A 115,343-nucleotide genomic window follows, 5' to 3' on the forward strand; every position below is an offset into this window, starting at 1 on the left:
CGGAGATCAGTTTGAAGATCAGGCTCAGGCCCACACCCACGATGGTCGCGAGCGCCATGCCTTTCAGTTCAGCCGCACCGATGTGCACCTTCGCGCCGCTCACGCCGATGATCAGGATCACGGAGGTGAGGATCAGGTTTTGCGCTTTGCTGTAGTCCACTTTGGATTCAATCAGCACGCGAATACCGGACGCGCCGATCACACCGTACAGCAGCAGAGAGACGCCTCCCATTACCGGTACCGGAATGATCTGGATAGCCGCCGCCAGTTTGCCCACGCAGGAGAGCAGGATGGCGATGATTGCCGCGCCGCCAATGACCCAGGTACTGTAGACACGGGTAATCGCCATCACGCCGATGTTCTCACCGTAGGTGGTGTTAGGCGTAGAACCAAAGAAACCGGAGATAATGGTAGAGAGGCCGTTGGCAAACATCGAGCGGTGCAGACCCGGGTCGCGGATCAGGTCACGTTTAACGATGTTTGCCGTCACCACCAGGTGACCTACGTGCTCAGCAATAACCACCAGCGCCGCGGGCAGGATCGTGAAAATGGCAAACCATTCAAAGCGCGGGGTATAGAAGGTTGGCAGTGCGAACCAGTGCGCTTCAGCAATAGGCGTGGTATCAACAACGCCCATCACGAAGGAGAGCGCGTACCCCGCCAGCACACCGATCAGGATCGGGATAATCGCCATAAAACCGCGGAACAGCACGGAACCAAACACCGTTACGCCCAGTGTCACCATCGAGATAATGATGGTTTTGGAATCCGGTGACTGCCCGTCAGCAGGCAGCAGGCCAGCCATATTGGCCGCCACGCCCGCCAGCTCCAGACCGATGACGGCGACAATGGCCCCCATTGCGGCTGGCGGGAACATAACGTCCAGCCAGCCGGTACCGGCCTTCTTCACAATGAAAGAGACCAGGCAGAAGAGGACGCCACACATAATGAAGCCGCCCAGCGCCACTTCATACCCCAGCGGCAGCAACAGCAGAACCGGTGAAATAAAGGCGAAGCTTGAGCCGAGATAGGCAGGGATTTTGCCTTTACAGATAAAGAGGTAAAGCAGCGTACCCACACCGTTGAACAACAGCACGGTAGCCGGGTTAATGTGAAACAGGATTGGCACCAGCACGGTTGCGCCAAACATGGCGAACAGATGCTGCAGACTAAGCGGGATTGTCTGTAAAAGCGGCGGTCTTTCACTCACCCCGATAGCACGGCGCGTCATAGTGTTTTCCTCTGAGTAGTATTGTTGTTGGCGTTTTATTCAAAAAAAAGCCGACTATCAAAGTCGGCTTCATTATCGTTATTCGATTATTTAGTACCAAAAATCTTATCGCCGGCATCGCCAAGCCCCGGGATGATGTACCCGTGCTCATTCAGCCCCTGGTCGATAGACGCGGTATAGAGTTCGATGTCCGGGTGCGCTTTTTCCAGCGCCGCGATACCTTCTGGTGCAGCAACCAGCACCAGCACTTTGATGCTGCTGCAACCGGCTTTTTTCAGCAGGTCGATGGTGGCAATCATTGAACCGCCGGTCGCCAGCATCGGGTCAACCACCAGGGCCATACGCTCGTCGATGTTAGACACCAGCTTCTGGAAGTACGGTACCGGCTCCAGGGTCTCTTCGTCGCGGTAGACCCCAACCACGCTGATGCGCGCGCTTGGCACGTGCTCCAGCACGCCTTCCATCATGCCGAGGCCGGCACGCAGGATGGGCACAACGGTAATTTTCTTACCTTTGATCTGCTCAACCTGAACCGGGCCGTTCCAGCCCTCGATGGTCACTTTTTCCGTTTCCAGGTCAGAGGTCGCTTCATAGGTCAGCAGGCTGCCGACTTCAGAAGCCAGTTCGCGAAAACGCTTCGTGCTGATGTCATGCTCACGCATCAGGCCCAGCTTGTGTTTAACGAGTGGGTGCTTCACTTCCACAATCTTCATTCTCTTTCTCCTCTGAGGGGGCAACCGCAAAAAAATCGCGGGATTATACCGCTTTTTTCGGATTGCACCATACCCAACTTGCTTGACGTACATCAAGCAAAGTGTTTTAGAGGCAAAAAAGCCGGAGGGCAAGCTCCGGCTTTTTGCGTTTTTACTCTGCTGGAATTAAAGAGTGTCGCCGTTGCTGGCTATCACCTGCTTATACCAGTCAAACGACTTCTTCTTACTGCGGTTCAGGGTGCCGTTACCTTCATTGTCTTTGTCGACAAAGATAAAGCCGTAGCGTTTTTTCATTTCACCCGTTCCGGCAGACACCAGGTCGATACAGCCCCACGGGGTATACCCCATCAGATCAACGCCATCTTCGACCACCGCTTTTTTCATTTCGCGGATGTGCGCGGCAAGGTAATCAATACGGTACTGGTCATTCACCGAACCGTCGCTCTCCTGCACGTCGATGGCGCCAAAGCCGTTCTCCACGATGAACAGGGGCAACTGATAATGATCCCAGAACCAGTTCAGGGAGTAACGCAGGCCCACCGGATCAATCTGCCAGCCCCAGTCAGATTTCTGCACGTACGGGTTGGAGACCAGGCTCTTACTTTCGTCGTAATCCAGCTCCGGGTTATCCGCCGTCGCTTTGGTGGCGAAAGACATGTAATAGCTAAAGCCAATGTAATCGACACACCCCTGCGTCAGCGCCGCGTTATCTTCTTCTGTGATATCCAGCGTGAAACCGCGACGAGCAAAGTAGTTAAGGAGATGCTGTGGATACTTGCCGCGCACGTGGACATCGGTGAACCAGTAGCGACGGTGCATGGCGTTCATCGCCATCATCATATCGTCCGGGGCACAGGTCAGCGGATAGATTGGACACATGGCAATCATGCAGCCGATCCGCAGCGACGGGTTAATGTCGCGCCCGGCCTTCACCGCCAGGGCACTGGCCACCAGCTCATAGTGTGCCGCCTGGAACATCACCGGCTCGCGGTCTTCGCCCGGCTCGTACTTCAGACCGGAGTTGGTAAACGGTGCAAAGTCTTCGTGGAAGTTGGCCTGGTTATTGATCTCGTTAAAGGTCATCCAGTACTTCACTTTATGCTGGTAACGTCTGAACACAACCTCCGCAAAGCGAACAAAGAAGTCGATCAGCTTACGGTTACGCCAGCCACCGTATTCGGTGACAAGGTGGAACGGCATCTCGAAATGGGAAAGGGTAATAACCGGCTCGATGCCATACTTCAGGCACTCGTCAAACAGGTCGTCATAGAATTTCAGGCCAGCTTCATTAGGCTCCAGCTCGTCCCCTTTCGGGAAGATACGCGTCCAGGCGATGGAGGTACGGAAGCATTTGAAGCCCATCTCGGCAAAGAGTTTGATGTCCTCTTTATAGCGATGGTAGAAATCGATGGCTTCATGGTTAGGGTAATTTTTCCCTGGCAGCACGCCGTTGGTGATTTCACGCGGCACGCCGTGCGCGCCGGCAGTCATCACATCGGCAACGCTGATCCCCTTACCGCCCTCGTTCCAGCCCCCTTCCAGCTGATGCGCTGCGACCGCACCGCCCCACAGAAAATCTGCTTTGAATCCAGACATACACTTTCCCTCATTCTGCGTTATTTTCTGCAAAAACAATTACAGAAACCGGTTTCATTCTGATGATGTGCAAAGGGGCTTTCTGTTGCAAGGAGAAAACCGAAACCGGTTTCATTTTCGTGAACAGACTCAACTTTAGGCGCATTCGCAGGGCCTGCTGAAAAAAAAATCCTCTCGCCGAGAATAGGCTCGCAAACGTTTGCCTGGACTGTTAGAATTGCGCCGATTTTTCTTACTAGCTATGCAATCGCGTGGGGACTTGAGCCGTGACCAACAAAACTTCTCTCAGCTACAAAGATGCCGGTGTTGATATTGACGCAGGTAATGCGCTGGTTGACCGAATCAAAGGTGTGGTGAAAAAAACCCGCCGCCCGGAAGTGATGGGTGGTCTGGGTGGATTCGGCGCACTGTGCGCGCTGCCGCAAAAATATCGTGAACCTGTTCTGGTCTCGGGTACTGATGGTGTAGGGACGAAACTGCGCCTGGCGATGGATTTAAAACGTCACGACACGATCGGTATCGATCTGGTCGCGATGTGTGTTAACGACCTGGTGGTTCAGGGCGCAGAGCCGCTGTTCTTCCTGGATTACTACGCGACCGGAAAACTGGACGTGGATACCGCAGCAAGCGTCATTAACGGCATTGCCGAAGGGTGTCTGCAGTCTGGCTGTGCGCTGGTCGGTGGTGAAACCGCCGAAATGCCCGGTATGTATCACGGCGAAGATTATGACGTCGCAGGCTTCTGCGTTGGCGTAGTAGAAAAATCAGAAATTATCGACGGCAGTAAAGTGGCTGATGGTGATGTGCTGATCGCGTTGGCCTCCAGCGGCCCGCACTCGAACGGCTACTCTCTGGTGCGTAAAATCCTCGACGTGAGCGGCAGCGATCCACTGACCACCGCGCTTGATGGCAAGCCACTGGCTGACCATCTGCTGGCGCCGACCCGCATCTACGTGAAAAACGTGCTGGAGCTGATTGAGAAGGTTGACGTTCACGCCATTGCCCACCTGACCGGTGGCGGCTTCTGGGAAAACATTCCGCGCGTACTGCCGGACAACACCCAGGCGGTGATTGACGAATCGTCCTGGCAGTGGCCGTCCGTCTTTAACTGGCTGCAGACTGCAGGCAACGTGAGTTCACACGAGATGTACCGCACCTTTAACTGTGGCGTGGGCATGGTTATCGCGCTGCCAGCAAGCGAAGCGGATAAGGCGATTACGCTGCTGACCGACAAAGGTGAAAACGCGTGGAAAATCGGTATTATCAAAGCATCCGATTCCGAACAGCGTGTGGTCATTGAATGAAAAACATTGTGGTGCTCATTTCCGGTAACGGAAGCAATTTGCAGGCGATAATTGACGCCTGCAAACAGAAGAAAATCAACGGCACCATTCGGGCAGTATTCAGCAATAAGGCCGACGCGTTCGGCCTTGAACGTGCCCGGGAAGAGAACATTCCCGCGCACGCGCTGGAAGCCAGCCAGTTTTCCGGACGTGAAGCGTTTGACCGGGAACTGGTTCAGGAGATTGATGCCTACGCGCCTGACGTTGTCGTGCTGGCGGGGTATATGCGTATCCTGAGCCCGGCATTTGTCGGGCACTACGCTGGTCGTCTGCTGAATATCCACCCTTCCCTCCTGCCGAAGTATCCCGGCCTGCACACCCATCGTCAGGTTCTGGAAAACGGCGATGAGGAGCACGGTACCTCCGTGCATTTCGTTACCGACGAGCTGGACGGCGGGCCGGTGATCCTGCAGGCAAAGGTGCCGGTCTTTGAAGGTGACAGCGAAGACGACGTTACCGAACGCGTGCAGACGCAGGAACACGCCATTTATCCTCTGGTGGTAAGCTGGTTTGTTGACGGGCGTCTTCAGATGCGCGACGGTGCCGCCTGGCTGGACGGCGTCAGGCTCCCTGCACAGGGTTATGCCGCTGACGAGTAGTTTGTTTGATGTGCCCGGCGGCGCGACGCCTGCACGGGCCTGTGGTCTTCACTGTCGGGTGAGCACCGCGCTTCCCGACATGCCCTTCCCCCAACCCTCTAAAATCCCCCAGAAAAAAAATAACTGTCATACTTTTCTGGCACTGTTGGACATATCGTGGAAATGCTCGCCATAATAAGGACGAGACGGATTTACCACGTCCTGTGATTGAACTGGAGTGTGAGCTGTAATGGGTCAGGAAAAGTTATATATCGAGAAAGAGCTAAGCTGGTTAGCATTCAACGAACGTGTACTCCAGGAAGCGGCAGACAAAAGTAACCCGCTTATCGAGCGTATGCGTTTTCTGGGGATTTACTCCAACAACCTGGATGAGTTCTACAAGGTTCGCTTTGCCGAACTGAAACGGCGAATCATCATCAGCGAAGAACAGGGCTTAAACTCTCACTCGCGCCATCTGCTGGGCAAAATTCAGTCGCGCGTATTGAAAGCCGATCAGGAGTTTGACGGCCTGTATAACGAACTGCTGCTGGAAATGGCACGCAATCAAATCTTCCTGATTAACGAACGTCAGCTTTCTGTTAACCAACAAACCTGGCTGCGTCACTATTTCAAACATTACCTGCGCCAGCACATTACCCCTATTCTGATCAACCGCGAAACCGATCTGGTGCAGTTCCTGAAAGATGACTACACCTACCTCGCGGTGGAAATTATTCGTGGCGACACGATTCGTTACGCATTGCTTGAGATCCCGTCCGATAAGGTGCCGCGGTTTGTGAACCTCCCGCCGGAAACCCCGCGCAGACGCAAACCAATGATCCTGCTCGATAACATCCTGCGTTACTGCCTGGACGACATCTTCAAGGGCTTCTTCGATTACGACGCGTTAAACGCCTACTCCATGAAGATGACCCGTGACGCCGAATACGATCTGGTGCACGAGATGGAAGCCAGCCTGATGGAGCTGATGTCATCCAGCCTGAAACAGCGCCTGACCGCGGAGCCGGTGCGCTTTGTTTATCAGCGCGATATGCCAGATGCCATGGTGGAAATGCTGCGCGACAAGCTGACCATTTCTCGCTATGACTCCATCGTGCCGGGCGGTCGTTACCATAACTTTAAAGACTTTATTGGCTTCCCGAACGTCGGCAAGGCCAATCTGGTGAACAAACCGCTGCCGCGACTGCGCCATCTCTGGTTCGATAAATTCCGCAACGGTTTCGACGCCATTCGCGAGCGCGATGTCCTGCTCTACTATCCTTACCATACGTTTGAACACGTGCTGGAACTGCTGCGTCAGGCTTCGTTCGACCCGAACGTACTGGCGATCAAAATCAACATCTACCGTGTGGCAAAAGATTCCCGCATCATCGATGCGATGATCCATGCGGCGCACAACGGCAAAAAAGTGACCGTGGTGGTTGAGCTGCAGGCACGCTTCGACGAAGAGGCAAACATTCACTGGGCGCGCCGTCTGACGGAAGCCGGTGTCCACGTTATCTTCTCAGCGCCCGGGCTGAAAATTCACGCCAAGCTGTTCCTCATCTCCCGTAAAGAGGGGGAGGACGTGGTGCGTTATGCCCACATCGGGACCGGGAACTTTAACGAAAAAACCGCGCGAATTTATACCGACTACTCGCTGCTGACTGCCGATGCACGCATCACTAACGAGGTTCGCCGGGTGTTCAACTTTATTGAGAACCCGTACCGCCCGGTCAGCTTCGATTATCTGCTGGTCTCGCCGCAGAACTCACGCCGCCTGCTGTACGACATGATCGATAAAGAGATCGCCAATGCCCAGAAAGGGCTGTCGTCGGGCATTACGCTGAAACTCAACAACCTGGTCGACAAAGGGCTGGTGGATCGTCTGTATGCGGCGTCCAGCTCCGGCGTTCCGGTCAATCTGCTGATACGCGGTATGTGCTCACTGATCCCTGAACTCGAAGGCATTAGCGACAATATTCGCGTGATCAGCATTGTTGACCGCTACCTGGAACACGATCGGGTCTATATTTTCGATAATGCGGGTGATAAACAGGTCTATCTCTCTTCTGCAGACTGGATGACGCGCAATATTGACTACCGAATTGAAGTCGCGACACCGCTCCTGGATCCGCGGCTGAAGCAGCAGATCCTCGATATCATCGAGATTCTGTTCAGCGATACGGTGAAAGCACGCTATATCGACAAAGAACTCAGTAACCGCTATGTACCGCGCGGCAATCGCCGTAAAGTGCGGTCGCAACTGGCGATTTACGACTATATCAAATCACTCGAGCAACCCGATTAACCTATGCCGATAAATGATAAGACCCCACGCCCGCAGGAATTCGCCGCGGTCGATCTTGGTTCTAACAGTTTCCACATGGTCATCGCCCGTGAGGTGGATGGCGCGTTGCAGATCATCGGTCGTCTGAAACAGCGTGTACACCTGGCGGATGGTCTTGATGAGCGCAGCATGCTCAGCGAAGAGGCAATGGAGCGAGGCTTAAACTGCCTGTCGCTGTTTGCTGAACGCCTGCAGGGCTTCTCGCCCTCCAGCGTATGCATTGTGGGCACCCACACGTTGCGCCAGGCGCTGAATGCGCCAGAATTCCTCAAGCGGGCCGAAAAAGTGATCCCCTACCCCATTGAGATCATCTCCGGTAACGAGGAAGCCCGTCTGATTTTCATGGGTGTTGAACACACTCAGCCGGAAAAAGGGCGCAAGCTGGTCATCGACATCGGCGGCGGCTCTACGGAACTGGTGATCGGCGAAGATTTTGAGCCGCGTCTGGTCGAAAGCCGTCGTATGGGCTGCGTCAGCTTTGCGCAGATGTATTTCCCGGGTGGCGCAATCAGCCGCGAAAACTTCCAGCGCGCGCGCATGGCCGCTATCCAGAAACTGGAGAATCTGGCCTGGCAGTACCGTATTCAGGGCTGGAACGTAGCGCTGGGCGCATCGGGCACCATCAAAGCGGCACATGAAGTGCTGCTGGCAATGGGTGAAAAAGATGGGTTTATCACCCCAGAGCGCCTGACCTTGCTGACCGAAGAGGTGCTGAAACATAAAAGCTTTGACGCCTTAAGCCTGCCGGGTCTTTCCGACGAGCGCAAAGCGGTATTCGTACCGGGGCTGGCTATCCTGTGCGGCGTATTTGATGCGCTGGCAATTAAAGAGCTGCGTCTTTCCGACGGCGCGCTGCGTGAAGGTGTGCTGTATGAAATGGAAGGCCGTTTCCGCCATCAGGATATTCGTAGCCGCACCGCACAAAGCCTGGCAAACCAGTACAATATCGACCGTGAACAGGCGAAGCGCGTGCTGGAAACAACCGTTCAGATATACGACCAGTGGCAGGAGCAGAACCCTAAGCTGGCGCATCCGCAGCTTGCCGCCCTGCTGAAATGGGCAGCGATGCTGCACGAAGTGGGACTGAATATTAACCACAGCGGAATGCACCGCCACTCAGCCTATATCCTGCAAAACAGCGATCTGCCTGGCTTCAACCAGGAGCAGCAAACCATGATGGCGACCCTGGTGCGCTACCATCGTAAAGCCATCAAGCTTGACGATCTGCCGCGCTTCACGCTGTTTAAGAAGAAGCAATTCCTGCCGCTTATCCAACTGCTGCGTCTCGGCGTCCTGCTCAATAACCAGCGTCAGGCCACCACCACCCCGCCCACGCTGAAGCTCAAAACGGATGACAACCACTGGACCCTGAGCTTCCCGCCAGACTGGTTTAGCCAGAATGCGCTGGTGCTGCTGGATCTGGAAAAAGAGCAGCAGTACTGGGAAGCGGTCACCGGCTGGCTACTCAAAATCGAAGAAGAGAGCTCAGACGTCGCGGCGTAACGGCTCAGGTCTCGACCGGCGACGCCTCTGCTTCCAGCAGTGACTCAAGCGCCACCGGTCTGCCAATCAGATAACCCTGCACATAATCGATACCTAGCGCGTGAACCGCGCTACGTATCTCTTCTGTTTCGACATACTCCGCGACCACCAGCATTTTCTTCATTCGCGCCAGATGGCAAATCGAGGCCACTATCTGATAGTCCAGACTGTTGTTGACGATATTGCGGATAAAGCTTCCGTCTATCTTAAGGATATCGGCGTCCACGCTTTTTAGCCGCGCGTAGCTCGCATAGCCGGTACCGAAATCATCAATCGCAATGCGTACCCCCATTTTTTGCAACTGCCTGAGGGTATGTAACGCCTGCTCACCACTGCCGAAGGTGCTGCACTCGGTCACTTCAAATATCAGCTGCCAGGGTTCCACGGCGTATTTCGCCAGCAGACGACTCACCTCAGCCGGGAACTGCGCACGGCACACGGTGGAAGGGCCCAGATTAATGGCAAAACGCTGGCCGGGCAGATGTACCCGATGCTCTGCCAGGAAGCGTAGCGTGTTCTCCAGTACCCACAAATCAACCCGCGACGACAGACCAAATTCCTGGGCGACGGGCAGGAATTGCAAGGGAGAGAGCAACGCCCCGTTTGCATCTGACATCCGCAGCAACACTTCGTGGTAGCAATCGCCCCGCACGCCGCAAACCGGCTGGACCAGCAGAGTAAACGCGTTACTGTCGAGCGCACTTTGCAGACGGCTCATCATCGCAACCTTGTCCTTCAGGCTACGCTGGAGATGGACAGCACCGCGCTGCTGCAGATTTTCCGGATGGTTGGTCGAAATCGACAGATCGGCAATTACCCCCAGTTCACCGAGGACCAGATAGAGATGGGTCACCGGTGAGCGCACATAGCAGTAGCTCACGCCCACCTGAGGCTGCAGTGGCATCCCATCCCAGACAAAGCGGAACTGTTTAATATGCTCGTCCAGCGCCTCAATGCGTTGCTGGTGCGATTCCGCGTTAAGGCGAACCGCCAGGTCACAGCCGGTGAGGTGATAGACCCGCTCACTGGGCTGCAAGGTGCCATTGACCCACTGCGCCAGCTGCTGTTTATACAGGATCCGCAACAACACCCCGTAATTTCGGCCCAGCACCTCCAGCTCCGGAATGCGCAGCAAACAGAGCGCCGACCACGGGTTTTTGGCAAGATCGCGCGACAAGGCCCGCAGGTTCGGCATATGGACAACCGGGTCGAGTAGCGCCAGCCTGCGGGAACGTTTATTCGCGGCGCGCTGGCAGGTGGCCAGCATCGACATGTAAATCACCACAAACGAAAAGACCAGATAGCTGGAAGAGGTAATTGCCAGCTGAATGTCATACCCGGACTGTTGAGGGATATAGCGGTAAAAATAGTGGATGGACACCAGCAGCACCGGGGTCCAGATAAGCGACATCAGCTTATAGCCAAACCGCATCGCTCCCCACAACATCACCGGCATCAGCAACGACAGGGTGTAGTTGGTGGTGAAAATCGAGCTGTTTTCATTCATCGGGAGCAGCAGCAGGGTAAGCAGTCCGCCAAGCGCAATGGCCCACAGCAGAAATTCAATGACCGTCACCTTTTTGTCTATCTGCATTCGCACCTGCGAGACAAGACTTCTGATATACCGCGGATGGCGAATCAGACGGATCAGTAAATAGCTTAACGGCACGCCCGTCAGCCCGCTGACCAGCAGCGTCTGATAGTTAATCAGCGTGCGAATATTAAGCGGGGTCAACCCCTCGAGGCTCTGACGGCTCTCATACACCCCCAGATAGAGGGCAAACTGGAACAGCACCAGAAACAGCGTCGCAGGGCAAAAGGCCTGCCAGAAGATACGCTGCGCCATCAGTCTGACATCCCCGTAAGCCGTCATGCTGCGTCTGGGCGCAAACACCCGATAACCCCCCCAGCTGAGCACAACGGGGACAATAAAATGAAAAATGCCGGCGATGGTTTCGAACAACCCAACCGACGGGTAGTAGCGGATGAACAGTGACAATACGATGCCGGGCAGCGCTTCCAGACCAAAAAACATCATCACTGAAAGCAGAAAGGAGAGAGGTAAATAATAGAGTGCCACCAGACCATCGCCCAATCGGGTAAAGGTATTGGCAACGCTTAATACAGGCAGTAAACCCACCGGTAAAATAAGCGGTAAAGCCCACCAGCGGTCTTTATTGTTTTTCAGGAAAGAAATAATGTTCATAGATGCCCGTTTAAACCCCTTTCGCTCCAGAGGGAAATGAAGACAGGCATCCAACCTGACGTACCTGCCGCCCGACAACGTGCGGGGCGAACAGCATGGAGGTGGGATTTTAAATACCAGGCCAGGGAAACCGTTGACTTAAATCAAACTAATTTACTCAAACGATCCTTTCTTACATTTTTTTTGAAATAGTTTTCTTCATATTATCAATATGGTAAATGCAATTATTAATTTCAATAACATTAATTAATGTAACTATTGACGGTTATTTACACATTTGCGAATTGACCCTCTCTTCCCGCTGTGCCTTAATATCCCTGTCGCCCAAAAGGGCATGCCCAGGAAAAACACAGTGAGTCAGGCCACGCGTATGCGAAAACGACATCAGTTCAACACCCGGATGACCCGCATCATACTGCTTATCAGCTTCCTGTTTTTCTTCGGCCGCTTCGTTTACTCCTCTATTGGCGCCTGGTATCACCATCAGGACAAGGCCCAGTCACAGCAATCCAGCCTGACCGTTGATTCAGCCGATCGCTAACGCGTCGAAGGATTTTGTAATATCCGAATTATCCCTGCTATTCCTTTGCTCAGGATTTTATCCTGGCGCATCACCACAGCCAGCTGTCGCTGCAGCACGGGCGTGAGCGACATCATGCATAGCCCTTCGCGGTCAGCCGCCAGGTCTACGGCCATACGCGGCACGATACTGTAGCCAAGCCCCGCACGTACCATCCGCTTGATCGCCTCGATGCTGCCCAGTTGCATCACCGGCGTGAGGATTCGCCCCTCGGCCGCAAACCAGCCGTCGATCAGCGCCCGGGTGCCGCTGCCTGATTCAAAAGCAATGAATGGCTGCGCGTGCAACGCAGCCGGCGTCAACGACTGAAAACCGTCCTGCTGGTCCAGCGACGCGATAAAAACAAACTCTTCGTCCATCACCGGCGTAACGTCGAGCGCTCTTCCGCTCACCGGTAGCGTCACCAGCCCCATATCAAGTCGGTTTTCTTCAATTGCCCGGACGATGTCGAGCGTATTGCCGGTCGTCACGCCCACTCTGAGAAGCGGATAGTCACGCCCGAGCTGCTGCAACAGCGGCGGCAGAAGATGAATGCAGGCCGTTGCGCCCGTGCCAAGCGTAATGGTGCCACTCACGTCGTGGCTGAACTCACTCACGGACCGAATGGCTTCATCCACCGCCTGCTGAATACGCTCCCCGTGCACCAGCAACGCCTGCCCGGCAGCCGTGGGTTTGATGCCCCGCCCGGTACGCTCTACCAGCCGGGTTTGCAGAAACTGCTCCAGCTGGCGGATTTGCAGGCTGACGGCCGGCTGGGAAATGCCCAGCAGGTCCGCCGCCGCGGAAAAACTGCCGCGCTGGATAACCAGACGGAACGTCGCGAGATAGCCCAGGTTGAGCGTTGTCATTCAAAGTTTCTCTTATACAGCGCATAAGGTGACTGACCTGCCAGCACAATAGCGCGCTCGCTATGCTCAGGACAACTGCATAACGGAATGAAAAACAATGAAAACACATGTCCTTCCCCGTCACCTCGCCCTCCGGGCAGGTTGTCATCAGCTTATCAACTGGGGGATCTCGTTTTATATGCCCGGGACCTTTGCCCAGGCCATTGTGGCCGACCGGGGGTGGTCATCACCGCAGCTCTACCTCGGCCTGACGCTGGCGATGCTGGTAATGGCGATGGTCTCCCCTTTTGTCGCCCGACTGCTGGCGTACGCTGGCGGGCAGAACGTGGTGATGAGCGGAACGTTACTGATTGCTGCAAGCTGCGCGGGCATGGCATATACGCAGACGCTGTTCGGCTGGTACGGTGCCTGGCTGGTTGCCGGTATCGGAATGCGGCTGTCGCTGTATGATGCGCTGTTCGCCGCGCTGGTGAACCTGTACGGCCAGCAGGCACGCAGAACGATCTCGCGCATCACGCTTGCAGGCGGGCTGGCCTCAGCGGTTTTTTGGCCGCTGGGTGATGGACTGCTGAAAGTGATGAGCTGGCAACACGCATTGCAGATCTACGCCCTCTTTGGCCTGCTGAGTGCGGTGCTGATTCGCACGCTTCCCCACCAGCAGCTGGCGGCCCCCCCGCACGTTACCGCGCCGCCCGTGCGCGAGGAACGGCGTAACGGCTGGCGGTATGCCACGTTTATTGCCCTCATGACCTTTGTCTCTAACGGCACGTCCACCCATCTGCCGGAGTTTATTGCCAGTTTTGGCCTGCCGGTCGCCATCGGCATGCTGTGGGGAGTAGGCCAGACGGGCGCACGCGCCACGGAGGTGCTGGCGGGTGCACGCTTAACCCCGCTCAACCTGACGCTCCTGACCGCCCTCGCCATGCCGCTCTGCTTTGTTATCGGGTTAAGCAGCTCGCTGTTTGTCGGGTGTGCCGCCGGTTTTGTGCTGGGCTACGGCGCCATCAACGGGCTGATGACGATAGTAAAAGCCACCCTGCCGCTGACGCTTTTCAGCGCCGAAAGCTATGCCCGCCGCACCGGCATGCTGCTCATTCCCGCACAGCTTTTGGCCGCGGCATCGCCGTTTGCCTATGCGTGGCTAAACAAAACGCTGGGGATCGCCGGCGCAATGTGGGTTTCCACCGCGCTGACGCTGGTGATTGCCGGGCTGGCGATAGCGATTGTGCGCAGTACCAACCCCGCGCGAAATGATGAAATGTATCCCACTGTATCCGGAGCGCCACGCTGACAAGCCGGTACAAAACGCCGTTCCCCGCAAACATCCCGGATACATAAAAATGGTTTTCTGTGTCTGTCATTGTTTGAAACCGAATTTGAAACCGATTGAGGAGAGACTCAGATGATCCGTCGTTATTTACTGCTCCCTGCACTTGTTCTGGCGTCAGCAACCTGCTCCTGGGCCGCACCGCTGGATAACCTCAGCGCTGCCGACGTCAACGGCCCTGCCGCTGTTGCCCCGCTGGAACGTCCACAGCCGGCCGCTAAGCTGATTGTCGATCCACCGCTTGCCGGCCCGCTGAGCAAGGGGGCGGTCTTTATTCAATACCGGGCTGAAAACCTGCGCATCGAGCCGGTATTCGGGCCCGATGCGCTGAAGGTCACACCACGTATCGGCCATATCCATGTCGTGGTGGATGACGCCCCCTGGCACTGGGCCGATACCAGCGGAGAGCCAATCATTCTGGTTGGGTTACCCGCCGGGAAGCATAAAGTGACCATAATTCTGGCCGACCCCACGCATAAACCCATCGACCATAAAACCATTGAATTCACCGTACCGCCTCACGCAACGGTCCATCATTTTTAAGGAGCCAGACAATGAAAGCACGTTCTGTACTGACGGCGGGTCTGCTGGCGCTTTCAGCCAGCGCCTTTGCTGAGAGCAAAACCAGCGTGGTGCTGGTCCATGGCGCGTTTGCCGATGGCAGCAGCTGGAACAAGGTCATTACCCGGCTGCAAAAACAGCATACCGAGGTGATTGCCGTCCAGCTGCCGCTCACGTCGCTTAAAGATGACGTTGCCGCCACCCGGCGCGCCATTGCACGGGCGCATGGCGATGTGGTGCTGGTAGGTCATTCCTGGGGCGGAACGGTGATCAGCGAAGCGGGCAACGATGCACGGGTAAAATCCCTGGTGTACGTAGCGGCCTTTGCGCCTGATTCCGGCCAGTCGACGGCGGACCTGGCGGGAAGTTACCCACCGCCAGCGGGGAGTGCGGATATCGCAAAAACGGCAGACGGGTATTTGTTTCTCCCGCCAGAAGCCGTGATGAAAGACTTCGCACCGGATGCAGGCGCCGTTGAACAGCAGACCATTGCAGCCACTCAGGGGCCGATCAAGGCCGACGCGTTTGCGGAAAAAGTGAGCCATGCGGCCTGGCATGAAAAGCCAAGCTGGTTTGTGGTCAGCAAAAATGACCGGATGATTAACCCGGAGCTTGAACGTGCGATGGCGAAAACGATCCACGCGAAAACCACGGAAGTGGCAGCAAGCCACGTGTCGATGGTGAGTCAGCCGGATGATATTGCCCGCACGATTGAGCAGGCAATCACAAACCATTAAGAATGACACAACAGCCCGCGTATCGCGGGCTTGCAGAGCGTCGGGTTACTTCACTTTCTGCACGTCAGTATCTTGCGCCTTCAGCGCCGTTCCATCCTGCGCTGCTGGCGCCATCAGGGGAACCGGCTTGCCGGTACGCCTGTCGATCAACAGCGAGTGGCGCTCCCCGCGTTCAAACAGATGCTGCTCTCCCCACTGGCGAAGCGCAACGACGATGGGAAACAGGCTTTCGCCTTTGTCCGTCAGGACATATTCCTGATACGACGTACCGTCCGACGCCCCCTGCATCGCGAGAATGCCCGCGTCGACCAGCTTGCGCAGCCGGTCAGCCAGAATGTTGCGCGCAACCCCGAGATCCCGCTGAAAATCCCCGAAACGGCGCATGCCGTCAAAAGCATTACGCACAATCAGAAGCGACCAGCGATCGCCAATCAGATCGACGCTGCGGGCAACGGGACAAAATTCCTGTTCAATCGGTTTACGAGACGGCACAGCGTTACCCCGGCAGGTCAGTCAACAATAACTGGTTGCATTTTAAAACTGCATAGCCTAGCCTTCAACTGGTTTCTTTTTAAAACCACCTTACCCAGGGCGAGGATTTGAACATGTCACACGCGTCACCACTACCGTCAGATCGAAAAACCGGGCACGTCCGCTCAGGCGACATGCCGCGTAGCCTGGTGTGGCTGTTCGCCCTCGCCAGCGGCTTAAGCGTGGCCAACGTCTATTACGCACAGCCGTTGCTTGACGCGTTGTCCAGAGACTTTAGCATCAGCCATGGTGCCATTGGCGGCGTGGTCACCGCCACGCAGATTGGCTGTGCTCTGGCTCTGCTGTTCGTGGTTCCTCTGGGGGATAAAGTGGATCGCCGGCGTCTGATGGCGCTACAGCTTGTCGTACTGGTCGCCGCACTGGTCACGGTCGGCATGGCGCAGACGTCAACGATGCTGCTGGCGGGTATGCTCGCCACCGGCATGGCAGGAACGGCCATGACGCAAGGGCTTATCGCCTATGCCGCCAACGCCGCGTCGCCGCATGAGCAAGGCCGCGTTATTGGTGCGGCACAAGGCGGGGTATTTATGGGCCTGTTAGTGGCCCGCGTCGTCTCCGGAGGCATCAGTGATATCGCGGGCTGGCGTGGCGTGTATCTCTCTGCCGCCGGGCTGATGGTCATTATTGCGTTTCCGCTGTGGTGGAGGCTGCCCCGCTTGCCTGCGGTGCCTGAAACGATGAGTTACCCGCGCCTGATTCACTCAATGCTGACCCTGCTGCGGGAAGAAAAAGTCCTGCAGGTGCGCGGCGTACTGGCTTTACTGATGTTCGCTGCGTTCAATATTTTCTGGAGCGCTCTGGTGCTGCCGTTAAGTGCCCCACCCTATAACTTATCGCATACCGCCATTGGTGCTTTTGGCCTGGCCGGAATGGCAGGCGCGTTAGCGGCAACCCGGGCCGGCGAGTGGGCCGATCGAGGATATGCCCGGCGCACCAGCGCGGCTGCACTGGTCATATTACTCCTGGCGTGGTGGCCGATTTCACTGATGGATCGTTCGCTCGGCATTTTGCTCATTGGCATCATGCTGCTCGATTTGGGCGGGCAGGCGCTGCATGTCACCAACCAGAGCCTGATCTTTCGCGCCCGCCCCGAGGCGCATAGCCGGCTGGTCGGGCTTTACATGCTGTTTTATGCCGTCGGCAGCGGTCTGGGCGCGCTGAGCACCACGATGACGTATGCCATCGCGGGCTGGCAGGGCGTCTGCCTGACTGGCGCAGCGGTGAGCCTGGTGGCGCTGGTGTTCTGGTGGGTAACGCGCAAGACAGGATAATGTTGATAAAAAAAGCCCGCGGGGTGCGGGCTTCTGCAACGTCAACGTGGATAGTCGCGGTTGATCCACGCGTGATCGTCTTCCCAGGTGAACATCCATTTTCGCACCGGACCGGCCATCACGTTGAGATAGTAGCTGTCATAGCCAGCCAGCGTCGCCACCGGATGGTACCCCTTCGGCACCATCACCACGTCGCGGTTATAAACGGCCATACACTCATCCAGCGACCTGTCGTCGGTATAGACCCGCTGCATGCAGAACCCCTGCCCGGGATTGAGGCGATGATAGTAGGTCTCCTCCAGGTAGGTTTCCTGCGGTGGATTATCCGTATCGTGCTTATGGCTCGGGTATGAACTGGTGCAGCCTTCGTTGGTCCAGACCTCAACCACCAGCAGGCTGTCGGCGGGTTGATCTTCCGGCAGAATGTTGTGCACGTAGCGCTGGTTATGGCCTTTGCCGCGCGCCTGCGCGTCGATATCCTGCGGAGCGATAAGCCGTGTCGGGAAGGATCCTTTGCCGGGTGCGGCACAGACCGCCAGCTCCAGCGTCGTCAGCGCCTTAATCTGCACCGTCTCCTGCGGCGTGACGTAGACCGCCCAGGGCTTTATGCGCTCAAACGGGCTCATCCGCTCGCCGATGTCAGTAAACTGCGCGGTAGGTGTGCTGACAGAGGCCCGTCCGGCCACCAGCACCAGACAGCGCTCTTCGCTGACGGCGGGCAGCGTCAGCGTCTGCCCTTCCTGCAGTTCATACGCTTCAAAGCCAACGTATCCCCAGCCCGCGCGTTCCGGCGTGACGGACTGGGTACGGCCCTCCGCACTCGGCGGTTGCCAGCGTGATAACAGACGTGACATGTCACCTCCTCAGATAAGCCCGGCGTTACGCGCCAGACGGCTCAGGTTGTTATACCCCAGACGGGCGTAGGTCAGCGGGTGAGCGATAGCAGGATCCTGCTCCGCCTCCACCACCAGCCAGCCGTGATAATCCTGCGCCTTCAGCAGCCGCATGATGGGCGGATAGTCCACGCAGCCGTCACCCGGTACAGTGAAGACCCCACTCAGCACCGCATCAAGGAAACTGGTTTTGCGGTTTTTGACGTCCGCCAGCACGTCGGCGCGCACGTCTTTGCAGTGAACATGGTTAATGCGCGATGCCCAGCGCTGGGCCACCGCCAGCGGATCAGCCCCGGCAAAGGTCAGATGGCCCGTGTCCAGCAGCAGGCCCACCTCTTCACCGGTATGGGTCATCAGGTTATCGACATCTTCAGCGGACTCAATGACCGTTCCCATATGGTGATGGTAGGCAATCTGCACCCCCTGCTGCTGCGTGTAGCGGGCAAAAGCGGTCAGCTTCTCGCCGTACTCTTTCCAGCGCGCGTGCGGGAAGCGCGGGCGAAGATGAACCGGCGTCTGTTGCTCGCCGTGAATACAGCCGCTCACTTCGGCGAATACCAGCACCTTTGCCCCCAGTTCGCGCAGCAGCGTCAGGTGGGACTGCACGGCGGCAATCTCCTCCTCCACGCTACGCTCCAGCAGACGCCCTGAATACCAGCCGGAGACCAGCTGCAGATCGTGGCGCTGCAAAATGGGGCCAAGCAGGCGCGCCTCACGCGGGAATTTATTGCCCAGTTCGAAACCGGCAAAACCGGCCTCTTTCCCTTCGCTCAGACAGGTATCCAGCGGCGTCTCCGCGCCGAGTGAAGGCAGATCGTCGTTCGTCCATGTCAGCGGGTTAATGCCTAATTGCACACTCATTGTCGTCTCCTGAATTATGCGTGTCCGCGCTCGCGCCACCAGGCGATAAGCTGCAGGTAGTTGTCCCGGATGCGTGCCACCAGCTGCGCATCGTCAATATCGTGTTTCAGCCATGCACGGGACGCATCGCCAAACAGCGTGCGTCCTACGGCAAAGCCCTTCACCAGCGCGTGTCCCGAGGCGGCTTTAAAATCAGCACGAAGCTGCTCAGCCGGGGCGTCCAGCCCGAGGATCACCACGCCACGGCAGTGTGGATCCCGACGTTCAATAATCTCGCTCAGCGCCGTCCAGCCATCGGCAGAGAGCGGCGGCAGTTTCCACCAGTCGGGAGAGATCCCCAGGTTGTAAAAACGCGAGATGGCGCGCAGGTAAAGATCATCGCTGCGCGGCATGCTGGCTGGCAGGATCACCTCCAGCAGCAGTTCATGACCGGACTGGCAGCAGGCGTGGTAGACCTCTGCGATTTTCTGCTCCTGCTCCAGACGCAGGCCGTGCGCATCTTCCGGATGGAAAAAGACCAGGCATTTCACCACATGCTCCTGCGGCCAGCTGATGAGCTGCGTGCCGATGTTACCGTGCTCCATCTCCAGCGGCCGGGAGCCCGGCAGCTCAATAGGGCGGCCTATCCACCACCCTTCACCGGTAATCGCGTTCAGGGCATCCTGACCAAAAGTACCGTCACACAGCAGACCGGCTTTGCCCTCAAGCCCTGCGCTGCTGGCCGCCTCACGGCTGGCCTGCAGAATAAGCTGCTTCAGCGCCGGGATGCGCTTCAGGGATGCCCCGCACTGCAACGCCATATCTTCCAGCTGGCTGCGATGATCGAAGGCCATCACGCACAGCTCCGGCCACTCACGGCGGCGGGTGGTGACGCGGTGCAGATGGTTCAGGCGCGCGTCAAGATCGGGACGCGGCACCGACGCCGCACGCGACAGGTAGTCGTCCAGCTCAGCCTTACTCGGCATCGCCGGGGCACAGCCGTGGCGGGACACCACCAGCGCACCACACGCGTTGGCATAGCGGCAGGCCTGCTCCCAGCCTTCGTCGTTAAGGTAGCCGCGCAGCAGGCCGGACATAAACGCGTCGCCCGCACCGAGCACGTTCAGCACCTCAACGCGCACGCCGGTCACCGTCAGCCCCTCATCCAGCCGGGGCGGTATAGCGTCGGTATACACCGAACAGCCAAGCGCTCCACGCTTGCAAACCAGCGTGGCGTTACTCACGGCGCGCACGCGACCCAACGCCTGCAGGGTATCGGTACTGCCACCTGCAATGTGGAACTCTTCTTCGGTGCCGACAATGACGTCGAAAAGGTGCAGCACCTCCTGCAGTTCACGGGTCACGTTTTCCGCGGCAATAAAGCGCGTCTCCCCGTCCCCTAATGAGGTCAGCCCCCACAGTACCGGCCGGTAGTCGATATCCAGCACCGTGCGAACACCGTGACGGCGGGCATAGTTAAGCGCCGTCAGCACCGCGTCACGGGTCTGAGGGTGCGAGAGATGGGTCCCGGTGATGGCAAGGCACCGTGCGGAGGCAATGTAGCGTTCATCCACATCGCTGGCCGTGATGGCCATATCCGCGCAGTTATCGCGATAAAAAATCAGTGGAAAGGTGTCCCGGTCTTTAATGCCGAGGAGCACCAGCGCCGTCAGGCGTTCTTTGTCGGTGATCAGATGGCTGGTATCGCAGCCCACCTGGTGTAATTCTTCTCGCAGGAAGCGTCCCATATGTTCATCACCGACGCGTGCCAGCATCGATGAGCGCAGCCCCTGACGCGCCGTCCCGTAGGCCACGTTGCCGGACGAGCCGCCGAGATATTTCGCGAAGCTCGACACATCCTCAAGACGGGCACCAATTTGCTGACTGTAGAGGTCTACCGCCACGCGGCCCATGCATATCACATCAAACTGCTTTTCCACGTTGATACCTCATCAGACAATGTCGTTCACGTTCAGCCAGCGGCCTTCCTGGTGTGAGAGTGCGATGGCGTCCAGCACCCGCGAAACCTTCCAGCCCTCTTCAAAGTCCGGCCACATCGGCACATCAGCGGCAATACCGTCGACCAGGTCGCGTACTTCCACCGTTTTTTGATCGTTAAAGCCGATACCATGGCCCGCTCCCATGCAAAACGCGCCATAGTCCGGATGTGATGGACCCACAAGCAGCGTGCGGAATCCCTGGCGGTTTACCGGGTCGTCATGCAGATAGAGCTTCAGTTCCGCCATCCGCTCCTGGGTAAAACTGATGGCCCCTTTGGTGCCGGTTATCACATACGACAGTCCCATCTTGCGCCCGCAGGCGACGCGGGACGTTTCAATCACCCCTTGTGCTCCGCCGGCGAAACGGACCATCGCGTGCGCCTGATCTTCGTTTTCAACCGCAACGTTTTGCGACGAACCGGCCTGCGCCGGGCGCTCAGGCACAACAATTTTTAAATCACCGCAGACCTGCTGAATGTCCCCGACCAGATACTGCGCCATGTTGACGATATGCGCCGCCAGGTCCCCCAGTGCACCCAGCCCGGCGGTCTCTTTAAAACAGTGCCAGTGAATGGGAGAAAGCGGGTCGGCCATATAATCTTCGTTGTGGGTACCGTAGAAGTGGATCACCTCGCCAATCTCGCCGCGGGCGATGATCTCTTTCGCCAGCTGTGCCGTCGGGTTTTTCATGTAGTTAAAACCCACCAGCGTTTTCACCCCTGCCCGCTTCGCGGCGTCCACCATTTCACGTGCGTCATGGGCATTCAGCGCCAGCGGCTTTTCCGAGTAGACATGCTTACCGTGGCGAATGGCCTCCAGCGCCATCTCTTTATGCAGATGGTTGGGGGAGCATATATCCACGACATCAATCGCCGGGTCAGCCACCAGTGCCCGCCAGTCGCCGGTTGAGCGGTTGAAGCCAAAGGCCTGCGCCCGCTCTGCCGCCAGCGCGGGCGTCACTTCCGCCACCATCTCGCGCACCAGTTTGCCGCGCAGGGTAAATACCGTCGGCGCCTGGGCATAGGCGATGGCATGTGTCTTGCCGATATACCCGGTGCCAATCAATCCAATACGAACCTCTTTCATCCTGATCCTCACAATGCGCCGCGACGGCTCTTGGCATAGGTGTCGAATGCCACCGCCAGAACGATAATTAATCCGGTGATTATTTGCTGGTAATAGGCCGAGACGTTCATCAGCACCAGACCGTTAATCAGGATCCCCATAATGATGGAACCAATGATGGTGCCGCCGATGCGTCCATAGCCGCCCATCAGCGAAGTGCCGCCGATGACCACCGAGGCGATAACGCGCAGTTCAAAGGAGATCCCGGCGACCGCTTCCGCACTGCCAAGACGAGCGCTGAGAATGAAGCCCGCCAGTCCCGCCAGACAGCCAATCAGCACATAGACACTCACCAGCACGCGCTTCACGTTGACCCCCGCCAGGCGTGCTGCCTCCGGGTTACCGCCGATGGCATAGACGAAGCGTCCCCAGCGGGTTTTATGCAGCGCCAGATACCCGCCAAGCGCCACGATGGCGAAAATCCAGATTGGAATGGAGATGCCAAGCAGCTCCCCGCGTCCCCACCAGCGGTAACCCGGGTCGAAACCTGCAATGGGCGCGCCGTCGTTAATCACCAGCGTCAGACCACGCCAGATGGTCATCCCGCCGAGGGTGACGATAAACGGCGGCAGGCGCAGGCGGGTTACGCCCAGGCCGTGCAGAAAGCCAATCGCCGTGCCCATCGCCAGACAAATCCCCAGCCCAATCAGCCAGCTCATGCCGCCCCAGGCGTTCGGATCAACGGTGGTGAAGTTGTCGCCCTTAATCACGTATGCGGCGGTCATGGCGCAGACCGCCAGGATGGAGCCGACAGAAAGATCGATACCGGCAGTCAGAATGACGAAGGTCATCCCCACGGCCATGATCCCGTAGATGGACACCTCGGTCAGGATGTTGAAAATATTGCGTTCAGAGAAAAAATTGCTATTCTGCGACTGAAAGAAAATCAGCAGCAGGATCATGAAAATCAGTACCCCGAAGCGCTCGAAGAAGGCGATGGGATCGAGGCGTCCGCTGCGTTTCACCGGAACCTGCGTTTTAGAAATCATCTGCGTCATGGAAAACTCCGTTATGCCGCGTTGAGGGCGTTGTGGTTGATGGCCATCATCGTCATCAGCCGCTCTTCGTTAGCGTCGTCGCCGTGGATCTCACCGGTCACCCGGCCTTCACTGAGCGTGATGATCCGATCGGATACCGCCATCACTTCAGGCAGATCGGAGGAGATCACGATCACCGCCACGCCCTGTTTGGCCATATCAAACAGCACCTGGTGCACTTCCGACTTGGTGCCCACGTCGATACCGCGCGTCGGCTCATCGACAATCAGCACCCGAGGGTTCAGCGCCATGCAGCGCGCCAGGATAACTTTCTGCTGGTTACCGCCGGAGAGCTTGCGCACCTCCTGCGCGCTGTTGACCATTTTGATCTGCAGCGCCTTGCGGTAGGACTCAATCAGATCGTCCTCTTTGCGGGTATTCACAAACCAGCGCCACTGCATCAGAGAAGAGAGACTGGAGAGCGACAGGTTGTCGCGAATCGATAACCCCAGCACCGCCCCCTCTTTCTTGCGATCTTCCGGGACCAGCGCGATGCCCTGATCGAGGGCGTACATCGGGTCGCGCGGTTGATACGGGACGCCGTCCAGTTCAAAGCTGCCCGAGGTAAAGGCATCCGCCCCGAACAGGCAGCGCGCCACTTCGGTACGCCCTGCCCCCACCAGGCCGGCAATGCCCAGTACTTCTCCGGCGTGGACATGGAAGCTGATGTCATGCAGGGCAATGCCGTGCGGATCCAGCGGCGGTTTTTCGCGGCTCAGCCCTTTTACTGCCAGACGGACCGGCTTGTTTTCATGATGGGTTTCGCTGGCGGGACGACGATTAAAGGCCACGTCACGCCCCACCATCAGACGGATCAGCTGCTCGACATTGGTTTGCGCCACGGCACCACTGCCGGTGAAACGGCCGTCCTGGAAAACCGTAAAGCGATCGCAAAGCTGGAAAACTTCGTGCAGTCGGTGGGTAACGTAAATAATGCTCACCCCCCGGTTTTTCAGCTCGCGCACCACGCGGTGCAGGCTTTCCACCTCGCTGTCGCTCAGCGCCGCGGAGGGTTCATCCATGATGATCAGCCTGGCGTTAAGCGTCAGCGCCCGGGCAATCTCGACCATCTGCTGCTGGGCTACGCTCAGACGGGCGACAGGGGTGGTTGGCGCAACGTTCAGTTGCAGATAATCGAGGATCACCTGCGCCTCCTGGTTCACCGCTTTTTCGTCGACAATCAGGTTACGTTTACGCGGCTCACGCCCGAGAAACATGTTTTCCGCGACGGTCATATTGGGCAGCAGGTTAAATTCCTGATAGATAGTGATAATGCCCTTGTTCTGCCGCTCAACCGGTGAATCGTCCACCGGCAGCGTGTCGCCGTTGAACCAGATATCCCCGCGCGTTTGCGGCTGTGCGCCCGCCAGGGCTTTCAGCAGCGTGGATTTCCCCGCTCCGTTCTCACCCAGCAGCGCGTGGATCTCCCCGGCACCGACGGTGAGCTGTGCGCTGCTCAGCGCCCAGACGCCAGAAAAGCTTTTTGCCAGGTCGGTCACTTTCAGTAAGGGTTGCGACATCGGTCTGCTCCTCCTTAATAGTGAGCCGCCACCTGCGCGGCGGCTCCGGATAAATCAGTTACCGGCCTCACTGATGCGCTCAGCCTGCTGCAGATTTTCTTTGGTGATAAGCGTTGGCGGGTAGTCCGCGCCGGTGATGGCTTTCTTCTCACGCACGTTGGCCACCAGCTGGCTCATCGCCGTTTGTACCGCGAAGCCCGGGCGCTGATCCGCCGTGACCGCCAGCCAGCCGTCGCGCACGCGCGCCAGCGCCTCAGGTACCGCGTCAAAGCCGGTCACCAGAATTTCGCCAGGCTTCACGCCCTGGCCCTGCAGCGCTTCAATTGCGCCCAGTGCCATGTCGTCATTGGCGGAGAGGATCACCTGTGGGCGTTTCGGCAGTGACGGCAGAACGCTTTCCACAATGCGCATCCCTTCAGAACGCATCCAGTTGCCGGTCTGATCGGCAACGATCTTGTACTTGTCCCCGCCCGCCTTCAGGCTGTCGCGGATCCCTTTGGTACGTTCAATGTTGGAGGAGGAACCTGGCTGGCCGGTGAGCAGAATAATGTCTGCCCCGTTGGGGAATTTGCTTTTAACGAAGTCGCCAATCGCCTGACCGCCTTTGTAGTTGTTGGCACCAAAATGCGGCACCTTCTTCTGGCTGTCGACGGAGCGGTCAAGCGTCACAACGGGCAGATTCGCATCCTGAATTTCATCCACCGCGCTGGAGACGGCATTGACGTCATTCGGGGAGACGATGAACCCCTGCGCACCACGGGTGATGGCGTTTTCCAGGTCAGCGACCTGTTTCGGCGAGCTGCCCTGCCCGTCCAGTACCTGAAGCTTTACGCCCATCTCTTTTGCGGCTTTTACCGCGGTACGCTGCATGTGAACTTCAAACGGCATCGCCAGGTTTGGTGTACTGAAAACTATTTGCTCGTTTTCGGCCATTGCTGCCCCGGCGGTCATGGCGATGAGGGCGGCTAAGATCAGTTTTTTCATTATTATGTCTCTCTGTGTAGGGTGGTTGTGTTTAGAGGACGATCTCACGCTGGCTACGCAGGGATTCCAGCGCTTTATCCGCCAGGTACAGCGCACGTTCACCATCATCGCCGCTACAGTCAGGCGTCGCTTCGCCGCGCAGCACCGCAACAAAGTGTTCCAATTCCGCGGCGTAAGCGGATTTGTAGCGCTGCAGGAAGAAGTGTTCCGGCAGCGCGCCGGTGCAGCCCTGTTTGCCGTAGTGCTGCACCTGATTTTCAAGAATATTGCCCGCGCACAGCAGGCCCTCTGAGCCGTGCAGCTCCAGACGCTGGTCGTAGCCGTAAGAAGAGCGGCGGCTGTTGACGATGGTCGCCATCGCGCCGGAGGCATACTTCAGTACGATAAACGCGGTATCGATATCCCCCGCCTCGCCAATCGCCGGATCCACCAGATTGCTGCCCTGGGCATATACCGACACCGGCTCTTCGCCCATGATGAAGCGCGCCATATCAAAATCGTGAATGGTCATGTCGCGGAACATACCGCCGGAAACGCGCACATATTGCGCCGGTGGCGGGGACGGGTCGCGGGAGATAATCAGCAGCGATTCGGGCTTACCGATCCGCCCGGCCTGTACCTCGGTTTTGACCCGGCGAAACTGCGGGTCAAAGCGGCGGTTAAAACCGATAAACAGCGGTACGTTGTACTCGTTAACCACTTTCAGGCAGTCGCGCACGCGGGCAAGATCCAGGTGTACCGGCTTTTCACAGAAGATCGCTTTGCCGTGGCGGGCGGCCATCTCAATCAGATCCGCGTGGGTATCCGTCGCAGACGCGATCAGCACGGCATGAACGTTTGGGTCGCTCATCGCGTCCTCCAGACTCTGCAGACGAGCCTGATATTGCGTGGCGAGGCGGGTGGCAAATTCCTGATTCGGGTCGACCACAGACCAGAGCGTGGTCTCACTGTGGCTGGCGATGTTAGCTGCATGTACCTGGCCAATTCGGCCAGCGCCCAGTAAAGCAATGTTAAACATAACGGCTCCCGGTGTTGGTGAATGCTGTGAACTAACGGCCCCTTAAATAAAACATTTATTTCATTTTTATAAATAGTGAAATTATATTTTTGAGTGCGGGTTAACACTTTTGAGATGATTGAGATAAATTTTGTTATCAATATCACAACATTGCAGCCGCGCCGCGATGCACTTGCCACAGGAACACAGGGGACAAAATGGCGACAGGTGTGCCCTCTCCCGTGGCGGGAGAGGGTGAGAATGAAGGCAGTGAAAAATGAAATGAAAATTTCGTTATGGCGGGAAATACTTAATACTGGCGTGCTTTTTTCACCTGCGCCTGGGTTTGCTCGGCGGCTTTGCGCACCGCAGACGATCCCGCGACCTGCGCATCACCGGTTCGCCACCATGACGCGTAATCATGGGTCATGGTTTTTGGCAGCACTTTGATATCCAGCAGCGTTGGGCCAGGATGCGCCCGCGACGCCTCCAGCGCCGCCAGCAGACTCTGCTCGTCGTGGACCCGCCACGCGCGACAGCCGTAGCTTTCCGCGTTCTGGGCGAAATCGACTTTTACCAGCGGCCCGTCAAGCCGGCCTGAATCTGGGTTTCGATGACGGTTTTCCGTACCGAAGCTCCCCATCCCGTGCCCCATCTGCAGGTTATTAATGCAGCCGAAGCTGGCATTATCAAACAGCAAAACGGTGACGTTAATCCCCTCCTGCACCGCGGTTTGTAGCTCGGAGTGCAGCATCATGTAGGAGCCATCCCCCACCATGGCGTAAACCGGCTGATGCGGGCTGGCAAGCTTCGCGCCTATCGCCGCCGCAATCTCATACCCCATGCAGGAGTAGCCGTACTCCAGGTGATAACTGTCCGGCGTCTTCACCTGCCAGAGGCGCTGTAAATCCCCGGGCAGCGATCCGGCCGCGCCCACGACGATGGCATTATCTTCGATATGTTGATTGATAAGCCCCAGCACCCGCGTCTGGGTCAGACGGGTGTTGAGCGCCTCACCGTATTCCGCCAGCTGCGCATCAAGGTGCCCTGCCACTTCAGGCGCATCGTCGGGATGCCACTGACGGCCCCATAAGCGCTGGCACTCCGCATGCCAGGCAGATTTCACCTGAGCAATCTCCTCTCCCCAGTGGCTTCGGTACGCCGGGAGCGCCTGCGATAAAGCGTGCAGCCCGGTTTGCGCATCGGCAATCAGCGCCGTGGCATCCAGTTTCAGGGCATCAAACTCGGCGACGTTCAAAAGCAGGAACTCGACGTCCGGATGGGAAAAGAGCGCTTTGGAGCCGGTGGTAAAGTCCGTCAGGCGCGTGCCGATGCCAATCACCAAATCCGCCCTGGGTGCAAGCTGGTTAGCGGCCATTCCGCCCGTCACACCGATCCCCCCCAGATTAAGGGGGTGATCGCTTACCAGCGCCCCCTTTCCGGCCTGGGTTTCGGCAAACGGCAGTTGCAGCGCCTCGACAAATTCCCGAAATGCCTCATGCGCGCCGGAATAACACACGCCCCCGCCACACACCACCAGCGGACGGTGTTTACGGGCAATCAACGCCTGTGCCTGGGCCAGACGCTGGGGGTCAGGCGGACGGCGTTCAATGTGATGCACGCGACGCGCAAAGAAGCTCATGGGATAATCCCAGGCTTCGCCCTGTACGTCCTGCGGCAGGCAAATGGTCACTGTTCCCGTTGCTGCAGGGTCAGTAAGCGTTCGCATCGCATTTAACATCGCGCTCATTAACTGTTCCGGACGGTTAATGCGGTCCCAGTAGCGTGAAACGGGACGGAAGCAGTCGTTGGTGCTGATACTGAGATCGTGGTACTGCTCGATTTGCTGCAAAACCGGATCGGGCTGGCGGCTGGCATAGATATCCCCCGGTAACAGCAGGAGCGGAATGCGGTTCGCGGTGGCGGTCGCCGCGGCCGTCACCATATTAGCCGCGCCGGGCCCGACGGATGAGGTGACGGCAAAAATGCGCCGACGGCGATGCTGTTTAGCGAATCCGGTCGCCATATGGGCGATGCCCTGTTCGTTACACCCCTGCATCACCTGCAGGTGGCCAGGATCCTGCTCCAGCGCCTGGCCGATACCCAGCACGTTGCCGTGACCAAAAATGGTCGCCACGCCCTCCACGAAGGGCGTTTCGTGTCCATCAATGGAGACATACTGTTGATTAAGGAATCTGACCAGGGCCTGAGCCATGGTCATACGTTCGGTTTGCATAAAACCTCCTGTCAGCCCAGCGTCGGCATGGAGAACGCAGCGCCAGTCTCCTGCTGCATTTCCGGCCAGCGTGCGGTGATGGTTTTCATTCGGGTGTAGAAACGCACGCCGTCGTTGCCGTGGACATTCAGCGCACCAAAGATCGAACGCTTCCAGCCACCAAAACTGTGGAACGCCATCGGCACCGGGATCGGCACGTTCACCCCAACCATCCCCGCCTGCACCTCTTCGCAGAAGCGGCGCGCGCAGCCACCGTCACGGGTAAATATTGCCGAGCCATTACCATATTCATGCCGGTTAATCAGGTCCACCGCGCTGCTGTAATCTGCAACACGCACCACAGAAAGTACCGGCCCGAAAATCTCTTCTTTATAGATGGTCATCTCCGGCGTGACGTTATCGAACAGCGTTGGTCCGACAAAATAGCCCTGCTCGTGGCCTTTCACGCTGAACCCACGGCCATCCACGCGCAGGCGCGCTCCCTGAGTTTCCCCGCTGTCGATATAGCCCAGCACTTTGTTACGGTGTGCCGAGGAGATAAGCGGCCCCATTTCGTTCTCTGGCGTCTGGTCCAGACCCGGTCCGACGCGCAGCGCGGCAATCTGTTTTTCGAGCCGGGAACAGAGTTCATCAGCGGTGTTATCCCCCACCGCCAGCACCACCGACAGCGCCATGCAACGTTCTCCCGCCGCGCCGAAGGCAGCGCCCATAATCGCGTTCGTCGCCATATCCATATCGGCATCCGGCATTAAGATGCAGTGGTTTTTTGCCCCGCCCAGCGCCTGACAGCGTTTACCGTGGGCGGAGGCGGTCTCGTAAATGTATTGGGCGATCGGCGTTGAACCGACAAAGCTCACAGCCTGCACGCGCGGGTCAGTCAGCAGCACGTCAACCGACTCTTTATCGCCCTGCACCACGTTAAACACGCCGTCTGGCAGGCCGGCGTCTTTCAGCAGTTTTGCCAGCGCGAGCGCCAGAGAGGGATCTTTTTCCGACGGTTTCAGCACGAACGTGTTGCCGGTGGCCAGCGCAATCGGGAACATCCACATCGGCACCATTGCCGGGAAATTAAACGGCGTGATCCCGGCACATACGCCGAGCGGCTGCATCAACGAGTGGCTGTCGACACCGGTGCCAACGTTAGCGGAGTGCTCACCTTTTTGCAGATGCGGGATGCCGCAGGCAAACTCCACCACTTCCAGGCCGCGAGTCAACTCGCCCACCGCGTCGGAGAAGACTTTGCCATGCTCTTCGCTGATGATGCGGGCCAGGCGCTCCATGTTCTCTTCCAGCAGCGCTTTGAAGCGGAACATCACGCGTGCGCGTTTAAGTGGAGAATGACGCGCCCAGCCAGGAAAAGCCTGCTGTGCTGCGGCAATCGCCTGTTCGGTTTCCTGTGCCGTACTCATCACCACCTGGCGGATCTGCTCTCCGGTGGCCGGATTGAAGATTGCCTGAACGCGCTGGCCTGAACCGGTGACACACTCGCCGTGAATAAAATTCGCTACCGTCTCCATCCTTAACCTCTCGCTGTTGATACGTGACTGTTACCTGAACACTATATATGAAACAAATATTCCATTTTAAGTTGAAATAAAATAAATGATGATTATTGTGATCAAGGATGGATTTTTATGTTAACAGCCACCATCACCGGTGCAGCCTGCGCTATTAAGGCATTTCAGGCGTTGAAATGCGTGAAGCTTCTGTTTCATTTTTGAGGCCAGATGGACGGCCGGCATTTAAAAGACGCGGTTTTGCGTTTAGAATCATAAAACTATGCATAGGGGGTAAAATGACCACAGCAACCAGCCTGAATGAGCTGCAGCAGCAAATCCGCGATCGCTACGATAGCCTGAGCAAGAGGCTGCAGCAGGTCTCCCGCTATGTGCTGGATAATACCAACAGCGTGGCCTTTGATACGGTCGCCGTCATTGCCGAGCGTGCCGATGTGCCGCCGTCAACGCTGATCCGTTTTGCCAATGCTTTTGACTTCACCGGTTTCAACGAGATGAAACAGCTGTTTCGCATGAACCTGGTGGAAGAGACCGCCAGCTACAGTGACCGCGCCCGGCTGTTTCGCGAAATGGAAAGCCAGGCCGTCCCGGAAACCCCGCTCGATATTCTGCAGGAGTTCGCCCGTTCAAATGCGCAGGCCCTCCAGCAGCTGGCCGCCCGCGCCGAGCCGGAGATGCTGGAGCGCGCCGTACAACTGCTGGCCGACGCCGACACAATCTATATCGCCGGGTTACGCCGCTCGTTTAGCGTCGCCGCCTATCTGACCTACGCCCTGAGCCACCTGGAGTGCCGCCCTATTCTGCTCGACGGAATGGGGGGGATGCTGCGTGAGCAGATCAACCGCATCAAGGCGCAGGACATCGTGGTATCGATCAGCTTCTCGCCGTATGCGGAAGAGACGGTGATGGTCAGCGAAACCGCCGCCAGCGTCGGCGCGCGGCAGATTGTGATCACCGACAGCCAGATAAGCCCGCTGGCCACCTTCAGCGATCTCTGTTTTGTGGTGAAAGAGGCGCAGGTTGACGCGTTTCGCTCGCAGTCGGCGACGCTGTGCCTCGTGCAGTCGCTGGTGGTAGCACTGGCATATCGGCTGGGAAGTGGGAAGTAACGGAGAATAAAAAACCCCCTGCGCAAGCAGAGGGTTTGGGGTGATATCAGGGGAAAATCATTCCCACTCAATCGTAGCCGGTGGCTTACCGCTGATGTCATACACCACGCGGGAGATACCGTTCACTTCGTTGATAATGCGGTTAGAGACGCGGCCCAGGAAGTCGTACGGCAGGTGCGCCCAGTGCGCGGTCATGAAGTCGATGGTTTCTACCGCACGCAGGGAAACAACCCAGTCGTACTTACGGCCATCGCCCATCACACCGACAGAGCGCACCGGCAGGAACACGGTGAACGCCTGGCTCACTTTGTTGTACAGGTCAGCTTTGTGCAGCTCTTCAATGAAGATTGCGTCCGCGCGACGCAGCAGGTCGCAGTACTCTTTCTTCACTTCGCCCAGCACACGCACGCCCAGACCTGGACCCGGGAACGGGTGACGGTAGAGCATGTCGTATGGCAGACCCAGTTCCAGGCCGATCTTACGTACTTCATCTTTGAACAGCTCACGCAGCGGTTCAACCAGGCCCATCTTCATCTCTTTCGGCAGGCCGCCCACGTTGTGGTGAGATTTGATGACGTGTGCTTTACCGGTTGCGGAAGCCGCGGATTCAATCACGTCAGGGTAGATGGTGCCCTGCGCCAGCCATTTAACGTCTTCCAGCTTCAGCGCTTCTTCATCGAACACTTCAACGAAGACGCGACCGATGATTTTACGTTTCGCTTCCGGATCGTTCTCGCCGGCCAGCGCGTCGAGGAAGCGCTTCTCGCCTTCCACGTGAATGATGTTCAGACCGAAGTGGTCGCCGAACATATCCATAACCTGCTGCGCTTCGTTCAGACGCAGCAGACCGTTGTCCACGAATACACAGGTCAGGTTTTTGCCGATTGCGCGGTGCAGCAGCATCGCGGTGACAGAGGAGTCAACACCGCCGGACAGGCCGAGGATCACTTTGTCATTGCCAACCTGCTGGCGGATACGCTCAACGGCGTCGTCGATGATTTTTGCTGGCGTCCACAGTGCTTCACACTGGCAGATATCACGCACGAAGCGTTCCAGCATGCGCATACCCTGACGGGTGTGGGTCACTTCCGGGTGGAACTGCACACCGTAGAAGCGTTTTTCTTCGTTCGCCATAATCGCAAACGGGCAGTTATCGGTGCTGGCAACGGTCACAAAGTCAGACGGGATGGCGGTGACTTTGTCGCCGTGGCTCATCCACACGTCCAGCAGCGGTTTGCCGTCTGCGGTCAGGGAGTCTTCAATACCGCGAACCAGCGCGCTGTCGGTGACGACTTCAACCTGCGCGTAACCAAACTCACGCTCGTTAGACCCTTCTACGTGGCCGCCCAACTGCATGGCCATGGTCTGCATACCGTAGCAAACGCCGAATACCGGCACGCCCGCTTCAAACACGTACTGCGGTGCGCGTGGGCTGTTCTCTTCGGTGGTGCTTTCCGGGCCGCCGGACAGGATGATGCCGCTTGGATTGAATTCGCGAATCTGTGCTTCCGTGACATCCCATGCCCACAGTTCACAGTAAACGCCCAGTTCACGCACGCGACGCGCCACCAGTTGAGTGTACTGAGAACCAAAGTCCAGGATGAGAATGCGATGTTTATGAATGTTTTCCGTCATTGACGCTAATTCCGAGGCAAGTGAAACAAATACAGAGCGCCCGGCATGAGCCGGGCGCGGAAATTTATCAGGAGCCCAGACGGTAGTTCGGGGACTCTTTGGTGATCGTCACGTCGTGAACGTGGCTCTCCTGGATACCCGCACCGCTGATGCGTACGAATTCCGCTTTAGTACGCAGCAGGTCGATGGTACCACAGCCGGTCAGACCCATACAGGAGCGCAGGCCACCCATCTGCTGGTGAATGATCTCTTTCAGGCGGCCTTTATAGGCAACGCGGCCTTCGATACCTTCCGGTACCAGTTTGTCAGCGGCGTTATCGCTCTGGAAGTAACGGTCGGAAGAGCCTTTGGACATCGCGCCCAGGGAGCCCATACCACGGTATGATTTGTAAGAACGGCCCTGGTAGAGTTCGATTTCGCCCGGGGATTCTTCAGTACCGGCCAGCATAGAGCCAACCATGACGGCTGCAGCACCTGCAGCTATCGCTTTCGCGATGTCGCCAGAGAAGCGGATACCGCCGTCAGCGATAACCGGAATACCGGTGCCTTCCAGCGCTTCAACCGCGTCGGATACCGCGGTGATCTGCGGAACGCCTACGCCAGTCACGATACGGGTGGTACAAATAGAGCCAGGACCGATACCGACTTTCACCGCGCTGCAGCCTGCTTCAGCCAGTGCGCGAGCGCCTGCACCCGTTGCAACGTTACCGCCGATGATCTGCAGGTCTGGGTATTTCGCACGGGTTTCACGAATACGTTGCAGAACGCCTTCGGAGTGGCCGTGAGAGGAGTCAATCAGCAGTACGTCAACACCCGCAGCTACCAGCGTGTCAACACGCTCTTCGTTACCTGCACCCGCGCCAACGGCAGCACCTACGCGCAGACGGCCATGCTCGTCTTTACAGGCGTTAGGTTTACGTTCTGCTTTCTGGAAATCTTTAACGGTGATCATGCCCAGCAGGTGGAAGTTCGCGTCCACAACCAGTGCTTTCTCAACGCGCTTCTCGTGCATTTTAGCCAGCACGACGTCACGGGTTTCGCCTTCACGGACGGTTACCAGACGCTCTTTCGGGGTCATGTATACGCTGACAGGCTGGTTCAGGTCAGTCACGAAACGCACGTCACGGCCGGTGATGATGCCCACCAGTTCGTTATCTTCGGTGACAACCGGGTAACCGGCGAAACCGTTACGTTCGGTCAGGGCTTTCACTTCGTGCAGGGTGGTGGTTGGCAGAACGGTCTGTGGGTCAGACACGATGCCGGATTCATGTTTCTTCACGCGGCGAACTTCTTCAGCCTGACGCTCGATAGACATGTTTTTATGAATAAAGCCGATGCCACCTTCCTGTGCCAGGGCGATAGCCAGGCGCGCTTCAGTCACGGTGTCCATTGCCGCAGAGAGCATAGGAATGTTCAGGCGAATCGTTTTCGTCAACTGCGTGCTGAGATCGGCAGTATTCGGCAGAACGGTGGAATGAGCGGGAACGAGGAGGACGTCGTCAAACGTCAGTGCTTCTTTAGCGATACGTAGCATGGGCAATATCTCTGACCTGGTGGGTGGTTAAATATTGCCGTGGCATTATACAGAGCGTAACCGATTGCATCCACACTTTTTTATAAAAAAACCTTGCACTCCCCTCTCAGCAGGTTACTATCGACTGAATAACTTGCTGATTTAGAATTTGATCCCGCTCACATGTTATCCACTCAACCCCCCTCAATTTTTACTGTCAGCCGCCTTAATCAGACGGTTCGTTTGCTGCTTGAGCAGGAAATGGGGCAGGTCTGGATCAGCGGTGAAATTTCTAACTTCACGCAGCCTTCATCTGGTCATTGGTACTTCACGTTAAAAGACGACACCGCTCAGGTGCGCTGTGCAATGTTCCGCAACAGCAACCGCCGCGTGACGTTTCGCCCTCAGCATGGTCAGCAGGTTCTGGTTCGCGCCAATATCACCCTGTATGAGCCGCGCGGCGATTATCAAATCATCGTCGAAAGTATGCAGCCTGCGGGCGAAGGTGTGTTGCAGCAGAAGTACGAGCAGCTTAAAGACAAACTCTCGCAAGAGGGTCTGTTCGATCAGCAGTTCAAAAAACCGCTCCCTTCACCTGCCCACTGCGTTGGGGTGATTACGTCAAAAACCGGGGCGGCACTGCACGACATACTTCATGTCCTCAAACGCCGCGACCCGTCCCTGCCCGTTATCATCTACCCGACCGCCGTTCAGGGTGATGACGCACCGGGTCAGATTGTCCGCGCCATTGAACTTGCAAACGCACGTCAGGAGTGCGACGTGCTGATTGTCGGGCGTGGCGGCGGTTCGCTGGAAGACCTGTGGAGCTTTAACGACGAACGTGTGGCACGGGCCATTTTCGCAAGCCAGATCCCGGTCGTCAGCGCCGTCGGCCACGAAACGGACGTAACGATAGCTGATTTTGTGGCGGATTTACGCGCGCCAACGCCCTCCGCAGCCGCGGAAGTGGTGAGCCGCAATCAGCTGGAGCTGCTGCGCCAGCTGCAGAATGGTCAGCAGCGTCTGGAAATGGCGATGGACTATTTCCTGGCCAACCGGACGCGCCGGTTTACCCAGCTTCATCATCGCCTGCAACAGCAGCATCCGCAATTGCGGCTGGCCCGTCAGCAAACCGTGCTGGAGCGTCTGCGTCAGCGAATGAACATCGCGCTGGATATTCAGCTCAAGCGCGCGGTCTCGCGCCAGCAGCGTATTACTCAGCGCCTGAACCAGCAGAACCCACAGCCGAAGATTTATCGCGCGCAAACGCGTATTCAACAGCTTGAGTATCGACTGGCAGACACTATCCGCGCACGTCTTAGCATCACACGTGAACGCTTTGGCAACGCCGTGACCCACCTCGAGGCGGTCAGCCCGCTCTCGACGCTGGCACGAGGCTATAGCGTAACGACCGCCACCGACGGTAAAGTGCTGAAGCAAACGAAGCAGGTGAAAGCCGGAGATGTTCTCACCACCCGTCTGTCAGACGGCTGGGTGGAGAGCGAAGTGAAAGAGATTAAACCGGTGAAAAAAACGCGCCAGCGAAAAACCGGATAATTCTTCGTCGGTTACAAACTATACTGCTGCTATTCCCTTTTATCTGGCCTTGCCCGAACTAAGGAGAGCAGCATGTCATATCTTCACAGCGTCATTCCCCCCTATATTCTTCGTCGCATTATCGAAAGTGGTTCTGAGCCGCAGCAGCGCTGCGCCCGTCAGACGTTAACGCATGTGCAAACGCTCATGGCGCATATGCCGGGCAAACCCGCCGCGCCGCACGTCAATAAAGCCGGTCAACTGGAGCGTGATATTTACGATGCCAGACAGACGCAGGAGCTGCCGGGTACTCAGGTGCGTTATGAGGGCCAGCCGTCAAATGGCGATGTGGCCGTTGATGAAGCCTACAATTATTTGGGGGTCACTCATGATTTTTTCTGGAAAATGTATCAGCGCGATTCGCTTGACAATAAAGGCCTGATCCTGACCGGTACCGTGCACTATGGCCGGGAATATCAGAACGCCTTCTGGAATGGTCAGCAGATGGTCTTTGGCGATGGCGACGGCGAAATATTTAACCGCTTTACCATTGCCATTGACGTCGTGGCCCATGAGCTAAGCCACGGTGTCACCGAGACCGAAGCCGGGCTTATCTATTTTGAGCAGTCTGGCGCGCTGAATGAATCATTGTCAGATGTGTTTGGCTCGCTGGTCAAACAGTACCACCTCAAACAGACCGCCGATGAAGCCGACTGGCTGATTGGTGAGGGGCTACTGGCAGACGGTATTAACGGCAAAGGACTGCGCTCCATGTCAGCGCCCGGCACCGCCTATGACGATCCTCTGCTCGGTAAAGACCCGCAGCCTGGGCACATGAAAGACTTTATCAAAACGCGCGAAGACAACGGCGGCGTACACCTGAATTCAGGTATTCCCAACCGGGCGTTTTATCTGGCCGCGAAGGCGATTGGGGGCCATGCCTGGGAAAAAGCGGGATATGCCTGGTACGACACAGTTTGCGACCGTCACCTGGCGCAAGATGCCGATTTTGAGGCCTTCGCAAAACTGACGGTTGCCCACGGCGAGAAACGGTCCGGTGGCGACGTGGCGGCTGCGATAAAACAAGCCTGGGAACAGGTGGGAGTGCTGTAAATGCAGGTTCCGGAACTCACAGATGACGCCGTCGTTGAGCTGGCCCGGGAAGGCGGCGTCGCTTTTATCCCTAAGCTAAGCGGCCAACGCACCATTACGCTTTCGTCACTCAATGAGGCCCAGCGTCAGCGCGTGGTAAACATCCTGGAGCAGGCATTTCCACGCGGCCAGCCGCCGGGTGAACCCACCTCGCCGGGGAGTGGCGATCAGCGTTATTTTCGCATCCAGATAATCTGGACTCAGCACAATCAGGCCCAGTACACCGATATGATTGTGCTGGTGCCCGAGCAGGAAGCCCCTGAGTCGCTGGTCGAGCTATGGCAGAAAGGCGAAGGCTGCGTGTGTGATTAAGCTTCAGCCGGGACAAACTCCACGCGCTTTTTAGAAATCAGGCCGTGGCCGTTCTGGCAGAAGTAATCCACCGCACCGCAGGCTTTTAAGACCTGGAGTGGCTGATGACACTCCGGGCAGCGGGCTTCGAGCGCGATATCCTTATCGCAGTGCTCACAGTGGGCCACGCCATTTTGCGCTTCAAGCTCTGCGTGGCAATCCGGGCAGGTAATCGACATGATGACTCCTTTGCTGGGCATTCTGTAATACGTTGATATTAACACGCAGCACTCAGTGCGGGCCACGCAGCTGTTGCTGTAAGGTCAGCAGCAGTTCTACTTCCGCCATTCGACGGCGTGTCGTCCGGCTCACTTCTTCCGGGTCACATTCGAACAGACTTTTCTGCCCCAGAATGCGCTCTGCCAGGCAGTGCGTATAAATCGTTCCTGGAATATGCCAGCGCTGAACCCGATCGCCGTCCGTCAGCACGAGCACATCTTCTGCTCCGTGACGATCGTGGCTTATGACGCGCCCGTCATGCAGATACAGCCGTAACCCTTTTTGCCCGCCTGACGGTCCCGAATATTTGTTGAGCCAAATCTCCACCGGAATGCCACTAAGCTGCCCGCGAAGATGAGCGCTGCCCTCTGCCGTGGTGAGATCGCCCTGTTTGATCTCACGCCCAAGCCGGTCAGTAGCGGCCACCACCTGCAGCGTCATATCATCCCCGCCCCCCAGATAACGCACCGTTTCACGCAGCATCGCCAGCACATGCGTGCCGATGTCCAGGATAACGCCGTCAGGATGGCGAAGCGTGCGGGTGTCCACTTCACCCATGGCGAAGTTAAGCGCGACAGGTTCTCCTTTTGCGTTAAACCCGCTCGGTTCCTGCAAAAAACCGTCAATTCTGGCGATATCTGCAAAAGTCCCGATCAGCCCAAGCTGAACCGTTGCGAGGCGCGCCATCCAGTGGTCAAGTGCGAGCACACGGGACGCCGCACCGGGCAACGCCAGCAGCCTGTTCAGTTTTTCGAGCTGCGCGAGCGTGGCGACGATGGGTTTTTCAACCACGATCCGCGCCGCAGGAGACGCCAGGGCGTGCTCCAGCACCTCAAGATGCTGCAGAGAAGCCGTGGTAATAAACAGGGTATCAAGAGGATGCGAGAGAAGTTCGGTGAGAGAGGCGCAGCGCGTCACGCCTTCAGGGTGTCTGCCAGGCTGAACATCAAACCCCAGGCAGTGCAGTGAATCGCCATACAGATTGTGTAGTGCGGGTAAGTACGCGGTTTCCACCACCGCGCCAAGACCAACAAACCCTAACAGCATATTCTACCTCGTCGAGTAAATTACCGGGGCAAACGCCTGCCCCGGTATTGACGAGCGAGGCGTTATCAGGCGTTAGCGGCCGGTTTAGTCTGCGCATTTTCCAGCATGCGACGTACCGGAACAATGAGGACGATCAGCACCGCGGCACAAATCAGCAGCGCGATGGAGCAACGTGCGAAGAGATCCGGCAGCATATCCAGCTGGTCGGCCTTCACGTGACCGCCAATCAGACCTGCCGCCAGGTTGCCCAGCGCACTTGCGCAGAACCACAGGCCCATCATCTGCCCACGCATTCTTTCCGGTGCCAGCAGCGTCATGGTCGCCAGACCAATCGGGCTCAGGCACAGTTCCCCCAGCGTCAGCATCAAAATGCTGCCCACCAGCCAGAATGGCGACACGCCCGCGCCACCGTTATTCAGTACGTTCTGCGCAGCCAGCATCATCAGACCAAAGCCTGCGGCGGCACACAAAATACCAATAACAAACTTGGTGATACTGCTCGGACGAATGTTCATGCTGGCAAGTTTCGGCCAGGCCCAGCTGAATACCGGTGCCAGCAGGATGATGAACAGGGCGTTAATCGACTGGAACCATACTGCCGGGATTTCGAAAACACCGATCATGCGGTTAGTGTAGTCGTTGGCAAAGAGGTTGAATGACGTTGGCTTCTGCTCGAAGGCGGACCAGAAGAACGCGGCGGAGACCAGCAGAATAAAACAGACCAGAAGTCTGGCACGCTCTTTACGATTCAGGCCCGCAAAAAGGAACAGGTAGATAAAGTAGAGGGCAACGGACGCCGCAATCACGTAAACCAGCACGCTGGCTACCGCAACCGGGTTAATCACAATCACACCCTGCGCGATCAGCGTAACGATAACCGCCACACCCACAGCCAGCGCCAGCAACCATGCGCCCACGCCGTTTCTTTTCACCACCGGGCTGTTCCAGGTCGAGTCCAGCCCCACTTCGATGTCATAGCGTTTCATTGCCGGAACGGCAAACACGCGGAAGATGATCAGGGCAACCAGCATCCCGATGCCACCAATGCCGAAGCCCCAGTGCCAGCCGTGAGATTTAATCAGCCAGCCGGAAATCAGCGGCGCGATAAACGAGCCCATGTTGATGCCCATGTAGAACAGCGAGAAACCGCCGTCACGACGCGCATCGCCTTTTTTGTACAGCGTCCCCACCATGACCGAGATACAGGTCTTAAACAGACCAGAACCGAGCACGATGAACATCAGGCCGATAAAGAACAGGTTATCGCCCATGATGGCCGAAAGCGCAATCGACAGGTGGCCGAGCGCAATCAGGATGGATCCGTACCAGACGGCTTTCTGCTGGCCGAGCCAGTTATCCGCCAGCCAGCCACCCGGCAGTGCGGCCAGGTACATGGTGCCGGCAAAGATGCCCACAATTGCCGACGCGTTTTCACGTGCCAGCCCCATCCCGCCGTCATACACGGTGGCGGCCATAAACAGGATCAGTAATGGGCGAATGCCGTAAAACGAGAAACGTTCCCACATCTCGGTAAAGAACAGCGAACCGAGCGGATAAGGGTGGCCGAAGAACGTTCGGCTTTCTTTTTGATTAACAGAGGATTGCATAATTCTCCCAGGAAGGTATGTGTCGTGCTTGTAAACACCAGCATGTACGCCGGCCAGTTACGTATCTGACCGATTTTTTACATGCGGCGAAAAGTTAGTTAACCATTTGATAACCAGTCGCTAGTTTTGTCTAGTACCGGACCCTGGACTTTAAGATGAAAATTCGATGATTGTCTACTTTCTTAGATTTAAACTTGGTTAAAAGTGAATAGTGATTGACATCACACAGAGTGGACTGGCGGTATGAGCGGGCGAAAAAAAGCCCGCGATTAACGCGGGCTTCAGAAAGAACGGCAAAGCTTATTTGCTTTTCTTAATGTGCTTAATCAAACGCTTACGCTTACGCATCTGGTTTGGCGTCAGGGTATTGCGCTTGTTGGCGAACGGGTTCTCCCCTTCCTTAAACTGGATGCGGATTGGCGTGCCCATTACGTCCAGTGATTTACGGAAGTAGTTCATCAGATAGCGCTTGTAGGAATCCGGCAGGTCTTTAACCTGGTTGCCGTGAATCACCACGATTGGTGGGTTATAACCACCGGCGTGAGCATATTTCAGCTTCACGCGACGACCACGCACCAGCGGCGGCTGATGGTCTTCTGCTGCCATGTTCATGATACGGGTCAGCATGGCGGTGCTCTGACGACGGGTGGAGCTGTCGTACGCTTCACGCACGGACTCAAACAGATTACCTACACCGCTGCCGTGTAACGCAGAGATAAAGTGCACGCGGGCAAAGTCGATAAAGCCCAGACGGAAGTCGAGCGTCTCTTTCACCTGCTCTCTCACCTCATTACTCAGGCCATCCCATTTGTTGACCACGATAACGAGTGAGCGCCCACTATTCAGAATGAAGCCGAGCAGAGAAAGGTCCTGATCGGAGATACCTTCACGCGCATCGATGACCAGCATGACCACGTTGGCATCTTCAATCGCCTGCAGGGTTTTGATAACGGAGAATTTTTCCACCACATCGGTGATTTTCCCGCGCTTACGTACGCCTGCGGTATCAATGAGTACATACTCACGCTCATCGCGCTGCATCGGGATATAAATACTGTCGCGGGTGGTGCCCGGCATGTCGTAAACGACCACACGCTCTTCGCCGAGGATACGGTTAGTAAGTGTAGACTTACCTACGTTTGGACGGCCCACGATAGCCAGTTTGATCGGCAGATCCTGCGGGTTGAAGTCGTCTTCAGGCTCTTCCTCGCCCGCTTCGCCGTCTTCGAACTGCGCCCAATATTCGGCGTCTTCATCGATCTCTTCCGGCGGGTTAACTTCATCAACCCACGGCAGCAGAACGGTTTCCAGCAGGCTGGTCACGCCACGGCCATGAGATGCCGCGATCGGGTAGATTTCGCCCAGACCTAAGGACCAGAAATCCGCAACCGCCTGGTCTGCATCAATACCGTCAGTTTTGTTCGCCACCAGGAAAGTGGGTTTTTCACGCGAGCGCAGATGTTTCGCAATAGCGGAGTCCGCCGGCATCAGGCCTGCGCGAGCGTCCACCATAAACAGAACCACGTCAGCTTCTTCAATCGCCAGCAGCGACTGTTCCGCCATGCGGGTTTCAACACCATCTTCTGTCCCGTCAATACCACCGGTATCAATACAGATGAACTCGCGTCCTTCTACTTCTGCACGACCGTACTTACGGTCACGCGTCAGCCCCGGGAAATCCGCAACCAGCGCATCACGGGTGCGTGTTAAACGGTTAAAAAGAGTGGATTTTCCAACGTTAGGGCGCCCGACAAGCGCGACCACAGGTACCATGTTTGAAGCCTCATAAAATTCAAATAAACGTCGCATTTGCGGCGTTTTTAAAAATGTCAAAACGGCTCCTGAGTGAACAGGAGCCGTTTAGTATACTACAACCGCTGGGTAATTAACGCGTGATCGCGTACAGCGTGCCGTCTTTTGCCTGAATCAGCAGTTTGCCGTCAGCCACGACCGGTTCCGTCAGGAAACCTGAGCTGTCGACTTTTTGCTGAGCAACAAAACGACCGTTGTCCGGGTCAATCCAGTGCATATACCCTTCGCTATCACCCACCACCAGGCTACCGTTATACAGTGCTGGTGCGGTCAGCAGACGGTGCAGCAGATCGCTTTGCGTCCACAGCGTAACACCACCTTCGGTGCTGAGCGCCAGCAGACGGTCGTTCTGATCGACCATATAGATACGGTTGCCATCAACCACGAAATCATTTACCGAGCCCAGTTCACGTTTCCACATGACCTGGCCGCTGCGCAGATCCAGCGCGGTCAGGTTACCGTTATAGGCCAGTGCGTAAACCACACCGTCTACGATAACCGGGGTCGTGTCGACATCGCTCAGACGATCGATTTCCGTTGAGCCTGTCGCCTGAGAAATACGCTGCTGCCAGATCATCTGGCCTTGCTGCATCAGTACCGCGCTTACACGACCGTTGTCACCGCCAACAATGGCAGCACCAAAGGCGGTAGCCGGCGCAGATTCACCGCGCAGGGACAAGGAAGGCATATCCAGGTTCACGGTCCATTTCACCAGACCATCGGCTTCGTTCAGCGCCTGCAGCTGGCCGTTGCTGGTGTGGATCAGTACCATGCCGTCGCTCACGACCGGACGAGACAGAGACTCACCGGCCACGGAGGTTTGCCATGCAACAGAACCATCGCTGGTGTTGAGAGCATAGACCTGGGCTTTCTCGCTACCCACGTACACATGCCCACCGGCAACGGTCAGACCGCCAGAAAGCAGTGCCGGTTTACGAGAGAACCAGCCGTCTTTTTCCGCCAGGTTAACCGACCACACTTCTTTCCCGTCATCGGCGTTAACCGCCTTCACGGTACCTTTGCGGTCAGCCGCATAGATAACGCTGTCGGCAAAAGCCGGGTGCAGGTTGGAATAAAAATCACCAATACCATCGCCCACGGAGGTGCTCCACGCGGTGGACGGGGTAAACTGGTTTTCAACAGTCGGCAGTGGGGACATTTTCACAACGTCTTCTTCGCCACTGAACAGTGAACAGCCACTCAATAACGTAACAGAAAGCAGTCCTGGCAGAAGTAATTTACGCAATTGCATCGGGTCCCTCTCAGACGGACAAATTATTTATTTTCATCTGCATCATTTCGCTCAGCGCAGGTGAAGCTTTGCTCTCTACGCCAGCTTGCCACGCTTTACGCGCGCCCGCTTTGTCACCTTTGCTCAGCAGTGCTTCACCGCGCAGATCGGCAACAATGGCAGCAAAACCTTCGCCTTTGATGGTATCGAGCGTTTTCAGCGCATCGTCAGCTTTTTTCTGCTGAACCTGAATACGAGCCAGGCGCAGATTGATTACCGCTTTCAGATTTTCATCACTGGCGGCGGTTAGCCCTTGTGACAGCAGGCTAGCGGCTTTATCCAGTTCGTTCTTATCAACGTACTGCTGCGCCACTTCCAGTGCGGCCAGCGCACCGTAGGTGTTTTTGTTGTCAGCGGCAAATTTCTCTGCCGCCGTCAGCGTTTGCGGCTGATCGGCACGGATTGCGCTAACGGTATTTTCATACGACAGCGACGCGTCACGCGCGGAGTCCGCCTGATGACTGTTCCAGTAACGCCAGCCTACCAGCGCACCGACACCTAAAATAACCCCAACAACCAGCGCCTTGCCGTTTTCGACAAAGAAGCGTTTAATCGCGTCGACCTGATCGTGTTCGTTCTCGTAAATTTCCACGCAGTCCTTCTCCTTAGCCCAATAGAGTGCGCAAGTGCGCCGCAACGCCGTCCTGCGTTACCGTTGTCTGCTCACCAGAGCGCAGGTCTTTCACAACCACTTCGCCGTTAGCCACTTCGGACTCGCCCAGCACCAGTGCAATACTTGCGCCCCATTTATCGGCACGAGCAAACTGTTTTTTGAAGTTGCCGCCGCCATGGTTGGTCATCAGCTTCACGTCCGGCAATGCATCACGCACGCGTTCCGCAAGCTGCATTGCCGCAGGCTGCGTTTCCGCGCCTGAGGCTACCAGGTATATATCGACAACGGAATCTGCTTTAAATTCCGGATTAACTGCCTGAACCAGCAAAACAAGTCGCTCAAGACCCATGGCGAAGCCTACGCCAGGGGCTGGACGGCCACCAAGCTGCTCAACCAGACCGTCATAACGACCGCCGGCACACACGGTGCCCTGGGAACCGAGGCTGGATGTCACCCACTCGAACACGGTGCGGTTGTAGTAGTCCAGACCGCGCACCAGACGCTGGTTCACGGTATAAGCAATGCCCGCAGCTTCCAGCAATTTGCACAGACCCGCAAAGTGCTCACGTGACGCTTCGTCCAGGTAGTCGCCCAATGCAGGTGCATCGTTCAACAGCGCCTGTACGTCAGGATTTTTGGAATCCAGCACGCGCAGTGGGTTGCTGTACATACGACGTTTGCAGTCTTCGTCCAGCTTCTCTTTGTGCTGCTCCAGGAACGCAACCAGTGCGTCACGGTAGTTCGCGCGTGCTTCCAGAGAACCGATGGAGTTCAGTTCCAGTGAGACATGCTCAGCAATGCCGAGCGCACGCCACCAGCGGGCAGTCAACATAATCAGTTCGGCGTCAATGTCCGGGCCCTGCAGGCCAAAGACTTCCACACCCAACTGGTTGAACTGGCGATAACGACCTTTCTGTGGACGTTCGTGGCGGAACATCGGGCCGATATACCACAGGCGCTGCTCCTGATTGTACAGGAGACCATGTTCGATGCCGGCGCGTACGCAGCCCGCCGTACCTTCCGGACGCAGTGTCAGGCTGTCGCCGTTGCGGTCCTCGAAGGTGTACATCTCTTTTTCAACCACGTCGGTCACTTCGCCGATCGCGCGTTTGAATAACGGGGTCTGCTCTACAATCGGCAAACGGATTTCGCTGTAACCGTAGCTGCCGAGCACCTGTTTGAGTGTGCCTTCAATGCGCTGCCAGATGGCGGTTTCGCCAGGCAGATAATCGTTCATGCCGCGGATGGCTTGAATGTTTTTTGCCACGTTTATTCTCTTTCTATATACAAAAAAGAACCCAAAGAATGGGTTCAATCATACATGGGAAGCGCCACGCTTCCCATCACGTTATTTTTCAACCTGCTGAATGCTGATGCGCTGCGCTTCATCCATCATTGTTGCTTTGGCACGGATGCGAGCTTCAAGCTGGTCGATCATGTCACTATTATCCAGACGATCTTTACGCACGCCATCTTCATAGAGACCACTTTTCTTGTTACCGCCGGTGACGCCGAGCGTTGACACCAGGGCTTCACCCGGACCGTTTACCACGCACCCGATGATGGAGACGTCCATCGGGGTGATGATATCTTCCAGACGTTGCTCAAGCGCATTCACCGTGCCAATCACGTCAAATTCCTGACGTGAACAGGTTGGGCAGGCAATGAAGTTGATCCCACGTGCGCGGATACGCAGTGATTTGAGGATATCGAAACCGACTTTGATCTCTTCTACCGGATCGGCCGCCAGCGAAACGCGCAGGGTGTCACCGATCCCTTCCGAGAGCAGCAGCCCCAGACCGATCGCCGATTTAACGGAACCGCTACGAAGGCCACCGGCTTCCGTAATCCCGAGGTGCAAAGGCTGATCGATCTGTTTTGCCAGCAGGCGATAAGACTCTACTGCCAGGAACACATCTGAGGCTTTTACGCTGACTTTGAACTGATCGAAGTTCAGACGATCAAGATGATCAACGTGACGCATCGCGGATTCAAGCAGCGCCTGCGGCGTTGGCTCACCGTATTTTTCCTGCAGATCTTTTTCCAGGGAACCGGCGTTAACGCCGATACGGATAGGAATATTTTTATCGCGGGCGCAATCCACCACCATGCGGATACGCTCTTCGTTACCGATGTTGCCCGGGTTAATACGCAGGCAGTCGACGCCATATTCAGCAACTTTCAGCGCAATGCGGTAATCGAAGTGGATATCAGCAACCAGCGGAACGCTGACCTGCTGTTTGATCAGTTTGAACGCCTCTGCGGCATCCATTGTCGGCACGGAGACGCGAACAATGTCCGCGCCTACACGCTCTAACGCTTTGATCTGATTGACCGTCGCTTCCACGTCAGTGGTGCGCGTGTTGGTCATCGACTGGACGGCGATAGGAGCCCCATCGCCGATTGGCACATTACCAACGTAAATCCGTTTCGATTTTCTACGTTGAATCGGAGCCTGGTTATGCATGAAAAATCTCCCGCGTTGCCCGTCTGTTACTGTGCTGCTGATTGTTCGGCATTAACGGTAAGACGCGCAACCTGGTTAGTTCTGATAAAGCGGCTCAGGTCGACAGGTTTTCCTTGATACTGGATCTGTACTGCTGCCGGAGCGCCGATTTTAAGTTTATACGGTGCCTGGCCGGTTAGGTTTAACGTGCCATCTTTACGCTGCAGACCGCTGAACAGTTTTTTACCTGTTGCATCGGTCACTTCCAGCCAGCAGTCAGCAGAGAAGTTCATCACCAGCGCATTTGGGTCCGCCGCCGGCGCAGCCGTTCCGGCCGGGTTGGTTGGCAGTGACGCAGCACCGTTGTCCGCAGGCTGAGTGGCCGCTGGCGCGTTGGTCGCGGTATCCACGTTTGCCTGAGAAGGGGCAACCACCGCGTTTGGATCCTGAGCCTGAGGCGCAGGGGTATTAGCCGTTGCGGCGGGTGCCTGCCCGGCATCGGTTGCAGGCGCATCGGTCGCGGCAGTCTGCGGCTCGCTGGAGGTGGCAGCACCTTCGGTATTCAGCGGCACGCTCTGAGCGTTGTCATTGCCGGACTGATTGAGCTCGGCGGAGGATTGATCGGCCATGGTGGTGATCTCTTCCTGCTGCGCCTTGTGGTTTTGCCACCACCATGCGCCCGTCAGGCCGATTACCACAAACAGCACCAGCCAGGTAAAGCTCATCAGCCAGCCATCACGTTTTTTACGACGTTTTCCCAGGGAGAAGGTCTGCATCGGCGCAACTTTTGCTGCGCGGACCGGTGCCTGCTTCTCCATCATTGGCAGTAATTCTTCTTCAGGGATATGCACCAGTTTTGCATAAGAGCGGATGTAACCACGCAGAAATGTTGAAGCCAGATCGGCCGGAGCCTTATCTTCTTCAATATCGCGAACCGTGGAAACCTTCAGACATAAGCGTTCTGCAACGGCTTGCTGGCTGAGTCCGAGTTGTTCACGGGCGTTGCGAAGACGAACGCCAGTGGAGAGTGCTTCATGTTGGTCGTGAGTGGCTTCAGTATTCATTCGCTACAACTACTGGTACGTGAAAAAAAAGGGTTCAGGTGCCGGTAAGTCACAATGCCACCCGCACCGCGAAAGTTCTGATCAGTTAACCTTGAACAGACAGTATAAGACTGTCAGCCCGGAGATGACAGCACAGCCCTGCCCGTCAGGATAAACTGTTGTTACGTCGTTACATACTGCCCGAAAGTCGGATGAAACGCACCGTAATTATTGATCAGTCATCACGAATCTGACTGATTATTCAGTAAGATTATGCTTCACGGCGCAAATAATGCGCCGTGAGTGCATAAGAATCAAACAGCTTTGACCGCAATCGTCTCGCCCTGCATACGTTTACGCAGGGTACGTTTGGTACGGTCAATCACATCACCTGCCAGCTGTCCGCATGCAGCATCGATATCATCACCACGGGTTTTACGCACGATAGTGGTGAAACCATACTCCATCAGCACCTTGGAGAAACGGTCGATACGGCTGTTCGAGCTACGGCCATAAGGCGCGCCCGGGAACGGGTTCCATGGAATCAGGTTGATTTTGCACGGCGTATCTTTCAGCAGTTCAGCCAGCTGATGCGCATGCTCGGTACCGTCGTTTACGTGATCGAGCATGACATACTCGATCGTCACGCGGCCCTGGTTCGCGTTGGATTTCTCCAGGTAGCGACGCACGGCGGCGAGGAAAGTTTCGATATTGTACTTTTTGTTGATGGGTACAATTTCGTCACGGATTTCGTCGTTTGGTGCATGCAGGGAGATCGCCAGCGCAACGTCAATCATGTCGCCCAGCTTGTCCAGTGCAGGCACTACGCCTGATGTCGACAGCGTTACGCGACGCTTGGACAGACCAAAGCCGAAGTCATCCAGCATGATTTCCATCGCCGGAACGACGTTGGTCAGGTTCAGCAGTGGCTCGCCCATGCCCATCATCACTACGTTGGTGATTGGACGGGTCCCGGTTACTTTCGCCGCACCGACGATTTTCGCCGCACGCCACACCTGGCCGATAATTTCAGACACGCGCAGGTTACGGTTGAATCCCTGTTGAGCGGTTGAGCAGAACTTACACTCCAGCGCACAGCCCACCTGAGAGGAGACGCACAGCGTGGCGCGGTCTTCTTCCGGGATGTAGACGGTTTCAACGCGCTGATCGCCAACAGCAATCGCCCATTTGATGGTGCCATCGGCAGAGCGCTGCTCCTCCACCACTTCTGGTGCACGGATTTCAGCCACTTCTTTGAGCTTATTGCGCAACACTTTGTTGATGTCAGTCATGTCATCAAAGTTGTCGCTGCAATAGTGGTACATCCATTTCATGACCTGATCGGCACGAAACGGCTTCTCGCCCATCTCTTTAAAGAACTCGCGCATCTGCTGACGGTTCAGATCCAGCAGGTTAATTTTTCCATTTTTATTTGGAACCGCAGGAATGGCGACTTCGGAGGTATTCACTAATTCAGACATAATTTTTTCCGGCCTCGTTGTTACACGTTATGGCCCATGGAGGGTTGAAAAGAAACGCCCCGGAAAGCAGTCTGCTCGTCCGGGGCGTTGCATTGTACAAAGTCTGGCGCAGGGATGCCACGTCTGCACGCGGCATTTACGAAAATAATGTGTAAACGAAACCGTTAAATTAACGGGTACGTGGACACACTTCGCCTTCAGCGAAGAAGAACGCGATTTCACGAGCGGCAGATTCAACAGAATCGGAACCGTGGGTGCCGTTCTCGGTGAAGCTGTCTGCATAGTCAGCGCGCAGGGTACCAGCCAGTGCGTTATCCGGGTTGGTCGCACCCAGCAGGTCACGGTGACGCTGTACTGCGTTTTCGCCTTCCAGTACGGATACAACGATCGGGCCAGAAGTCATGAACTCAACCAGACCGTCGAAGAATGGACGACCTTCGTGCTCAGCGTAGAAACCGCGAGCCTGCTCAACGGTCAGGTGCAGCATTTTGGTGCCAACGATTTTGAACCCTGCTGATTCAAAGCGAGCAAAGATGCTGCCAATAACGTTTTTTGCCACCGCGTTTGGTTTGATGATGGAAAAAGTACGTTCAATAGCCATGATAACCTCTGTAAATGTTCTGTTGTTTTTCATACCTGAGTATGGTGTGGCGCGGATTATAATGAGCAATAGCGCCATTGCCTATGGATTCAGGTAACATTTTTTTAAAATGAGACGAAGATTAGCAACAGCTCACAGCAGAAGAGACGTTTAACGCTACTGCAGCGTGAAATTCACCGTCGCCACCTGCCCCGCTTCATCCATCACCAGCACCTGATAATCGCCTGATTTATCAAGCTGCAAGGTGTAAACCCGGCTCTTCACCGCCAGCGGTTCGCCATTCAAAAACCACCAGCGTTCACCGCTATTGCCGGTGGCCTGTAGCGGTAACGAGACGCGGGATTCCCCCGGCAGACGCTTGATAACCGCGCCTTCACGCACGCCAGTCAACATCAGCGGTGCAGGTGAGTCCTGCGATAAGGGCGGACAGGTAGCCGATGGCGAAGGGATCCGTGCTGAGCGCCGCTCGGCTGCAGGCAGCCAGGGTTCCAGCGGCAGCGGCCAGACATCCAGAACTTTCTCGGTCGCATCCGGGCAGTCTGCCGCCACGCGTTTGCCCTCTTTATCCAGCCAGACCGGGAAACGGATCCCGCGAATACCTTCCTGTTCCGGTAGGAGCAATGTCGGCGGCTCGCTGCCGTCCAGCAGCCAGGTCGCCAGGCGACGACGGCAATTTTCGCTCCCTTCCGGCAGCGACTGGCCGCCCGGCCAACAGATGACGCCGCGTCCCACACCGTCAGGACGCGGGTCGCGTGGCAGACGCGCCTGATCGAGCGTTGAACCAGACTGCAGAACATTATTCACCTGGTTAAGCAGAGGTACCGCGCTCGCAAACCCAAACTGACCCGCCACAGGCGTGCCGTCCGGTCGTCCGGTCCAGATCCCAATAACGTAACGGGCATTCAGCCCTACCGCCCATGCGTCACGGTAGCCATAGCTGGTTCCCGTTTTCCATGCCAGAGGTACCACCTGAGGCAGCGCATTGTCCGGCAGAGGCTGCGCCTCATTGGCCAGAATACGGCGAATGATCCACGCCGCCCCCTGGGATAACAACGGCCGCTCTGACAAGGGATCGCCTGGCTGTAAGCGCAGCCGGCCCGCTTTACCGTGTCGGGCGAACGCGCTATAGGCCGCGGTGATATCGGCCAACCGCGCCCCTGCCCCGCCCAGGATCAGCGATAAATTCGGCTGTGCGCCAGCAGGTAAAATCAGCGGCAAACCTGCATTACTCAACATCGCAGCAAAACGTTTTGGTCCGTATGCCTCGAGCACCTGCACGGCGGGCAGATTAAGGGAACGTACCAGCGCTTCACTCATACTCACCGGCCCATGGAATCCACTGTCGAAATTACCCGGGCGATAATCCCCCGTTTTTCTTGGAACATCCTGGAGCAGCGATGCCGGGTGGATCAAACCGTCGTCCAGTGCCATACCGTAGATAAAGGGCTTGAGCACCGATCCCGGCGATCGGATCGCATTCACCATATCCACATGGCTAAACCGGGTGTCATCGTTAATGTCGACCGATCCCACCCAGCCACGCACTTTCATATCCGTATGATCGACGACGATCATTGCCAGCGAACTGCGTGCTGGCAGGCGGGATTTCCAGTTCATCGCCAGTTCTTCAAGCTGCCGCTGCAGCGACGCATCCAGGGTAGTCACAATTTTTGTATCGCGACTTTTGCTGAGCATCATGCGCGAAAAGAGCGGTGCCAGCTGCGGCATTTGCCGGGGCGCCAGCCATACCGCTTCTTCACGGGACTCCTTAACCTGGCTTGCCGACCAGACGCCCTGCGTCACCATCCGATCGAGCACTTTGTTGCGTGCCGCTTCTGCACGTTCCGGCCAGCGGTCTGGACGCAACCGGCTTGGCGCCTGCGGCAATACGGCGAGCAGCGCCGCTTCGGAATAGCTGAGCTGCGAAGGTGGTTTGCCGAGGTAGGTCCAGCTTGCCGCACCAATCCCCTGCAGCGTACCGCCAAACGGGGCGCGGTTAAGATAAAGCGTGAGGATGTCGCGCTTAGAGAGGTGCCACTCAAGCTGCATGGCTCGCCAGAGCTGACGAATTTTGCCACCAAAAGTACGCGGATGCGGATCCAGCAGGCGCGCCACCTGCATGGTGAGCGTGCTGCCGCCTGAGACAACCCTCCCGGAGGTAAGATCCTGCCAGGCGGCGCGCAGCACAGAGAACGGATTCACGCCTGGATGGTCCCAGAACCAGCGATCTTCATACTGGATCAAGGCTTCAAGATAGCGGGGAGAAACCTCTTCGAGAGTGACCGGATAGCGCCAGATCCCTTCGCTGTCGGCAAAACGCCAGAGCGGTGTGCCTTTTTCGTCCACCACCACCCGTGCGGGGTTGACCTCTTTCAGAGGCAACGGCCACAGGCGATCAGCGGCCAGGATCAGCCCCCATAAAACGAGAAGCGCTCCCGCCAGCCACAGCCAGCGGGAGCGTATCAGACGTACAAGCCGCATATTACGGTACAACAATCAGCGGGCCACTGGCCGCACCTGTTGCCCGCCACTGCGGAACATACATGGACTCCACCATCGGGACCGGCACCTCATAGGTTCCCGGCGTCACGGCGCGCGCCAGATAAACCAGCGTGACCGGCTGCCCTTCGTTAACCGGCACCGCCGCCACAAAGCGATCGTCGCGGAATTCCATATGCTGAATATCCGCCTGCTGCATCTGACTGAGCAGGTTCTGCACTTCACTGCCGCTATCCTGCAGGCTGGCGCTGCTGCTCGCCAGGTTCTGGTTTTCCAGTTCCAGTCCCGCCGGGAGGAGATCGACAACCAGCGCATCCGGCACGTTCTGGCTGGCCTTCACTTCAAGCCATACCAGCACCAGCTCGCCACTCTTCAGGGACGTGAGCGACTTTGTGCTGCCGTCGGTTGCCAGAATATGGCGCTCAATCTGCAGCACGTTAGACGATGGCTGAGGTGCAGACGCCGGATAACCGGTGCTATCAAGGCGTACCCACAGCGGTGTGCTACCGGTATTGGCCACCTGCAGCGCGCCAAGCTGGTCGCCGTTCACGTTCTGTACCAGAGCTTTATCACCGCCTGATGCGGTATTCGCCAGAGACGTTTGCGCCTGCCATGCGCCGGATAAAGTTTGCAGCGAGCGTCCGGCCAGGAACAGGGCGTTACTCTCCTGGGTCGAGAGCCAGCGCTGGCTGAAAGCTTGTTCCGACAAGGCGTTCAGCAGCGTATTTTGCGCATCCGGCAGAAGCTTGTACTCCTCAAGCAGAGAGAGCATCAGCGCATTATCACGAAGCGCACTGCCATAATCGGCCATCCAGTTTTTGCTGTCGTTACGCGGCGTTTTGATGGCCAGACCCAGCGCCTGCTGGCTGCGCGGTGCGTCGCCCATCAATTTAAGCGCCATCCCCAGCTGCATCAGCGGCAGCCCGGAAGCGGCCTGTCCGTGACGTTCCCAGATTTCACGCAACGCACCAAGCGGGGCTTTTTGCTGACGAGCCAGCACCAGCGCGGCATAGGCCTGCACCGCAAATTTACTGGCCTGGGTATCATCGCTGTAGCGGATGGACATCATGCCCGGGTCCTGCAGGTAACGCAGCAAGCGGCTGTTGGCGTTGTTAACCGCCTCAGCAGGCACGCTGTAGCCCTGCTCGCCTGCACGAACCAGGAAGTCAGTGACATAGGCGGTGAGCCAGTACTCCTCCGGACCGTTTTTATCCCAAAGCGCGAAACCTCCGTCATCACGCTGCATTTGCAGCAGACGGGAGATCCCGATATCAATGGCTGCACGGCGCTTGTCATCCGTATCTCCTTTGATGCCAAGCGCGGTCAACTGCGCCGCGTTGGTGTAGAGCGACGGGAACAGACCACTGGTGGTTTGCTCCAGACAGCCATACGGGTATGCCTGCAGCTCACGAATATAGCGCGCCAGATTCAGAGGCGGTTTCCCGCTCAGCAGCAATTGTCCCTGTAGCGTGGCAGGAGAGAAGCCATTAAGGTGCTGCGCCGGTGCACTCCACGACTCACCAGGATTCAGCATGGCACCGGTGTTAACGGTCTGCGCCGGGAATGCCGGACGAACGCCGATTTTCCAGCTCTTCTGTTGTGCAGCGAAAGTCTCGCCCGGCAGCTGCAGGCCGGTCACCTGAGCGGTCACTTCACCATCACCGTAGCCATCCAGCGCACGTACCGGTATAAACAGGGTGCTGCGCGCGCCCGGCGGTAACTTCACGGGCTGCGGCTGTGCGCCCTCAAGCGACAGCTTGCCGGTAGCGGTAAAGGCAACGTTCAGCGTTTGCGGCTGGTCCGTCAGGTTGGTCACATCCAGCGTCAGGCGTGAGGTATCGCCACTTGCCAGGAAGCGCGGCGTGTTCAGTTCGGTAATGATTGGGGCGGCGACAATCACTTTACCTTCGCTGCTGCCGAAATCATCTTCCGTCCAGGCCTGCGCCATCAGACGCAGCTCGCCATTGAAGTCTCCAATGGGCAGCGTCACGGTCCCTTCACCGTTAGCATCGAGCTCGATCGGCTGCGCCTGCTGGGCAATGATAGTCACGTGGTTCACCGGTGGTTTACCGCCGCGCTTAAGCTCATCGCCGTCACCACCAAAGCGCAGTGCAGCCATGCGGCCCTGCCCTTCAATGACCTGACCGTAAATATCGTAGATATCCGCGCCGTAGCGCTTCTGACCGAAGAACGCTTCCCACGGATCCGGGGTAACGTAATCGGTGATGTTCAACACGCCGCTGTCCACTGCCGAGATCAGCACATTCACTTTCTGCGGAACGGCGCCGTCTTTGACGCTGGCCTTCACCTTCACGGACAGCGTCTGGTTTGGCCGCATTTTCTGCGGATTTTCCAGCGCGACATTCAGGCGGCGATTCTCATCGCCCATCGGCAGATGCAGTAACCCGACGGCACGTTTCGGCGTCGCTGATTTGGATTTATCGCCAGGGCGTACCACCAGCGTGCTGAGATAGAGATCGTGACGTTTCCAGGCCTTATCCACCGGGATTGAGAGATCGAGCCCGTTGGCCGGTACGTCGATCTCTTTCCACCACAGCGGCCCTTCGCTGGACTCGATCATCGCATAGCCTTTACCCGCCGCCGGAGCAGCGATATGCAGCTGGATGGTATCTCCCGGCTGATAGGAAGGCTTGTCCAGTTTCATGGTCACACGGTCAGGGCGAGCGGCACCGGTGCCGTCGCTATTATCCTGCCAGCTGTAGCCGGCCCAGAAGCGCACGCTGCTGACCATGTCGTCCGGCGCTTTGACCTCCAGACGGTACGAGCCCCACTCCACCGGGAAGGTCACTTTACCGGTTTCATCGGCCTTGAGGGTCAGCTCCTGCTCGCCCTCCACCAGGTCTTTCTGATCAAACTGTGACTGCCAGCCATCGCTCTCTGACCAGTTCCAGTAGTAGTCACGGCGCTCACGGATCAGGCGAACCTGTAACCCGGAAACCGCCTTTTTTGCCCCGCTAGCATCGGCATAGACGATATCAAAGCTGGCATTGCCGTTTTCATCCACGATCGGCTGGTTGACGGTAGTGTCAGTGCGGTAGTCATAAACGGCCTTACTGGCAAACTGAGGACGAATACCCGGCAACTCGGCCGCCGGCCAGATGGCCTGCTCAGCACGGCGCGTCACCGGGCGACCGCCCGATTCCAGAAGGCTGGCCTGCAGGATCAGCTGCAGCGGTGAATGCGCCTCTTTCCACTGGCTTTCGGTCGAGACCTGTCCGCGCCCCTGTTCATCAAGGGTTAGCTGAACTTCATCCAGGCTGCGGCTCAGGTTCTCTTCGGCGATATCACCGAACTGGAAGCCCGGCAGTGCAGCAACAGCTTCGCGCAGCGGTCGCAGGAAAAGCTGGCCTTGCAGGGAATTTCCGTTGGCAGGTGCGCCATACAGGTAATAACCCGCAATGTTAAAGTCGACGTTATCCTCGGTGGAAACCGGCGCTTTTTGTCCCGTCAGATTAAGCGCCATACGCTCCGGCATAAAATCTTCAACGTGGAAATCCCACAGGCGCTGTTGGTTATCGCCGGTATTGGCGCGGATATGCCACATACCGGTCTGCGCCCCGCCGTCCAGGGAATAATTGAAGCGATAGAGGCCGTTCTCAGGCTGGACGACAACCGTGCGCGCCACCTGTCCGTCCGGGCGCAGTACGTCGAGTTTAACCGGCTGGGCAGGAAGCGGTTTACCGTCGCTGTCGCGCAGCAAACCATTGAGGATCACCGTTTCGCCAGGGCGATAGAGATCGCGCGGGCCAAACATAAAGAATTGCTTGCTGTAGCCTGGGCTACCTGCGATATCAAACTCCGCCAGATCGAGGGCCGGAAGCTTGAGGTCAAGCAGCGTGGTCTGCCCGTCTTTACTGGCCAGAATCAGCGCGGCTTCTTTGTCAGTCTCAAGTTTTGCGTGGCCGTCAGCATCGCTGTTCGCTTCGGCAAGCGTCTGCCCTTTATCATTCAACAGGGTGACGGTAACGCCGGATTGCGCCGCGCCATCTTCCAGGCTCTGGGTGAAAATATCCAGACGGTTATGATAACGGTGAGCGGACAACCCAATATCACTTAAGGTAAAGAGCGTCGCGGCATTGCTGTAGTTATAGTGCCCGGCCTGATTCATGACCGCGATGTACACGCCTGACTGCTGGAGCGGCTTAATATCCCGCAGCGGCAACAGCAGTTTTTCACGGGTGTTGCGTGCCGGATTGAGGTCAAACCGGCCGGTATACACCAGGTCCGCCATTTTGAGCAGATTATCGGACTCCCAGTTAGTCAGGGAGTTACGGTACTCCCACTGGCTGACAAAGGAGGCCAGGGATTCAGGCTTCACGCGGTAGAAATTCACGTCAACATTGTTGACGTTGAGCGCCATTACCGGCAGACCTTCCACCACCTTGCCCGGCAGCAGCGAGCCACGGCTGGCAAAACCGACCGTCGGTTCAACATCCCGGGTAGTCAGGGCTTTTTCGTAATCGATACCAAATGTCGCTTTGTTCAGCGCCTGCAGATCACGTTCAACGGTGACAACCAGATTGCGGTTGGGCTCCAGATGGCGCAGGCGTAGCTCTTTCAGGTTAGGTGCGAGTTCCCACGCCCCGTCAACCTTGCCGCTTTTTTTATCCACCACATGCACTGTTTTGGCGAAATCCTGATCGGGATTGAGCGGAACAGAGAAGGTCAGCACCAGCGTGGCCGCGCCATCAAGCTGCACCTCTGAGGTATCCAGCAGGGTGAGCGCTTTGCCCTGACTCTGTGCCGCCAGCGTTGCCAGCTTTTCAGCGTCCGGCTTTTCCGGTGCTTTCGGTGTCGTTGCTGTGGATGCTGCGGGAGCCGCAACCTGAGAGTTATCGTCGCTGTTATCACAGCCGACAAGCGAAAATGTGGTAAGCAGCGCGAGAGAAATCGCGGCTAAGCGAAACGGTGTCATCCTTTGTCCCTGGCCCATGGAGCCTGTTGGTCGTCTTCCGGATAAGTATTATCCGCAAGTTTCATTAATACAAAAAGTCTAATTTTAGAATCTGGAAAGCACCTCGCAGAGCGACGACGCCTTTACTCAGGCACTGCTATGCCGATCACAGTCGCAAACGTCACATGTTACCTTTTACGTCATTTGTTTTTAAAACAAGAAGATAGCTGGATTACCTCGCCTTTAGCCTGCTAGCTTTAAGCTCGAGACGCACCCCGAGTGCGCGGTTCACTAAGAGTGACAGTCATGAAACGAGCCGTGAACGCCCTACAAAATTTCGGAAAATCGTTGTACGGACCGGTACTTATCTTACCGATCGTCGGTCTGTTTATCGCATTTGGTAACGTCCTGGGGAACGGTAACCTCGCAGAGTATGTGCCGTTTCTCGGCCATCCGCTGATTCAGCATGTTGGTCAGCTTATCGCGAAATCGGCCGTGTCAGTACTGGTTAACCTGGCGCTGGTGTTTGCCGTCGGGATACCGATTGGCCTGGCCACGCGTGATAAAGGCTATGCGGCCCTGATTGGCCTGGTGACCTTTGTTGTTTTCATTAACGCGATGAACGTTACGCTGCAGCTCCAGGGCGAACTGGCCCCCGCTGACCAGATGAAAGCCGCCGGGCAAAGTATGGTGCTGGGCGTGCAGGTGCTGGAGATGGGCGTTTTCGCCGGGATCCTGACCGGGGCGCTGTCCGGATACCTGTACAACAAATACTCCGGCGTACAGTTTAACGGCGCGATGGCCATCTATTCCGGCCACTGTTTCGTCGCCATCGTCATGCTTCCTGTCTCAATGCTGCTCGGCGTCGTGATGAGCGAACTGTGGCCATTTGCCCAGCATGGCATCAGCGCACTGGCGCTGGCGATCAAAGGTTCCGGGCCTTTTGGGGTGGCCATTTACGGCTTCCTGGAACGCATTCTGGTGCCGACCGGCCTGCATCATCTGGTCTATACCCCCTTCCTGTATACCGAACTTGGGGGGACGCAAGAGGTATGCGGCACGGTTTATCAGGGCGCACGCAATATCTATTTCGCCGAAATGGCTTGTCCGGAAGTGAAGCAGTTGAGCAGCACGGTAGTGTGGGACGCGCGCGGCATCAGCAAAATGTTTGGCCTGCCCGCGGCGGCGCTGGCGATGTACATGACCGCCAGGCCGGAGCGCAAAGCGGCAGCCAAAGCCATCCTGATCCCGGCAGCATTAACCTCTTTGCTGGTGGGCGTTACCGAGCCGATTGAGTTTTCGTTCCTGTTCGTCGCTCCACTGCTGTTTGTGGTACATGCGGTGCTGACCGGCATCGGCATGATGCTTTTCTCCCTGTTCGGTGTTCATGCCATCGGCGCTAACGGAATTATCGATTTTATTCTTTATAACCTGCCGCTCGGCACGGAGAAGTCCAACTGGCCGATGTACATCGTGGTCGGGCTCATCATGTTCGCGCTCTATTTTGTGGTGTTCCGCTTCCTGATCCTGCGCTTCAACATGAAGACGCCGGGACGCGAGGATGACGATCAGGAGACGCGCCTGTACAGCAAACAGGAGTATCAGGCGAAGGGGAACAATGACGGGCTGGGTGAATCCATCGTGGTGGGACTGGGAGGCCGGGAAAACATTGAGGTAGTGGATAACTGCTACACCCGCTTACGCGTCACGGTGAAGGATGTCTCCATCATCGACGAGCCGCGCCTGAAAGCGACCGGCGCGAAAGGGATTATCAAACAAGGTAACAACGTTCAGGTGGTCTACGGGCTGCATGTCAAAAAAATGCGAGAAGCCGTTGAGACGTTTCTCTGAGAGGAGCTAAAGATGTTTACACCCCCTTTTATTCTGTCGATTGCCGGTGGCGGCAGCACCTATACGCCAGGTATCGTGAAAAGCCTGATGGTACGCCTGCAGGACTTCCCGCTGGCCGAGATTCGCCTCTACGATATCGACGAAGCACGCCAGAACACCATTGCACCGGTGGTGGAGAAGGTCATTCGCGACCATAGCCAGAGCATTACCTTCACCGTGACCACAGACCCGGAAGTCGCATTCAGCGGGGCGCACTTTGTCTTCGCCCAGATGCGTGTCGGCCAGTACAGAATGCGTGAGCAGGATGAGAAGATCCCGCTGCGCCACGGCGTGGTGGGCCAGGAAACCTGCGGTCCTGGCGGGCTGGCATACGGCCTGCGCACGATCCTGCCGATGGTCGAGCTGATCGATCTGGTGGATCGCTACGCGCATGAAAAAGCCTGGATCGTGAACTATTCCAACCCGGCAGCGATCGTTGCGGAAGGGGTGCGCCGCCTGCGACCGGACGCCCGCGTGCTTAATATCTGCGATATGCCAGTGGCGGCGATGCGTAACATGGGGGCCATTTTGGGTGTGGACCGCCACAAGCTGGAGGTGGACTACTTTGGTCTGAACCACTTCGGCTGGTTTACCCGCGTGCGGGTGGACGGCGAGGACAAGCTGCCGGAACTGCGTCGGCATATCGCGAGGTTCGGCCTGCTGACGGAAGATGCGGCCAAAACCGACCCGCAGCACTCGGATCCGTCGTGGGTGAAAACCTGGCGCAACATCAAGCCCATCATGGATAACTTCCCGGAATATCTGCCAAACCCCTATCTGCAGTACTACCTGATGCCAAACCAGATTGTGGAACATCAGAATCCGGACTACACCCGCGCGAACGAAGTGATGAACGGGCGTGAGAAAAAGCTGTTTGCCGCCGCAGAAGAGTATAAGCGTACCGGGATTTTACCGGATGCCTTCCACGTGGGCGTCCACGGCGAGTTTATTGTCGATGTCGCCTGCTCGCTGGCATTTAACCTGCGTCAGCGCCATCTGGTAATGGTGGAAAACCGCGGGGCGATAACCAATCTGCCGTACGATGCGGTGGTAGAAGTCCCGGCCTACATCACCTCTGAAGGGCCAGAGCCTATCCGCGTGGGTCGGGTCCCGCTGTTCCATCAGACGCTGCTACAACAGCAGCTTGCCTCTGAACAGCTGCTGGTGGAAGCGACCATTGAAGGCAGCTACGAAAAAGCGCTACAGGCGTTCACCCTGAACCGCACCGTGCCCACGATGGAGCACGCGAAAGCGATTCTCGATGACATGATTGACGCCAACCGTGACTACTGGCCTGCGCTGCAAAAAGCCTGGCAGAACGGTGAAGCGGTGAAAAAATAGGGTCGTGCTCGCGAGTTGAACGTGGTTTGCTTGTCGGTGTCAGAAAAAACACCGACAATCCTTTTTTACGGAAAAGAATGGAGGCAACCCATGTCCACCTCATATTTTGTCGCCGCCGACTGGCTGATTGAGCACGGTGACGATCCGGAAGTACAGATTATTGACGCGCGTATGGCACCTGCCGGGCAGGAACACCTTCGCGATATGGTCGCAGAATACCGCGCAGGGCATTTGCCGGGCGCGGTATTTTTTGATATTGAAGCCCTGTCCGACCATAACTCCCCTCTCCCGCATATGCTGCCGCGTCCGGAAGCATTCTCCGTGGCGATGCGCGAACTTGGCGTCAATCGTGACAAACACCTCGTGGTTTACGATGAAGGTAATCTCTTCTCCGCACCGCGCGCCTGGTGGATGCTGAAAAACTTTGGCGTGGAGAAAGTCTCAATTCTGGCAGGCGGTCTCGCGGGCTGGAAGCGTGATGAATTGCCATTGCAGCAAGGCGACGTGACGCTGCCGGAAGGCGAGTTCGACGCGACGTTTGATGCGCATCAGGTAAAACGTCTGACCGACGTGCTGGTGGTCAGCCATGAAAAAACGGCGCAAATTGTCGATGCCCGCCCTGCAGCGCGCTTTAACGCCCAGGCGGATGAACCGCGTCCGGGGCTGAAGCGCGGCCATATTCCCGGCGCGTTGAATGTGCCGTGGGGCGATCTGGTGTTTGAAGGTGAATTAAAAACGACCGATGAGCTGCGCGCTATTTTTGATCGCCAGGGCGTGGATTTGCATCGTCCCGTTATTGCCAGCTGCGGGTCCGGTGTCACGGCCTGCGTGGTGATTCTGGCGCTCGCCACACTCGGTGTAAACGACGTGACGCTCTATGATGGCGCCTGGAGTGAATGGGGTGCACGAGACGATTTGCCCGTTGAACCGGCCAAATAATGGATAACCGTCTGGCCACGCTGTTAACGCGCGGGGCGTCACTGACCCGCGCGGAATATCGCGTGCTGGCCCACCTCACAGAGCATCCTCTGCTGGTGGGCAATATTACGGTGCGCGAACTGGCGCAGGCGACGTTCGTCTCAACCGCCACCATTATGCGTCTGTGTCAGAAATTAGGCTTCAGCGGTTTCAGCGAATTTATCTGGCACTGCAAACAGCTGTTAACCGAGACGCCGTATATCGCCGCGCAGGCACAACAGCGCCCCGAACTGCCGGCGCTTTTCAGTCAATTTATCGCGAACTATCAACAAACCTTTCAGTGGGTAACGCAGGAGAAGCGCGCGCAATTTTCGACGTTACTGCGCCAGAAAGAGAGCTTCTTTCTTTATGGCGCCGGCTTCTCTTATCTCTTCGCCGAGTACCTCACCAAGAAATTGCAGGTGCTGGGCAAAACGGCGTTTATTTCCGGGCCGGGCGATAGCCGAAACATTTTCCTCAGCAACGCTGCGCGGTATCAGGTGTTTATCGCCGTCTCACGCAGCGGTGAAACCGAACAGGTGCTGGATAAAGCGCGGATCGCTAAAAACGTGGGGATGACGGTCGTGGCTTTTACGCGCGCTTCGGCCAATACGCTGGCGGGAATGGCAGATTTGCACTTTGCCTTATATGACGAGGCGGTACATTACGCCGCAGAAGCCGCTGGCGTGACCTCGTTTGAGTCGAATCTGGTCCTGCTGATGGATTTACTGCTGCTGGAAGCGACGGGGTGAAAAATCACCCCGCGTAATCAGATAATGCGGGTGGTTTTGAGATCGCGCAGGAATCCGCCCCAGCGACGCTCGTAAAACGGCGTGATGTGCTCGGTAATAAAGTGGCTGATGCCCTTCTCATCCTTCTTCACCTGACAGATATCGATCGGCTCATCACCCGGCAGCGTATCGGTGGCAACACTGCCCGCAGCCTGAATAATCTCCTCGATATCGCCGTCTGCTTCAATGCCAATCAGCAGTACCGGCTGTTCATCCGTGCTCTCTTTAACAGAGCAGAGGAACGCGCGCCTCACGGGTTTGAGGGTTTTGAACAGCGTGGTCAGCGAATCAATCATCTGCGCAGGGGGTTCGGCTACTTCAGACAACAGCAGCGTTTCGCCCCCTTCCAGCACTTCCTGCGTACTGAGCGGGTTGCCCTCCTCGCCAATCAGATGGTTGATTTCACGCGGGGTAAACTCTTTCCCGGTTGGCAGTTTGGCGTTGAGGAACAAGGTCTGGCCCAGCGTCATTTCGAACAGAGTGCGCACCGGCATCACCACGAACGCCTGCTCGTCTTCAACAGCCTGCTGCAGCGCTTCCAGCGAAGTGAAGAACGGGATCACCGACGTGCCGTCGTCTTTCTCCCAGTGGAGCAGGTCCAGCGCGCTGTCTTCAACAACCTGTTCGCCTTCCGCTGCGGTACCCGGAACCCAGACGGTGGACTCCAGCAACGTGCGGAAAAATGCCGGACGGTGGGCGGGCTCGGTCGCCGCCTGTTCCAGCAGAGTTTCTAATTCGTTTTTCGTTTCAGACATAGTTTGGCTACTTCAACATAATGTCGGCTGGCGCAAGGCTAACAGGCCTACAAAACCGTAGGCCCGGACAAGCACAGCGCCACCGGACAAAGACAATTACTCGGCAGTCAACAGGTTCGAGATAGTACGCACGCCCAGTCCCGTTGCCCCTGCAGACCACTGCTCAACGGCCGCTTTACGGTAGGTTGCGGAGCAGTCGATGTGCAGCCAGCCTTCGTGATAGTTCTCAACGAAGTGAGACAGGAAGCCGGCCGCCGTGCTCGCACCCGCCGGATAGGCTGCGCTCGCGGTGTTGTTCAGTTCGGCGAAGTTAGACGGCAGCTGGCTGCGGTGGAATTCGGCCAGCGGCAGACGCCAGAACGGTTCGTTCTCCGCGGCCGCGCTTGCCAGCAGGCGGGCTGCCAGTTTGTCGTCAAAGCTGAACAGCGCATGGTAGTCGTTGCCCAGCGCTGTTTTCGCCGCACCGGTCAGGGTCGCCATGTCGATAATCAGCTCTGGCTTCTGCGCAGACGCGTCGATGAGACCATCGGCCAGCACCAGACGACCTTCCGCATCGGTGTTCATCACTTCCACGTTTTTACCGTTACGGTAGCGAATAATGTCGCCGAGCTTAAAGGCATTACCGCTCACCATGTTGTCCGCACAGCACAGGTAAAGCTTCACGCGCTTGTTCAGACCGCGCGTAATGGCAAACGCCAGCGCGCCGGTGATGGTTGCCGCGCCACCCATATCGGACTTCATGGAGTCCATGAACGCGCTCTGCTTCAGGCTGTAACCGCCGGTATCGAACGTGATGCCTTTCCCGACCAGGCAGGCAAATACCGGTGCTGCTTTATCACCGGTTGGGTTGTAATCCAGCGCCAGCAATACCGGAGGACGCTCGGAACCGCGACCCACGGTGTGGATCCCCATATAGTTCTGCTCGCGCAGGTCTTCACCTTTGGTGATGCGGTAAGACATTTTGTCGCCCGCCACGCCGCACAGCAGGTCAACGGCGCGCTGCGCAAGTTGTTCAGGACCCAGCTCTTCTGCCGGGGCGTTAATGGTATCGCGCACCCAGTCGATAATGGTCAGACGGCTTTCCAGCTCTTTCTGACCCGCTTCGTCGAGCGTCGCCCACTCGATTTTACGGCTGCCTTTCGGTCCTTTGTAACCCGCCCAGAATGCCCAGCTGCGGTCGATATCCCAGCCTTCGCCGTCAAGGGTGACATGTTTAATGCCCAGACCATCAATTTTGCGCGCCGCGCGCTGGATCAGACCCAAATCATCGTTGCCAGTCAGGTGCAGGGTAATACCGTCGTTGTTGATACTGTAGGTGGCTTTCTCGCCCCAGCGCGCGTCAGCAGGCTGATTCGAGATCGTAATCTTCATCGCTTCGGTCATTTTATTTATCCTTATTAGCAAACGGGCCGCCTGAAGGCAGCCCGTAAGGTGATTTATTCTGCTTCATCTAACCAGACTAACAGAATCGCCTCCAGAATTTTTTCATTGGATGCGTTTGGATCGTCGTCAAAATCGTCTAAATCGCAGATCCACTGATGCATATCGGTGAAGCGTACGGTTTTAGGATCGAGATCCGGGTTAGCGTCGTAGAGCGCTTCGCCGATTTCACGGCTGTCAGTCCACTTCAGTCCCATATCAGTGCTCGCGTGCGTGGTTGATGGTGTAGCGTGGGAATTCCACGACCAGATCTTCATCGGTCACCAGAGCCTGGCAGCTCAAACGGCTGTCTGGCTCCAGACCCCATGCTTTATCCAGCATGTCGTCTTCATCTTCGGTGCTCTCGGCCAGAGAGTCAAAACCTTCACGCACGATGCAGTGGCAGGTTGTGCAGGCACAGGATTTTTCACAGGCGTGTTCCACTTCGATACCGTTACGCAGGGCAACATCGAGAATGGTCTCACCGGTCTTCGCTTCCAGAACAGCACCATCCGGACAGAGGTCCGCATGAGGCAAAATAACAATCTTTGGCATATTAAACCTCGTCCACGGACTGGCCTTTCAGCGCGACGCGGACAGATTTGTCCATGCGGCGAGCAGCAAAGTCCTGGGTTTGTTTATCAACGTTTTTAATGGCTTCTTCTATTGCATCAGCATCATTGCCTTCGGCCACTGCACTTAAGCGCGCGGCAGCCTCGTCAATCACCTGACGCTCAGCGGCGCTTAACAGCGCGGCGTCGGCAGCGAGCGCACCGTTCAGACTTTCCAGCACGCGTGCGGCTTCAACTTTCTGTTCTGCCAGCATACGCGCCTTCACATCCTGTTCGGCGTAGCTCATTGAATCCTGAATCATGGAGGCGATCTCACCATCGGTCAGGCCGTAGGACGGCTTCACCTGGATAGACGACTCAACGCCGGTGGATTTCTCCATCGCCGTGACGCTCAGCAGGCCGTCCGCATCCACCTGGAAGGTAACGCGAATATGCGCACCGCCCGCAGGCAGCGCAGGAATACCGCGCAGCGCAAAGCGCGCCAGTGAACGACAGTCCTGCACCAGCTCGCGCTCGCCCTGCATCACATGGATGGACATCGCGGTCTGGCCGTCTTTGAAGGTGGTGAATTCCTGTGCACGCGCCACCGGAATGGTGGTGTTACGCGGAATGACTTTCTCCACCAGTCCCCCCATGGTTTCTAAACCCAGGGAGAGCGGAATAACATCCAGCAGCAACATCTCGCTGTCCGGCTTGTTGCCGACCAGAATATCCGCCTGGATAGCCGCGCCCACGGCAACCACTTTATCCGGGTCGATGGATGTCAGCGGCGTGCGGCCAAAGAATTCACCCACCCGTTCACGCACCAGCGGTACGCGCGTGGAGCCGCCAACCATGACCACTTCCAGCACCTCGTCAGCCTCAACGCCCGCATCTTTCAGTGCGCGACGGCAGGCCAGCAGAGTGCGTTTCACCAAAGGCGCGATCAGGTCGTTAAACTGTTCCCGGGTAATTTCCCCCTGCCAGCCCGCCACGTTGACGGTGACAGACTGCGCATCGCTCAGCGCGATTTTCGCGTCGATGGCCACGTCCAGCAGTTCACGCTGCACGCGTGCATCGCTGCGATCGGGAATACCCGCCTGCTCGCGAATGAAATCAGCGAGCAGATGGTCGAAGTCATCGCCACCCAGCGCAGAATCACCGCCGGTAGCCAGCACTTCAAACACCCCACGGCTTAAGCGCAGGATAGAGATATCAAAGGTCCCGCCACCCAGATCGTAAACCGCAATCACCCCTTCCTGACCGGAGTCCAGGCCGTAGGCAATGGCGGCCGCCGTCGGTTCGTTCAGCAGGCGCAGAACGTGCAGTCCCGCCAGACGCGCCGCGTCTTTGGTGCCCTGACGCTGTGCATCATCAAAGTAGGCCGGAACGGTAATGACCACGCCATCGAGATCGCCGCCGAGCGTTGCCGTAGCACGCGCCGCCAGCGCTTTGAGGATATCAGCAGAAACGCGGATCGGGTTCAGCAGCCCCGCTGCCGTGGCAATCATTGGCAGGCCGTTTTCACTGGCCTGCAGCTGATACGGCAGATGCGGATAACGGGTCTGAATATCGGCGAGGGAGCGGCCCATCATGCGTTTTACGGAACTGATGGTGTTCGCCGGATCGCGCGCGGCGTTCGCGCGTGCGTCGTAGCCAACCGCGTGGCCCTGCTGTTGGTAGTGGACCACGGAAGGCAGCAGATGACGGCCCTGCTCGTCAGCCAGCGTTTCCGCCTGGCCGCTTCGCACGGTCGCCACGAGAGAATTGGTGGTGCCCAGATCAATACCTACCGCCAGACGACGCTGGTGCGGTGCGGCACTTAAGCCAGGCTCACTAATTTGTAATAAGGCCATAATTGCTTCCGAAATTAAAAATCGAGCAGCTTTTCTTCGAGTTGTTCAGCACTGCTTCGCAGTTTATCGAGAAAACGGAGTTTGCGCACAGTGTCTGCCGCCACATCCCAGGTCTCGTTGCTCAGTTGCTCCACCATCAGTTGATGGCGGGTATCGAACATGCCTTTTACGCGCTTGATGAAGCTTTCCAGACGCGCTTCATCTTTGGCCTGTTCAATCTCATCCAGCTCTTCACGCAGTTCCAGCTGTTCCATCAAAAACGCCGTATCACGCACGGTGTGCTGTTCACTCGCCAGATCAAAGCCATGAAGCGAGAGCAGATACTCAGCGCGAGACAGTGGATGGCGCAGCGTCTGCCAGGCCTGATTGATGGTCGCAGATTGCGATACCGCAGCCAATTGCTCTGACTGAGTACCACTGGCGAATTTATCCGGATGATACTGACGCTGCAGATCCTGGAAGCGGATCGTCAGCGCCTGGAGATCAATCGGGTATTGAGCGGGTAATCCGAAGAGAGTGAAGTAATCCATAACAATCTCAGGGGTAGCCTGTTAGAACAAACCCCACGCACAGGAGTCCTGCGGTGGGGTTTCGGATGACGCGCGGTTAAACGTGGAAGCTTTCGCCGCAACCACACTCGTCTTTGACGTTCGGGTTCGTGAATTTGAACCCTTCGTTCAGGCCTTCTTTTACAAAGTCCAGCTGAGTGCCATTGAGGAATTGCAGGCTTTTGCCATCGACCACCACCTTCACGCCCTTGTCTTCAAATACGGTGTCATCAGACGCCGGTTCGTCAACAAACTCCAGTACGTAAGCCATACCAGAACAGCCGGAGGTACGTACGCCCAGTCGCAGGCCAAAGCCTTTACCACGGTTCGCCAGAAAAGAGCTTACTCGCGCGGCAGCGCTGTCGCTAAGGGTAATCGACATACTCAAACCTCAATTATTTTGCTTCACGTTTGCTTTTGTAATCCGCAATGGCGGCTTTGATCGCGTCTTCTGCCAGGATAGAACAGTGAATTTTCACGGGTGGCAGTTCGAGTTCTTCAGCAATATCCGTGTTCTTGATTGCCTGTGCTTCGTCCAGAGACTTGCCCTTCACCCATTCGGTGACCAGGGAGCTGGAGGCGATAGCAGAACCGCAGCCGTAGGTCTTGAAGCGCGCGTCTTCAATGATACCTTCATTGTTGACTTTAATCTGCAGCTTCATCACGTCGCCACACGCTGGCGCACCGACCATACCGCTACCTACGCTTTCGTCGCTGTTGTCAAAAGAGCCAACGTTGCGCGGGTTCTCGTAATGATCAATAACTTTTTCGCTGTATGCCATGTTGAATTCTCCTTATGTACCGATTAGTGATGTGACCATTCAATGCTGTTCAGATCCACGCCCTGCTTGAACATTTCCCACAGTGGAGAAAGGTCACGCAGACGACCGATGGAGTTGCGAACCAGCTTGATGGTGTAGTCAATCTCTTCTTCGGTAGTGAAACGACCTAAAGAGAAACGGATAGAGCTGTGTGCCAGCTCGTCAGTCATGCCCAGTGCGCGCAGCACATAGGATGGCTCCAGGCTTGCAGACGTACAGGCAGAACCGGAAGAAACCGCCAGGTCTTTCAGCGCCATAATCAGCGATTCACCTTCAACATAGTTGAAGCTGACGTTGAGAATGTTTGGTGCGCCCTGTTCGAGATCGCCGTTCAGATACACTTCTTCCATATCTTTCACGCCATCCCACAGACGGTTACGCAGCGTGCGCAGGCGCGCCATCTCGGTTTCCATCTCTTCTTTCGCAATACGGTAAGCTTCGCCCATACCCACGATCTGGTGAACAGGCAGCGTACCGGAACGCATACCGCGCTCGTGACCGCCACCGTGCATCTGTGCTTCGATGCGGATACGCGGTTTACGACGAACGTACAGTGCACCAATACCTTTCGGGCCATAGATTTTGTGGCCGGAGAAGGACATCAGGTCCACTTTCAGCTGGCTCAGATCGATAGGCAGTTTGCCCACGCTCTGGGTGGCGTCTACGTGGTAGATGATGCCGCGCGCACGGCACATTTCGCCGATGGTCGCGATATCTTGCACAACGCCAATTTCGTTGTTTACGTGCATGATGGAGACCAGAATGGTGTCATCACGCATGGCCGCTTCGAGCTCTTTCAGGTCGATGATACCGTTGCTCTGTGGTGCCAGGTAAGTCACGTCGAAACCTTCACGCTCGAGCTGACGGCAGGTATCCAGCACGGCTTTGTGTTCGGTTTTGCTGGTGATGATGTGCTTGCCTTTTTTCTGATAAAAGTTGGCCGCACCTTTGATCGCCAGGTTATCGGATTCGGTCGCACCGGAGGTGAATACAATCTCACGCGGGTCGGCACCCACCAGGTCAGCAATCTGATTACGGGCGATATCTACCGCCTCTTCAGCATGCCAGCCAAAACGGTGTGAACGGGAAGCTGGGTTACCAAAGTTTCCGTCCAGGGTCAGACACTGCATCATTTTCTCGGCAACACGCGGGTCCACCGGCGTGGTTGCGGAGTAGTCGAGATAAATCGGTAATTTCATTGCTCTATAAACTCCGTACATCGCTTCAATGCAAGGAATCAGGCAACCGGCTGGATGTACGACCGAGTACACGGAGCGAGCGAACGCTCCGGCCTGATTCTGAAATACTTATCTTTTTATTACGCGCGTAATTTGACGTCGATCGCGTCCTGCCCGCGGGTGCTGCGTTGGGAGTCCTGGCTGTGCTGACGGCCAGAGACATCCAGAACTTCCTGGTTATTTACCAGTTCACCTAAGGTGATATTGTTCAGGAAGCCGGTCAGACGATCGCTCAGGTCGCGCCACAGCGCGTGGGTCAGGCACTTATCGCCGCCCTGGCAGCCGCCTTTACCCTGGCAACGGGTCGCATCAACGGATTCGTCAACGGCACTGATCACTTCGCCAACTGCAATACTGCCCGCGTCTTTACCCAGCAGATAACCGCCGCCTGGGCCACGAACGCTGGAAACCAGTCCATTTTTACGCAGTCTGGAGAACAGCTGTTCCAGATAGGAGAGGGAGATCCCTTGTCGTTCAGAAATATCAGCCAACGGAACCGGGCCCGCTTCGGAGTTGAGCGCAACGTCCAGCATCGCGGTCACGGCATAACGCCCTTTAGATGTCAGTCTCATGTCTTACTTAACCTCAAACTCGCCCCTGCCCGGGGTTTTTTATAGTAAAATGGGGGTATTGCATAGCAGGGCCAAGTCTGACATTCCTGACTAAAATGGTCAACTATTTACTTGACTGTTTTAGTCAGGTATTTAACCTTCCGTGCCGTATCACCAGGATGGGCACTACTCTTTATTCTTTTGCTCAATCGACGCCAGAATCCCGCGCAGAATGTTCAGTTCCTGGCTTTCCGGACGCGCACGGGTAAACAGGCGGCGCAGCTTGTTCATTACCTGCCCCGGGTGACCTTCACGGATGAAACCGGTAGAGAGCAGTGTCTGCTCCAGGTGACCATAGAAGCGCTCCAGATCGTCCACCAGCGGGTAGACGGCCTCTTCCTGCGGCTCTGCCGTTGCTTTTTCCTGCCTCGCCAGCCACGCCATACGCACTTCATAGGCAATCACCTGAACGGCCATTGCCAGGTTCAGGGAGCTGTATTCCGGGTTAGCGGCAATGGCCACGTGGTAATGGCACTTCTGCAGTTCATCGTTGGTCAGGCCCACGCGTTCACGGCCAAACACCAGCGCTACAGGAGCCTGTTCGGCTTCAGAGACGCTTTTCAGACCGCATTCACGCGGATCCAGCATCGGCCACGGCAGTGTACGGGAGCGGGCGCTGGTCCCGACCACCAGACTGCACCCTGCCAGGGCTTCGTCCAGGGTATCCACGATCTGCGCGTTACCAATGACATCGCTGGCGCCCGCAGCCAGAGCGATAGCCTGTGAGTCGGGTTTCACCAGTGGGTTAACCAGCCACAGGTTCGTTAAGCCCATGGTTTTCATAGCGCGGGCTACGGAGCCCATATTGCCAGTGTGCGATGTTTCGACCAGCACGATTCGAATGTTTTGCAGCATAGTTTTAATGTCTGGATTCTGTGTCTGAAGAATATTCGGCCATATTATCATAAACGAGAGACATATTCCGATCTCGCTGCTATACTCTGCGCCGATTTTCCCGTTCTTTAACATCCAGTGAGAGAGACCGATGCATCCGATGCTGACCATCGCCGTGCGCGCAGCGCGCAAGGCGGGTAATGTAATTGCCAAACACTACGAAACGCCAGATTCTGTTGAAACCAGCCAGAAAGGCAGCAATGATTTCGTAACCAACGTCGATAAAGCCGCTGAAGCGATTATTATCGATACCATCCGCAAATCTTACCCGCAGCACACCATCATCACCGAAGAAAGCGGTGAACTTGAAGGTACCGATCAGGATGTTCAATGGGTTATCGATCCACTGGATGGCACCACCAACTTCGTCAAACGTCTGCCACACTTCTCCGTGTCTATCGCTGTACGCATTAAAGGCCGTACTGAAGTCGCTGTGGTTTACGATCCAATGCGTAACGAACTGTTCACCGCAACCCGCGGTCAGGGCGCGCAGCTGAACGGCTACCGTCTGCGCTGCAGCAATGCACGCGACCTCGACGGTACCATTCTGGCGACCGGCTTCCCGTTCAAGGCGAAGCAGCACGCAACCACTTACATGAATATTCTGGGCAAACTGTTCACCGAATGCGCTGACTTCCGTCGCACCGGTTCTGCCGCGCTGGACCTGGCCTATGTGGCTACCGGTCGCGTTGACGGTTACTTTGAGCTGTCACTGAAGCCGTGGGATTTTGCAGCGGGCGAGCTGATCGCGCGTGAATCAGGCGCCATTGTTTGCGATTTCACTGGCGGCCACAACCATCTGACGACCGGCAACATCGTTGCAGGTAACCCACGTGTTGTTAAAGCCATGCTGGCAAACATGCGTGATGAGCTGAGCGACGCGCTGAAGCGTTAATCCAGCCTGCGGTGCCCTCTCCCGCCGGGAAAGGGCACCATGCTGTACCTGACTAAAACGGCCTTAATCCCCTTCCCACCGGCACCGCGCTCATCCACATCGTTACCGCAGCCACCAGCAGAATCATCCCGCCCGCCAGCGCGAGCGTTGTCCATCCGACCTGCCGCCACAGCACCGGCGTTTTATTGCCGCTGAGTTTGACCGCCAGTTGACGGAAACTATGCACCAGCAGTGCCAGTGACGAAATCGTGAGTGACGTCCCGGCCGCCATGGCCAATGCCGAGAGCATTCCCCAGCCAAATACACCCATCACCTTACTGAACAGCAGCACCATGATTGCCCCTGAACACGGACGCATGCCCATTGAGAGCACAACCATCAGCCGCGCTCGCCAGTCATCACCGTTCTGCAGCTGCGCCTGGGTCGGCAGATGCTGATGTCCACAGCCGCAGTTCGCAGTGTGTTCATGGTGCGGCGTAAAAGCCCTGAACTGGGGTTTGTGCAGCAAAGCCCGCAATTTTTTCAGTGCCCGCCAGCACAGGAGCAGACCCAGCACACCGACCAGCGCGTAACTCCCCTTCTCCAGCCAGAAACTGCTGATATGCAGCTGACGAGCAGGAAGGCGTAATAACGACAGGACGACCACCACCAGCACAATCGCCACGCCGCCCTGAAGTAGCGAAGATGCGAGGGTCAACCCAATGCTTGATTTGAGCCTGGAGGGATGGGTCGCAAGCCAGGTCGCGATCACGATTTTGCCGTGTCCCGGCCCCAGCGCATGCAGGACACCGTAGAGAAAACTGAAGGCCAGAAGAGAACCGCCTGCCTTCGTCGGGTTTTCCGCCACCGCCTTCAGTAAGCCGCTCATCTGCTGGTTGACCTCGCGCTGCCAGACAATGCTTTTCATCATCACCTGCGGCCAGGCGTGCCATAGCCACAATGCGCCGCACACGGCCAGCAGCAAAAAGAGCGCCAGCGGCCAGAGATGAAGCCAGCGGCGTGATTTTCGTGCCGGAGATGCGATCACTGACATTGCAACGTCACCTGCTGTGCGAACTGTTTACCCAACTCCATGTCTTCGGGTGGTGCATCTTCTTTATCGAGAGAGACCGCAAAATTGAGCGTCTCTTCGCTCGGTTTTGGCGTGTGCATTGCCATCGTGCAGGCTTTTTGCAGGGCTGCCGGTAGCGTCACATCACTCTCCTCTGCGTAATGCATATCGACATAGTAAGTGGGATCAAAGGTGGAAAACGTATAGGTCTGCCCAGCCAGCGGCTGCGGATGCGCCAGCGGCAGGACAAACGTCAGTACCGCCTGATGTCCGTCGCGGGTCATGCCATATTCCGTCGGCCTATTCATAAATTTCACTTTTTGTCCGTTGTGCCAGAACTCGGTGAAATAGTGCTGACCAAGCACGTTGGCCATTACTTCCGACGCCAGCTTTTTCCAGATTTCATCCCCGGGTTTTGCATTCCCGGCATCGTACAGCAGGTCAGCCGAGGTGATTTCATCCATCGTCCAGCGCATTTTCAGGCCACTGAGCTGCGTTCCGTCCGTTACCAGCTCGGTTTTCAGGCTGATAAAACTGTGAGGATGCGCGACGACAGCAAAGGGGATCACCGTCAAAAATAACGCCATTGCGCTTTGTTTAACTGTTTGCATCAATTCCTCACGTCATAAATTCTGTGATGTTCGCCAGCAATCCTGAGTGAAAGGCCTGCCGGCGCGCTTTTCAGCGCCCATCCTTTAGCTATTCTTATCAAACATTCCCACTGGATACCCGACAGATGATGACGACGCTTGAAATTCCATCTGTGCTTTCCAGTTCGCAGCGCCGCTGCCAGGTGCTTTTAATGCTTTACCTGCCCGATGCTGCCGTTACCGCACAGAGCATTATCGCTGCCAATGGCGTGGACGACGCTATGGCACGGCAAGATATAGCCGAGACGCGCGATGAAATCCAGCGCTATCACCGGCTCGACATCGTCACGTACCATGACGGTAGCTACCGGATTGAAGGCTCAGCCCTGAATCAACGTTTATGCCTGTTGCACTGGCTGCGCAGGGCTATGCGGCTGTGTCCGCAATTCGTTTCGCATCAGTTTACCCCCGCGCTGAAAACCGCGCTTAAACAGCAGGGCATTGCCCGGCCTCTCTATGACGATACCAACCTGCGGGCGTTGATCAGCTTCTGCTCGCGCAAGCTTCAGCGCCCGTTTGATTGCCGGGACGTACAGTTTTTACAGCTCTATCTGCAGTATTGCCTGATGCAGCATCATCTGGGGAATACCCCGCAGTTTTCATCGGTGCAGCGTAACTGGACGCAATCAAGAGGGGAATATTTCACCGCTCAGGAGATTGTTCGTCACTGGAAACGCCGTGTGCCACAAGGGACCCACAGCGATGAACAACTGTTTCTTGCACTGCTGTTTATGATGCTGCGCACCCCTGACCCTGTGCTTGATAAGCATCAGCAGGATCAGCGCCTGCGTCGGGCAATTGTGCGCATGGTCGCCCGTTTTCGGGCGCAAACCGGGATGAACTTCAGCGATGAACAGGGGCTGACCGACCAGCTTTATATTCATCTGGCCCAGGCGCTGGACCGTTCGCTGTTTGAGATAGGCATCGACAATAGCCTGCCGGAAGAGATCCATCGTCTCTACCCCCGCCTGTTACGCACCACCAAAGAGGCGTTGTTTGAGCTGGAAGCGGAATTCGGGCTGCGTTTTTCTGATGAAGAGATGAGCCTGGTGGCGGTCATTTTCGGCGCCTGGCTGATGCAGGAGACCGATCTGCATGAGAAGCAGGTGGTGTTATTGACGGGAGAGGATAAATCCTGTGAGGACGTGATAGAGCAGCAACTGCGCGAATTGACGTTGCTGCCGCTCAACATTCGATATCAGACACTGCAGGCCTATCAGAAAGAGGGGGCACCGCGCGAAGCGGCGCTGGTCATCACCCCTTATCCGACCGCCCTGCCCCTGTTCTCACCACCGCTGATCCACGCCGTTGAGACGCTGAACACGCAGCAGCAAGAACATATTCGCGCCATGCTGGAATCGTAGCTACGCGCGCGCGGCGACTTTAGGACGAACGAACATCGCCGGTAGGGCGACAAGCGCCATGACCCAGAAGACCCCGTGTCCCAGATGCTGGTAAAGGAAGCCCGCAAAGACCGTCATCACCGCAATGCTGCCGCCCATCGCCACTGCCGAATAAACCGACTGCAACCGAATGACATCCCCGCCTTCACGCGCGGCGATATAGCGCATAGCCGCCAGGTGACATACCGTGAAGGTGCCGCAGTGCAGAATTTGCGCCACGATCAGCCACGGCAGCTCCGTCGTCCAGCCCATAATGCCCCACCGTACGACACCACAGACAGCAGAAAGCAGGAGCAGATCGCGCGCGCCGAAGCGCCGGAACAGCTTTTTGCTCAGCGCGAAGATAATCACTTCAGCGACCACACCAAGCGACCACAGGTAACCCACTGCAGATGCGGAGTATCCTGCCCCCTGCCAGTAGATGGCGCTGAAACCATAGTACGCCGCGTGCGCGCCCTGCAGCAGACAGACGCAGGCCAGGAAACGCCAGCTTTGTGCCACCAGGCTTCGCCAGGCCGGCCAGCCGGCGCTTTCCTGATGACGGCTCTCACCTTGCGGCATTACCGATGGACGCAACAGCATCCCCAGCAGCATGGAGGCAATGCCGATACTCAGCAGCGCAAGGATCGCACGGTAATCGTAAAGGCTAACCAGTTTACCCACCAGTGCAGAGCCGATGACAAAGGCAATTGAGCCCCACAGCCGCACGCGGCCATAATCCATCGTTATCTGTTTTTGCCAGGTGTTTGCCAGGGCATCCGTCAGCGGAACCAGCGGCGAGAAAAAGAGGTTAAAACCGACCATCACCACCATCAGCCATGCAAACTGGTGGCTCACCCAGAAACAGGCGACAAAGACCAGCGTCAACAGCGCCAGAATGCGTACCGCCTTAATCAGCAAGGAGGGATCGCTGACGCGCGGTGCGATCAGCAGGCTTCCCAGGAAACGTGCCACCAGACCAGCGCCAAGCAGGATACCTATGGTCTCGGGCGTCAGGCCGATCCCCTTGAGCCAGACGCTCCAGAAAGGCAGAAAAATACCGTAGCTAAAGAAATAGGTGAAATAACTGAGCGCCAGCCAGCGCGTGGAATGCAAGACCATGAATCCCTCCCGAAATGGAGGCCATAGTCTGGCGAGAATACAAAAATTAAGCAAGTCGATAGTCTGCTATAAATTAACGAAAATTTAACATATTGTGCAGTCATCTGACTTATGGCAGGGAATGAAAATGTGTATTACGTTTAAATTACTCCACTTGCAGAGGTATTTCTGCCATGAACTCACTTCGCTATTTAGATTTCGGCCAGGCACGTCACCTGTTGCTGTTAATAGGTCGTATCGCGCTTGTCGTACTGTTTATTATCTTCGGCTATCCAAAACTGACGGGGTTTAGCGGGACCGTACAATATATGACGTCGCTGGGTACACCCATGCCCATGCTGGCGGCCATTATTGCGGTGGTAATGGAGGTGCCTGCCGCCATTCTGATCGTGCTGGGCTTTTTCACCCGCCCTGTTGCCGTACTCTTTGTATTTTACACGCTGGGTACCGCGATTATCGGCCACCACTACTGGGATATGACCGGTGATGCCGTCATGCCGAATATGATTAACTTCTACAAGAATATCAGTATTGCCGGAGCGTTTATTTTACTGGCGATAGTGGGACCGGGAGCCCTCTCCCTTGACCGGCGTTAACCCATAAAAAAAGGCCGCAATCGCGGCCTTTTTTATTTCTGCAAACAGAAAGATTAAGCGTATACCGGGAAGCGTGCGCAGATTTCCAGAACTTTACCTTTAACGCGCTCGATAACCGCTTCGTCATTGATATTGTCCAGAACGTCAGACATCCAGCCTGCCAGCTCTTTCACTTCCGCTTCTTTAAAGCCGCGGCGAGTAACAGCCGGAGAACCGATACGGATACCGGAGGTCACGAACGGGCTCTTCGGATCGTTTGGCACGCTGTTTTTGTTCACGGTGATGTTGGCACGGCCAAGGGCAGCGTCAGCTTCTTTACCGGTCAGGTTTTTATCAACCAGGTCCAGCAGGAACAGGTGGTTCTCAGTACCACCGGAAACCACTTTGTAACCGCGGTTCAGGAAGACTTCCACCATCGCTTTGGCGTTTTTAGCAACCTGCTGCTGGTAAACTTTAAACTCTGGCTCCATCGCTTCTTTCAGCGCCACCGCTTTCGCCGCGATAACGTGCATCAGTGGGCCGCCCTGCGCGCTTGGGAATACGGCAGAGTTCAGCTTTTTGTACAGCTCTTCGTCGCCACCTTTTGCCAGAATCAAACCACCGCGTGGGCCCGCCAGGGTTTTGTGCGTGGTGGTGGTCACAACGTGAGCATGCGGAACCGGGTTCGGATAAACGCCTGCAGCAATCAGGCCGGCAACGTGCGCCATGTCAACGAACAGGTAAGCACCGATGCTGTCAGCGATTTCACGCATTTTTGCCCAGTCAACGATACCGGAGTAAGCAGAGAAACCGCCGATAATCATCTTCGGTTTGTGGGTCTGCGCCTGCTTCGCCATGTCTTCGTAGTCAATTTTACCGGACTCATCAATGCCGTAAGGAATGATGTTGTACAGTTTGCCTGAGAAGTTAACCGGAGAGCCGTGAGTCAGGTGGCCGCCTTGCGCCAGGTTCATACCCAGAACGGTATCGCCCGGTTGCAGCAGCGCGGTGTAGACCGCGAAGTTAGCCTGAGAGCCAGAGTGCGGCTGTACGTTAGCGTAGTCGGCGCCAAACAGTTCTTTAGCGCGATCGATGGCCAGTTGCTCAACGATATCAACGTACTCGCAACCGCCGTAGTAGCGTTTGCCCGGGTAACCTTCAGCGTATTTGTTGGTCAGCTGAGAACCCTGCGCCTGCATTACGCGCGGGCTGGTGTAGTTTTCGGAGGCGATCAGTTCGATGTGCTCTTCCTGACGTACTTTTTCCTGCTCCATAGCCTGCCACAGTTCGGCATCATAATCGGCAATGTTCATTTCACGCTTTAACATCCGCATCTCCTGACTCAGCTAACAATAAAATTTTGGCCTGAAAAGGCAGTCCTGTTGGACGACGGGCAACAGTATAACTGATTAGTTCTGTGATAACAGGTCTTGACAAACGATTTTACGCAAACGTTTTCCTACCCGCCACGCAAGGGTTTGAGGAATAAAGCCCTCATCATTTTCAACGGATTTCTTTTCAGGTTTGTGATGCATATTTTTCACGTTGCAAAGAACCATTTACAACGCAGGGGTATTTTTTATAAGATGCATTTAAAATACATCATTAAAAACACCACTGAAGGACGCTGCTATGCTCGACGCTCAAACCATCGCCACAGTTAAAGCCACTATTCCCCTGCTGGTCGAAACCGGCCCGAAACTCACCGCCCATTTCTACGATCGTATGTTTACGCATAACCCGGAGTTGAAAGAGATTTTCAACATGAGCAACCAGCGTAACGGCGATCAGCGCGAAGCCCTGTTCAACGCCATCGCAGCCTACGCCAGCAATATCGAAAACCTGGCGGCGTTGCTGCCTGCCGTGGAAAAAATTGCGCAGAAGCACACCAGCTTCCAGATCAAACCCGAGCAGTACAATATCGTCGGCGGCCATCTGCTGGCCACACTGGATGAGATGTTTAGCCCGGGCCAGGAGGTGCTGGATGCGTGGGGGAAAGCCTACGGCGTGCTGGCAAATGTGTTCATTAACCGTGAAGCACAGATCTACAGCGAAAACGCCAGTAAGGCAGGCGGCTGGGAAGGTACCCGCGCTTTCCGCATCGTCGAGAAAACGCCGCGCAGCCAGCTCATCACCAGTTTTGAGTTCGAGCCGGTGGATGGCAAGCCGGTCGCTGATTATCAGCCGGGGCAGTATCTGGGCGTGTGGCTGAAGCCTGAAGGTTTCCCGCACCAGGAGATTCGCCAGTACTCCCTGACCCGCAAACCAGACGGTAAACGTTATCGCATTGCCGTAAAACGCGAAGATGGTGGCCAGGTATCAAACTGGCTGCATAACGAGGCTAACGTGGGTGATGTGGTTCATCTGGCCGCGCCTGCGGGCGATTTCTTTATGGCGGTTGAGGCGAATACGCCGGTCACCTTGATCTCAGCCGGGGTGGGCCAGACGCCAATGCTGGCGATGCTCGATACCCTCGCTAAATCAAACCACAGCGCGCAGATAAACTGGTTCCACGCCGCCGAGAACGGTGAAGTGCACGCGTTTGCCGATGAAGTGAATGCGCTGGCTTCCTCTCTGCCACGCTTTACCGCCCATACCTGGTATCGTCTGCCGACGGATGCCGACCGTGCAGCCGCACGCTTTGACAGCGAAGGTCTCATGAATTTGAGTCAGCACGAAGGGGCATTCAGCGCGCCGGAGATGCAGTTTTACGTCTGCGGACCGGTAGCGTTTATGCAGTATGCCACGAAGCAGCTGGTGGAGTTGGGTGTGAATAAAGACAACATTCATTACGAATGTTTCGGGCCGCATAAAGTACTGTAATCGCCCGATGGCGCTACACTTTCCCGGCCGGTGAGTTTTGCAGGCCGGGTAAGCATAGCGCCACCCGGCTGAATCAGGAATCAGGTACTGACGATTAAATCGCGGCGTCGTCTTCTTCACCGGTACGGATACGGATCACGCGTGCCACATCAAAGACGAAGATTTTACCGTCGCCAATTTTGCCGGTCTGCGCCGTACGGATAATGGTATCCACACAGGTATCCACGATATCGTCGCTCACCACGATTTCAATTTTCACTTTTGGCAGAAAGTCCACCATGTACTCTGCGCCACGGTAAAGTTCGGTGTGGCCCTTCTGGCGACCAAAACCTTTCACTTCCGTCACTGTCATCCCGGTGATGCCCACTTCCGCCAGCGCTTCACGCACATCATCCAGTTTGAAAGGTTTAATAATCGCATCAATCTTTTTCATGGTGGGTCCTTAAACTCTTGCCTGTAAGCTGCTTCGTAATCGGTTGCTCACAGTATCATACTCATTCAGATTTTGCGGTACTACTCTTTAAAATCGTTTGCTTCCAGCTCATGGCGGGAGAGCAGCTTGTAGAACTCAGTACGGTTGCGCCCGGCCATACGCGCCGCATGGGTTACGTTGCCTTTGGTTATCTGCAGGAGCTTGCGCAGATAGTTCATTTCGAACTGATTACGCGCTTCTGCAAACGTCGGCAGCGCGGTGTTTTCCCCTTCCAGCGCCTGCTCCACCAGCGCGTCGCTAATGACGGGTGACGAGGTCAGCGCCACGCACTGTTCAATAACGTTCACCAGCTGGCGCACGTTGCCCGGCCAGCTTGCAGCCATCAGCCGTTTCATCGCATCGGTGGAAAACGCCCGGACAAAAGGCTTATGCCGATCGGCCGCCTGGCGCAAAAGATGGTTTGCCAGCAGCGGAATATCTTCCGCCCGCTCGGCCAGTGCCGGAATTTTCAGGTTCACCACGTTCAGACGGTAGTAGAGATCTTCACGAAACTCGTTGCGCGCCATGACTTTTGGTAAATCGCGGTGCGTGGCCGAAATGATACGCACGTTAATATCGATATCGCGGTTACTGCCGAGGGGGCGCACTTTTCGCTCCTGCAAAACACGCAGCAATTTGACCTGCAGCGGTGCCGGCATATCGCCAATCTCGTCCAGAAAAAGTGTGCCGCCTTCTGCCGCCTGGAAAAGCCCTTCCCGGCTGCTCACCGCCCCGGTGAACGCCCCGCGGGCATGACCAAACAGTTCAGACTCAAGCAGTTGTTCAGGGAGCGCACCACAGTTAATCGCGATAAAGGCGTTTTTGCTGCGCGGGCTGGCGTTATGGATAGCCTGGGCAAGGATCTCTTTCCCGGTACCGCTCTGGCCGTTAATCAGCACGCTAACGTCTGACTGTGCCACCATCCGGGCCTGTTCGAGCAGACGCAGCATAATCGGGCTGCGGGTGACGATAGACTCCCGCCACGCTTCATCATTCGACGGAGCCGCGTGCTCAAGCGCGCTGTCGATAGCCTTATAGAGGGCATCTTTATCTACCGGCTTGGTGAGGAAGCTGAATACCCCCTGCTGCGTCGCGGCAACGGCATCCGGAATCGATCCGTGCGCCGTCAGGATGATCACCGGCATGCCAGGCTGCTGCTTCTGGATCTCCGCGAACAGCTGCAGGCCATCCATTTCATCCATTCGCAGGTCGCTAATCACCAGATCAACCTTCTCGCGGCTCAGGACTTTCAGCCCCTCCTGCCCGCTTTCCGCCGTCACCACGCTGTAGCCTTCACTGACCAGACGCATCCCCAGCAGCTTTAACAGCCCCGGATCGTCATCCACCAGTAAGAGATGGGCAGGTTTTCGGCTTGTCATGGCTTCACATCCTCTTGTTTCTGCGCATCACCGTCTGGCGTCGCGGCTGACCCTTTTGGCGCGTCAGGCAGATAATTTCCGGCCGGTTTACGCGTCGAGAGCTGCCTTTCGATGTCGGTCAGGTTTTCAAGCTTGCGCGTCGTGGTATCCAGTTGAGCACGCAAGTGCTGCTCCTGCTGGCGCAGCGTATCAAGCTCGCTGTCGGTGGATTGCTGTAATTTGCTGTAGCGAAAACGCTCTTCAGACAACTGCAGTTGTAACGCCTGACCATCACGCCAGAGCTGATACACCGGGCGCACCTGCGCCGGAAGATTTCCGACAAACGTGTCCAGCCGCGTGACGTTGGTGCGACGCTCGACGGGGGTGATTTTCGCATCCGCGAGTAAAATTCCACGCTTGAACGCGTCCTGCCAGGTATCGTCATTGAGCATCGCCGCTTGCGAGCGCGCCTCGACCGGCGCCAGACGCTGAGCGCAATCTATTCCACGTAGCCAGAACAGCGGATTGCTCTCGACGTCATGCCCCGACAGATTCCAGATGTCGTCACAGCGGGTCGACAGAAAATCTGCCAGCTGATTATCTGGCCATTTATCTTGTTGTTTATCGCTAATCGCACTTTGCGGCACATGGGAAACACAGCCCGCCAGAAATAAACAGGGCAGGCTCAGGCGAAACATATTGCTGGAAAACACCGCGCGCACGGCGCGGGAAAAGACGTGTGACATACTCACCAGGCATAGATTCATTTCATTGATTTTTCCGGCTCAGGGGCAGTTCAATACGGAAGCAAACATCTGACCGTTCGTCCGTGGCAATTTTCAGCTCACCCTGCATGCGTCGTATGCAGTCCCGGGCAATACTCAGGCCCAGCCCACTTCCTTTTACCGCCCCTTTCCGCTGATGACTTCCCTGGAAAAAGGGTTCAAAGATCATGGTTTTTTCGTCATCAGGGATTGGAGTGCCGGTGTTAGCGACGTCAATAAACACCCGTGAACCATTCGTATAACTTCGGATATAAATGTTACCGGATTCAGTACCATAGTGCACCGCATTGGAGTAAAGATTATCCAGAACGCTCATCAACAGCATCGGTTCCGCGAGGCAGGTTGGCTCACTGAGCTCCACCCCGGTATGCATCATTTTAGCTCTTGCTGGCAAGCTATGGGCGGAGATCACCATATCCACCAGCGGCGCAATATCGACGTTTTCCAGCACCACCGCGCCATCCGCCAGCTTGCGGTTGTAGTCCAGCAGTTGCTCAATCAGCTTTTGCAGATTGCGGCTGCTGGCATCCAGGATGTCGACAATCTCTTTCTGTTCGGGCGTAAGCGGCCCCGCCACTTCATCTGCCAGCAGTTCCGTTCCTTCGCGCATGCTGGCAAGCGGCGTTTTAAGCTCATGGGAAATATGACGCAAGAACTGATGGCGCTGGGATTCCAGCCATGCCAGACGTTCAGAAAGCCAGATAATGCGCTGGCCAACGGAGCGCAACTCGCGAGGACCTTTAAAGGCGACCGTATCCCCGAGAGACTTCCCCTCGCCCAGGCGGTTAATCATGCGCTGGATACCCTTCACCGGGCCGATGATCATGCGGGTAAAGAGCAGAACAAGACCGAGGCTGACGAGGAACAGCACCAGCGCCTGCCAGCCAAAGAACTGGCCACGTTCCGCAATCTCCTGCTGCAGCTGTTGCCCGCGCGAGAAGATAACCGTGCGGGTAGACTGCACCATCTCGGTATTGGCATTCGCAAAGGCTTCCAGACGGGCAGCCGCTGCGGCATCCGGGCCGCTGTTCTTACACTGCAGTTGCGCCAGATCGTTCAAATCCTGACGTAACGCCTGATAAAGCTTATCGTCCGGCAGCACCCCTGCATGGGCGTCCAGCATTTCACTGTAGCGTTTACGTTGATTCTGATAGACCTTTTCCAGAGTAGGATCGTCAAGCACGCAGTACTGCCGATAGCTGCGTTCCATCTCCAGCGCGGCGTTAGTCATCGCTTCACTGCGTCGGGCGTCGATCAGCGTCGTGCGGTTAGTCAGTGCCGCCTGCGCACTCAGCGCGTTGAGACTCTGCCACGCCTGCCATGCCAGGATCAGCAAAGGCAGCAGGATCAGCAGAAAGGCCATCATGACAAGCTGTCGCAGGGAACGAGGAAAAACGGGCCAGCGTTTCAACGCATTACTCTCTTTATCGGGGTTTGAGGAGAGCGTAACTGAGTCTGCCCTTCAGATACAACAAAGCCGGGTAAAAACCCGGCTTTGTCATGGAATGAGGCGGTGCCTAACTCGACGTTTCGCCCTGGCCTGATAAAGCAACGCTATGATCAGTAGTTGGACGGCAGGCACCTTTTTGTGCGTCATTCGAAGTTTATGTAGCACGTCCCGAAGGGGCTGACATAAGAAGGTGAATGAGCCACTGATTAATATTATGCAACACTCGTGCCATAATGCAAAACAATAAATTATCTTGTTGATATTTAACTATTTTATGCAATTATGCCGTTAATTGCCAGCTGAATGATTTCCAGGCTAAGTGTCGCTAAAAAGCAACACCTTAACGACAACCCATCACACTCTATACAATTCAATGAGTTAAATGTCTCCTTTTGGAGACACCACGAATAGCGGATTGTCGCGGTTTTGCGACAGGCACAAAAAAGCCCGGTGGCGTTTTCGCGCACCGGGCCTGCTGTGGGAGTAGCGGTACGCTTAACCTAGCTGTTTACGCGCATTACGGAAGATACGCATCCACGGGCTGTCCTCGCCCCAGTTTTCCGGGTGCCAGGAGTTGCTCACGGTACGGAACACACGTTCCGGGTGCGGCATCATAATGGTCGCACGACCGCTTTCGCTGGTCACCGCAGTGATACCGTTCACCGAACCGTTCGGGTTAGCCGGGTAGGATTCTGTCACCTTGCCGAAATTATCGACAAAGCGCAGCGCCACCAGGCCTTTGCTTTCAAGCTGAGCCAGATGAGCTGCATCGCGCACTTCAACCTGGCCTTCGCCATGGGAAACGGCGATTGGCATCTGAGACCCTACCATGCCCTGCAGCAGCAGAGACGGGCTTTGGGTCACTTCCACGAGGCTGAAACGCGCTTCAAAGCGGTCAGACTGGTTACGCACAAAGCGCGGCCAGGCTTCACTACCGGGGATCAGCTCGCGCAGGTTGGACATCATCTGACAGCCATTACATACGCCCAGCGCCAGCGTTTGCGGACGGTGGAAGAAGGTTTCAAACTCGTCGCGAACACGGCTGTTGAAGAGGATGGACTTCGCCCAACCCTCACCTGCCCCCAGCACGTCGCCGTAAGAGAAACCACCGCAGGCGACCAGCGCCTGGAAATCTTCCAGACCGGTACGCCCGGCCAGCAGGTCGCTCATGTGAACGTCGATGGCATCAAAGCCCGCACGGTAGAAGGCAGCAGCCATCTCAACGTGGGAGTTGACGCCCTGCTCACGCAGTACGGCCACTTTCGGACGCGCGCCGGTCGCAATGTACGGCGCGGCGATATCTTCGTTGATGTCGAAGGAGAGCTTCACGTTCAGGCCAGGATCGTTGTCGTTAGCCTTCGCGTTGTGTTCCTGATCGGCACACTCCGGGTTGTCACGCAGGCGCTGCATCTGCCAGGTGGTTTCAGCCCACCACATACGCAGGGTAGAACGGCTCTCGCTGAACACCGCGTGGCCATCCGCTTCAATGACAAAGCGGTCGCCCTGCACGGCTTTACCCAGATAATGCACGCAATCTGCCAGGCCGTGCTGAGCCAGTACGCTTTCAACCGCGTCACGATCTGCGGCACGCACCTGAATCACCGCGCCCAGCTCTTCGTTAAACAGCGCCGCCAGACGATCCTCGCCCAGCGTCGCGATGTTCGCTTCGACGCCGCAGTGGCCGGTGAAGGCCATCTCAGCCAGAGTAACCAGCAGGCCACCGTCGGAACGGTCGTGGTAGGCCAGCAGTTTACGCTGTGCCACCAGGGCCTGGATGGCGTCGTAGAAACCTTTTAACTGCGCCACATCACGCACATCTGCCGGCTTATCACCCAGCTGACGATAAACCTGCGCCAGCGCGGTCGCTCCCAGCGCGTTATGGCCTTTACCCAGGTCAATCAGCAGCAGGGCGTTATCTTCAGTCACCAGCTGTGGCGTCACGGTATGGCGCACGTCTTCTACGCGGGCAAACGCGGAGATGATCAGCGACAGCGGAGAGGTCATCTCGCGCTGCTCGTTACCCTCCTGCCAGCGGGTCTTCATCGACATGGAGTCTTTACCCACCGGAATGGTCAGGCCAAGTGCCGGGCAGAGCTCTTCACCCACCGCCTTCACGGCTTCATACAGGCCCGCATCTTCGCCCGGGTGGCCCGCTGCGGCCATCCAGTTCGCGGAAAGTTTGATACGTTTAATGTCGCCAATCTGCGTTGCGGCAATGTTGGTCAGTGCTTCACCAACGGCCAGACGAGCAGACGCGGCGAAGTCCAGCAGAGCGACCGGGGTACGTTCGCCCAGCGCCATCGCTTCACCGTAGAAGCTGTCGAGACTCGCGGTGGTGACGGCACAGTTAGCCACCGGGATCTGCCACGGGCCAACCATCTGATCGCGCGACACCATACCGGTCACGGTACGGTCGCCGATGGTGACCAGGAAGGTTTTCTCCGCCACGGCCGGCAGGTGCAGAACGCGATTGACCGCGTCAGCCACGGTAATACCCTGACGATCCAGCGCTTTGCCAGCTGCTTTACGGGTCTCAACGTCGCGGGTCATCTTCGGCGTTTTACCGAGCAGCACGTCCAGCGGCAGATCGATCGGCTGGTTGTCGAAATGGGTGTCGCTCAGGGACAGGTGCAGCGCTTCGGTCGCTTCACCGATGACGGCATACGGGGCACGCTCGCGGCGGCACAGCTCGTCAAACAGCGGCAGCTGATCGGCAGCGACGGCCAGAACATAACGTTCCTGGGATTCGTTACACCAGATTTCCAGCGGGCTCATGCCTGGCTCATCACTCAGGATGTCGCGCAGGTTGAAACGACCGCCACGACCACCGTCACTGACCAGCTCCGGCATTGCGTTGGACAGACCGCCCGCGCCTACGTCGTGAATAAAGAGGATGGGGTTGGCATCACCCAGCTGCCAGCAGCGGTCAATGACCTCCTGGCAACGGCGTTCCATCTCCGGGTTATCACGCTGTACGGATGCAAAATCGAGATCCGCATCAGACTGACCGGAGGTCATAGAGGAGGCAGCCCCGCCGCCCAGGCCGATGTTCATTGCCGGGCCACCCAGAACGATCAGCTTCGCACCAACTACGATCTCGCCTTTTTGCACGTGATCGGCGCGAATGTTACCGATCCCGCCAGCCAGCATGATCGGTTTGTGATAGCCGCGCAGCTCTTCGCCATTGTGGCTCTCCACTTTCTCTTCGTAGGTACGGAAGTAACCGTTCAGCGCAGGACGTCCAAATTCATTGTTGAACGCCGCCCCGCCCAGTGGGCCTTCGGTCATGATATCCAGCGCGGTCACAATACGTTCCGGCTTGCCGAAATCTTCTTCCCACGGCTGCTCAAAGCCCGGGATGCGCAGGTTGGAGACGGAGAAACCGACCAGACCGGCTTTTGGTTTAGCACCCCGTCCGGTTGCGCCTTCGTCGCGGATTTCCCCGCCAGACCCGGTCGCCGCACCAGGCCACGGCGAGATCGCCGTCGGGTGGTTATGCGTTTCGACTTTCATCAGGATATGCGCCGGCTCCTGATGGAAATCATAGCGCCCTGCTTCGCGATCGGCGAAGAAGCGGCCCACGTCAGAACCTTCCATCACCGCGGCGTTGTCTTTGTAGGCAGACAGCACGTGGTCAGGCGTTTTTTCCATGGTGTTTTTGATCATTTTGAACAGCGACTTCGGCTGCTCTTCACCGTCGATAATCCAGTCGGCGTTGAAAATCTTGTGACGGCAGTGCTCAGAGTTTGCCTGAGCGAACATGTAAAGTTCGATGTCGTTCGGGTTGCGGTTCAGCTTAACAAACGCATCCTGCAGGTAGTCAATTTCGTCTTCTGCCAGTGCCAGACCGAGACGCAGGTTGGCGTCAATCAGCGCCTGACGGCCCTGCCCCAGCAAATCGACGCTCTGTACCGGCGCAGGCTGATGGTGGGAGAAGAGTTTCTGCGCATCGTCCAGAGAGGCAAAGACACTCTCCATCATGCGGTCGTGCAGCTCAGCGGCAACGGTTTGCCACTGCGCATCGGTCAGGGTAGAGGCTTCAACGTAGTACGCCACGCCGCGCTCCAGACGGTTAATCTGGTTCAGACCACAGTTGTGGGCGATGTCGGTGGCTTTGGAAGACCAGGGGGAGATGGTGCCTGGACGAGGCGTCGCAAGGATCAGTTTGCCGGTTGGCGTATGGCTGCTCAGGCTTGGACCATATTTGAGCAGGCGTTCCAGCTGTACTCGCTCCTCTGCATTCAGGGGTGCATTCAGGTCAGCAAAATGGACATACTCAGCGTAAATATTGCTTACCGGAAGGTCGGCTGCCTGAAAACGTGCCAGCAGTTTATTGATACGGAAGGCAGACAGTGCAGGCGAACCACGCAGAATTTCCATCATAAGTCTCTCGTCTTCGAAGCGCCGGGGCGCTTACAGTGTGCGCAAGGGGGGAAAACGGGCGTCATTATAGAGAATCCTGAGCGTCGACGAAACCGTTTGCGTCGAAATAAAATCAACGTTTACGTTTAACAATAGATGTGACCTCTCTCTCTAATTTGTTGCCAAGTGGCGTAACTTTACGCAAAATGCCGCTCATTCAATGGCAAACCTTATTCTTAACATGGCTACAGCATACTGAGGCACCCGGCGTCGCAGAGAATTAACTAATTGAAAAAATTAAAGATTAATTATCTGCTCATCGGCATTGTAACGTTGCTGCTGGCAGTGGCCCTCTGGCCTTCCATCCCCTGGTTCGGTAAAGCCGAAAACCGTATCGCCGCCATACAGGAGCGGGGGGAATTGCGTGTCAGTACCCTCAACTCGCCGCTGATTTACAGCGACATTAACGGCAAAACGATTGGCCTGGATTATGAACTGGCGCAGCAGTTTGCCGACTATCTTGGCGTGAAGCTCAAAATTACCGTCCGTCAGAATATCAGCCAGCTGTTTGATGACCTGGATAACAACGATGCCGATATCCTTGCGGCCGGGCTGGTTTACAACAGCGAGCGCAGCAAGAACTATCAGCCAGGCCCAACCTACTACTCCGTTTCGCAACAGCTGGTCTACCGGGTCGGGAGCCTGCGCCCGCGAACGCTGGCGGCGATTAATGCTCAACAGTTGACCATCGCCCCGGGCCACGTCGTGATTGACGATCTGCGTGAGCTCAAGGAGAAGAAATTCCCGGACCTGAGCTGGACGGTTGATCCTAAGCTCGGTACGACTGAGCTGCTGGACCAGGTAAAAGATAAAAAACTGCCCTATACCATCGCTGATTCGGTCGCGATCAGCCTTTTCCAGCGCGTGCACCCCGAAATTGCGGTGGCGCTGGACGTGACAGACGAACAGCCGGTGACCTGGTTTAGCCAGCTTGATGACGATCAGACCCTCTCTGCGGCGATGCTCGATTTCTTCAACACCATCAATGAAGACGGTACGCTGGCGCGTCTGGAAGAGAAATACCTCGGCCACGGTGACGATTTTGATTACGTCGACACCCGAAGCTTCTTGCGCGCGGTCGATAGCGTGCTGCCAGACCTGCAGCCGTTATTTGAGAAGTATGCCCAGGAGATCGACTGGCGATTACTGGCAGCGATCTCTTATCAGGAATCCCACTGGGATACTCAGGCCACCTCGCCCACTGGCGTTCGCGGCTTAATGATGCTCACTAAAAATACCGCTCAGAGCCTTGGTCTGACCGACCGCACCGATGCAGAACAGAGCATCAGCGGCGGCGCACGGTATCTGCAGGATATGATGGGCAAAGTACCGGAGACGGTGCCTGAAGAGGAACGGATCTGGTTTGCACTGGCAGCCTATAACATGGGTTACGCGCACATGCTTGACGCGCGCGCGCTGACGGCGAAAACGAAAGGTAACCCGGACAGCTGGTCAGACGTAAAACAGCGCCTGCCGCTGCTGAGCCAGAAGCCGTGGTACAACAAGCTGACCTACGGTTACGCGCGCGGGCATGAAGCCTACGCCTACGTGGAAAATATCCGTAAATATCAGATTAGCCTGGTGGGTTATCTGCTGGAGAAGGAAAAAGAGGCGGCAGAAGCAAACCAACTGGCCCAGAGTTATCCGGTGGTGGCACCGGACGAACTTACTCGCCCGACAACTTCAATTCTGCCTTTTGTTGCTTTTTCTGCTGACGGCGCATTCGAAAGAAATCACTTAATAGCCCCGCACACTCTGGTGCAAGTACCCCACCGATAGTCTGCACCTGGTGGTTCATCCCCGGGTGTCCCAGTACGTCCATCAGCGAACCGGCCGCTCCGGTTTTTTCATCCCGCGCGCCAAAGACCAGCGTGCCGATACGGCTATGCACCATCGCGCCGGAACACATAACGCACGGCTCAAGCGTGACATACAGCGTGGTATCAAGCAGACGATAGTTTTGCAGCACCATTCCGCCCTGACGAAGGGCCATGATTTCAGCGTGCGCAGTCGGATCGTGACGGCCAATCGGGCGGTTCCACCCTTCCCCTATCACCTGGTTATTGTGGACAAGCACAGCACCCACGGGCACTTCCCCCTCGTCCCAGGCGCGCTGGGCAAGCGTAAGCGCATGGCGCATCCAGTATTCATGATCGCGTTCAGGGTTGCACAACGGTTGATACTCCAGTCTAAAAGCGGGCGGCATTATACACACCCGCTATAGATAAGACTATTCGAGTTGCTGAAGTTCGCCTGCGGGCGTGACGCGCCAGCGATGCTGGCAAAAATAGAGCAGTGGGTTGTCCTGCTTACTGTCGCTGTAGCCGCTGTAAAGACGCAGTGGCGTACCGATTCGCTTCTCCAGTTGCACCACCTTTTCATGTCCCAGGCAGCGCATGGTCAGTACCCATCCGCCGTACCCGCGGGTAATTTGCGTGGCGATAAGATTCACCCGCGGCAGCCACGGGGTATCATAATAGACCTGTTCCACCAGCGCTTGCGGGGATCCGGTAATCAACCAGATGTCGGCATCGTTCGCGTCGAGATAGCTGGTAAGCCTTGCCTGAACAACCGGAAACGCGGTCACATGTCCGCGAAACCAGTGCACAAAATCCTGCTGAAGCTGTTTAAGCCGCGCTTCGCTGCGTCCAAAGGTACAGCCCCAGAGCAACAGGCTCATTGGCCAGCGCGCTGCCCGGCCTTTTAGCAGCAGCGCAATGCCAATTACGGGTAACAGAGGTAATACGAGCAGCGCATTCAAAGGCTGACGCCGCAGCAGGTAGCGCATAAACGTACCAAACATATCCTGCTGATGCAGCGTACCGTCCAGGTCGAAAAAAACAACGCGACGCTCGTGATTTGCCAAACCTTACTCCTCTGGATCGTTGAATCCTAACAGCCAGGTAAACAGGAACCCGGCGATCACCGCTACCAGATAGCCTAACAGATAGAGCATAACTTTTCCGGTCACGATGGTGAGCGCCAGCGGCAGCCCGGAGATCCCGAAGGTGATCACCGTTGCCACTTTCCAGTAGCTGATCAGCGCTCCGCCTACCGCCCCTCCCAGGCAAGCACCGAGGAACGGTTTCCCCAGCGGCAGCGTGACGCCGAAAATCAGCGGCTCGCCAATTCCGAGTAATCCGACCGGCAGCGCACCTTTGATCACTTTTTTCAGCCGCGCGTTGCGGGTTTTCATCAGTACGGCAATCGCCGCCCCGACCTGCCCCACGCCAGCCATCGACAGGATGGGCAGCAGCGCGTTGTAACCGTGCGCCTGTACCAGCTCGACGTGGATCGGCACCAGCCCCTGATGCAGACCGGTCAGTACCAGCGGCAAGAAGGTGCCTGACAGCACGGCCCCCACTAACAGACCGCCGCGATCGATAGCCAGCGATGCGCCATGGGCGATGGCCTCAGAGATCCAGCCTCCCAGCGGTTGCAACGCCACAATAGCCACGCTGCCGGTGATCAACGTCGTTAACAGTGGATTGAGGATCAGCTCAATTGATCCAGGCAGGAGGGTGCGCAGTTTCTTCTCGATCCAGCACATCAGGATGACCACCAGCAGCACGGCAATCACCCCGCCGCGGCCAGGCTGGAGCGCCTCACCAAACAGGGTTATCTGCGCCAGTTGTGGGCTGGACAGAATACCTGCCATCACCCCGCCCATGGCCAGCGAGCCGCCAAAGACCTTCGCGGTGTTGACCCCCACCAGAATGTTCATGATGGCAAACACGGCGCTGCCGAAAATCCCGAGAATGCCTAATAAATTAGGATACTGGGTCGCGAAGTCCCCTACGATATCCGGACGCTTAAGAATATTGATGATCCCGGTGATTAAGCCAGAGGCAATAAACGCCGGGATCAGCGGAATAAAGACGTTGGCCAGTTGTCGCAGCGCATCGCTCATGGGGGCTTTGTATCGGGCCTTTGCCTGCGCCTTCGTACGTTCGACGTCATCGATCGCCACGCTCTCGCCGCCGACCATCAGCGCACGCATGGCATCCACAACCTGCGCCGCCTTTCCCGGCCCGACAATCAGCTGGTGCTGTTGCCCCTGTTTAACGTAACCACTCACGCCGGAAAGCTGCTTCAGACGCGGCACATCAAGCTGCTCGTCGTTATGTACCTCGACGCGCACGCGCGTCATGCAGTTTTCCAGACGCTGAATATTTTTTTCCCCACCGATCCCCTGCAGGATATCGCTGGCGAGCGCTGCTGTTTTGTCCATACACGCCTCTGTTAGTTTTCTAATGCCGCCCGTAAGAACCCGTTATGGGCATTGAGCCTTGCTCTGGCGGCCGCAGCGTCCAGTCCGCTCAGGATCATCAGAATGGCCGGTTTAACATCGTGATCGGTTTGTTTCAGTACCGCTTCCGCCTCTTCGCGGCTTGCTCCCGTCGCCTCCATGACCATACGGCAGGCTCTGTCCACCAGCTTGACGTTGGTCGCTTGCATATCCACCATCAGGTTCTGATAAACCTTGCCAAACTTCACCATCGCGCCAGTGGAGATCATGTTGAGCACCAGCTTTTGCGCGGTGCCGGATTTCAGACGCGTAGAGCCGGTTAACGCTTCCGGGCCGACAACCGGAGAGATAGCGATAGCAGCGACCTGCGCAATCGGCGAGCCAGGATTACAGGAAATCGCCACCGTGGTACAGCCCGTCTTGTTGGCATACTCCAGACCGCCGATAACGTACGGCGTACGCCCGGAGGCCGCCAGCCCAACAACCAGATCCTGAGCGGTCAGATTTAGCCCCTTCAGGTCATCCTCGCCGAGCTGTTTGTTATCTTCCGCCCCTTCCACGGCTTTCAGCAGCGCGCCAGGGCCGCCAGCAATCAACCCGACCACCAGACCGTGCGGCACACCAAACGTTGGCGGGCATTCAGAGGCATCCAGCACACCAAGACGCCCGCTGGTTCCGGCGCCCATGTAGATAATGCGACCACCGGCCTTCAGTGCTTCCGCCGCCGCATCGACAGCTTTCGCCACCTCGGGTAATGTCTCTTTCACTGCCTGCGCGACCAGCGTATCCTGTTGATTAAAACGGTTAACCAGCTCCAGGGTGCTGAGCGCATCCAGATCCATGGTTTGTGGGTTACGCGTTTCAGAAACAAGTGAGCCAAGATTCATCTTTTGTACCTCAAGAATTTTTAATTCATAATAATCTCACTATAATGGAATATAAAATTCATTCAGGCGAGCAAAATTCGTATTTGCGCAGACAATCACAATTTCGCCAGGAGAACCTATGAACTGTTTAATTCGCATTCGCCAGCGGTATGCAGGCTTTGCTCAAAGCGACAAAAAACTGGCGGATTTTCTGCTCTCTCAGCCCGACCATGCCCGCCATCTCAGCTCGCAGCAGCTGGCGAGCGAGGCCGGAGTGAGTCAGTCGAGCGTGGTAAAATTTGCCCAGAAGATTGGCTTTAAAGGCTTCCCGGCTCTCAAGCTGGCGATTAGCGAAGCCCTGGTGAGTAACCCCAATCCGCAGTCGATGCCGGTACATAATCAGATTCGTGGCGATGACCCGATGCGTCTGGTGGGAGAGAAGCTCATCAAAGAGAATGTCGCGGCCATGCATGCCACCCTTGATGTGAATACCGAAGAAAAATTACTGGAAAGCGTGGCGATGCTGCGTGCAGCGCGACGTATTATTTTGACCGGGATAGGCGCGTCCGGACTGGTGGCACGTAACTTTGGCTGGAAGCTGACAAAAATAGGTTACAACGCCATTGTCGAGCAGGATATGCACGCCCTGCTGGCGACCGTGCAGGCGATGGATGCTAACGATCTGCTGCTGGCGATCTCCTATTCCGGCGAACGCCGCGAGATCAATATGGCTACCGATGAAGCCTTACGCGTAGGCGGTAAGATTCTGGCCATCACCGGGTTTACTCCCAACGCGCTGCAGCAGCGGGCTACGCGCTGTTTATATACTATCGCGGAAGAGCAGGCCACGCGCAGCGCGGCGATCTCCTCGACAAGTGCGCAGATGATGTTGACCGACCTGCTGTTTATGGCCCTGGTGCAACAGGATCTGGAGCACGCGCCAGAGCGTATCCGGCACAGTGAAGAGCTGGTAAAAAAACTGGTTTGAACAGGTAATGAGCGTATAATGCCCGCCCTGTTTGTGTTGTTTCTGAGAATTTCCTGATGACGCTGTTAATCACCAAAAAATGCATCAATTGCGATATGTGCGAACCGGAATGCCCGAACCAGGCGATTTCGATGGGCGAGAGCATTTATGAGATTAACAGCGACCGCTGCACTGAATGCATCGGCCACTACGAAACGCCGACCTGTCAGAAAGTGTGCCCAATCCCCAATACCATCCTGAAGGATCCGGCACACGTCGAGAGCGAAGAGCAGCTTTGGGATAAGTTTGTCCTGCTGCATCACGCGGACAAACTTTAACTTTCGATAATCACCGTCGCGCAGGCGTAGTGGCGTTCATCGGCGAGCGTCACGTGCATGTGATTTACGCCGAGTTTCTCTGCCAGCGTTTGCGCCTCACCCCATAAACGCAGGCGCGGTTTACCCAGCTCATCGTTAAACACTTCAAACTGGTTAAACGCCAGACCGTTACGAATACCGGTGCCGAAGGCTTTGGCTGCCGCCTCTTTGACGGCAAAGCGCTTGGCCAGAAAACGTACCGGCTGCTGATGCGTCTCCCAGATGGCCCATTCGTTATCGCTCAACACGCGTCGTGCCAGGCGATCGCCGCTACGGGCGATCACCGCTTCAATGCGGGCTATTTCAACGATATCGGTGCCTAAGCCCAGAATAGCCATTACTGACGCGCTTCCAGCATCAGGCGTTTCATTTCTGAGACCGCCTCTTTCAGGCCACTCATTACCGCACGGCCAATAATAGCGTGGCCGATATTCAGCTCATGCATTTCTGGCAGGGCTGCAATGGCCTTGACGTTATGGTAGGTCAGGCCATGCCCGGCGTTAACTTTCAGCCCCAGGCTCGCGGCATAGGTGGCCGCATTGGCGATACGCTCCAGCTCTTTGGCCTGCGTAGTTTCGTCTTTCGCATCAGCGTAACAGCCGGTATGAATTTCAATATAGGGCGCGCCCACTTCGGCAGCCGCTTTGATCTGTGCTACATCGGCGTCGATGAACAGAGAGACCAGGATACCTGCCTCAGCCAGACGCTTGCAGGCATCACGCATTTTGTCGCGTTGACCCGCCACGTCCAGGCCCCCTTCGGTGGTCACTTCCTGACGTTTTTCCGGTACCAGGCAGCAGAAATGCGGCTTCGTCTCGCAGGCAATCGTCAGCATCTCTTCCGTGACCGCCATCTCCAGGTTCATGCGGGTGTCCAGCGTCTGACGCAAAATGCGCACATCGCGGTCGGTAATATGACGGCGGTCTTCACGCAGGTGAACGGTAATGCCATCGGCGCCAGCCTGCTCAGCGATGAACGCCGCCTGAACCGGATCGGGATAAGCCGTGCCGCGTGCATTACGCAGCGTGGCGATGTGATCAATGTTGACGCCTAACAGTAATTCAGCCATGACAATCCTCGGTATTTTAGTTCGTGTCCCTGCCTCCCTCTCCCTCAATGAGAGGGCTGGAGCGAGGGTCTGATACGTTAACGTTTCGGCATAAACTGCCTGAACAATTCGCGGCTCTTTAAGGGCTTGCCGCCAAGATACGGCTTGAGCGCAATCCGGGTAAAGCGTTTTGCTGCGCGAAGGGTATCCTGATCGGGAAACTCGCGCGCATACAGCGCTCTAAGCTGTCGCCCGGTAAAGGTGCTGTTATCTATCACAACGCTGGCGATAAAGCCTTTTTCTTCACGGTAGCGATAGGTCATCGCATCCTCTACCTCGTCTCCGCTCCCTGCACAATGCAAAAAATCGACCCCATAGCCCAGGTGTCCAAGCAGCGCCAGTTCAAAACGACGCAGGGCAGGTTCGGGCGTACCGGTAGCGCCGGCCAGCGCCTGGATACAGTGCAGGTAATCAAAGAAAAGTTCAGAGAAGCGAGTCTCATGCTCCAGAACACGTGAGATGAGTTCGTTGACATAGAGACCGCTGTACAGCGTGATACCAGAAAGGGGGAGCGCCAGAGAGACGGCTTCGGCACTGCGCAGGGTTTTGACTTCCCCACGCCCGCCGAAGCGTACCAGCAGCGGAGTGAAAGGCTGTAAGGCGCCCTTCAGGCCGGAGCGTTTGGAACGTGCGCCTTTAGCAACAAGGCGCACACGGCCCGACTCTTCCGTGAAAACGTCCAGCATAAGGCTGGTCTCGCTCCACGGACGGCTATGGAGGACAAAGGCACGCTGCCATCCATCCACGATGTTCAGTCTTAGACGTCGTCGCCGTAACCGAGGCTGCGCAATGCACGCTCATCATCGGCCCAGCCTGATTTCACCTTCACCCACAGTTCAAGGTGAACCGGGGCTTCAAACATGTCCTGCATGTCTCTGCGCGCTTCAATGCCGATGGTTTTGATCTTGGCACCTTTGTTGCCGATCACCATCTTCTTCTGCCCTTCACGCTCAACGAGGATCAGGCCGTTGATGTCATAGCCGCCGCGTTCGTTGGTCTGAAAACGTTCAATCTCAACCGTTACGGAGTACGGCAGTTCCGCGCCAAGGAAACGCATCAGTTTTTCACGGATGATCTCAGAGGCCATAAAGCGCTGAGAACGATCGGTGATGTAATCTTCCGGGAAGTGATGAATCGCTTCCGGCAGATGTTTGCGCACGATGCCTGCGATGGTATCGACGTTCAGACCGGTCTCGGCAGACAGCGGGACGATATCAAGGAAGTTCATCTGGCTTCCCAGCCACTGCAGGTGCGGCAGCAGATCGGCTTTTTCCTGCACGTTGTCCACTTTGTTGACCGCAAGGATCACCGGCGTTTTACCGTCGCGCAGTTTGTTCAGCACCATTTCGTCGTCAGGCGTCCAGCGGGTGCCTTCCACCACGAAAATCACCAGCTCTACGTCGCCAATCGAGCTGCTCGCCGCCTTGTTCATCAGGCGGTTGATGGCGCGCTTCTCTTCCATGTGCAGGCCCGGGGTATCAACGTAGATCGCCTGATAGGCGCCTTCCGTGTGGATACCGACGATGCGGTGACGCGTGGTCTGCGCCTTACGGGAAGTAATGGAAATTTTCTGCCCAAGCAGATTATTCAACAGGGTAGATTTGCCAACGTTCGGACGTCCGACGATAGCAATAAACCCGCAATACGTTTTTTCTTCGCTCATTCCAGCTCCAGCATTTTTAACGCCTGTTCGGCGGCAGCCTGTTCAGCCTTACGACGGCTAGAACCTGTGCCGACCACCGGTTCACTCAGGCCACTGACCTGGCAATGGATGGTAAATTCCTGATCGTGCGCTTCGCCCCGCACCTGTACCACCAGATAGGATGGCAGCGGGAGGTGGCGACCCTGCAAATATTCCTGCAGACGCGTTTTCGGATCTTTTTGTTTATCGCCCGGACTGATTTCGTCCAGACGGGTTTGATACCAGTTAAGGATCAGCTTTTCTACGGTCTGAATATCGCTGTCCAGGAACACACCACCAATTAATGCTTCGACCGTGTCGGCAAGAATAGATTCACGACGGAAGCCGCCGCTTTTCAGTTCACCCGGCCCAAGTCGCAGACATTCGCCCAGTTCAAATTCACGAGCGATTTCCGCCAGGGTATTACCCCGAACCAGCGTCGCGCGCATGCGGCTCATATCACCTTCGTCCACACGTGGGAAACGATGATAAAGCGCATTCGCGATCACGAAACTTAAAATAGAGTCACCCAGGAACTCGAGGCGCTCATTATGCTTGCTGCTGGCACTGCGGTGGGTTAATGCCTGTTGCAACAACTCCTGATGATGAAAAGTGTAGCCCAGCTTCCGTTGAAGCCGATTAATTACGATGGGGTTCATGCGATACCAGTAAATGAATGCGTCAAAAATGCAGCACACGAAACCGACCTGAGAAGACCAACGCGGTTTCGTGTGCCGTGGCACCCTTGCAGGGCCAACCTTAAACTTCGGGGGAATATTCTATACACAACGACAGGGGATGTCGTTAGTCCAAAGAGATTTATCGCTGAAATAATTCACGTAGCCGCTAATTAAAGCGGCTACGCGTTCATTTAATGAGAATTAATGGATCCCGCCGATACGATTCAGGCGAACGCCGGTCGGCCATTCGCCTTCCTGCTTCTCAAAACTCATCCAGATAGCGGTCGCTTTACCTACCAGATTCGCTTCCGGCACAAAGCCCCAGTAACGGCTGTCCGCGGAATTATCGCGGTTATCACCCATCATGAAGTAGTGTCCCGGTGGTACGATCCAACTGGCCAGCTGTTGGCCCGGCTGCCGGTAGTACATCCCCACTTGATCCTGCGCGATTGGCACGGTGAGGATACGGTGGGTCACATCACCCAGCGTCTCTTTACGTTCTACCAGGCGAATACCGTCCTCTTTGGTCTCGCCTTTGGGCACCTGGAAGAAACCGCTGGTCGCTTCACCGCCGTTACGGCGAGCAAAGGTCTGCACAAAATCACTTGGCTCAACGTTTGAGTAAGTGATTGGCAGCGCGTTTTCACACGCGGTACCGGAGCTGCAGCCAGGCTGAACGGTAACTTCTTTCGCCACCGGATCGTAGGTGACTTTGTCACCCGGCAGTCCCACGGCACGCTTGATGTAATCCAGACGCGGATCTTCCGGGTATTTAAACACCACGATGTCGCCACGTTTTGGATGACCGGTTTCGATCAGCGTTTTCTGGTAGATCGGATCTTTAATCCCGTAGGCAAACTTCTCAACCAGAATAAAATCGCCAATCAGCAGCGTTGGCATCATTGAACCAGACGGGATCTGGAACGGCTCGTAAATAAACGAGCGGACAACCAGCACAATCGCCAGCACCGGAAATACCGATGCCCCGGTTTCCAGCCAGCCCGGTTTCGGGCCGACTTTCTTCAGGGTTTTCGCGTCCAGCCCATCGCCAGTGGCTGCCTGTGCAGCAGCCTGACGTTCATGGCGTTTTGGGGCGAAAATAAACTTATCCAGACACCACAACAAACCTGTCACCAGGGTAGCAATGACCAGAATCAGGGCAAACATGTTCGCCATGCCAACTCCTTAGGGTTATTTGCCGTCTTTACCAACATGAAGGATGGCAAGGAATGCTTCCTGCGGCAGTTCGACGTTACCGACCTGCTTCATACGCTTCTTACCTTCTTTCTGTTTCTGCAGCAGCTTTTTCTTACGGCTGACGTCACCGCCGTAGCATTTCGCCAGAACGTTTTTACGCAGCTGTTTCACAGTAGAACGGGCAATAATGTGGTTACCGATGGCGGCCTGAATCGCGATATCAAACTGCTGACGCGGGATCAGCTCTTTCATCTTCTCAACCAGCTCACGGCCACGGTATGGCGCATTGTCGTTGTGAGTGATCAGTGCCAGCGCATCCACACGCTCGCCGTTGATCAGCACGTCCACACGCACCATGTTAGACGCCTGGAAGCGTTTGAAGTTGTAATCCAGTGACGCATAGCCACGAGAGGTAGACTTCAGACGATCGAAGAAGTCGAGGACCACTTCCGCCATAGGGATTTCGTACGTCAGCGCAACCTGATTACCGTGGTACACCATGTTGGTCTGTACGCCACGCTTCTCAATACACAGCGTAATAACGTTACCCAGGAACTCCTGCGGCAGCAGCATATGACACTCTGCAATGGGCTCGCGCAGTTCTTCGATATTGTTCAGCGGCGGCAGCTTGGACGGGCTATCGACGTAGACGATCTCTTTGTTGGTGGTCTGCACTTCGTACACAACGGTCGGTGCCGTGGTGATCAGATCCAGATCGTATTCACGCTCCAGACGCTCCTGGATGATCTCCATGTGCAGCAGACCAAGGAAGCCGCAGCGGAAGCCGAAGCCCAGCGCCGTGGAGCTTTCTGGTTCATAGAACAGGGAAGCATCGTTGAGGCTCAGCTTGCCGAGCGCATCACGGAAGTTTTCATAGTCGTCAGAGCTGACCGGGAACAGACCCGCGTAAACCTGCGGTTTAACCTTTTTAAAGCCTGGCAGCGCTTTGTCTGCCGGGTTACGTGCACCGGTCAGGGTATCGCCCACTGGCGCGCCGAGGATGTCTTTAATGGCGCAGACCAACCAGCCTACTTCGCCACATTTCAGCTCGGTACGGTCAACCTGTTTTGGCGTGAAGATACCCAGACGGTCAGCGTTGTAAACCTGGCCAGTACTCATTACCTTGATTTTGTCGCCTTTACGCATGGTGCCGTTTTTAATACGCACCAGCGAGACAACGCCCAGGTAGTTATCAAACCAGGAGTCGATGATCAGCGCCTGCAGCGGGGCATCCGGGTCACCTTCTGGTGCCGGGATATCACGCACCAGGCGTTCCAGCACGTCGGTCACGCCCACGCCCGTTTTAGCGGAGCAGCGCACCGCATCGGTCGCGTCGATGCCGACAATATCTTCAATCTCTTCCGCTACGCGCTCAGGATCGGCAGCTGGCAGGTCAATTTTGTTCAGAACCGGCACAACCTCGAGATCCATTTCCATCGCGGTGTAGCAGTTTGCCAGGGTCTGGGCTTCAACGCCCTGCCCGGCATCCACAACCAGCAGCGCGCCTTCACAGGCCGCCAGCGAGCGTGAAACTTCATAGGAGAAGTCAACGTGGCCTGGGGTGTCGATAAAGTTCAGCTGGTAGATTTCGCCATCAGCCGCTTTGTAATCAAGCGTAACGCTCTGCGCTTTGATGGTGATACCGCGTTCGCGTTCCAGGTCCATGGAGTCCAGAACCTGGGCTTCCATTTCACGATCAGACAGGCCACCGCAAATCTGGATAATACGGTCAGACAGCGTCGACTTACCGTGGTCAATGTGAGCAATGATCGAAAAGTTACGTATGTTCTTCATATAGTTAAATAATTATGCCTTACGAATTCCTGGAGGCCGCTGTTCTTAGCCTGACGTTTTTCAGTGCGAAAACGCCGCATTCTACACTACATCCCCGTTACCTGGAAATGTACTTAGCGCCAGGTATAGCGTGAAGAAATGGCGTTTTCTGTTTTAGGACGTAAAAAAGGCCAAAGCCCGATGGATCACCGGGCCTCAGAAGAGAGCGTCTCAACACGAAGCTGGTCGGGTGCTAGCCCAACGCTGAGAATAACAGGCTGCCACTCTTCGCGTGCGGCGAGCTTCGGGGAAAGAGCTTTGGCCAGCCAGAATCCCCCTACGCCGCCCAATGCCGCACCACACATGGCGGCCACATCGGTACCAAACAGCATCTGGAATACGCCGCCCATAACAAACAGCCCCACCAGCGGAGAGAGATAAACCAGCATGGCGGACGTGAGCAGGCTACCTTCTGCAATTCCCAGCTCCACCTTTTGCCCCACCATCAGCGGCCGATCGCTTGGCACGGAAATGGTATGCGAGGTTTGCGGCCCGAGCTTATTCAGCACGCGGCTACCGCAACCGGCTCTGGAAGCACAGCTATTGCATGAGGCCTTAACATCACAGCTCACCAGCGCAATGCCATTCTGCCACGATACGACCGTAGCCCACTCTTTAATCATTGTGCAGCCCTGAATTTAATGCTGTCGGAAATACGCTTCGCCGTTTGTGGCGGTAATTCACCCACAATGGTGATCTCTGCATTATCGCGAACCGTGGTGCTGACCGTCCTGCGTCCGGTACGAAGCATTTGTTCAGAACTGTTTGCCGATGCGCGGTTAATGTTCACCGAGAAACTGAACAAACCATCGGAATAAAGACGCGATTCAACCGGTGTTTCAATGGTTGGCAGTTGTCGGCGGCTGCTGGAGACTTCGCTAAACCCTTGCGGGATCCAGGAAGGAACCCAGTTGAAGTTGACGGAATCACCCGCCGGTACCGAAAGCAACGGCGGCAGGCTGGCTTTCGCCAGATTCTGCATGCTATTACCCACCTGATTGTTCACGCTAAAGGAGATAACGCGGAACTGTTCCAGCGTTTCACCATCACGGTCAAGCAGGTCTACACGCATTGGCAGCTTGGTTTCGGCGTCAATCCAGACGATATAGCTGTAGCGCGTTCCGTCACGGGCAACAACGCGGATCACCTCACACAGTCTGTCCGCAATGCGCGTACGCCCTACTGAAATGAAATCATAGTAAGGCGCAAGACGTTTGAAGTCGGTGTAGATAAGCGATGGCAGAGAATCGACGATATAATCGCCATTCAGCGTGAAAGGCTCCAGACCGGGTTCGAAATAACTGATTTCGTTACCACGCTGGACAACTTCCCGACGCGGGCCATCCATCTGTAAAAGCTGGGCGAGCGGCTGGTTATCAAGACGGGCATGGCGGTATCGTAACGACTCGACGCCCTGCTTATTGATACTGATAAATGCCAACTCGTAATTGAGTGACTGGCTGGCCAGATTCATTTGCTGCAACAACGCCCCGGATGAAACATCAGCCGAGGCGTTGGCAGAGAAGAACAGGCTACCCGCCATCAGAGACATGGCGAACCAAAGTTGCTTCATTACTGCGATTGCGTTCCTAAAGTTTGGTTTCCGGGCACCTGCACAGCCGCTTGCTGGGTTTGTGCCTGCTCAAACTGAAGCTGTTCAGAGTGCAGACGCCGCTGCAACTCGTAATCCTGCAACATCGCATTAATGCGACGGCGTTGCTCCTGAACCTGCTGTTGCTGGCCGCCGCTGGCGGATGCATCAGCCGGAACACCCAAACTTACCGGGCTGGCTTTGCCCATCATCGGCAGTGTGTTGAACACTGGCGCTTCTGGCTGCTGATTAGTTTCAGACTGAGTATTATAGTGCTGGACGCCAACGATAACTGCAAGCGATACGCATGCAGCCACACCCATTTGGGTGAGCTGGCTGGCCCACGGACGCACCTTGTGCCAGAACGGCATTTTCTGCCACTGGTGAGGCGCAGGTTGAGCTTCAGGAATCAGCGGAGTGGTCTGACGGACAGGCTCATTTTCAATGGCCGCCATCACGCGAGCTGAGATATCGAAATGGAGAACCTCGCCGGTGTCACCGCGAAGGGTGTCACGGATGAGATGGTAACTCTCCCAGGTCTCTTGCATTTCGGGAGAATGAGACAGCTCGTTGAGCAGCTCACTATCCAGCGTTTCACCATCCATTAAAGCGGAAAGTTTTTCTTTCTGCATGCCTAATACCTTTTCCAGTATCCCGCTATCGTCAACGCCTGATAAGCGGTTGAACTTTATTATCAATTGCTTCTCGCGCACGGAAAATACGTGAACGTACCGTGCCGACCGGACAATCCATGATGGCGGCTATCTCTTCATAGCTCAGACCATCCAACTCCCGTAACGTAATTGCCATGCGTAAATCTTCCGGGAGCGACTCGATCGTGCGAAAAACGATTTGTCTCAGTTCTTCTGACAACATTAAGTTCTCAGGGTTCGAAATTTCTTTCAGCGCACCGCCACTTTCGAAGTTTTCGGCGTCGATTGCGTCCACATCACTTGAAGGCGGACGGCGACCCTGAGCGACCAGATAATTCTTTGCCGTATTGACCGCAATACGGTACAGCCAGGTATAAAAAGCACTATCTCCCCGGAATGAATCCAGCGCGCGATAGGCCTTAATAAAAGACTCTTGTACTACATCAGGCACATCGCCTGACGGTACATAGCGGGAAACCAGGCTCGCCACCTTATGCTGGTAGCGCACCACCAGTAAGTTAAAGGCTTTCTGATCTCCCTTCTGGACCCGTTCAACCAGGACCTGGTCCGTTAACTGCTCGCTCATCCGAGGTAATGTCTCCCCAAACCTAAATTCCACGCGTTATCGAAACGCCACTCTTAAAAAACCGCACTTTGAGCAAGCACCGAATTAGAGTGTCTGATCTTCAATAAGTTCCGTAACGCCTTTGTTTTTGTTCATCGCGCCGCAGACTGTTCATTTTCTCTCATTATAAGTCTGTTCACGATACGCACCACTTTATGACAAGAAACATCTCTTTTCCCGCCAGAAGAGTAACGCAACCCAGTCTTTATTTCACCACAAAATCTGACGCTAACGATCTGCTTCGCAAAATATTTTCTTTCTTTTACGTGGTTTTAATCCTCCGCCTCGAGTTTAGCGGTTACAACTCACATCAAAAAAAACGTGCGATATCTCGCATTCGGATGCTATTCTGACCAAACACTGTTTAGTAAATTAAACAAAAATCATGAACACAACACCTGAACTGCATTGTGATGTACTGATCATCGGTAGCGGCGCTGCCGGTCTCTCCCTGGCACTGCGTCTGGCCGAACATCAGAGCGTTATCGTTCTGAGCAAAGGGCCGATAAGTGAAGGTTCTACGTTTTATGCCCAGGGCGGTATTGCCGCCGTGTTTGACGAGACAGACAGCATTGCGTCGCATGTCGACGATACGCTGATTGCCGGGGCCGGGATCGTGGATGCGCATGCCGCAGAGTTTGTGGCCAGTAATGCCCGTCATTGCGTGCAGTGGTTGATCGATCAGGGCGTATTATTTGATACACAGGTGCAGCCAAACGGTGAAGAGAGCTACCACCTGACCCGCGAAGGCGGGCATAGCCACCGCCGTATCCTGCATGCCGCAGACGCTACCGGTAAAGAAGTCGAAACCACGCTGGTCAGCAAAGCCCTCAGCCATCCTAACATTCGGGTCCTTGAGCGCAGCAATGCCGTTGACCTGATTATTTCCGACAAGATTGGCCTTCCGGGTACACGTCGTGTCGTGGGTGCCTGGGTCTGGAATCGCAATAAAGAGAAGGTTGAGACCTGTCAGGCGAAGGCCGTGGTGCTGGCGACTGGCGGTGCATCCAAAGTGTATCAGTATACCACCAACCCCGATATTGCCTCCGGAGACGGGATCGCCATGGCCTGGCGCGCCGGTTGTCGCGTGGCAAACCTTGAATTCAACCAGTTTCACCCGACCGCCCTGTTCCATCCTCAGGCGCGTAATTTCCTGCTGACGGAAGCCCTGCGCGGTGAAGGCGCATACCTGAAACGTCCTGACGGCTCCCGCTTTATGCCGGACTTTGACCCCAGGGGCGAGCTGGCACCGCGCGATATCGTTGCCCGCGCCATCGACCATGAAATGAAGCGTCTTGGCGTGGACTGCATGTATCTGGACATCAGCCATAAGCCGGCAGAGTTTATCCGCCAGCATTTCCCGATGATCTACGAAAAGCTGCTGGGTCTGGGGATTGATTTAACCCGCGATTCGGTGCCCATCGTGCCTGCCGCCCACTATACCTGCGGGGGCGTAATGGTTGACGATCATGGTCGCACCGATGTGGATGGCCTGTATGCTATCGGTGAAGTAAGTTATACCGGGCTTCATGGCGCGAACCGGATGGCGTCGAACTCACTGCTGGAGTGTCTGGTTTACGGCTGGTCTGCCGCGGAAGATATCACGAAGCGCATGCCTTACGCCCGTCAGACTGAAAACCTGCCTGCATGGGATGAAAGCCGCGTGGAGAACCCGGATGAGCTGGTCGTTATTCAGCATAACTGGCACGAACTGCGGCTGTTTATGTGGGACTACGTCGGGATTGTGCGGACCACGAAACGTCTTGAACGCGCATTACGCCGTATCACGATGCTGCAGCAGGAAATCGATGAATATTATGCCAATTTCCGCGTATCCAATAATCTGCTGGAGCTGCGCAATCTGGTTCAGGTTGCCGAATTGATTGTTCGCTGCGCGATGATGCGCAAAGAGAGCCGCGGTTTGCACTATACCCTCGACTACCCCGATCAACTGGCCGAGTCCGGCCCGTCGATCCTCTCCCCGCAGGTTCACATAAACAGATAAAACGCCTGGGTCAGAGCGGTGTAATCTTCGGAATAACGCTGGTCTGGCCCACGGATCACCATTCGGTCGTTAAAGCATTCACCTTCTTTGGGTGAGAGCGCCAGCAGCACGCGGTGCGGCAATCGCCCTTCGGTATCTGCAATATCAGTGCGTAAACGTAATTTCCAGCCAATCTCTTGCGCTATGCCAATAAACGCATTGCCGGTGCTTTCTGGCAGAACCACGCAGAAAAACCCTTCTTCTGAAATAAGCTCTGCGGCACTGATCAGCAGCGCCTTATGGTCGAGAGAGCCGGTATAACGGGCCTGTTCACGCTCAGGCGTTCCGCACTCAACTCCGGGCGTGTAGTAGGGAGGATTGCTGACAATCAGGTCGTAACGCGCGGTTTGCTCCGGCGTCCAGTCGAGCACATCTGCACATTCAACGTTAATCCGGGCGGCCCACGGAGATTCAGCCGCATTTTCACTCGCCTGCTCCGCCGCCTGCGCATCCAACTCCACCGCATCTATGGTGACATGCGCTTCGGTACGTTGCGCCAGCATCAGCGCCAACAGTCCGCTGCCCGTCCCAATATCCAGAATACGCTTTACACCTGCGACAGGTGCCCAGGCACCCAGTAAAATACCGTCTGTACCGACTTTCATGGCACAGCGATCGTGAGCGACAAAAAATTGTTTAAACGTAAAACCATCGCGGCGCAACTGCGCTTTGAGTTGAGACATGTCAGGGCAACCTTCTAAGTGAAACTGGAGTAGCATAGGGGAAAGCGAAGTGGCCGCAAAGCGATATCCATACAAACAGATGAAGATTACAGCCGTAACGTCTATAATCAGCGCCCCACACAGAGGTAGAACATGACTGTAACGACTTTTTCCGAACTTGAACTCGATGAAAGCCTGCTCAATGCACTTGAGAGCAAAGGCTTTACACGCCCGACCGCCATTCAGGCAGCGGCCATTCCGCCTGCGCTTGAGGGCCGCGATGTGCTCGGTTCTGCGCCAACCGGCACGGGGAAGACAGCGGCTTACTTGCTGCCTGTGTTGCAGCATCTGCTCGATTTTCCACGTAAAAAATCAGGCCCGCCGCGTATTTTGATCCTGACGCCGACGCGCGAGCTGGCGATGCAGGTTGCCGATCACGCCCGCGAGCTGGCGGCCAATACCCATCTGGATATCGCCACGATCACTGGCGGCGTTGCGTATATGAACCACGCCGAAGTGTTCAGCGAAAATCAGGACATCGTCGTTGCGACGACCGGTCGCCTGCTGCAGTACATTAAAGAAGAGAACTTCGACTGCCGCGCGGTAGAAACACTGATTCTGGATGAAGCTGACCGCATGCTGGACATGGGCTTCGCGCAGGATATCGAACATATCGCGGGTGAGACACGCTGGCGTAACCAGACGATGCTGTTCTCTGCCACCCTTGAAGGGGACGCGATCAAAGACTTCGCAGAGCGCCTGCTGGAAGATCCGGTGGAAGTTTCCGCGACGCCGTCCACGCGCGAGCGCAAGAAGATCCACCAGTGGTATTACCGTGCAGATAACCTTGAACACAAGGTTGAGTTACTTAAGCACCTGCTGAAGCAGGACGATGCCACCCGTACCATCGTCTTTGTGCGTAAGCGCGAGCGTGTGCATGAACTGGCTGAAATGCTGCGTAATGCCGGAATCAATAACTGCTATCTCGAAGGCGAGATGGCGCAGGTTAAGCGTACCGAAGGGATTAAACGCCTGACTGATGGTCGCGTGAACGTGCTGGTCGCAACAGACGTTGCTGCACGCGGGATCGACATTCCGGACGTCAGTCACGTCATTAACTTCGATATGCCACGCAGCGGCGACACCTATCTGCACCGCATTGGCCGTACCGGCCGTGCCGGACGCAAAGGTATCGCGATCTCTCTGGTCGAAGCGCATGACTACCTGCTGCTGCAGAAAATTGGCCGCTACGTTGATGAGCCACTGAAAGCACGCGTTATTGATGAGCTTCGCCCGACCACACGTGCACCGAGTGAAAAAATGACGGGCAAACCGTCTAAAAAAGCGCTCGCAAAACGTGCTGAGAAAAAAGAGAAAGAAAAAGAGAAGCCGCGCGTGAAGCAGCGCCACCGCGATACCAAGAATATTGGTAAACGCCGTAAACCAAGCTCTGCCGCACCAGAGACGAAAACTGAAGAGTAAAAAAAAGCCGGGGAAAACCCCGGCTTTTTTATTCCACCCCCGAGACTGAAACCTTACAGGCTTTCAGTAAAGGTACGCGCAATAACGTCGCGCTGCTGTTCCGGGGTCAGAGAGTTAAAACGTACTGCATAACCTGATACACGAATGGTCAGCTGTGGGTATTTTTCCGGGTGCTTAACCGCATCTTCCAGCGTTTCACGACGCAGCACGTTCACGTTCAGGTGCTGACCACCTTCAACGCGCACTTCCGGTTTTACTTCCATTGGGATTTCACGGTATTCGATTTCGCCCAGTTTGTTCACCGGAACGATTTCATCTTCAGCAAAACCCGCTTTCGCTACTACACAGCGCGCTTCATTTTTCTCGCTGTCCAGCAGCCAGAAAGAGTTGAGCAGGTCGTCATTTGCAGCTTTAGTAATCTGGATACCTGTAATCATGTGTTGCCTCCCTTAGGCTACATTAACTGGTGTCGGCCTCGCGCGGCCAATTGGTAAAACCATTGTTTCTTGTGTGTATATATATCACTCGCACCCCGGTCATTTATTGATTTAAATCAACAAAAACACCAACCACACAAAGAGTGTGGTTTGATTTTATTGTTCCAGATCAATTTCATTGCTTTGCCAGCTCAACTCCTTTCGCATCTATTCAAAATAAATTGAATGACTTACGGTGATTTTATGCCTGGGATTTTGCACCCCGGGTTTTAGCGGTTAAGCTAGGCGCAGAATGTGATTCGCAGGAGAGCGAGATGACGACACCGTTGACCTGGCACGATGTGCTGGCAGAAGAGAAACAGCAGCCCTATTTTATTAACACCCTCAGCACCGTTGCGGCAGAGCGGCAGTCTGGCCAGACGATTTATCCGCCACAAAAAGATGTTTTCAACGCGTTTCGCTATACCGAACTCAGCGATGTGAAAGTTGTTATCCTCGGCCAGGATCCTTACCACGGACCGGGACAGGCTCACGGGCTTGCTTTCTCTGTACGTCCTGGGGTTGCTATCCCCCCTTCGCTTCTGAACATGTACAAAGAACTCGAAAAGACCGTGCCCGGGTTTACCCGGCCCACGCATGGTTATCTGGAAAGCTGGGCGCGCCAGGGCGTGCTGTTACTGAATACGGTACTCACCGTACGTGCCGGTCAGGCACATTCTCACGCCAGCCTGGGCTGGGAAACCTTTACCGATAAAGTCATCAGCCTTATCAACGAGCATCGTGAAGGGGTGGTGTTTTTACTGTGGGGTTCCCACGCGCAGAAGAAAGGGGCGATCATCGACAGGCAGCGTCATCATGTCCTGAAGGCACCGCATCCGTCACCGCTGTCAGCGCATCGTGGTTTCTTTGGTTGTAATCATTTTGTTCTGGCGAACGAGTGGCTGGAAAAACGTGGCGAAACGCCAATTGACTGGATGCCAGTGTTACCGGCTGAGAGTGAGTAACGCAGCGGATGTGCCCGTTTTAGCGGGCACACCCGATGCACAGTCTTATGCTTTATTCTGACGCCACCATTCCGCCAGCAGTACGCCAGTCGCAACGGAAACGTTCAGACTTTCAACATTGCCTGTACCGTCGATAGAGACGCTCAGATCCGCGCTGGAAAGCGCAGCATCCGACAGGCCATCACGCTCCTGACCCAGCACCAGCACCATTTTACGCGGCAGTGTGGCTTTAAACAGCGGCGTAGCGGCATGGCTGGAGGTTGTGACGATGGCATATCCCGCATTACGGAACTGCTCAATAGCATCCAGAACGCTGTCGCCGGTGATCGGCTGAACATGCTCTGCCCCGCCCTCTGCGGTACGGATCGCGGCACCCGATTCCAGCAGCGCGGCATCCTGTAACAGCACGCCTTTCACGCCAAAGTGCGCGCAGCTACGCATCATTGCACCCAGATTATGCGGGTTGCCCACATCTTCAAGTGCCAGCACGCAGTCATCGGCTTCCGCCTGGCTAACCCACTGCTGTACGGTAGTCCCGTTACGTTTTTTGATCAGGAAGCACACGCCACCGTGGTGTTCAGTGCCTGATGCTTTCGTCAGCTCAGCGTCATCCACCACATGGTAGGCTTTACGGTTTGCCGCCATCCAGCGCAGCGCTTCTTTAAAGCGCGGGGTTACGCTCTGGATAAACCATGCGCGAACGATGCACTCAGGACGGCTCTGGAACAGCGCCTGGCAGGCATTCTCGCCATAGACTCGGGTCTCTTCTGCACGCTGACGGCGCAGCACTTCCGGGTCAATAAAGCTTTTCCCGCTGATACCACCGTGATCGGCTTTTTCAGGCGCCTCTTCACCAGGGGCACGAGAAACGGTACGCCAGGGGGATGAACCCTCGCGCGAGAAATCATCGCGTTTGCGATCGTCACGCTTGCGGTCATCACGTTTGCGGTCATCACCGCGGTTATTTCTGTCATCGCGGGCGGGGCGACGGCCACCGTCTGCACGAGAAGACGCCGGACGCCCGCCACCTTTTCCGGTACGCGGATTTTGGGTGCGTTTATCAGAGTCATCATCACTGCGGACATACATCACTTTGACCTTGCCGCTTTTGTTTTTCATTTCGTCGTTCATGCTTTTCTCCACCAGCGCTGCGCGAAGCGCGCAGATTACCCGATGTGCAAGCTCATAGCCATAAATTCGTACAAAAGCCTGTGACTATTGTTCTCATTGAATAAAACGCATTGTCGTTTCAAACAGGCTGAATGATAATATGTAACATATTAGAAACATTATCGGCATTCTGCCGCTGTCCCACGGCTTTATCAGAGGTTAGTTATGAATACCGTATGTGCCAACTGTCAGGCTCTTAATCGCATTCCGGACGATCGGATTGAAGATGGTGCGAAATGCGGGCGTTGTGGCCATGAACTGTTTGATGGCGATGTTATCAACGCTACGGGTGCTACGCTGGACAAACTCCTCAAGGACGATCTTCCGGTGGTTGTCGATTTTTGGGCACCGTGGTGTGGTCCGTGCCGTAGCTTCGCGCCTGTCTTCGAGGATGTTGCCGAAGAACGCAGCGGCAAAATGCGTTTTGTTAAGGTCAATACCGAAGCAGAACGTGAGCTGAGCGCACGCTTTCGCATTCGCAGCATCCCAACCATCATGATTTTCAAAAATGGTGAAGTGATCGACATGCTTAACGGTGCCGTTCCTAAAGCACCGTTTGATAGCTGGTTAAACGAATCGCTGTAACATTAACGGGGCGCATCTTGTGCCCCGTTCCTTCCTCTGCGAAAATAGGGTTTTTCCTGCACTTCGCCCATGACTGATAACGCTGTTCTTCAACTGCGCGCCGCACGCCTGGCCCGCGCGACTCGCCCTTTTCTTGCCCGCGGCAATCGTATTCGCCGCTGTCAGCGTTGTCTGCTGCCGCTAAAAGTTTGTCTGTGCGAGACCCTTGCGCCGAGCACCGCGAAGAGTCGTTTTTGCCTGGTCATGTTCGATACCGAACCAATGAAACCCAGCAATACCGGACGCCTTATTGCCGACATTCTGCCGGATACCGCGGCATTTCAGTGGTCACGCACGGAACCGCCTCAAGCCCTGCTCGACTTAGTGGCAAACCCGGACTATCAGCCAATGGTCGTATTTCCGGCCTCGTATGCTGGCGAAGATCGCCAGGTACTTTCGGCACCGCCATCTGGTAAACCGCCGCTTTTTATTATGCTGGACGGAACCTGGACCGAAGCGCGAAAAATGTTCCGCAAAAGTCCTTATCTCGATTCATTGCCGGTGATTTCGGTCGACCTTTCCCGCGTCTCGGCCTACCGCCTGCGAGAAGCGCATGCTGACGGGCAGTACTGTACTGCTGAAGTGGCGATTGCCCTTCTGGATTTAGCGGGAGATACCGTCGCGGCAGGTGCGCTGGGGAGCCATTTCTCCCGCTTTCGTGAACGCTACCTGGCAGGAAAAACCGTTCATAAGGGCAGCGTCACAGCAACTGAGACAGACAACGTTTAAAATCATCAGGTCGCTTGCATTCACAGGAGGCCTGCATGAGCCAGCGAGGGTTAGAAGCGCTACTTCGTCCTAAATCCATTGCCGTTATCGGTGCATCAATGAAACCGGATCGCGCAGGCTATCTGATGATGCGTAACCTGCTGGCCGGCGGATTTAATGGCCCCGTCATGCCCGTGACGCCTGCCTATAAGGCTGTTCAGGGGGTGCTGGCATGGCCGGACGTGCAGAGCCTGCCTTTCATACCGGACCTTGCCATCCTGTGTACAAATGCGAAACGTAATCCAGCCCTGCTGGAGTCGCTCGGCAGGAAAGGATGTAAAACCTGCATTATTCTCTCGTCTCCGCCCGAACAGCAGCCGGAGCTTCTGGCATGCGCCAGTCGCTACCAGATGCGCATTCTTGGGCCAAACAGTCTGGGCCTGCTCGCCCCGTGGCAAGGGCTGAATGCCAGCTTCTCCCCGGTCCCTATCCGCAAAGGCAAACTCGCATTTATTTCGCAATCGGCTGCGGTATCGAACACGATCCTCGACTGGGCGCAACAGCGTGAGATGGGTTTTTCCTACTTCATTGCTCTGGGTGACAGCCTGGACATCGACGTTGATGAACTGCTCGATTTTCTGGCTCGCGACAGCAAAACCAGCGCCATTCTTCTTTATCTTGAGCACCTGAGCGACGCCCGTCGTTTTGTGTCGGCTTCCCGTAGCGCGTCCCGTAACAAGCCGATTCTGGTGATCAAAAGCGGGCGTAGCCCCGCCGCCCAGCGTCTGCTGCAGTCGCATTCCGGCATGGATCCCGCCTGGGATGCCGCGATTCAACGCGCAGGTTTGCTACGGGTTCAGGATACACACGAGCTTTTTTCCGCCGTCGAGACGTTAAGCCATATGCGTCCGTTACGCGGTGAGAAGTTAATGATTGTCAGTAATGGCGCGGCTCCTGCCGCGCTTGCACTGGATGAACTGTGGCTGCGCAATGGCAAGCTGGCCACCCTGGGTGAGGAGACGCTACAACGCCTGAAAGAGGCGCTGCCGGCAAGCGTTAGCCCAGGCAATCCCCTCGATTTGCGCGATGACGCCAGTAGCGATCACTATATCAGGGCGATCTCCCTTTTACTGGATAGCCAGGATTTCGACGCGCTGATGATTATTCACTCCCCCAGCGCGGTCGCTCCCGGGAGTGAAAGCGCGCGCGCACTGATTGACGCCGTCCGGAACCATCCTCGTGGTAAATATGTCACTCTGCTGACCAACTGGTGCGGTGAGTTCTCTTCCCAGGAGGCACGACGCCTGTTCAGTGAAGCCGGTCTGCCCACCTACCGCACTCCGGAAGGCACGATTACGGCGTTTATGCATATGGTGGAGTATCGCCGCAACCAGAAGCAGCTCCGTGAAACCCCGGCTTTACCGGGTAACCTGACGGCGAACACCGCCGATGTTCATCGGCTTTTACAGCAGGCTATCGAAGAGGGAGCAACCTCGCTTGATACGCACGAAGTGCAGCCGATTCTGGGCAGTTACGGGATGCAAACCCTGCCCACCTGGATTGCCGGCGACAGCGCCGAAGCCGTGCATATTGCCGAACAAATTGGCTACCCCGTTGCCCTCAAGCTTCGCTCACCGGATATCCCGCATAAGTCTGATGTCCAGGGGGTGATGTTATACCTGCGGACTGCGGCCGAGGTACAGCAAGCCGCTGATGCCATATTTGACCGGGTCAAAATGGCCTGGCCTCAGGCTCGGATCCACGGGCTGCTGGTGCAAAGCATGGCTAATCGCGCGGGCGCTCAAGAGTTGCGCGTGGTGGTTGAATACGATCCTGTCTTTGGCCCGCTTATCATGCTGGGGGAAGGCGGCGTCGAGTGGCGTCCTGAGGAGCAGGCGGTCGTGGCTTTGCCACCACTGAACATGAACCTGGCGCGCTATCTGATCATTCAGGCCATCAAAAGCAAAAAAATCCGGGGCCGAAGCGCGCTGCGCCCTCTTGATATTGCCGGGTTGAGTCAGTTCCTGGTGCAGGTATCTAACCTGATTGTTGATTGCGCGGAGATCCAGCGGCTGGACATCCACCCGCTGCTCGCCTCCGGCAGTGAGTTTACGGCTCTGGACGTCACGCTGGATATCGCGCCTTTCGAGGGTGACAGAGAGAGCCGCCTTGCGATCCGTCCGTATCCTCTGCAGCTGGAGGAGTGGGTGGAGATGAAAAACGGGGAGCGCGCGTTGTTCCGCCCTATCCTGCCGGAAGATGAACCGCAGCTGCGCACGTTCATCTCTCAGGTAACGAAAGAGGATCTTTACTATCGCTATTTTAGCGAAATCAACGAATTTACCCACGATGATTTAGCCAATATGACCCAGATCGACTACGATCGAGAAATGGCATTTGTCGCCGTTCGTCGTTCCGATAAGGGCGATGAGATCCTCGGCGTTACGCGTGCTATTTCCGACCCGGATAATGTTGATGCGGAGTTTGCTGTGCTGGTGCGCTCCGATCTTAAAGGGTTGGGTCTGGGGCGACGGCTGCTGGAAAAACTCATCAGTTATACGCGAGATCACGGATTGTTACGCCTCAATGGCATTACTATGCCTAACAATCGCGGTATGGTGACCCTGGCGCGAAAACTTGGATTTGACGTTGATATTCAGCTGGACGAAGGTATTGTGGCCTTATCCCTGAGCCTGATATCAGCGGATAAAGCCGAGTAAGCTACTGGAAATGTTACCCACTTTGGACGGGACTGGTGGTATCATTGTCCGCTTATGTTGTTTGCATGGTACAGACAACCCTTCAATGAACAGAGAAGAAACGCACTGTGATGTTGTCAAAATTTAAGCGTAATAAACATCAACAACACCTTGCTCAACTACCGAAGATTTCTCAGTCAGTTGATGATGTAGAGTTCTTTTACGCTCCCGCCCATTTTCGGGAGACGCTTCTGGAAAAGATTGCCGGCGCTACGCGTCGCATTTGCATTGTGGCCCTGTATCTTGAACAAGATGAAGGTGGGCGCGCGATCTTAAATGCGCTCTATGAAGCCAAGCGTCAACGTCCGGAACTGGATATTCGCGTGCTGGTCGACTGGCACCGCGCTCAGCGTGGCCGTATAGGCGCTGCTGCTTCAAACACCAATGCTGACTGGTATTGCCGCACGGCGCAGGAAAATCCTGGCGTCGATGTGCCCGTTTACGGCGTACCTGTAAATACCCGAGAAGCGCTCGGCGTCCTTCATTTCAAAGGGTTCATCATTGATGATAGCGTG

The 115,343-nt window shown here is 56.1% G+C and carries 100 protein-coding genes (2 of these 100 running past the window's edge); 31 read left to right on the forward strand and 69 right to left on the reverse strand.

The annotated features are described in order from the left end of the window. The 3 genes from uraA to L462_RS11180 all read right to left on the reverse strand — a co-directional run. Positions 1 to 1,231: the 5' portion of a uracil permease gene (gene uraA / locus L462_RS11190; protein WP_014171128.1), read on the reverse strand. It extends 59 nt beyond the left edge of the window; 1,231 of the gene's 1,290 nt are visible here — the first part of the coding sequence; it begins with the start codon at positions 1,229 to 1,231; the stop codon falls past the left edge of the window. Positions 1,232 to 1,317: 86 nt separating this feature from the next. Continuing rightward, entirely contained in the window at positions 1,318 to 1,944 is a 627-nt protein-coding gene (upp, locus tag L462_RS11185; RefSeq protein ID WP_020883061.1) for a uracil phosphoribosyltransferase, read from the reverse strand. A 165-nt stretch (positions 1,945 to 2,109) separates the two neighbouring features. Beyond that, positions 2,110 to 3,540, reverse strand: coding sequence for a 6-phospho-beta-glucosidase (locus L462_RS11180; RefSeq protein WP_020883060.1), 1,431 nt, complete (start codon positions 3,538 to 3,540; stop codon positions 2,110 to 2,112). A gap of 266 nt (positions 3,541 to 3,806) precedes the next feature. Here L462_RS11180 and purM point away from each other — a divergent pair, with 266 nt between their 5' ends. The 4 genes from purM to ppx all read left to right on the forward strand — a co-directional run bounded on the left by purM (position 3,807) and on the right by ppx (position 9,314). Continuing rightward, positions 3,807 to 4,844 (forward strand): phosphoribosylformylglycinamidine cyclo-ligase, encoded by a 1,038-nt coding sequence (gene purM, locus L462_RS11175; protein WP_032678666.1) that lies wholly within the window; start codon positions 3,807 to 3,809, stop codon positions 4,842 to 4,844. Then, the gene (gene purN / locus L462_RS11170; RefSeq protein ID WP_014171132.1) at positions 4,841 to 5,482 is read left to right on the forward strand and encodes a phosphoribosylglycinamide formyltransferase; all 642 of its coding nucleotides are present in this window, start codon (positions 4,841 to 4,843) and stop codon (positions 5,480 to 5,482) included. Before purM ends, purN begins: the two co-directional genes overlap by 4 nt. A 229-nt stretch (positions 5,483 to 5,711) precedes the next feature. Then, complete coding sequence (gene ppk1 / locus L462_RS11165) at positions 5,712 to 7,772, forward strand: polyphosphate kinase 1 (protein WP_014171133.1); 2,061 nt, start codon at positions 5,712 to 5,714, stop codon at positions 7,770 to 7,772. Positions 7,773 to 7,775: 3 nt separating this feature from the next. Further along, positions 7,776 to 9,314, forward strand: a complete 1,539-nt coding sequence (gene ppx, locus L462_RS11160; RefSeq protein ID WP_020883058.1) for an exopolyphosphatase — start codon at positions 7,776 to 7,778, stop codon at positions 9,312 to 9,314. Positions 9,315 to 9,318: 4 nt separating this feature from the next. Here the strand turns inward: ppx and L462_RS11155 are convergent, their stop codons facing one another. Next, positions 9,319 to 11,559 carry an EAL domain-containing protein gene (locus L462_RS11155; protein ID WP_032678667.1) on the reverse strand — a complete coding sequence of 747 codons (2,241 nt, stop codon included), beginning with the start codon at positions 11,557 to 11,559 and terminating at the stop codon, positions 9,319 to 9,321. Positions 11,560 to 11,929: 370 nt separating this feature from the next. Between L462_RS11155 and L462_RS11150 the strand changes: the two genes are divergently transcribed. Further along, a complete protein-coding gene (locus tag L462_RS11150) occupies positions 11,930 to 12,100 on the forward strand; it encodes a YfgG family protein (protein ID WP_020883056.1) in 171 nt (56 codons plus the stop codon). On the opposite strand, the gene L462_RS11145 is transcribed toward L462_RS11150, so the two are convergent. Then, on the reverse strand, positions 12,097 to 12,987 hold the full coding sequence (locus tag L462_RS11145) for a LysR family transcriptional regulator (protein ID WP_032678668.1): 891 nt from the start codon (positions 12,985 to 12,987) through the stop codon (positions 12,097 to 12,099). The two genes, L462_RS11150 and L462_RS11145, sit on opposite strands and share 4 nt — an antisense overlap. 97 nt (positions 12,988 to 13,084) lie before the next feature. On the opposite strand from L462_RS11145, the gene L462_RS11140 reads away from it, so the two are divergent. The 3 genes from L462_RS11140 to L462_RS11130 all read left to right on the forward strand — a co-directional run bounded on the left by L462_RS11140 (position 13,085) and on the right by L462_RS11130 (position 15,612). Next, positions 13,085 to 14,278: an MFS transporter gene (locus tag L462_RS11140; RefSeq protein WP_032678669.1), complete on the forward strand. Its 1,194-nt coding sequence runs from the start codon at positions 13,085 to 13,087 to the stop codon at positions 14,276 to 14,278. Between the two features lie 111 nt (positions 14,279 to 14,389). Then, positions 14,390 to 14,857: a DUF6130 family protein gene (locus tag L462_RS11135; RefSeq protein WP_020883054.1), complete on the forward strand. Its 468-nt coding sequence runs from the start codon at positions 14,390 to 14,392 to the stop codon at positions 14,855 to 14,857. Between the two features lie 11 nt (positions 14,858 to 14,868). Beyond that, positions 14,869 to 15,612, forward strand: coding sequence for an alpha/beta fold hydrolase (locus tag L462_RS11130; RefSeq protein WP_032678670.1), 744 nt, complete (start codon positions 14,869 to 14,871; stop codon positions 15,610 to 15,612). 45 nt (positions 15,613 to 15,657) lie between these two features. On the opposite strand, the gene L462_RS11125 is transcribed toward L462_RS11130, so the two are convergent. Then, positions 15,658 to 16,104, reverse strand: coding sequence for a winged helix-turn-helix transcriptional regulator (locus L462_RS11125; RefSeq protein WP_014171141.1), 447 nt, complete (start codon positions 16,102 to 16,104; stop codon positions 15,658 to 15,660). Between the two features lie 113 nt (positions 16,105 to 16,217). On the opposite strand from L462_RS11125, the gene L462_RS11120 reads away from it, so the two are divergent. Continuing rightward, positions 16,218 to 17,435 (forward strand): MFS transporter, encoded by a 1,218-nt coding sequence (locus tag L462_RS11120; RefSeq protein WP_032678671.1) that lies wholly within the window; start codon positions 16,218 to 16,220, stop codon positions 17,433 to 17,435. A gap of 41 nt (positions 17,436 to 17,476) precedes the next feature. On the opposite strand, the gene iolB is transcribed toward L462_RS11120, so the two are convergent. From iolB to L462_RS11070, 10 genes are all read right to left on the reverse strand, one after another. Continuing rightward, positions 17,477 to 18,289 carry a 5-deoxy-glucuronate isomerase gene (iolB, locus tag L462_RS11115; protein ID WP_032678673.1) on the reverse strand — a complete coding sequence of 271 codons (813 nt, stop codon included), beginning with the start codon at positions 18,287 to 18,289 and terminating at the stop codon, positions 17,477 to 17,479. Between the two features lie 9 nt (positions 18,290 to 18,298). Then, positions 18,299 to 19,189 (reverse strand): myo-inosose-2 dehydratase, encoded by an 891-nt coding sequence (iolE, locus tag L462_RS11110; RefSeq protein WP_032678674.1) that lies wholly within the window; start codon positions 19,187 to 19,189, stop codon positions 18,299 to 18,301. Positions 19,190 to 19,203: 14 nt separating this feature from the next. Further along, on the reverse strand, positions 19,204 to 21,108 hold the full coding sequence (gene iolC, locus L462_RS11105; protein ID WP_032678676.1) for a bifunctional 5-dehydro-2-deoxygluconokinase/5-dehydro-2-deoxyphosphogluconate aldolase: 1,905 nt from the start codon (positions 21,106 to 21,108) through the stop codon (positions 19,204 to 19,206). Between the two features lie 12 nt (positions 21,109 to 21,120). Next, positions 21,121 to 22,254, reverse strand: coding sequence for a Gfo/Idh/MocA family protein (locus tag L462_RS11100; RefSeq protein WP_032678677.1), 1,134 nt, complete (start codon positions 22,252 to 22,254; stop codon positions 21,121 to 21,123). Between the two features lie 8 nt (positions 22,255 to 22,262). Beyond that, entirely contained in the window at positions 22,263 to 23,291 is a 1,029-nt protein-coding gene (locus L462_RS11095) for an ABC transporter permease (RefSeq protein ID WP_014171147.1), read from the reverse strand. Positions 23,292 to 23,302: 11 nt separating this feature from the next. Next, on the reverse strand, positions 23,303 to 24,850 hold the full coding sequence (locus L462_RS11090; RefSeq protein WP_032678678.1) for a sugar ABC transporter ATP-binding protein: 1,548 nt from the start codon (positions 24,848 to 24,850) through the stop codon (positions 23,303 to 23,305). Positions 24,851 to 24,904: 54 nt separating this feature from the next. Then, positions 24,905 to 25,834 carry a sugar ABC transporter substrate-binding protein gene (locus L462_RS11085; RefSeq protein WP_020883045.1) on the reverse strand — a complete coding sequence of 310 codons (930 nt, stop codon included), beginning with the start codon at positions 25,832 to 25,834 and terminating at the stop codon, positions 24,905 to 24,907. 31 nt (positions 25,835 to 25,865) lie between these two features. Next, positions 25,866 to 26,852, reverse strand: a complete 987-nt coding sequence (gene iolG, locus L462_RS11080; RefSeq protein ID WP_032678679.1) for an inositol 2-dehydrogenase — start codon at positions 26,850 to 26,852, stop codon at positions 25,866 to 25,868. Between the two features lie 289 nt (positions 26,853 to 27,141). Then, entirely contained in the window at positions 27,142 to 29,067 is a 1,926-nt protein-coding gene (iolD, locus tag L462_RS11075; protein WP_032678680.1) for a 3D-(3,5/4)-trihydroxycyclohexane-1,2-dione acylhydrolase (decyclizing), read from the reverse strand. A gap of 11 nt (positions 29,068 to 29,078) precedes the next feature. Then, on the reverse strand, positions 29,079 to 30,584 hold the full coding sequence (locus tag L462_RS11070; protein ID WP_014171152.1) for a CoA-acylating methylmalonate-semialdehyde dehydrogenase: 1,506 nt from the start codon (positions 30,582 to 30,584) through the stop codon (positions 29,079 to 29,081). Between the two features lie 278 nt (positions 30,585 to 30,862). Between L462_RS11070 and L462_RS11065 the strand changes: the two genes are divergently transcribed. Beyond that, on the forward strand, positions 30,863 to 31,693 hold the full coding sequence (locus L462_RS11065) for a MurR/RpiR family transcriptional regulator (RefSeq protein ID WP_020883041.1): 831 nt from the start codon (positions 30,863 to 30,865) through the stop codon (positions 31,691 to 31,693). Between the two features lie 57 nt (positions 31,694 to 31,750). Here the strand turns inward: L462_RS11065 and guaA are convergent, their stop codons facing one another. Then, positions 31,751 to 33,328, reverse strand: a complete 1,578-nt coding sequence (gene guaA, locus L462_RS11060; protein ID WP_014171154.1) for a glutamine-hydrolyzing GMP synthase — start codon at positions 33,326 to 33,328, stop codon at positions 31,751 to 31,753. Positions 33,329 to 33,395: 67 nt separating this feature from the next. Beyond that, positions 33,396 to 34,862 carry an IMP dehydrogenase gene (gene guaB, locus L462_RS11055; protein ID WP_032678681.1) on the reverse strand — a complete coding sequence of 489 codons (1,467 nt, stop codon included), beginning with the start codon at positions 34,860 to 34,862 and terminating at the stop codon, positions 33,396 to 33,398. A gap of 162 nt (positions 34,863 to 35,024) precedes the next feature. Here guaB and xseA point away from each other — a divergent pair, with 162 nt between their 5' ends. The 3 genes from xseA (at position 35,025) to L462_RS11040 (ending at position 37,841) form a co-directional block, all read left to right on the forward strand. Next, positions 35,025 to 36,398 carry an exodeoxyribonuclease VII large subunit gene (gene xseA, locus L462_RS11050; RefSeq protein ID WP_032678682.1) on the forward strand — a complete coding sequence of 458 codons (1,374 nt, stop codon included), beginning with the start codon at positions 35,025 to 35,027 and terminating at the stop codon, positions 36,396 to 36,398. 72 nt (positions 36,399 to 36,470) lie between these two features. Further along, entirely contained in the window at positions 36,471 to 37,490 is a 1,020-nt protein-coding gene (locus L462_RS11045) for a M4 family metallopeptidase (protein ID WP_014171157.1), read from the forward strand. Beyond that, the gene (locus L462_RS11040) at positions 37,491 to 37,841 is read left to right on the forward strand and encodes a protealysin inhibitor emfourin (RefSeq protein ID WP_032678683.1); all 351 of its coding nucleotides are present in this window, start codon (positions 37,491 to 37,493) and stop codon (positions 37,839 to 37,841) included. On the opposite strand, the gene L462_RS11035 is transcribed toward L462_RS11040, so the two are convergent. The 13 genes from L462_RS11035 to L462_RS10975 all read right to left on the reverse strand — a co-directional run bounded on the left by L462_RS11035 (position 37,838) and on the right by L462_RS10975 (position 57,475). After that, a complete protein-coding gene (locus L462_RS11035; protein ID WP_032678684.1) occupies positions 37,838 to 38,059 on the reverse strand; it encodes a zinc ribbon domain-containing protein in 222 nt (73 codons plus the stop codon). The genes L462_RS11040 and L462_RS11035 overlap by 4 nt on opposite strands. Before the next feature lie 52 nt (positions 38,060 to 38,111). Beyond that, complete coding sequence (locus L462_RS11030) at positions 38,112 to 39,146, reverse strand: Gfo/Idh/MocA family oxidoreductase (RefSeq protein WP_032678685.1); 1,035 nt, start codon at positions 39,144 to 39,146, stop codon at positions 38,112 to 38,114. 65 nt (positions 39,147 to 39,211) lie between these two features. Continuing rightward, on the reverse strand, positions 39,212 to 40,753 hold the full coding sequence (locus L462_RS11025) for a peptide MFS transporter (RefSeq protein ID WP_032678686.1): 1,542 nt from the start codon (positions 40,751 to 40,753) through the stop codon (positions 39,212 to 39,214). 300 nt (positions 40,754 to 41,053) lie between these two features. Further along, on the reverse strand, positions 41,054 to 42,526 hold the full coding sequence (der, locus tag L462_RS11020; protein ID WP_020883033.1) for a ribosome biogenesis GTPase Der: 1,473 nt from the start codon (positions 42,524 to 42,526) through the stop codon (positions 41,054 to 41,056). A gap of 112 nt (positions 42,527 to 42,638) precedes the next feature. After that, the gene (gene bamB, locus L462_RS11015) at positions 42,639 to 43,817 is read right to left on the reverse strand and encodes an outer membrane protein assembly factor BamB (protein WP_014171163.1); all 1,179 of its coding nucleotides are present in this window, start codon (positions 43,815 to 43,817) and stop codon (positions 42,639 to 42,641) included. 10 nt (positions 43,818 to 43,827) lie between these two features. Then, positions 43,828 to 44,448: a YfgM family protein gene (locus L462_RS11010; RefSeq protein WP_020883032.1), complete on the reverse strand. Its 621-nt coding sequence runs from the start codon at positions 44,446 to 44,448 to the stop codon at positions 43,828 to 43,830. A gap of 13 nt (positions 44,449 to 44,461) precedes the next feature. Continuing rightward, positions 44,462 to 45,736, reverse strand: coding sequence for a histidine--tRNA ligase (hisS, locus tag L462_RS11005; protein WP_020883031.1), 1,275 nt, complete (start codon positions 45,734 to 45,736; stop codon positions 44,462 to 44,464). An 81-nt stretch (positions 45,737 to 45,817) separates the two neighbouring features. Further along, complete coding sequence (ispG, locus tag L462_RS11000; protein WP_014171166.1) at positions 45,818 to 46,936, reverse strand: flavodoxin-dependent (E)-4-hydroxy-3-methylbut-2-enyl-diphosphate synthase; 1,119 nt, start codon at positions 46,934 to 46,936, stop codon at positions 45,818 to 45,820. Positions 46,937 to 46,962: 26 nt separating this feature from the next. After that, entirely contained in the window at positions 46,963 to 47,979 is a 1,017-nt protein-coding gene (rodZ, locus tag L462_RS10995) for a cytoskeleton protein RodZ (protein ID WP_014171167.1), read from the reverse strand. Positions 47,980 to 48,272: 293 nt separating this feature from the next. Beyond that, complete coding sequence (locus tag L462_RS10990; RefSeq protein WP_014171168.1) at positions 48,273 to 49,439, reverse strand: dual-specificity RNA methyltransferase RlmN; 1,167 nt, start codon at positions 49,437 to 49,439, stop codon at positions 48,273 to 48,275. 169 nt (positions 49,440 to 49,608) lie between these two features. After that, the gene (gene ndk / locus L462_RS10985) at positions 49,609 to 50,040 is read right to left on the reverse strand and encodes a nucleoside-diphosphate kinase (RefSeq protein WP_003860625.1); all 432 of its coding nucleotides are present in this window, start codon (positions 50,038 to 50,040) and stop codon (positions 49,609 to 49,611) included. Between the two features lie 156 nt (positions 50,041 to 50,196). Next, a complete protein-coding gene (gene pbpC, locus L462_RS10980) occupies positions 50,197 to 52,521 on the reverse strand; it encodes a peptidoglycan glycosyltransferase PbpC (RefSeq protein WP_032678687.1) in 2,325 nt (774 codons plus the stop codon). A gap of 1 nt (position 52,522) precedes the next feature. Further along, on the reverse strand, positions 52,523 to 57,475 hold the full coding sequence (locus tag L462_RS10975; protein ID WP_032678688.1) for an alpha-2-macroglobulin family protein: 4,953 nt from the start codon (positions 57,473 to 57,475) through the stop codon (positions 52,523 to 52,525). Between the two features lie 285 nt (positions 57,476 to 57,760). On the opposite strand from L462_RS10975, the gene L462_RS10970 reads away from it, so the two are divergent. The 4 genes from L462_RS10970 to L462_RS10955 all read left to right on the forward strand — a co-directional run bounded on the left by L462_RS10970 (position 57,761) and on the right by L462_RS10955 (position 62,394). Beyond that, a complete protein-coding gene (locus tag L462_RS10970) occupies positions 57,761 to 59,305 on the forward strand; it encodes a PTS transporter subunit EIIC (RefSeq protein WP_020883028.1) in 1,545 nt (514 codons plus the stop codon). A gap of 12 nt (positions 59,306 to 59,317) precedes the next feature. Next, positions 59,318 to 60,685: a 6-phospho-alpha-glucosidase gene (locus tag L462_RS10965; RefSeq protein ID WP_014171173.1), complete on the forward strand. Its 1,368-nt coding sequence runs from the start codon at positions 59,318 to 59,320 to the stop codon at positions 60,683 to 60,685. Between the two features lie 90 nt (positions 60,686 to 60,775). Beyond that, positions 60,776 to 61,624, forward strand: a complete 849-nt coding sequence (gene sseA, locus L462_RS10960) for a 3-mercaptopyruvate sulfurtransferase (protein WP_032678689.1) — start codon at positions 60,776 to 60,778, stop codon at positions 61,622 to 61,624. Further along, complete coding sequence (locus tag L462_RS10955) at positions 61,624 to 62,394, forward strand: MurR/RpiR family transcriptional regulator (RefSeq protein WP_014171175.1); 771 nt, start codon at positions 61,624 to 61,626, stop codon at positions 62,392 to 62,394. The genes sseA and L462_RS10955 overlap by 1 nt, the downstream gene beginning before the upstream one ends. A gap of 17 nt (positions 62,395 to 62,411) precedes the next feature. Here the strand turns inward: L462_RS10955 and sseB are convergent, their stop codons facing one another. The 11 genes from sseB to trmJ form a co-directional block, all read right to left on the reverse strand. After that, positions 62,412 to 63,188: an enhanced serine sensitivity protein SseB gene (gene sseB / locus L462_RS10950; protein ID WP_020883025.1), complete on the reverse strand. Its 777-nt coding sequence runs from the start codon at positions 63,186 to 63,188 to the stop codon at positions 62,412 to 62,414. Positions 63,189 to 63,284: 96 nt separating this feature from the next. Continuing rightward, complete coding sequence (gene pepB, locus L462_RS10945) at positions 63,285 to 64,571, reverse strand: aminopeptidase PepB (protein ID WP_032678690.1); 1,287 nt, start codon at positions 64,569 to 64,571, stop codon at positions 63,285 to 63,287. Positions 64,572 to 64,624: 53 nt separating this feature from the next. After that, on the reverse strand, positions 64,625 to 64,825 hold the full coding sequence (gene iscX / locus L462_RS10940; protein ID WP_014171178.1) for a Fe-S cluster assembly protein IscX: 201 nt from the start codon (positions 64,823 to 64,825) through the stop codon (positions 64,625 to 64,627). Between the two features lies 1 nt (position 64,826). Beyond that, positions 64,827 to 65,162: an ISC system 2Fe-2S type ferredoxin gene (fdx, locus tag L462_RS10935; RefSeq protein WP_014171179.1), complete on the reverse strand. Its 336-nt coding sequence runs from the start codon at positions 65,160 to 65,162 to the stop codon at positions 64,827 to 64,829. Between the two features lies 1 nt (position 65,163). Continuing rightward, a complete protein-coding gene (gene hscA, locus L462_RS10930) occupies positions 65,164 to 67,014 on the reverse strand; it encodes a Fe-S protein assembly chaperone HscA (RefSeq protein ID WP_020883023.1) in 1,851 nt (616 codons plus the stop codon). 14 nt (positions 67,015 to 67,028) lie between these two features. Then, on the reverse strand, positions 67,029 to 67,544 hold the full coding sequence (gene hscB / locus L462_RS10925) for a co-chaperone HscB (RefSeq protein WP_032678692.1): 516 nt from the start codon (positions 67,542 to 67,544) through the stop codon (positions 67,029 to 67,031). Between the two features lie 76 nt (positions 67,545 to 67,620). Further along, entirely contained in the window at positions 67,621 to 67,944 is a 324-nt protein-coding gene (iscA, locus tag L462_RS10920; RefSeq protein ID WP_003860659.1) for an iron-sulfur cluster assembly protein IscA, read from the reverse strand. Positions 67,945 to 67,957: 13 nt separating this feature from the next. Further along, positions 67,958 to 68,344 (reverse strand): Fe-S cluster assembly scaffold IscU, encoded by a 387-nt coding sequence (iscU, locus tag L462_RS10915; protein WP_003860661.1) that lies wholly within the window; start codon positions 68,342 to 68,344, stop codon positions 67,958 to 67,960. A gap of 23 nt (positions 68,345 to 68,367) precedes the next feature. After that, positions 68,368 to 69,582 (reverse strand): cysteine desulfurase, encoded by a 1,215-nt coding sequence (gene iscS / locus L462_RS10910; RefSeq protein WP_020883022.1) that lies wholly within the window; start codon positions 69,580 to 69,582, stop codon positions 68,368 to 68,370. Positions 69,583 to 69,701: 119 nt separating this feature from the next. Further along, entirely contained in the window at positions 69,702 to 70,193 is a 492-nt protein-coding gene (iscR, locus tag L462_RS10905; RefSeq protein ID WP_020883021.1) for a Fe-S cluster assembly transcriptional regulator IscR, read from the reverse strand. Positions 70,194 to 70,358: 165 nt separating this feature from the next. Continuing rightward, positions 70,359 to 71,087 (reverse strand): tRNA (cytosine(32)/uridine(32)-2'-O)-methyltransferase TrmJ, encoded by a 729-nt coding sequence (trmJ, locus tag L462_RS10900; RefSeq protein WP_032678693.1) that lies wholly within the window; start codon positions 71,085 to 71,087, stop codon positions 70,359 to 70,361. Positions 71,088 to 71,217: 130 nt separating this feature from the next. Here trmJ and suhB point away from each other — a divergent pair, with 130 nt between their 5' ends. Next, complete coding sequence (suhB, locus tag L462_RS10895) at positions 71,218 to 72,021, forward strand: inositol-1-monophosphatase (RefSeq protein ID WP_020883019.1); 804 nt, start codon at positions 71,218 to 71,220, stop codon at positions 72,019 to 72,021. A gap of 52 nt (positions 72,022 to 72,073) precedes the next feature. Here the strand turns inward: suhB and L462_RS10890 are convergent, their stop codons facing one another. Together L462_RS10890 and L462_RS10885 are read right to left on the reverse strand one after the other, a co-directional pair. Further along, positions 72,074 to 73,054 (reverse strand): nickel/cobalt transporter, encoded by a 981-nt coding sequence (locus L462_RS10890; RefSeq protein ID WP_032678694.1) that lies wholly within the window; start codon positions 73,052 to 73,054, stop codon positions 72,074 to 72,076. Then, the gene (locus tag L462_RS10885; RefSeq protein ID WP_032678695.1) at positions 73,045 to 73,683 is read right to left on the reverse strand and encodes a DUF1007 family protein; all 639 of its coding nucleotides are present in this window, start codon (positions 73,681 to 73,683) and stop codon (positions 73,045 to 73,047) included. The genes L462_RS10890 and L462_RS10885 overlap by 10 nt, the downstream gene beginning before the upstream one ends. A 125-nt stretch (positions 73,684 to 73,808) precedes the next feature. On the opposite strand from L462_RS10885, the gene csiE reads away from it, so the two are divergent. Further along, positions 73,809 to 75,086, forward strand: a complete 1,278-nt coding sequence (gene csiE / locus L462_RS10880; RefSeq protein ID WP_014171189.1) for a stationary phase inducible protein CsiE — start codon at positions 73,809 to 73,811, stop codon at positions 75,084 to 75,086. On the opposite strand, the gene L462_RS10875 is transcribed toward csiE, so the two are convergent. Continuing rightward, positions 75,087 to 76,226 (reverse strand): 3-phenylpropionate MFS transporter, encoded by a 1,140-nt coding sequence (locus L462_RS10875; protein ID WP_032678696.1) that lies wholly within the window; start codon positions 76,224 to 76,226, stop codon positions 75,087 to 75,089. Positions 76,227 to 76,399: 173 nt separating this feature from the next. On the opposite strand from L462_RS10875, the gene L462_RS10870 reads away from it, so the two are divergent. Further along, on the forward strand, positions 76,400 to 76,822 hold the full coding sequence (locus L462_RS10870) for a DoxX family protein (protein ID WP_014171191.1): 423 nt from the start codon (positions 76,400 to 76,402) through the stop codon (positions 76,820 to 76,822). A gap of 53 nt (positions 76,823 to 76,875) precedes the next feature. Here the strand turns inward: L462_RS10870 and glyA are convergent, their stop codons facing one another. Beyond that, the gene (gene glyA / locus L462_RS10865) at positions 76,876 to 78,129 is read right to left on the reverse strand and encodes a serine hydroxymethyltransferase (RefSeq protein WP_032678697.1); all 1,254 of its coding nucleotides are present in this window, start codon (positions 78,127 to 78,129) and stop codon (positions 76,876 to 76,878) included. Between the two features lie 304 nt (positions 78,130 to 78,433). Here glyA and hmpA point away from each other — a divergent pair, with 304 nt between their 5' ends. Further along, positions 78,434 to 79,624, forward strand: a complete 1,191-nt coding sequence (gene hmpA / locus L462_RS10860; RefSeq protein ID WP_032678698.1) for an NO-inducible flavohemoprotein — start codon at positions 78,434 to 78,436, stop codon at positions 79,622 to 79,624. Positions 79,625 to 79,718: 94 nt separating this feature from the next. Here the strand turns inward: hmpA and glnB are convergent, their stop codons facing one another. The 5 genes from glnB to purL form a co-directional block, all read right to left on the reverse strand. Next, positions 79,719 to 80,057 (reverse strand): nitrogen regulatory protein P-II, encoded by a 339-nt coding sequence (glnB, locus tag L462_RS10855; protein WP_003860685.1) that lies wholly within the window; start codon positions 80,055 to 80,057, stop codon positions 79,719 to 79,721. A gap of 80 nt (positions 80,058 to 80,137) precedes the next feature. Further along, positions 80,138 to 81,475, reverse strand: a complete 1,338-nt coding sequence (gene glrR, locus L462_RS10850) for a two-component system response regulator GlrR (RefSeq protein WP_032678699.1) — start codon at positions 81,473 to 81,475, stop codon at positions 80,138 to 80,140. Beyond that, positions 81,472 to 82,221 carry a two-component system QseEF-associated lipoprotein QseG gene (qseG, locus tag L462_RS10845; RefSeq protein ID WP_025203454.1) on the reverse strand — a complete coding sequence of 250 codons (750 nt, stop codon included), beginning with the start codon at positions 82,219 to 82,221 and terminating at the stop codon, positions 81,472 to 81,474. Before qseG ends, glrR begins: the two co-directional genes overlap by 4 nt. A gap of 1 nt (position 82,222) precedes the next feature. Then, a complete protein-coding gene (qseE, locus tag L462_RS10840; RefSeq protein ID WP_025203453.1) occupies positions 82,223 to 83,650 on the reverse strand; it encodes a two component system sensor histidine kinase QseE/GlrK in 1,428 nt (475 codons plus the stop codon). A 534-nt stretch (positions 83,651 to 84,184) separates the two neighbouring features. After that, entirely contained in the window at positions 84,185 to 88,072 is a 3,888-nt protein-coding gene (gene purL, locus L462_RS10835) for a phosphoribosylformylglycinamidine synthase (RefSeq protein WP_032678701.1), read from the reverse strand. Positions 88,073 to 88,339: 267 nt separating this feature from the next. On the opposite strand from purL, the gene mltF reads away from it, so the two are divergent. Then, positions 88,340 to 89,890: a membrane-bound lytic murein transglycosylase MltF gene (gene mltF / locus L462_RS10830; protein ID WP_014171200.1), complete on the forward strand. Its 1,551-nt coding sequence runs from the start codon at positions 88,340 to 88,342 to the stop codon at positions 89,888 to 89,890. On the opposite strand, the gene tadA is transcribed toward mltF, so the two are convergent. From tadA to murQ, 4 genes are read right to left on the reverse strand one after another with little or no spacing between them, the layout of a single operon-like run. Next, the gene (gene tadA, locus L462_RS10825; RefSeq protein WP_020883010.1) at positions 89,778 to 90,317 is read right to left on the reverse strand and encodes a tRNA adenosine(34) deaminase TadA; all 540 of its coding nucleotides are present in this window, start codon (positions 90,315 to 90,317) and stop codon (positions 89,778 to 89,780) included. The two genes, mltF and tadA, sit on opposite strands and share 113 nt — an antisense overlap. Before the next feature lie 24 nt (positions 90,318 to 90,341). Beyond that, positions 90,342 to 90,977, reverse strand: a complete 636-nt coding sequence (yfhb, locus tag L462_RS10820; RefSeq protein WP_020883009.1) for a phosphatidylglycerophosphatase C — start codon at positions 90,975 to 90,977, stop codon at positions 90,342 to 90,344. 3 nt (positions 90,978 to 90,980) lie between these two features. Next, a complete protein-coding gene (locus L462_RS10815) occupies positions 90,981 to 92,342 on the reverse strand; it encodes a PTS transporter subunit EIIC (RefSeq protein ID WP_014171204.1) in 1,362 nt (453 codons plus the stop codon). A gap of 11 nt (positions 92,343 to 92,353) precedes the next feature. Next, the gene (gene murQ, locus L462_RS10810) at positions 92,354 to 93,247 is read right to left on the reverse strand and encodes an N-acetylmuramic acid 6-phosphate etherase (protein ID WP_014171205.1); all 894 of its coding nucleotides are present in this window, start codon (positions 93,245 to 93,247) and stop codon (positions 92,354 to 92,356) included. 118 nt (positions 93,248 to 93,365) lie between these two features. On the opposite strand from murQ, the gene L462_RS10805 reads away from it, so the two are divergent. Together L462_RS10805 and L462_RS10800 are read left to right on the forward strand one after the other, a co-directional pair. Beyond that, positions 93,366 to 94,214, forward strand: coding sequence for a MurR/RpiR family transcriptional regulator (locus L462_RS10805; protein ID WP_014171207.1), 849 nt, complete (start codon positions 93,366 to 93,368; stop codon positions 94,212 to 94,214). 56 nt (positions 94,215 to 94,270) lie between these two features. Beyond that, positions 94,271 to 94,531 carry a YfhL family 4Fe-4S dicluster ferredoxin gene (locus L462_RS10800; protein ID WP_032678702.1) on the forward strand — a complete coding sequence of 87 codons (261 nt, stop codon included), beginning with the start codon at positions 94,271 to 94,273 and terminating at the stop codon, positions 94,529 to 94,531. Here the strand turns inward: L462_RS10800 and acpS are convergent. From acpS to rpoE, 11 genes are all read right to left on the reverse strand, one after another. Further along, positions 94,528 to 94,908, reverse strand: a complete 381-nt coding sequence (gene acpS, locus L462_RS10795) for a holo-ACP synthase (RefSeq protein ID WP_014171209.1) — start codon at positions 94,906 to 94,908, stop codon at positions 94,528 to 94,530. The two genes, L462_RS10800 and acpS, sit on opposite strands and share 4 nt — an antisense overlap. Then, positions 94,908 to 95,639: a pyridoxine 5'-phosphate synthase gene (pdxJ, locus tag L462_RS10790; protein ID WP_014171210.1), complete on the reverse strand. Its 732-nt coding sequence runs from the start codon at positions 95,637 to 95,639 to the stop codon at positions 94,908 to 94,910. Before pdxJ ends, acpS begins: the two co-directional genes overlap by 1 nt. A gap of 77 nt (positions 95,640 to 95,716) precedes the next feature. Then, on the reverse strand, positions 95,717 to 96,424 hold the full coding sequence (gene recO, locus L462_RS10785) for a DNA repair protein RecO (RefSeq protein WP_014171211.1): 708 nt from the start codon (positions 96,422 to 96,424) through the stop codon (positions 95,717 to 95,719). Positions 96,425 to 96,435: 11 nt separating this feature from the next. Further along, positions 96,436 to 97,341 carry a GTPase Era gene (gene era, locus L462_RS10780; RefSeq protein WP_014171212.1) on the reverse strand — a complete coding sequence of 302 codons (906 nt, stop codon included), beginning with the start codon at positions 97,339 to 97,341 and terminating at the stop codon, positions 96,436 to 96,438. Then, positions 97,338 to 98,018 (reverse strand): ribonuclease III, encoded by a 681-nt coding sequence (gene rnc / locus L462_RS10775; RefSeq protein ID WP_003860711.1) that lies wholly within the window; start codon positions 98,016 to 98,018, stop codon positions 97,338 to 97,340. The genes era and rnc overlap by 4 nt, the downstream gene beginning before the upstream one ends. Before the next feature lie 222 nt (positions 98,019 to 98,240). Continuing rightward, complete coding sequence (gene lepB / locus L462_RS10770) at positions 98,241 to 99,215, reverse strand: signal peptidase I (protein WP_014171215.1); 975 nt, start codon at positions 99,213 to 99,215, stop codon at positions 98,241 to 98,243. Between the two features lie 15 nt (positions 99,216 to 99,230). Further along, a complete protein-coding gene (lepA, locus tag L462_RS10765) occupies positions 99,231 to 101,030 on the reverse strand; it encodes a translation elongation factor 4 (RefSeq protein ID WP_014171216.1) in 1,800 nt (599 codons plus the stop codon). A 185-nt stretch (positions 101,031 to 101,215) separates the two neighbouring features. After that, a complete protein-coding gene (rseC, locus tag L462_RS10760; protein WP_014171217.1) occupies positions 101,216 to 101,692 on the reverse strand; it encodes a SoxR-reducing system protein RseC in 477 nt (158 codons plus the stop codon). Continuing rightward, positions 101,689 to 102,642, reverse strand: a complete 954-nt coding sequence (gene rseB, locus L462_RS10755; RefSeq protein WP_014171218.1) for a sigma-E factor regulatory protein RseB — start codon at positions 102,640 to 102,642, stop codon at positions 101,689 to 101,691. The genes rseC and rseB overlap by 4 nt, the downstream gene beginning before the upstream one ends. Beyond that, positions 102,642 to 103,292, reverse strand: coding sequence for an anti-sigma-E factor RseA (gene rseA / locus L462_RS10750; protein WP_025203448.1), 651 nt, complete (start codon positions 103,290 to 103,292; stop codon positions 102,642 to 102,644). The genes rseB and rseA overlap by 1 nt, the downstream gene beginning before the upstream one ends. A gap of 31 nt (positions 103,293 to 103,323) precedes the next feature. Continuing rightward, on the reverse strand, positions 103,324 to 103,899 hold the full coding sequence (rpoE, locus tag L462_RS10745) for an RNA polymerase sigma factor RpoE (RefSeq protein ID WP_006176728.1): 576 nt from the start codon (positions 103,897 to 103,899) through the stop codon (positions 103,324 to 103,326). A gap of 424 nt (positions 103,900 to 104,323) precedes the next feature. Here rpoE and nadB point away from each other — a divergent pair, with 424 nt between their 5' ends. Further along, positions 104,324 to 105,943, forward strand: a complete 1,620-nt coding sequence (gene nadB, locus L462_RS10740) for an L-aspartate oxidase (RefSeq protein ID WP_020883000.1) — start codon at positions 104,324 to 104,326, stop codon at positions 105,941 to 105,943. Here the strand turns inward: nadB and L462_RS10735 are convergent. After that, the gene (locus L462_RS10735) at positions 105,928 to 106,665 is read right to left on the reverse strand and encodes a tRNA(1)(Val) (adenine(37)-N(6))-methyltransferase TrmN (protein ID WP_032678703.1); all 738 of its coding nucleotides are present in this window, start codon (positions 106,663 to 106,665) and stop codon (positions 105,928 to 105,930) included. The two genes, nadB and L462_RS10735, sit on opposite strands and share 16 nt — an antisense overlap. Positions 106,666 to 106,797: 132 nt before the next feature. On the opposite strand from L462_RS10735, the gene srmB reads away from it, so the two are divergent. Further along, positions 106,798 to 108,126 carry an ATP-dependent RNA helicase SrmB gene (gene srmB / locus L462_RS10730; protein ID WP_020882998.1) on the forward strand — a complete coding sequence of 443 codons (1,329 nt, stop codon included), beginning with the start codon at positions 106,798 to 106,800 and terminating at the stop codon, positions 108,124 to 108,126. 53 nt (positions 108,127 to 108,179) lie between these two features. On the opposite strand, the gene grcA is transcribed toward srmB, so the two are convergent. Then, positions 108,180 to 108,563: an autonomous glycyl radical cofactor GrcA gene (gene grcA, locus L462_RS10725; protein WP_013098327.1), complete on the reverse strand. Its 384-nt coding sequence runs from the start codon at positions 108,561 to 108,563 to the stop codon at positions 108,180 to 108,182. Positions 108,564 to 108,877: 314 nt separating this feature from the next. Here grcA and ung point away from each other — a divergent pair, with 314 nt between their 5' ends. Beyond that, positions 108,878 to 109,567 (forward strand): uracil-DNA glycosylase, encoded by a 690-nt coding sequence (gene ung, locus L462_RS10720; RefSeq protein ID WP_025203444.1) that lies wholly within the window; start codon positions 108,878 to 108,880, stop codon positions 109,565 to 109,567. 45 nt (positions 109,568 to 109,612) lie between these two features. On the opposite strand, the gene L462_RS10715 is transcribed toward ung, so the two are convergent. Further along, entirely contained in the window at positions 109,613 to 110,698 is a 1,086-nt protein-coding gene (locus L462_RS10715; protein WP_032678704.1) for a tRNA/rRNA methyltransferase, read from the reverse strand. A 204-nt stretch (positions 110,699 to 110,902) separates the two neighbouring features. Between L462_RS10715 and trxC the strand changes: the two genes are divergently transcribed. The 4 genes from trxC to pssA all read left to right on the forward strand — a co-directional run. After that, positions 110,903 to 111,322, forward strand: a complete 420-nt coding sequence (gene trxC / locus L462_RS10710) for a thioredoxin TrxC (protein ID WP_014171226.1) — start codon at positions 110,903 to 110,905, stop codon at positions 111,320 to 111,322. 69 nt (positions 111,323 to 111,391) lie between these two features. Continuing rightward, positions 111,392 to 112,090, forward strand: a complete 699-nt coding sequence (gene tapT / locus L462_RS10705) for a tRNA-uridine aminocarboxypropyltransferase (protein ID WP_032678705.1) — start codon at positions 111,392 to 111,394, stop codon at positions 112,088 to 112,090. A gap of 35 nt (positions 112,091 to 112,125) precedes the next feature. After that, positions 112,126 to 114,789 (forward strand): bifunctional acetate--CoA ligase family protein/GNAT family N-acetyltransferase, encoded by a 2,664-nt coding sequence (pat, locus tag L462_RS10700; RefSeq protein WP_032678706.1) that lies wholly within the window; start codon positions 112,126 to 112,128, stop codon positions 114,787 to 114,789. 110 nt (positions 114,790 to 114,899) lie between these two features. Beyond that, positions 114,900 to 115,343 carry the 5' end (the start) of a CDP-diacylglycerol--serine O-phosphatidyltransferase gene (pssA, locus tag L462_RS10695; protein ID WP_032678707.1) on the forward strand. It continues 912 nt past the right edge of the window, so the window shows 444 of its 1,356 coding nt (coding positions 1–444); its start codon is at positions 114,900 to 114,902; its stop codon lies beyond the right edge, outside the window.

Origin of the sequence: Enterobacter sp. BIDMC 26 (assembly GCF_000534435.1) — a bacterium.
GTDB lineage: Bacteria > Pseudomonadota > Gammaproteobacteria > Enterobacterales > Enterobacteriaceae > Enterobacter > Enterobacter ludwigii.

What these genes read in the sequence shown, in the direction of transcription:
- upp (WP_020883061.1), bottom strand. Translation starts at nt 1,944, where the DNA reads ATGAAGATTGTGGAAGTGAAGCACCCACTCGTTAAACACAAGCTGGGC.
- L462_RS11180 (WP_020883060.1), bottom strand. Translation starts at nt 3,540, where the DNA reads ATGTCTGGATTCAAAGCAGATTTTCTGTGGGGCGGTGCGGTCGCAGCG.
- purN (WP_014171132.1), top strand. Translation starts at nt 4,841, where the DNA reads ATGAAAAACATTGTGGTGCTCATTTCCGGTAACGGAAGCAATTTGCAG.
- ppk1 (WP_014171133.1), top strand. Translation starts at nt 5,712, where the DNA reads ATGGGTCAGGAAAAGTTATATATCGAGAAAGAGCTAAGCTGGTTAGCA.
- ppx (WP_020883058.1), top strand. Translation starts at nt 7,776, where the DNA reads ATGCCGATAAATGATAAGACCCCACGCCCGCAGGAATTCGCCGCGGTC.
- L462_RS11155 (WP_032678667.1), bottom strand. Translation starts at nt 11,559, where the DNA reads ATGAACATTATTTCTTTCCTGAAAAACAATAAAGACCGCTGGTGGGCT.
- L462_RS11150 (WP_020883056.1), top strand. Translation starts at nt 11,930, where the DNA reads ATGCGAAAACGACATCAGTTCAACACCCGGATGACCCGCATCATACTG.
- L462_RS11145 (WP_032678668.1), bottom strand. Translation starts at nt 12,987, where the DNA reads ATGACAACGCTCAACCTGGGCTATCTCGCGACGTTCCGTCTGGTTATC.
- L462_RS11140 (WP_032678669.1), top strand. Translation starts at nt 13,085, where the DNA reads ATGAAAACACATGTCCTTCCCCGTCACCTCGCCCTCCGGGCAGGTTGT.
- L462_RS11135 (WP_020883054.1), top strand. Translation starts at nt 14,390, where the DNA reads ATGATCCGTCGTTATTTACTGCTCCCTGCACTTGTTCTGGCGTCAGCA.
- L462_RS11130 (WP_032678670.1), top strand. Translation starts at nt 14,869, where the DNA reads ATGAAAGCACGTTCTGTACTGACGGCGGGTCTGCTGGCGCTTTCAGCC.
- L462_RS11120 (WP_032678671.1), top strand. Translation starts at nt 16,218, where the DNA reads ATGTCACACGCGTCACCACTACCGTCAGATCGAAAAACCGGGCACGTC.
- iolB (WP_032678673.1), bottom strand. Translation starts at nt 18,289, where the DNA reads ATGTCACGTCTGTTATCACGCTGGCAACCGCCGAGTGCGGAGGGCCGT.
- iolE (WP_032678674.1), bottom strand. Translation starts at nt 19,189, where the DNA reads ATGAGTGTGCAATTAGGCATTAACCCGCTGACATGGACGAACGACGAT.
- L462_RS11100 (WP_032678677.1), bottom strand. Translation starts at nt 22,254, where the DNA reads ATGAAAGAGGTTCGTATTGGATTGATTGGCACCGGGTATATCGGCAAG.
- L462_RS11095 (WP_014171147.1), bottom strand. Translation starts at nt 23,291, where the DNA reads ATGACGCAGATGATTTCTAAAACGCAGGTTCCGGTGAAACGCAGCGGA.
- L462_RS11090 (WP_032678678.1), bottom strand. Translation starts at nt 24,850, where the DNA reads ATGTCGCAACCCTTACTGAAAGTGACCGACCTGGCAAAAAGCTTTTCT.
- L462_RS11085 (WP_020883045.1), bottom strand. Translation starts at nt 25,834, where the DNA reads ATGAAAAAACTGATCTTAGCCGCCCTCATCGCCATGACCGCCGGGGCA.
- iolG (WP_032678679.1), bottom strand. Translation starts at nt 26,852, where the DNA reads ATGTTTAACATTGCTTTACTGGGCGCTGGCCGAATTGGCCAGGTACAT.
- iolD (WP_032678680.1), bottom strand. Translation starts at nt 29,067, where the DNA reads ATGCAAACCGAACGTATGACCATGGCTCAGGCCCTGGTCAGATTCCTT.
- L462_RS11070 (WP_014171152.1), bottom strand. Translation starts at nt 30,584, where the DNA reads ATGGAGACGGTAGCGAATTTTATTCACGGCGAGTGTGTCACCGGTTCA.
- L462_RS11065 (WP_020883041.1), top strand. Translation starts at nt 30,863, where the DNA reads ATGACCACAGCAACCAGCCTGAATGAGCTGCAGCAGCAAATCCGCGAT.
- guaA (WP_014171154.1), bottom strand. Translation starts at nt 33,328, where the DNA reads ATGACGGAAAACATTCATAAACATCGCATTCTCATCCTGGACTTTGGT.
- guaB (WP_032678681.1), bottom strand. Translation starts at nt 34,862, where the DNA reads ATGCTACGTATCGCTAAAGAAGCACTGACGTTTGACGACGTCCTCCTC.
- xseA (WP_032678682.1), top strand. Translation starts at nt 35,025, where the DNA reads ATGTTATCCACTCAACCCCCCTCAATTTTTACTGTCAGCCGCCTTAAT.
- L462_RS11045 (WP_014171157.1), top strand. Translation starts at nt 36,471, where the DNA reads ATGTCATATCTTCACAGCGTCATTCCCCCCTATATTCTTCGTCGCATT.
- L462_RS11040 (WP_032678683.1), top strand. Translation starts at nt 37,491, where the DNA reads ATGCAGGTTCCGGAACTCACAGATGACGCCGTCGTTGAGCTGGCCCGG.
- L462_RS11035 (WP_032678684.1), bottom strand. Translation starts at nt 38,059, where the DNA reads ATGTCGATTACCTGCCCGGATTGCCACGCAGAGCTTGAAGCGCAAAAT.
- L462_RS11030 (WP_032678685.1), bottom strand. Translation starts at nt 39,146, where the DNA reads ATGCTGTTAGGGTTTGTTGGTCTTGGCGCGGTGGTGGAAACCGCGTAC.
- L462_RS11025 (WP_032678686.1), bottom strand. Translation starts at nt 40,753, where the DNA reads ATGCAATCCTCTGTTAATCAAAAAGAAAGCCGAACGTTCTTCGGCCAC.
- der (WP_020883033.1), bottom strand. Translation starts at nt 42,526, where the DNA reads ATGGTACCTGTGGTCGCGCTTGTCGGGCGCCCTAACGTTGGAAAATCC.
- bamB (WP_014171163.1), bottom strand. Translation starts at nt 43,817, where the DNA reads ATGCAATTGCGTAAATTACTTCTGCCAGGACTGCTTTCTGTTACGTTA.
- ispG (WP_014171166.1), bottom strand. Translation starts at nt 46,936, where the DNA reads ATGCATAACCAGGCTCCGATTCAACGTAGAAAATCGAAACGGATTTAC.
- rodZ (WP_014171167.1), bottom strand. Translation starts at nt 47,979, where the DNA reads ATGAATACTGAAGCCACTCACGACCAACATGAAGCACTCTCCACTGGC.
- L462_RS10990 (WP_014171168.1), bottom strand. Translation starts at nt 49,439, where the DNA reads ATGTCTGAATTAGTGAATACCTCCGAAGTCGCCATTCCTGCGGTTCCA.
- ndk (WP_003860625.1), bottom strand. Translation starts at nt 50,040, where the DNA reads ATGGCTATTGAACGTACTTTTTCCATCATCAAACCAAACGCGGTGGCA.
- pbpC (WP_032678687.1), bottom strand. Translation starts at nt 52,521, where the DNA reads ATGCGGCTTGTACGTCTGATACGCTCCCGCTGGCTGTGGCTGGCGGGA.
- L462_RS10975 (WP_032678688.1), bottom strand. Translation starts at nt 57,475, where the DNA reads ATGACACCGTTTCGCTTAGCCGCGATTTCTCTCGCGCTGCTTACCACA.
- L462_RS10970 (WP_020883028.1), top strand. Translation starts at nt 57,761, where the DNA reads ATGAAACGAGCCGTGAACGCCCTACAAAATTTCGGAAAATCGTTGTAC.
- L462_RS10965 (WP_014171173.1), top strand. Translation starts at nt 59,318, where the DNA reads ATGTTTACACCCCCTTTTATTCTGTCGATTGCCGGTGGCGGCAGCACC.
- sseA (WP_032678689.1), top strand. Translation starts at nt 60,776, where the DNA reads ATGTCCACCTCATATTTTGTCGCCGCCGACTGGCTGATTGAGCACGGT.
- L462_RS10955 (WP_014171175.1), top strand. Translation starts at nt 61,624, where the DNA reads ATGGATAACCGTCTGGCCACGCTGTTAACGCGCGGGGCGTCACTGACC.
- sseB (WP_020883025.1), bottom strand. Translation starts at nt 63,188, where the DNA reads ATGTCTGAAACGAAAAACGAATTAGAAACTCTGCTGGAACAGGCGGCG.
- pepB (WP_032678690.1), bottom strand. Translation starts at nt 64,571, where the DNA reads ATGACCGAAGCGATGAAGATTACGATCTCGAATCAGCCTGCTGACGCG.
- iscX (WP_014171178.1), bottom strand. Translation starts at nt 64,825, where the DNA reads ATGGGACTGAAGTGGACTGACAGCCGTGAAATCGGCGAAGCGCTCTAC.
- fdx (WP_014171179.1), bottom strand. Translation starts at nt 65,162, where the DNA reads ATGCCAAAGATTGTTATTTTGCCTCATGCGGACCTCTGTCCGGATGGT.
- hscA (WP_020883023.1), bottom strand. Translation starts at nt 67,014, where the DNA reads ATGGCCTTATTACAAATTAGTGAGCCTGGCTTAAGTGCCGCACCGCAC.
- hscB (WP_032678692.1), bottom strand. Translation starts at nt 67,544, where the DNA reads ATGGATTACTTCACTCTCTTCGGATTACCCGCTCAATACCCGATTGAT.
- iscA (WP_003860659.1), bottom strand. Translation starts at nt 67,944, where the DNA reads ATGTCGATTACCCTTAGCGACAGCGCTGCCGCGCGAGTAAGCTCTTTT.
- iscU (WP_003860661.1), bottom strand. Translation starts at nt 68,344, where the DNA reads ATGGCATACAGCGAAAAAGTTATTGATCATTACGAGAACCCGCGCAAC.
- iscS (WP_020883022.1), bottom strand. Translation starts at nt 69,582, where the DNA reads ATGAAATTACCGATTTATCTCGACTACTCCGCAACCACGCCGGTGGAC.
- iscR (WP_020883021.1), bottom strand. Translation starts at nt 70,193, where the DNA reads ATGAGACTGACATCTAAAGGGCGTTATGCCGTGACCGCGATGCTGGAC.
- trmJ (WP_032678693.1), bottom strand. Translation starts at nt 71,087, where the DNA reads ATGCTGCAAAACATTCGAATCGTGCTGGTCGAAACATCGCACACTGGC.
- suhB (WP_020883019.1), top strand. Translation starts at nt 71,218, where the DNA reads ATGCATCCGATGCTGACCATCGCCGTGCGCGCAGCGCGCAAGGCGGGT.
- L462_RS10890 (WP_032678694.1), bottom strand. Translation starts at nt 73,054, where the DNA reads ATGTCAGTGATCGCATCTCCGGCACGAAAATCACGCCGCTGGCTTCAT.
- L462_RS10885 (WP_032678695.1), bottom strand. Translation starts at nt 73,683, where the DNA reads ATGCAAACAGTTAAACAAAGCGCAATGGCGTTATTTTTGACGGTGATC.
- csiE (WP_014171189.1), top strand. Translation starts at nt 73,809, where the DNA reads ATGATGACGACGCTTGAAATTCCATCTGTGCTTTCCAGTTCGCAGCGC.
- L462_RS10875 (WP_032678696.1), bottom strand. Translation starts at nt 76,226, where the DNA reads ATGGTCTTGCATTCCACGCGCTGGCTGGCGCTCAGTTATTTCACCTAT.
- L462_RS10870 (WP_014171191.1), top strand. Translation starts at nt 76,400, where the DNA reads ATGAACTCACTTCGCTATTTAGATTTCGGCCAGGCACGTCACCTGTTG.
- glyA (WP_032678697.1), bottom strand. Translation starts at nt 78,129, where the DNA reads ATGTTAAAGCGTGAAATGAACATTGCCGATTATGATGCCGAACTGTGG.
- hmpA (WP_032678698.1), top strand. Translation starts at nt 78,434, where the DNA reads ATGCTCGACGCTCAAACCATCGCCACAGTTAAAGCCACTATTCCCCTG.
- glnB (WP_003860685.1), bottom strand. Translation starts at nt 80,057, where the DNA reads ATGAAAAAGATTGATGCGATTATTAAACCTTTCAAACTGGATGATGTG.
- glrR (WP_032678699.1), bottom strand. Translation starts at nt 81,475, where the DNA reads ATGACAAGCCGAAAACCTGCCCATCTCTTACTGGTGGATGACGATCCG.
- qseG (WP_025203454.1), bottom strand. Translation starts at nt 82,221, where the DNA reads ATGAATCTATGCCTGGTGAGTATGTCACACGTCTTTTCCCGCGCCGTG.
- purL (WP_032678701.1), bottom strand. Translation starts at nt 88,072, where the DNA reads ATGATGGAAATTCTGCGTGGTTCGCCTGCACTGTCTGCCTTCCGTATC.
- tadA (WP_020883010.1), bottom strand. Translation starts at nt 90,317, where the DNA reads ATGCCGCCCGCTTTTAGACTGGAGTATCAACCGTTGTGCAACCCTGAA.
- L462_RS10815 (WP_014171204.1), bottom strand. Translation starts at nt 92,342, where the DNA reads ATGGACAAAACAGCAGCGCTCGCCAGCGATATCCTGCAGGGGATCGGT.
- murQ (WP_014171205.1), bottom strand. Translation starts at nt 93,247, where the DNA reads ATGAATCTTGGCTCACTTGTTTCTGAAACGCGTAACCCACAAACCATG.
- L462_RS10805 (WP_014171207.1), top strand. Translation starts at nt 93,366, where the DNA reads ATGAACTGTTTAATTCGCATTCGCCAGCGGTATGCAGGCTTTGCTCAA.
- L462_RS10800 (WP_032678702.1), top strand. Translation starts at nt 94,271, where the DNA reads ATGACGCTGTTAATCACCAAAAAATGCATCAATTGCGATATGTGCGAA.
- acpS (WP_014171209.1), bottom strand. Translation starts at nt 94,908, where the DNA reads ATGGCTATTCTGGGCTTAGGCACCGATATCGTTGAAATAGCCCGCATT.
- pdxJ (WP_014171210.1), bottom strand. Translation starts at nt 95,639, where the DNA reads ATGGCTGAATTACTGTTAGGCGTCAACATTGATCACATCGCCACGCTG.
- era (WP_014171212.1), bottom strand. Translation starts at nt 97,341, where the DNA reads ATGAGCGAAGAAAAAACGTATTGCGGGTTTATTGCTATCGTCGGACGT.
- rnc (WP_003860711.1), bottom strand. Translation starts at nt 98,018, where the DNA reads ATGAACCCCATCGTAATTAATCGGCTTCAACGGAAGCTGGGCTACACT.
- lepB (WP_014171215.1), bottom strand. Translation starts at nt 99,215, where the DNA reads ATGGCGAACATGTTTGCCCTGATTCTGGTCATTGCTACCCTGGTGACA.
- lepA (WP_014171216.1), bottom strand. Translation starts at nt 101,030, where the DNA reads ATGAAGAACATACGTAACTTTTCGATCATTGCTCACATTGACCACGGT.
- rseC (WP_014171217.1), bottom strand. Translation starts at nt 101,692, where the DNA reads ATGATTAAAGAGTGGGCTACGGTCGTATCGTGGCAGAATGGCATTGCG.
- rseB (WP_014171218.1), bottom strand. Translation starts at nt 102,642, where the DNA reads ATGAAGCAACTTTGGTTCGCCATGTCTCTGATGGCGGGTAGCCTGTTC.
- rseA (WP_025203448.1), bottom strand. Translation starts at nt 103,292, where the DNA reads ATGCAGAAAGAAAAACTTTCCGCTTTAATGGATGGTGAAACGCTGGAT.
- rpoE (WP_006176728.1), bottom strand. Translation starts at nt 103,899, where the DNA reads ATGAGCGAGCAGTTAACGGACCAGGTCCTGGTTGAACGGGTCCAGAAG.
- nadB (WP_020883000.1), top strand. Translation starts at nt 104,324, where the DNA reads ATGAACACAACACCTGAACTGCATTGTGATGTACTGATCATCGGTAGC.
- L462_RS10735 (WP_032678703.1), bottom strand. Translation starts at nt 106,665, where the DNA reads ATGTCTCAACTCAAAGCGCAGTTGCGCCGCGATGGTTTTACGTTTAAA.
- srmB (WP_020882998.1), top strand. Translation starts at nt 106,798, where the DNA reads ATGACTGTAACGACTTTTTCCGAACTTGAACTCGATGAAAGCCTGCTC.
- grcA (WP_013098327.1), bottom strand. Translation starts at nt 108,563, where the DNA reads ATGATTACAGGTATCCAGATTACTAAAGCTGCAAATGACGACCTGCTC.
- ung (WP_025203444.1), top strand. Translation starts at nt 108,878, where the DNA reads ATGACGACACCGTTGACCTGGCACGATGTGCTGGCAGAAGAGAAACAG.
- L462_RS10715 (WP_032678704.1), bottom strand. Translation starts at nt 110,698, where the DNA reads ATGAACGACGAAATGAAAAACAAAAGCGGCAAGGTCAAAGTGATGTAT.
- trxC (WP_014171226.1), top strand. Translation starts at nt 110,903, where the DNA reads ATGAATACCGTATGTGCCAACTGTCAGGCTCTTAATCGCATTCCGGAC.
- tapT (WP_032678705.1), top strand. Translation starts at nt 111,392, where the DNA reads ATGACTGATAACGCTGTTCTTCAACTGCGCGCCGCACGCCTGGCCCGC.
- pat (WP_032678706.1), top strand. Translation starts at nt 112,126, where the DNA reads ATGAGCCAGCGAGGGTTAGAAGCGCTACTTCGTCCTAAATCCATTGCC.